The sequence below is a fragment of the Psychrobacter sp. NPDC078929 genome (assembly GCF_050267985.1).
Classification (GTDB): domain Bacteria; phylum Pseudomonadota; class Gammaproteobacteria; order Pseudomonadales; family Moraxellaceae; genus Psychrobacter.
Genome location: NZ_JBNNFX010000006.1, coordinates 57,672 through 155,119, shown reverse-complemented (window position 1 = coordinate 155,119; position 97,448 = coordinate 57,672). Strand labels below are relative to the sequence as shown.

The window sequence follows — 97,448 nt, the reverse complement described above, 5'->3', positions numbered from 1 at the left end:
ACCTGTTTGCGATAGTCTATTGAATAAGTCATCGTTTATTTCATTAAATGCAATTGTTAATAGGGTTGTATCGGTTTTATTTGGATTAGACTATATCTATGAAATTCTTCCTCAAAAAACTTCATTTTTAAATTGAATGATTTATGGAGCATTTTAAATAAATAGAAAAATTGGTTGACTCAACCATATATTCGTATTATAACATATACTATGTATTTAAAATAATGAATATATAGGGCAGCTTTACTCTGCGTAAGATCAATGTGAAGCGATCAATAGAAAGCTTAGGGAGGAGATAACATGATTCGTTTAAGCTACACTCTCAAATGCTGGGCACTTGGCATCACTTTTTTTACAGTGTTCTACTTTATGGTAGTCATGAGTGACCCTGGCTTTAGCAAGTACATTTACATGTTGGCTTTCAGCACTTTGCTATTCCCTATTGCTAAGCGTGCCGTCGATGTTATGACCGATTTTTTCGCACCAGATATTGAATTGTTCAATGGATTGTTACCATCACTTTTAATCAATATTGTGATTTGGATACTTACTCCATTTATCGTCGCATTAACTGTGATTGCCTATATACTTTATAGCATGGGTGTATTGACAGAAAAAATTAGCCATTAAGTACCAATCATTAAGTATCAATTATCAAGTACCAATCATTAAATACTAGTCATTAGATACCAGTCACTAATTATCAAACATTAAACCTCAATAATTTATAGAGAAGGTGGTTCGTAAACTATCTTCTCTAACTATGTTAGCTACTAAAACGACCAATAGCTTTAACTTACGACGGCTAGTTGCTGACTTTTTTGCCGACAAACTGTACTACAGCGCTAAGCCCTTGATGCCGCTTTCCTTCTGATACCATACGCAACTTTTCTATACCCATAACTTCTTTCAGCCCTACAAGCTCATGTTGAAAGTTCTGTAAAGCGCCAAAACGCTCCCTTTGACTGGCAGGTGGTCCACCGACTGCCTCTGTTTCAAGCTGCCGTTCTGTATAAGCTTCGACGATAAATACTCCCTCTGGCTTGAGAGCAGTGCCAACTTGTGCGTGTACATATTGACGTACCGTTTTAGGAACGTGTGCCCAGATAGAAACTATGGCGTCCCATTTATCCTGACCAAATTTGTAATCTGCTAAATCAGCTACTTGGGTGGTAATAGCTACGCCTCTATCTTTGGCCAACTTGTTCGCTTTGTTTAACCCTACTTCGGACATATCCATCGCAGTCACCTTGAAGCCTTGCTCAGCTAAAAATACTGCATTCCTACCCTCGCCCTCTGCTAGACAAAGTACGTGTCCACCTACAGGTATCTGCTCAAATGTCTCTCTCAAAAAATCATTAGGTTCAGTGCCAAATGCGAACTCTGTACCGCTATAGCGTTCATCCCACATTTTAATTGTCCTTTTATTTGAGATTGATATCTAATTTAGTAGGTAACATATGGCATTTAGAACGCTTAGTTATAGAGCCCGTATCTTAAGATCAATGTGTGCTCTATAACATGACGTACCATACAAAACTAAAATTTAGCCTAACTCACCTTGTCCCACATTTTGCTTAGACGCTTGGGCGATACTGCCATACGAGTTTTCATAGGCTGGGCAAACAGTTGAATACGATACTCTTCCACCATCCAACGATACTCACTAATGGCTTCTTTGTCCGCACGTCCTGCTAGCCGCTCCATATGCAAATCAAGCGCGTAGACACCATCAAGGTCGGCGTCGAGGTTGTGCTCCAAACGCTCTAGTCGAATCTGTAACGCTTCAAGATAGCGTGGATACTGTTGCCAATGGCTGTAATCCATCCGATAAACAAAATCAGCCAAATGTAAATCTTCTAACTGATCTTCGATATCATCGATAGACTCACCAAATATCTCACGATCTAACATCAGCAACCCTTGGCGAATACGCTGCCAACGAGTGTAGACATTCTTAAGCGTTTTGATGACGCTTTGACCAGTTAATAAGAAGTTATTGACTACCACTTCGAGCGTCTGAGTATACTCTTCAGAGGTAAACGGTAGCTCCTCGCTCAATCCAACTGCGATGTCATCAGCGCTTTCTGGTAAATTTTCAGAATGATCAAATAAGACGTAGTGCTCTTCGAGAGCCGCGTCTAACGCAGCATCTATAACGATCGTTTTAAGTTTATCCATGTCGCCAAGTGGCGCAAATGCCAGTTTAAATATACTGTCGATTTGGCTCGTTAACTGCTTTTTCTTTGCACCAAGTTTTCCTTTGATTAAAGTCAGCACCCCGATGCGATGTGCTTGAAGTGCTGCATTGACATCAGTGTATTGATGAATCGATACAGCTTCTCCCGCTTCATCAGCGACGAGCGCTGCAAACTGTTTCATCACCACACCTGCACTATGATGATTTTTGCTGAAAGCAAAATGCTCAGGAAACTCAGTATGCACGCCTTGCTGTTCATTTACCGCTTGACTGGTCTCAGATGCATGACGAATCTGTAGGGTTTGCAGATCACGGCCTTTTTCGATGATACGGTTTTTCTCATCGACCACGCAGATTTGTGGCTGCAAATAGCGATCAATCGTAGATGGATTGAAGTTCTCTGGTGTCACCGACATGATACCGCGACGATGCAATGCCTGACATAGCTGTTTCAGCAATCCTTGTCCACCTTTTGGCTGCAACTCATCAAACAAACTGTCTGCAGTATTGGGTATCGGTACGATTTGACGACGTATCTCCTTTGGCAGTGACTTGAGCAGCTGCAATACCAATTCATAGCGCCAACCGGGCACACCCCACAGTAGCTCAATCGCGTCGAGCTGCGGTAATGCGGCAAGCGGTACACGTATGGTCACACCATCATCATCGCTGGCCGGATCAAAGATATAGCGGAGCGGCAGTTTTAAATCGCCCAGCTTCCACACTTCTGGAAAGTCCCCTGTGGTCGGCGCTTGGCTATTAAGCACATCTTCATCGGTGAAGAATAGATGCTTGGCATCATGCTTTTCGACTTCTGCACGCCAATCCTCAAACGCTTTGCGACTGGCAACGTGCTCAGGGATTTTCTTATCATAGAACTGATAGAGAGTCTCTTCATCCACCAATAAATCACGGCGACGCAGCTTGTCCTCGATACGCTCAACATGAGCAATCTTATCCATGTTATGTTGCAAAAATGGTGCATTGCGACCAAAGTTACCCGTCACCAAGCCATCACGAATAAATATCTCTCGTGACTCGACCAGATTGACTTGCTCATAATTAGTCAGCTGCTTACTAATAATAATCAGCCCAAACAGACTAATCTGTGCGTAGGCTTTGACGCGTCCTGTTTTCTTAGACCAATGTGGTTCGAAATAGTGATATTTCAGCAAGTCACCTGCCGCTGAAATAATCCATTCTGGTTCGATTTTGGCAACAGTACGCATAAAGACTTGTGAAGTCTCTACCATCTCAAATGCCATCACCCAAGGTGGTATTTGTTTAAACACCGTACTGGCTGGGAATATCTTGGCCTTTTGCTGACGCGCAGCTAAATACTCACCGCGGCTTTCGGTCTTGTGCGCGATGATAGACAATAAACCCGTTAATAACGCTCTATGCAGATTGGCATATTTGACCGCTTTTAGCTCTTCGTCTTCGATCGCTGTTGGATCATTAACAGCCACATTTTTATCAGCAGCTTTTGATTCATTGACATCAGTTAATTTCAGCTCAGTGACCATCTGTACCAACTGACGATGCGTCTGATGCCATTCACGTACACGCGGGAAGCTTAAATAGTTTTTCTTAGCAAACTGCTTACGCTGATTACCAGACAGTTTATTGCCGTCTTCATCTTTTTCAAACAGCGCCTTCCATAGGCTCAGATAAAACAAAAAGTCAGAGTCGTCTTGACGGAAGACCGCATGCTTTTGATCCGCTTGTGTACGTTTATTGGCAGGACGCTCGCGTGGATCCTGTACAGCAAGCGCGGCCACAACGATCAGCATTTCACGAATACAATCAAAATCAGAACCAGCCACCAGCATACGTGCCAGCCTTGGATCGATTGGCATACGTGCCATTTTCTGACCAGTCGCTGTCAAACGTAGGTGATCAAGCCCTTTTCTCGCTTTTGGCTTGTTAGCTTTGTCTTGAGCAGCAATGTCTTTCTTAGAAGTAATAGCGCCCAATTCATCTAGCAGTTTATGACCATCAGTAACCAATCGGCTATCAGGCGGCTCAATGAATTCAAAGTCATCCACACTACCTAGACGTAGATTGGCCATTTGCAAGATTACTGACGCTAAGTTAGTACGTAAAATCTCAGGCTCAGTAAACTCAGGGCGGCCACTAAAATCTTCTTCACTATAAAGACGAATACAAACACCTGGAGCAACACGCCCACAGCGACCTTTACGCTGATTGGCAGCTGCTTGCGAAATTGCTTCAATCGGTAAACGCTGTACGCGTGAGCGATATGAGTAACGCGAAATCCGCGCAAAACCCAAGTCAATCACATAACGAATACCCGGTACGGTTAATGCGGTCTCAGCAACGTTGGTCGCGATAACAATACGGCGACCTCGACCCGATGGTTGAAAGATACGCTGCTGCTCTTCATAAGTCTGCCGTGCAAACAATGGCAGTACTTCTGTATGGCGAGGGCCATGACGCTCAAGCACTTCCTGCGTCTCACGAATCTCAGCTTCAGTTGCAGCAAATATCAAAATATCAGCCTGATCGGCGTGACCTTTACTCTGCGCGTCGCTAAAGCACTCTTCGACCGCAGCAACCACAGCGCGCGGCAGGTTCTCTTCAAAATCATCGTAGCTGTCATCTTCTGAGCTGTTCACTGGCTCATCTGTCAACGGACGATAACGGACTTCTACTGGAAAGCTACGCCCTTCTACATTAAAAATAGGTGCAGGAACTTGCCGTTTGAGCTTATTGTCATAACGGCTGAAGTATTCACTAAAGCGCTTAGTATCGAGGGTAGCTGACGTAATAATGACTTTTAAATCTGGGCGCTTGGGCAGCATCTTTTTGAGATAACCCATAATAAAATCGATATTTAAGCTACGCTCATGCGCCTCATCGATAATAATCGTATCGTACTTACTCAAAAACCGATCATGACCCAACTCAGCGAGCAGAATACCGTCCGTCATGAGCTTTACAATAGATTGCGCTGTCCCTTGCTCATTAAAGCGAATCTTAAAACTGACCGTATTACCTAATGGCTCACCCAGCTCTTCTGCGATACGGTTTGCCACACTACGAGCAGCCAATCGTCTCGGCTGTGTATGCCCTATCTGCCCTGTAATACCGCGCCCTGCTAGCATTGCAAGCTTAGGCAACTGCGTCGTTTTACCAGAACCCGTCTCACCAGCAACGATAATAACTTGATTATCGATAATCGCTTGTACTAAGTCTTCTGCGCGTTGGCTAACAGGCAGATCCAGATTTAGCTTGGCAGGTAAATCACTTGGAATACTATCGATACGTGCCTGCACGGCTTCTTGAGAACGCATTTTTATTTTTTCGTACTGAGCACGTTTTTTAGCGAGTACATCATCTGAATTATTTTTTTGCTCAGAATCATGATTAGATTTTTTATTCTTAGGCACAGCAGCACGTGCCAGCTCTCGTTCAAGACGGCTTAAGTAATAGCTATCCTTGGCAAGAACTGGTAGATCCGCCAGCGCTACTGCTGGCTTCTTAACATCTTGAGTTTCATTTACAGTAGATGCATCTGAATCGCTGTTTTCAGGAATATTGGGCTTAGAAGTATTGGGCATATTTGCTTAGGCTATTTATTATGTAGAAGTGGTTAGATTATGGGGGTAATTGGGGTATGATTCAAGTTAGTCGAGTCCTGATTACTCTTGTATCAATAATGCTAAAACTATCACACATTACAGAACGTATCCGAACTTAAGCTATCCATTAAGTTCATTTAATGAGGCGTGTATTGGGTTACTTTTATAAAATTTAGATAAATCTATTATAGCGCCAATTTCTTTAAATTCTTGATGCTTAGATAACCGACGTATTCTTTGTCTTCGCAAGCATTCAGCTCATCTATATCACTGATAGGCTCAATCGAAAGCTGAACATTGGAGATAAGATCGTTTACGTTATATATGTCATCTATATCTACTGCAAACTTATCATCAATATGAGAAGCTGCATTAAAAGATGACGTTTCATCTTTAAGAGTAAACTGCTTATAAAAATCACTTTTTTTTGCTTGTTTGATCGCGTCAGCTTGGTTAGGTGCAACGATGAGTAGCTTGTAGTGAAATTCTTCAAAACTGTCCTGCTGATAGCCACCTAGATTGATAAAGAATAACTTTAAGTCAGCAGCAGCCTTTAATTGCTGACTTGGTTCAATTAACTTAATGGCATAACTACCCACTTTAGTAATCGCGCGATATGAATCAATATGCCATTTATTTTTTACCTCAGGCCAATGTTCATTGATATCTGCTATCAAGTCACTCACTTGACTGGCTGCGCCAAAGAAAATATCGTGTTGCTCAATCAGACGGCCTTTAGGACGGCCGCCCAGCTGAACCATATATAGTGTTAGCATTTTATGTAATCTCTATTAAATAAAAACCCATAGTTAATCTAAAGGTAATGCTGTCATTGCTAGGATAGAATGTTTTTAAGTACTGTCATACTGGAATCACTCTACCCGTCTTCAATGCAAATGCCCAATCTTCACGTCCGTTTCTTAGAGCCATATTTGCTGCTGCTTCATGGTCATAAGCGACCCTGACATGCTCAGTTTGCCAATGTTTACCTTGTTGAGTCTCAATACACTTGATAAGAGCATAATTAGCATGAGGCGAATAAGTTTGCATCTTATGAATAATAGGCAAATCGTCTTCGTAAGCTGGATAGCCAACGCTACCACTATTCACAATAGTTTGTCCTGACGACAGTACTACTGTACGCGGGATGTGTGTATGACCACATAAGATAACATCATTATCAATACCATCAAGTAACGCCAATATAGTTGCATCATTACGCACTATTGGTTGACCCGTTTCGATATCCTCTAGTAAATATATCATGTCATCGGTCGGCGAACCATGGCAGAGGTATACATCCTCACTGACATGAAAATCAAATGGCAAAGACCGCATCCATTCAATCGCTTTTTTAGAGAGATCTTTGATAATAAAACCCATGGTTGGATTATTAGCAATTTCTGCCGTAGTGGCTTCATAAATCTGCCTATCCTGATTGCCTCTAATGGTAATAATATCATCTCGATTTGCCATTAATAGCTCATAGGTAGCATGAGGTGCTATTGGCCCGTATAAAATATCACCAAGGTTGACAATCTGATCAACATCTCGATATCTTATATCGGCAAGCACAGCTTCAAGAGCGTAGATATTACTATGAATATCTGAAATCGCAGCGATGGTTGTTATCTGTTTCTTTTCTAAGTTATTCATTTCCTGACTCACTCATCAAAAACCGCTTTACAACGTCAACGGTTGCTAACGGATCTTCTTCGTGCGGTACATGACCTAAGTTATCAAATATTTTAAGCTGACTATTACGTATATCTCTATGAAATAACGCGGCGTTTTCTACAGGAATAAGATCATCTTTTGCACCCCATAAGATCAAAGTCGGCATGTCTAGCTGCTTTATTTGAGCTTGATCGCTCTCATCATCAGTTTCATTTAGGCGACGACTCAAAGCCTGCCGATTACCTTTACGTAGTGTCAATTCATAGTATCTATTAACTAAGGCATCGTTTACTTTGCTATTGTCTGCATACACACTTAAAACGCTTTTCTCAACAACACTTCTGGGTAGGATACGATTTAGAATTGGTGACATCATTGGATATTTAGCAAGTTTAAAACCAATAGGAATATGTTTGGGTGTTGCTGGATAACCAACTGAATCTACCAATATCAATCGATTGACACGCTCAGGATACAAAGCTGCAGTACGCCACGCTACCTTGCCTCCCAATGAATTACCGGCTAGCGTGACACGATCCAGCTTCAAATGATTAAGTACTTCAATGACAAACGCCGCATAATTTTCGCTGCTGTATCGCGTGCTCTCATCCACGTAAGGACCGGTCAAACCGAACCCTGGTAAATCCATGCTCACGACACAGTATTGATCAGACAGCGCCTTGGTCCAGCCCTCCCATGTATGCAAACTTGCCGATGTACCATGCAATAAAACGATTGTTTCGGGTCGGTTTTTTTCGGCTGCATCGCCACGGTGTGTATGACAATTAGCTGACTGCACTACATGCGCCTGCATACCTTGTATGTCTATAAATTCGCTGTTGGGTAGTTGCCATTGTGTTAACTCAGCGACGGTACGATCAGGTGCCCAATATTTTGCTATAAATACTATTACCACAGCAATTGCGCCTAGTAATATCAGAACAGTTGCTTTTAATAAGTACTGTGTCATGTGATCAAATCCATTTAATAAGATGACGTTAATAATAAACATTCTATACCGCTATCTCGTATGATAAGCGATAAAAAACCCCAACGTTCAATTTGTCTTGAACATTGGGGTTTCATTTATACTAAGCAGATATGACTAGGATTTTAATGACTACTTGATTATATCAAGAAAAAGTACGCCCATAGCCCGATAACGATAGTAGCAATGATGTTTAATATGATACCTGTACGAATCATTTCTGTTTGCTTGATCAAACCTGTACCAAACACAATAGCATTTGGCGGTGTGGCAACTGGCAACATAAACGCACACGATGCACCAATACCGATGACCAATACGAGCACCTCATGTGGCAAACCCATCTGCTCTGCAATAGCGGCAAATACAGGCACTAACAATGCTGCCGAGGCAGTATTGGAAGCAAATTCTGTCAAGAAAATAATAAATGCTGAGACTGCCATCATCACAATGATAAGTGGTGCAGAAGACAGCGCAGTTGCTACAGTTTCCCCTAGTACCAAAGACGCCCCAGATACTTTCAGAATTGTCGATAGCGCAATACCACCACCGAAAAGCATGAGCACACCCCAATCCGTATTGTCTGATACTTGCTTCCAAGACACTAGCCCTAAGCTCACTACTGCTGCCGCTGCTGTTAGTGCAACGATAGCATCAGTATCCGTGATATCTAAAGCTGCTCCGATCTTTTTGGAGAATATCCAGCTCAATGCCGTAACGATAAAGACGATGATAGTGACGATACGTGGCTTGTTCCAAGCAATCGGCGCATCATCAACGAGGACAATAGTACGATTTAGGTTCGGCTTTAGGAACACATACATCGCACCCAACAATAATGGTAACAGTACCAACATCATTGGAATACCAAACTTCATCCAGTCTACAAAGGCAATATCGAGTGCTTTTGCAGCAATGGCATTGGGCGGCGAACCAACAATCGTACCCAAACCACCCAGACTTGCTGAATAAGCAATACCTAATAGTACAAATACAAACGTACCGCGGTCTTTTTCACGATCAACTTGCGTCAAGATACCGAGTGCCAACGGGAGCATCATCGCAGCCGTAGCGGTATTTGATATCCACATCGATAAAAATGCCGTCACACCAAATATCAAAAATACAGCTGTACTCAGTTTGCCACCAGACATCGATAGAATCTTTAGTGCGATCTTTCTGTCTAGCTGCTGCACATGCAATGCTGCTGCCAAAGCAAAACCACCAAAGAACAGATAAATAGTAGGATTGGCAAAGCTTTGCAGACCGATTTCAGCATCGAAGTCTGGTATGCCAACCAAGGCACCGATTACTACGACAAGTAGCGCTGTTATGGTGACGTGCACAGCTTCTGTAAGCCAAAGTACCCCAATAAAAAACAGGACTGCGAGACCTTTATTCGCATTGATGTCGAACGGCAACACATTGTAAATAATCAACGCAATAATCGCGGCAATCGCGACAACGATCAGCCCTTTGCCTGTACCTTTTGGGAAAGTATCAGTAAATAAATATTCATTGCCATCATTAGGAAGATGACTATCTAGCTTTTGCTCTGACATAGAATGTCCTTATTGAATCAAAGACGGTGTAAGAAACCTAAAAATAAAACATAAATGGTTGGTTAGTGTATTTTAATAAATACATTACTACTGAGGTAAATCTAATTATCTGCAGACATCACTTGAGATATATACGTCGAAATTAGTCTTTCTACAACTTATACTAGTAATTCGCAAACTTAGTCATTAATCATGTGATCAGCTTCATTATTAGTGGCATGGTTGATTGCAGCATTAGTTACACATAGTCACTAAACAAGTGTACTCTGTATATGTACAAGACTATGGTCACACTGCATACTAGATAAGTTATATAAAAGCCAAGCGCTACTAAATACGAGCGTCAACAAATAAAGATTTAATTAAAACATCTCTATTAAGAAGTAAATAAAAACACTGGAGTACTTTATGACAGACTCAAATAAAACGGACTCAACGACCAAAATGGCACCAAAAGACATCAATCAAGATGGCCTAGCCAAAGAAGATCAACAACGTACTGACGACTCTATGCTCGATATGATGCAAGGGATGCATGAGCACGAAGATCATAAAGAATAAGACCAAAGCATGTTTTGATAGCTCGCTATTCTACACCTAAATAAACATGCAAAAACCAATACAGTTAATAATAGGCACGATAGGCGTTTATCACTATGATAAGCGCCTATCTTTTTTTGGTTCTCTCACCTCTGGCAGATGATCTGAGACATAGTTGTATACAAATGCTGCTGTCGATACAATGGCGATGGGAACAAACAAAGCATCATAGCTGACTTTTGCAAACAAGAAAGCGCCTACTGCGCTACCACCGCAGAAACAATACCAGATAATGGCTTGAAACCCTAAGGTTGGCTTACTAATAGAACGACCCGCAAGCCAGTTACCGATTGCTGCACCCATGTCTGATGTTAGCCCTGTTAAGTGAGTGGTACGAATGACCGCCCCACTATAAGTTGCGACCATCGCATTTTGCAGTCCACATGCCATTGCTGCTGCTAATTGCCCTAAGTAGTCATGCTGCTGATACAACCAATAGCTAACCAACAGTAGTGCTGCTTCTAGATATAGCGCTCGTCCATAGCGACGGCCGAGTTTCAATGATGTCTGCCCAATGACAAAGCCGCTTAGTATAGCCCCTGCCAAAAAGGACAGCAACAAGGTACCAATATATAAAATACTACGCGCGTCTGAATGAGCGATAGCCGCTGCAAACAAGCTTACATTGCCCGTTACGTGCGACACTGATAAATTGGCAAATCCCATTAACGCCGTCGTATTCACACAACCAGCACTAAATGCCAATACTGCCCCGCCCCATAGTATCCACTTTGGTAACTTGGTTATCATATCCCTCGCTCAAAAGCACTTAACTAAAAGTGCACACTGCTAAAAAAAGCACGTAGCCAAAAAGACTCATAGTATAACTAGAAAAGACAGCCAATTGGCTGTCTTTTCTATTATTACACGAATCATCTATAACAATTACTGTGCTGGTTCATCAAGCATCATCAACTGCTCACTGATAGCAACTGTATTAAAGCCTGCATCTACGAACATAATCTCACCTGTGATACCAGATGCCCAAGGCGACAATAGGAACAATGCGGCGTTGCCTACTTCTGTCTGTGTGATGTTGCGTTGTAATGGCGCAATTTTTTCGCTGATATCGAGCATTTTGCGGAAAGACTTAATGCCACTAGCCGCTAGCGTGCGGATAGGACCTGCAGATATCGCATTAACACGGATACCTTCACCGCCCATAGACGTTGCTAAATAACGAACACTGGCTTCTAAACTGGCTTTTGCCATACCCATGACATTATAGTTTGGCAATACTGAAATGCTGCCTTCGTAGGTCAATGTCAACATAGAACCATGGCGCATCGCTAGTAACTCACGAGCTGCTTTTGCCAATGCAACAAAGCTATAGCTAGAGATGTCATGCGCAATGTGACTGCCTTCACGAGTCGTGGCATTGACAAAATCGCCATCCAACTGATCCATCGGTGCAAATCCAATAGCATGTACCACACCATCGATACCGTCACCCCAATGAGCAGTCACTTGCTCAAAGCACGCAGCAATTGACTCATCAGAAGCTACGTCACATTCTAGAACCAAATCTGCTTCGAATTTTTCAGCGGCCATATCGACGCGTTTTTTGATTTTGTCATTCGGGTAAGTCAGGATTAGTGAGGCCCCTTCGCGGTGCAGCGCTTCTGCGATAGCCCAAGCGATAGAGAGTTTACTTGCGATGCCAGTTACGACAAATCGTTGTCCTTGCAGTAGCATAAGATTTCCTTTTGAATCAATCGAGATGATTTAGAATAAGAATTTATTTAGAGTAATTAGAAGATTGAGACTACTAGGGCGTGTCTTCAATTCACTCGATAGTCATCTAAATGGGCTAAAAATGGCTAAATCTTGCCAAACATCATCAAATAGCTGGTTAATACCCTGATATTATCTGCGCTATTTTCTTTGTTTAACGGCAATTTATCTCATTTTTATCACCATTTTTGAAATGAAGACACGCCCTAAATAGTACAAATGAAAAGATGAGTTATTATACACGAATTAATTTAAGTAAACAGTCGTAAACTGTATTTGGTGCTTGTTATTGGATTGACTGATACAAACAACTAATAACGTCAAAATGACTAATAGCAGTTTATCACCTGAAGTAGTATCGACAGTGAGAGTTTTTCGTGAGTTATTAGATTGCATTTTAGCATCAACGCTTCACGATAAAATACTCAGACTATAGTAGTTTGCTTATTTTATGAAAAAACCGCACTTCGAATATTAACACTATAACCGTTCAGACTGAGTACCAAGCACCCCTTTATTGATTAAAGACTCAACTGCTAGCCACAGCAGTATGAAGTTCAGCAGATTTCGAGTATAATCACAGCCCTTCCCAGCTTGCACAATTTTTATAAGAATCCTCACATGATAGGATTCAACGTTAAGCTACACCCACATTTTGGATGGCTGCCAAACTTATGAGTAACACCCCCATCATAACCCCAGATTATAAAGAAAGTACCGAATCTTATCGCCAACTGATTGCTTCAACTGGCGAAGACTTAGATCGTCCGGGTTTGCTAGATACGCCTGTACGTGCTGCAAAGGCCTTTGCCCATCTGACTCAAGGCTATCATCAAAGCATAGAAGAAGTGGTCAATGATGCTGTGTTTCCATCAGCCAATCGCGAGCTGGTACTGGTACAGAACATTGAGTTTTATTCACTGTGTGAACATCATATGCTACCGTTCCATGGTGTCGCTCATATCGGCTACTTACCTGACGGCCAAGTACTGGGACTGTCAAAATTTGCCCGTATCGTCGATATGTTTGCCCGTCGTTTACAAATACAAGAAAACCTAAGTGAGCAGATTGCACAGACTATCATGGATGTTACTGGCTGCCGCGGTGTAGCAGTCGTCATGGATGCATCGCATATGTGTATGATGATGCGCGGTGTTAGCAAACAACATTCAACCACGCGTAGTACCGCGATGCTTGGTGAATATCAACACGACAATCAAGCCCGTAATGAATTTTTGGGTGCGGTACCTAAACGTCAACCAGCGTTTTAAGTCGCTGTTAATTGATTAGGCTGTTGTGAATAACAACCAAATAAAAAGGACGCATATGATGCGTCCTTTTTATTTGGTTGAGTGATAGGAAATAGCACTAACCAACTGGTTTTACATCATCTACCCAATCGCCATAACCAGCAGCTTCCATATCTGCAAGCGGAATAAAGCGGAGAGCTGCTGAGTTCATGCAATAGCGCTTGCCTGTCGGTGCTGGACCATCATCAAATACATGGCCCACGTGTGAGTCCGCGTAACGGCTACGAATTTCAGTACGGGTTCCAAATATTCCTCGATCTGGCTTTTCAACCACTAAGCTCGTATCCAATGGACGAGTAAAGCTCGGCCAGCCTGTACCAGATTTATATTTATCACGCGAAGAATACAGTGGCTCACCAGATACGACGTCTACATATAATCCAGGCTCTTTGTTATCCCAGTACTCATTATCAAAGGCACGCTCAGTACCTTCTTTTTGAGTGACTTTGTACTGAATATCACTAAGGGACTTCTTTAGCGCATCTTGTGAAGGTTTTACAAATGTATCTGGGTTAAAACCTTTGCTTACTTTGCTATCTGATATGTTATTTAATGTCACTTGCTGTGTGCTATCTGCTTTGGGCGTAAACTTACTAAAATCAAGCTCGTATTTTTTACCATAAACACTCTCGATAAACTGATAGCGACCAGAATTGAAGGTATAAGCTTTATAGCGTATTGGGTTCTTTTTATAATAATCCTGATGATACTCTTCAGCAGGATAAAAGGTACTAGCAGGAACAATCTCAATTACTACTGGCTTGTCATACACACCAGAGGCTTGTAGTGATTGCTTGGCCGCTTCTGCGATTTGCTTTTCTTGCGCATTGTTGTAAAAAATAGCGGGACGATACTGTGTGCCGCGATCAACATACTGCCCTTTATCATCAGTAGGATCAGCAATTCTCCATAACGCTTGTACTATGCCGTTGTAAGTAATCTTCTTAGGATCATAATACACCTGCGCCGCTTCTGTATGCCCAGTACCACCTGCTGACACCTGCTTGTAGGTTGGGTTTTCAGCGGTGCCACCCGTATAGCCAGATACGACTTCTACCACACCAGGGATTTTTTCATAACCTGCTTCAACACACCAAAAACACCCACCCGCTACAGTGGCTACTGCCAATCCTGGTGTAGTCGGTGCATATGGGTTAGCGGCAGTTGTGTTCTTTACAATAGAGCTGTTCTCAGTTGATGCGCAACCTGCGTAAATCGCACTACTCGCTATGATAACTAACCCTATAATTCTAGATGGTAATATGCGGTTCATGAAAATCTCCTAAGCGTAATGTCCTTTACATATCCTAACGCTTTTGTATCACTAAAACATTCCTATACTGTTATATATTTACAGTTTATTAAGATATTTTTTATCAACTGAGTTTAGGGCGTGTCCTCAATTCAATCGATAGTCATCTAAATGGGTTAAAAATGGCTAAATCTTGCCAAACGGTGTCAAATAGCTGACTAATATCTCGATATTATCTGCGCTATTTTCCTTGTTTGACTGCAATTTATCTTATTTTTATCACCATTTTTAAAATGAGGACACGCCCTAATCACAAGATAAATTAAACGGTTGTTTGATAACGATTATATATTTTAGTATGAGTTAACTATAGAAATAAGACGAAAGCTTTGTTATCTCAATGCATTAAAAAAGCCCATTCTTAAAAAAGTAATGGGCTTTTATTTATCGTAAGGTTATCAATGTAAGCATAGGATTATGAAGATTTTTAGCTATCTTTGTCAGCACGTTCATCACTAGCCTGCTTAATCTTCGTTAGAATTTCCTTGATTTCAGCGGCTGATAGATAAGTTGGCACGGCATAAGTATCGCTGACCTCTTTTGCTGCTGCCTTTGCGATATCATTAAAGTCGCTAGTTTGCATACCATTGACAGTTGGATCAATATTTAGATCTGCAATCAAGTTTCTAACTTGCGTGATAAGGTGATCTGCTATCTCACTATCACCATTGGCTGCTTGACCATCCTGTACCATACCGGTTCTTTTAGCCAATGCAGCCAGTCTTTTTTTGCTCGCTTTACGATTGACGTCAAGCACATAAGGCAACACGATGGCATTGGCACGACCATGAGGAATACTATAGTAAGCGCCTAACTGATGCGCGATAGCATGCACATAGCCCAGACCTGCTTTATTAAAGGCGATTCCGCCATAATGAGCGGCGATACCCATCTCTTCTCTTGCTTTTAGATTACCACCGTCTTTATAAGCCAGTGGTAGGTAATGCATAACAGATTTTACGGCAGAGGCTGCATAGTAATCTGTCTCTACGCTAGCATTGGCACTCATCCATGCTTCTAAGGCATGGGTCAATACATCAATGCCAGTATCTGCTGTTATATGGGCTGGCATGCCTTTCATAATAACTGGGTCAATCGCAGCGGCTAGTGGTACCATTCTTGGGTCGATAGACAATGCTTTTTGATGCGTTTTGTCATCAGACACTACTGCACCAAGTGTCGCTTCTGAACCCGTGCCAGCTGTCGTTGGTACGCAGTATAGCGGCGTTGCAGGCTTTCTTGCTTTAAGAATACCGATTAGCTGCTTTGGCTTGCACTTATTGCCTTGAGACATTGCTATCATTTTGGCCGCATCGATCACTGAGCCGCCACCAATGGCTACGATAGAGTCACAATTGGCCTCTATAGACTGACGTAGTCCTTCTTCAACTACTTTAAAAGTAGGATCTGGCGTAACACCGTCATAGATGTGGTAACTGATATTTTTCGCATCTAGATAATCGGTAACTTTTGCTGGTATGCCCAGTTTGTTGAGCACTGCATCCGTGACAATAAACACATTGGTATTGCCTTCATTGATAAGCATATCGCATAGCTCGTCACAGGCAGTCTCGCCAACGAATAACATCGGTCTTCTGATAGGTATCACATAAGATACTGCTTTTAATACCTTTGCCCGAGTCTTAGCCACAGCCAAATAACCAGCATGCTGCAAACTGTTGTTCTTTACCAATTTAGTAATACTGTTTTGTGTTTTCATGAGCACAAAAATCCTTTTTAATGATGATTTTAACTGCAATAAAGACCGTTTTGGGCAGCCAGTTAAATATTACTAATTTACGAGCGCCAGAATGTATAAAGATACGCATCACAGCATTATAAAATGGGCAGCTCTCTAAAATTATTGTACCACTGCTCTTTTCAATATGTCGCTATTATTATGAACTGCAATGTGTCAATTTTATACCAAGCCGCTTATTTTAGTCGCTTAATTTGATTGATCAATCTAAGTGGCTACAGTAAGTCGTTTAAACTAGTCAGTACTTGCCTTTAACAGTTGCTGAGTATAAATATGTTGTGGGTGATTAAAGAGATCTTCGGTACGTCCAGATTCTACGCAAGTGCCTTGTTTTAACACCATAATATGCTGACACAGTGCACGTACTACCTTGAGATCATGACTGATAAAGACATAGCTGACTTGCAGTCTTTCTTGGATTTCACGTAATAAACTAACTACTGTTACCTGTGTGGTACTATCGAGCGCAGAAGTAGGCTCATCCAATATAAGTAGACTGGGTTTCATAATAAGTGCGCGCGCCAGTGCCACGCGTTGACGCTGACCACCTGACAGCTCATGCGGATAACGCTGCGCAAATGCTAAAGGCAAATGTACCGTAGCAAGACTATCTAGCACCGCTTGCTGACGGGCAACTTTTTCCACGTCTTGTACCAGCAATCCTTCTTCCACGATTTGCATGACCGTCATACGCGGATTAATACTGGCAAATGGATCTTGAAATACCATCTGTATCTGCGAGCGGAAGTTACGTAGCGCTTTTTTGGACAATGCTGAGATATCTTGATCATTGACCACTATCTGCCCATTCACACCTGCTTGGTTGCTCAGTAGTTGACTAAGCGCCAGTGCAATGGTGGTTTTGCCAGAGCCAGATTCTCCAACGATACCCAATGCCTGACCTTTTTGCAGTGTCATATCGACACCTTTGACCGCATCGAACCAGCGCTTGGTACCACCAAACAGACCTTTTTCAATTGGGAACTTTATATTAAGACGCTTCACTTCTAATACGCTTGATTGTTTATCTGCGTTATCGTCTTTTATGGTTAATGCTTGCCCAAAGTCTTGCTTGATAAGTGTGCGAGTATAATCGGCCTTAGGCTGATCAAATATCGAAGATGTTTTACCCTGTTCAATCGTTTGACCTTGGCTCATAACGATGACCTCATCACTATAGCGCTTGACCAGATTAAGATCATGACTGATTAATATCATCGCCATATTGTGCTTGCGTTTGAGCTCATCTAGTAGCGCCAAAATCTCATGCTGCAAGGTAACATCGAGCGCAGTCGTTGGCTCATCAGCAATTAAAATATCAGGCTGCTGAGCCAATGCCATCGCAATCATTACTCGCTGACGCTGACCGCCTGATAACTCATGTGGGTAACGGTTCAACTTGTCAGCAGGATCTGTAATATTGACATCATTTAGCAAAGCAATGCTGGTTTCTTGCCATTGCTTCTTAGGCACGCCAACTAGACGCAACGATTCAGCGATTTGTTTGGCGACCGTATGCAACGGATTTAGTGCGGTCATTGGTTCTTGAAATACCATACCGATACGCTGTCCACGAATAGCACGTAATGCGGCATTACGCGCCTTATCATTCGCTATGGACAAGGTCGACATGCCTGTTGTACTTGCAAGCCGCACCTCACCAGTAACGGTGAGGCTATCTGGTAACAGCCCTAGTAGCGCAAGACTGGCAATTGACTTGCCAGAGCCTGACTCACCAACGATGGCCAAGGTTTGCCCTTGTCTTAACTCATAAGACAGCGCATCGACCAACTGGATGCCTGTAGTCGTCGTGATAGTTAATCTATCTACAGTTAGCATGAGCTTATCTTGTGCACGATGAAGACTTTCATTTGGCGCATTGCTGTGCTTAGTGGCGACAATATTTTTAGTCATATTAAGAACGCCTCGGATCAAATGCATCACGCAGCGCTTCGCCGACGAAGATGAGCAATGACAAAATAAAGGTCAAACTAAAGAATCCTGACAAGGCAAGCCATGGTGCATCAAGGTTGTTCTTCCCTTGTACCATTAGCTCACCAAGAGACGGCGAACCAGGTGGCAATCCATATCCCAAGAAATCCAGCGCAGTCAAAGCGATAATATTGGCCGTTAGAATAAATGGCAACTGCGACAAACTAGAAGCTAACGCATTGGGTAAGATATGTCTGAGCATGATTTGGCTGTCCGAAACACCTAAATTGCGTGCAGCTCGCACATAGTCAAAGTTACGGGCTCGCAAAAACTCTGCCCGTACCAAACCAACCAAACCCATCCAACCGAACAACAGCATCATGGCAAACAGCATAATAATGCTGGGACTAAACAGACTGACCAAAATAATAATCATAAACAGCTGAGGCATACCGCCCCATACTTCCATAAATCGCTGCCCTGCCAGATCTACCCAGCCGCCATAATAGCCTTGTACCGCACCGACGATAATCCCAATCAGTGCGCCTGCAAGGGTCAAGGCCAGACCAAACAGTAACGACACTCGCATTCCATAAAGTATCCGTGCCAGCACATCACGCCCCATATCATCAGTGCCAAGCCAGTTCTGGGCATTGGGCGCTGCTGGATAAGGTAGACCAAGCTCGACATTCGGTGTCTGGTCGGCAAACGGAATAAGCGGCATTAGATAAAAACCTTGCTCATCAATCAGCGACTGCACTGCAGGGTCTTTATAATTGGTTTCGGTCTCAAATACACCGCCAAACGTCGTTTCAGGATAAGCTTTTAATACTGGAAAGTAATAATCGCCTTGATATTGAACCAGTAAAGGTTTGTCATTGGCAATGACATTAGCCGCCATGCAGATGACAAATATCACTGCGAAAACAAACAGCGATATCACTCCAAGTCGATTTTGGCGAAAGCGATTTAAACGCGCTTGCCATATAGGGTTCAATCGTTGCTTTTTTGTGGTAGATAGCTGCTCAAGCATTGGCGCTTTATCTGGTTCGCTATTAATAGGACTGCTCTTTGATGAAGGTTGATTATTTGACATTAGCGCCCCTCAAAATCAATACGAGGATCGATTAAGTGATAGCTCAAATCACTGATTAATTGCAGTAGCAGCCCCACTAAGGTAAAGATAAATAGTGTGCCAAATATCACTGGATAATCACGTTGTTGAATGGCTTCAAAACCTAGCAAACCGAGGCCATCAAGTTTAAAAATAATTTCAATCAAGAAGTTACCCGCAAAGAAGATACCAACGATAGCGGCTGGAATACCTGCAATGATAATCAACATTGCATTGCGAAACACATGTCCGTATAGCACTTGACGCTCACCTAAGCCTTTAGCACGAGCAGTGAGTACATACTGCTTGCCCAGCTCTTCTAAAAAGCTGAATTTGGTCAGATAGGTCAAACCTGCAAAACCGCCTACAGTACTTGCCAGCAGCGGTAACGCCAAATGCCAAAAATAATCTTTTACTTTACCAAGCGCGCTTAGCTGATCAAAATTTTCGGACGTCAGTCCCTGTAATGGAAAGATATTCCAATAGCTGCCACCTGCAAAGAAAACCAGTAAAATCACTGCGAAGACAAACACAGGTATTGCATGTCCGATCGCTAGCAGCATAGCAGTGGCTTTATCAATGCCTGAGCCATGATGCATCGCTTTATAGACGCCTAGCGGAATAGCGATCATATAGATGAGCAACGTACTCCACAGCCCAAGCGATATCGAGACTGGCAGCTTCTCTATGATAAGATCGGTCACCGACTGCCCTTTAAAAAACGACTCACCAAAATCTAGCTGAGCGTAGTTCTTTAGCATGAGCCAAAATCGCTCTGGAGCGGATTTATCAAAGCCATATTGAGCATTGATCGCAGCGACCATCTCCTCAGAGAGACCACGCGTGCCTTGATAAGTACTGTCGTTGCCACCTGCACTGCCCGCACCAATATTACCGCCAAGCGCATTATCTTTTGCGCCCTGCTCAATAAGTGCCAGCTGCTGCTCAACAGGCCCGCCCGGTGCCGCCTGTACGATCACAAAATTGGCAAGCAATATCAAAAATAGTGTCGGCAATATCAGTAGTAGTCTTTTTAAGATATAACGACCCATAATGGCGACTTCCTAAATAAAGAGAGATAGCAATGACGTTCAGCAGCGAATTGTGGTGTATTAAATAGGTGCTTAAAAGCAAACTATTTGTTAAAAACTTACTTTAAAAGTTGTTTTTCAGCTCACGTAACGCTGCAAATACCGTTAACGACTTCTCATCATCGATAGGCATTTTGGATTTGACTCCTGCGATTACACTCGGCTCTTGTGTACGTAAAAACACATTTACCGTGCGCTCATGCTCTAGTGTCACTGGTAGCGTTTCCATGCCTTGTTCAGTTTGTACCTCTGCTCGTGCTAAGGCTTGCTGCATCGATTCATTGTCAGGTTCAATAGATAGACCAAAACGTAGGTTACTGGCCGTATATTCATGCGCCGGATACAGTAGCGCCTCATGAGGCAAGCCGTTCAAACGCTTAAAGCTCTCATGCAGTTGCTCAATCGTACCAGTAAACACACGTCCACAACCTGCACTAAACAACGTATCACCGCAGAAACAATGCTTTTGCCCATCGATATCCAAAATATAGGCCATATGGCTAGCGGTATGCCCTGATACATCCCAGACTTGCGCAGAGCAGCCCCATGCGCTCACCGTGCTACCGTCTTTGATAGTTTGATCTTCATCGACGCCATGCTCACTATGCGCAACCAGATGAGTCATCGGATACGATTCTTGCAACTCTGCGACGCCGCCGATATGATCATGATGATGGTGAGTCGTCCAAATCGATGTTAGTTCGAGCTCATGCGTCTCTAGATAATCAATGACCGGCTGGGCTTGACCTGGATCAATGACAATCGCCTGCTTATTATTTTCATTAATCAATGTCCAGATATAGTTATCGCTAAATGCTTTGATTGGGTGAATACGAATACTCATATTAAATCCTTACCGGTAGTTATTTTTGTTACGTGTTATTTTGAGTTATCTAGGGCGTGTCCTCAATTCAAACGAGTGTCCTCTAAATGGGCTAAAAATAGCTAAATTTTGCCAAACATCGTCAAATAGTTGGTCAATATCTCGATATTATCTGCACTATTTTCCTCGTTTGACGGCAATTTATCTCATTTTTATCACCATTTTTAAAATGAGGACACGCCCTAATCTAACTGTTATTTGATAGCAATATCATATAGGCTCAGCTGTCCGTTGTTATCGGGTCAAACTTTATAGTAAATACTGTTTATTGTTTTAAATATTTATTGATACGCCCTTCTGCCTCTTTATCCACCCACCAGTAATCGATACCAACAGCATTGGTCGGTAGTTTTTCAGTATGGCGATACTGATCCCAATAGGCGACATTGGTGCCAGATTTGCCGTATAGCGGTACGACATAATGCCCTGCGCGTAACAACCGATCTAGCACCTGCGTATACAGTACGATCTCGTCACGATTTTTAGCATTACCAAGGGCAGCAACGACCTTATCGACGGCTGCATTCTTGATACCAGCACTGTTATGATTACCCGGCTCGTCAGCAGCAGCGCTACCCCAAAATGCCGCTTGCTCAGCACCAGGAGATAGACTTTGAGCAAACACGTCCACGACCATATCATAATCAAAACGGCGCATACGCTCATAATATTGTGGCCCATCGACTTGGCGCAATGTTGCATCAAATCCCAAGCGTTTTAGATTGCGAATATAAGGCAACAAGACACGGCCCATGGTCTCGCCTGTCATCAAAATCTCAATCTGAGCAAGCGATCCATCAAGTTGATATAGTTTCATATCCTCATAATAAAACCCAGCCTCTAATAGAAGCTGGCGCGCTTCTAATAATCCTTGACGATTAAAACCATTACCATCGCTGGTGGGTAACTGCCATTCTGCTAATGTTGCTTCACGCTGAGTCAGTTCAAGCTCAGACAATAAAGGCGTCAATACCTGCATCTCTGCATCAGATGGCGTACCCGTTGCAGCGAGCTCTGAACCATGAAAGAAGCTCTGCAAGCGCTCATATTGCCCATGAAATAAGGTTTTATTCATCCATTCAAAATCATAAGCAGCTGTCAGTGCTTGGCGAACTTTGATATCTTGAAAGATTGGGCGACGCAAATTCATCACCAACGCTTGCATCGGTACTGGATTTTGACTGGTTATCGTCTCTTTTTGGATAAGCCCTGCTTTTACGGCAGGGAAATTATACCCAGTTACCCAGTTCGATGCTTTATTTTCGGGGCGAAAACGGTATTGACCAGATTTAAAACCCTCAAAGGCAATCTCATCACTTTGATAATAAACAAACTTGATCATATCAAAGTTGTAGCGGCCACGATTGACCATCAAATCACGACCCCAATAATTGGGATCACGTATATAACTTACCGAACGCCCAGCATCGACGCGTCCCAACTTATAAGGACCACTACCCATCAATGGTGACAGACTGATTTTCTCAAAATCGGCATCAATGGAAGACTTGGCAAATATAGGGAACTGGCCAACAGTCAGTAAAATCTCTTTGTTTTCAGCAGAGGCAAAGACAAACTTTACTTGTTGATCATTAATGATTTGAATGTCTTTGATATCGCTAAGATAACTGCGAATATACATGGGGCCTTTGTTCAATATCGCCTCAAAAGTCGCTTTTACATCGCGACTGGTCACACCCGACCCATCCCAAAAACGAGCATTAGGATTGAGATGATAGATAATCCAGCTGGTATCATCTGGATCATATGTCACTTTACTTGCCAGCTGTGGATACATGGTAAATGCTTCATTTAATGAGCCAGTCATCAAAGTATCATACAGATAGTCTGTGCCAATCATCGCGACGCCTGTGGTCATCCATTTATTGGCGCTATTAAACGTACCGCGAGCATCTAGAGATAGCGTACCTCCTGATGGCGCTTTTGGATTGGCATAAGGTAAGTAAGGTGCATCGATGTACTTAGTAGGACTATTGTGACCAAGCGCGGTCGTCGTGATAGGTGCAGCGATACTGCTCGGTATCAAACTGACGGTGATGGTTAGCAATACAGCTTTTAACAGGGCGTTTTTTATTATCATGACGTTATAATAAACCTCTATGCTAACCAATATAAATATCAAAACGTAAAGCCTGACAGCAAAACAGCGTTATAGCAAAATTTTATCATAACAAACTTAGGTTTTTTCACCTAATGGTTTGCCGTGCCCATCGTTTAATGAAAATGCTTAATTTGTCATTCGCATTCCGTATCAGCGTGATGGATACTCACAACTACATATTTATGAATCGTCGTATAAAAAAGGCGCAACCGTCAGCAGTTGCGCCTTTTTTTGATGTGCGTACCAAAAAGTCAGTCGCGATGAGCGGTCTTAACCATGCTTGTTTTCAAACGCAATCATAAAATCAACCAATTGCTGTACCCACTCAAGCGGTACGGCATTGTAGATACTGGCGCGCATACCACCTACGTCACGATGCCCTTTTAAATTGAGCAATCCGGCCTTTTCTGACTCTTCTAAGAACACCTTGTCCAAACTGCTGTCAGCTAAGGTAAACGGTACATTCATGATAGAACGGTACTCAGAGGCGACTGGGTTGTTATAAAAATGACTGTCATCAATCGTTTTATAGAGTAGATCTGCTTTTTTCTGATTGATTTTACCGATAGCAGCCACACCGCCCTGCTCTTCCAACCAATCAAACACTAGCCCTGCTAAGTACCAAGAGTACGTCGCTGGCGTGTTAGACATAGACTCTTTATCAGCTTGATGCTCATAGTTCAGCAGCATAGGACACCATTCGCTAGCTTGCCCCATCAAATCCTCACGGATAATGACAATGACCAGACCTGCAGGACCAATATTTTTCTGTGCGCCCGCGTAGATCATGCCAAATTTAGACACGTCTATCGGCTGTGACAAGATACAAGATGACATATCAGCAATGATTGGCGCATCTACTTGTGGTGGCTCAAATATCTGTAGACCATGAATTGTTTCATTGGCACAGTAATGAAAATAAGCGGCGTCTTCACTGATATTCCAATCGCTTTGCGCTGGTACGTCAGTAAAGTTATTCTCTTTACCAGTTGCAACTAGGTTAATCTCGCCCAAACCCAACGCTTCATAGCGCTTGGCTTCTTTGATCGCTTTGCCTGACCATGCGCCTGTCGTCAAATAGTCACCGCGTCCACCATTTAACAGGTTCAATGGAATCGCAGAAAACTGCAAACTTGCGCCACCTTGCAAAAACAGCACTTTATAGTTATCTGGTATTTCCATAAGCGTGCGTAGCTTAGCTTCTGCTTTGTCAGTAATGGCCATATACTCTTTACTACGATGGCTGACTTCCATGACCGATAGGCCGCGACCTTGCCAATCAAGCAGTTCGCTCTGCGCGCGCTCTAATACGGCTGTTGGCATAGTAGCAGGACCAGCACAAAAATTTGGCAGGCGATGCGGTGTGGCAGTTGCTGTAGACGTTGGGGTTGTAGGCATAATCACAGTCCTAGGTATGATGAAATAAAAGGATGTTTTTTATTTCAGTTTGTTGATAAAGGCATTGGTATTGATGTTAGTTTTTATACAACTCAATGAGATATCTGCTCCCATAGCTGACGTTTAGCATCACTGTCTGCGAGCATTTCTTCTAATTTCGGCACAGTGGTCAGATTGGGATGTTGGAGGCCGTTAGGCAGCGCTGTCAGTGCAGCAACTTTTATCTCTTCACTCCGGCCAATTCGAAAGATATATCCTGCAAGACTGGCATTGGCAAGCTCAGCAGTATCCATACCGTCGCAAATCGGAAAGGAGGTGGTCTCACAAGTGATTGATAGCGCTTGAGTGATGTTTTGCCATAGTTTTTGACTGTCACTATTTAGCGCTTTGATATCAACCAATATTACCCAGTCACCATAGCGCCCACCTTTCAGGTCAAATGGTGCTACTTTTTTTAAGCTATCATCATTTATGTTGTCATCGTTATTACTTTGTGGAAAATTACTCTGCGCAAATTGAGGTTGCTCAATTTGCGCATTAGTCGAGGTTACAGCAGTTTGGTTCGATGCAGTACTTAGGATGTCATGATAGTTAGATCCAGCACTTGAGCTAACAGCATCTGAACTAGCAGCACTTGAACTAACAGTATTCGAATCAACGGAATCAAAGCTATAAGTAACAGGGCTTTGCTCGCTAGCCGTCTGCTCAGTGGTAGCTTGCAAATCAGTATCATACTCATCGGCAACATAGCCGTTAGCATTGTAATCATTGATATCATAACCATCAGACGGTTGATCAACTGTACCTACAATTCTAGCGCTCGCTACCTCATTGTTATTAGACTCAATGTCAGTAGCGTCAATATGTGACTGCTCAACCGAAGCTGTCGCAATGTCAGCTATATTGATGGCTTCTGACTCAGGTTGTACCCACTGATTGATACCCATCATCGCTAGAATTTGGCGTTGCTGCACACGGCGCTGTAATACAGTTAGTGGGTCTTGGGTATCACTCATTCGACTCTACTATCCTACTCATTTTGTTTATATCATTTATAGATATGTTTATTATTTTGGCAGCTCTCATTAAGCATGGGTCGTACTATCAATTAAGTACTAAATACCATACCCATCAAAACAGCTGTCGAATACCGAGCCAACGCTCTGATATTGACAACAAACAATCGTATTCATCTTGGCTGATTATCGTATCGTGTAACATCACCGTATGCAACGTACTTAGCCATTGTCGATACTCATTATGAGTCGGCTGGCTCATCTCTCTTTCATTATAATCTATTTGGCTACCGTCCTGTTGCTTCTCTCGATAATTATCAGCATTCTGAGCACCTACCACGCGCTTGAGAGTGTGATTGGCAGAGACAGTAACCGCAGAAATAATCGCCAATAACTGAATGCTATTCAAGTGCTGTGCGGTCAATAATAACCACTGCAAATTGACATCGCTTACTGTCACAAGATCAATATCAATCAAGCGCGCATGCCGTCTCAAATCTACAATATAATGCGCCACACTGTCAGTACCCTCACTCAATAACGATCGATCATACATTGAGATCATCTGGCCTTTGGCATCTTTTGATAGTCGATAAGCCAATAAGACAACAACTGATACTTCTGATTTACTAAGTCCTGTAAACACCTGACTTGAAGGATCTAGTTGCGCCCTTACGTCTTCCATACCAGTCTTCAGTATTTGCGGCCATAGAGACTGCGCGTCTGTATCTTGTAAAACTTTAGACAATATCGGTAGTAACTGCTGCAAATATAGCGCTTGCCATAATGATAATATTGGCGATTTTTGATTTGCTAAAGCTAATGGGTTATTCAGAGCCATAGCATTGGAGTTATCACTAGATATATTTTGATCTGACGAATCAGAAGCTAAGCTTTTGGTTAAGTCAGATGTCAGCTGTTGGTTAAATAACTCAAATATGCCCTGCTGATAACGCAACAACATCGTACGGCATTTCTCTTGTTTTTTATAGTACTGATGACTGTCGTGACTATGATCGTCTTTACTTTTGAGCTTCAGATCTTCGATACATAGTTCAGATAAATTCTTTTGATGCAATTGATTTAAGGCGAGCTCAATCAAAGCGCTGTCTAAACGCCTGTCCAAACTGGCTACTACTGTCACCAGCTTAGTATCTATCTTATGTGGCAATACTTGCTCATAGGAAGTCGAGTCAGTCGCAACAAAGAGCCCGTCATTCCAAATATCATTCAAACTATACATGACAGTCGTTGATAATGGTTGATGCTGATGACAAAGCAAGACAGCTTCGACTAATGCTAGCGCACCTAAAGGATGATGACTATGATTGAGTATATACTGAGGTAGTGATACCTTTTTAATATCATTAAATCCAATTAATGTGTTTTCTGGTAGGTCAGCGTCAGGTTTGGACTGCCACGGTTTTAATAGCTGGTGAACGCCAACGTCTTTGGCCTGTACTTGAAGCCTCCCATCGACCACGACATCAGCTTCTACGGCAAACTCTAAACCGTCATCAATCTCTGATTCGCCATTATCTTTATTACGATTTTCGCTTATAGACTCAGCAAGAACTTTTCCATCACTTATCTGTTTAGTGTCACCTGTATTAATCGTTGCAGCTGTTTGAGATCCAAGTAACGACGACTGCTGCAAGTTTTTGTCTGGTAAATCTTCACTTAGGCTATTTTCTTTTGTTGCTCCCCAATCACCTAAGCGTCGTTGCCTATATATTTCTTTGACCTTTTGCTGATTTATTCGCTTTTCTTTGGCGACTTGTACCGCGAATTGATGATAAGCATCCGCATTAATAGCGCTCATACGCTCAGTCAAGCTTGGATGGGTGGCAAACCACGATACATCACCCAAGTCTGCACCACTACTAGCAAAGAAAAAATGGCTGAGTCCATTGATATCGGCGATACCAGACAAACGCGAGCCGAGCGAGTCTTGATGAATGGCTTTTAAGGTTTCGATAATCGCAGGTGTACGTGTCAATTGAACACTGGTGGCATCAGCAAGTAGCTCACGCTCACGATTAAAACTGTGCTTAATCAACTGCGCGCTTGCCATACTAGAGAAGCTTAAACCATGCAGTAGCAATGTCCAGACACTACGCGGGGCTTGACGATCTATTATAGGTGGCGTTTGCACCCATTTAGACTGACGCTTGGCTGAGGACTGCTGTTGTTGTGATTGCTGCTGCCAGTAGGCGACCCATTCACTGTGCGTGGTAAAATTCGCTGTTTGCGCTTCTGTGTTACGTGCCAATTTATCAACCTGTCTCTGTGATAAAGATTTTTGGGAGAGGCTATCGCTATCAAAGTGACTATAATTAGAGAGACGATTAGAGATATGATTGGAGATTGGGTCACTCCAGTCATACAGTATCTGCAAGCCTGCCAATACCACCATCAGCTGTAGATTGAACGTAGCATCGCCGTGCAATATATGACCATATTCATGACCAATGAGTCCGTATAGCGCCTCATCAGACAGTTTATCTAACGCACCTTGAGTAACGACGAGTACCATATCTGAGCTATGGCGACCAGCGACGAAACCGTTGATACCCTGCTCGTCAGGTAGCACGTACAAAATAGGGGTTTGCAAACCTGCCGCAATGGCCAGTTGTTGAGCGATTTCATAGTAGCGACGATAAACGGGCGGAAAATCGCGCTCGTCACGTACTGCTATATGACGTGAACTATAGCGAACCTTTTCTTCAGCTTCGTGTTGATGAGCGACTCCTTGACTGTGCTCCCATGCTTCTTGGCTGTTATCAATGAATAGCCTAACCGCCCCTACTCGCTGAGCAATAGCGCGGCCACCTGCTCGCAGGCGTCGATACTCTAAAAAACTACCACCAACGAAACTGCCTAACGTCAAGACAATGACCAGAACCAATACCCAGTAGTATATACCGCCTGTAAATACTGTCAGCAGTATAGACATGACAGCCAGTCCCACTGCCATATGAGCAAGTACAATCAGGAAAAACAGTCCATAAAGTAATAGACTGCGCCGCGTACGTATCCGCTGTTCACCAAAAAAATCCATCAGATTAGGCTGCCTAGAGTTCGCCAAAATTATCTAAACCTTAGCCCATATTGACAATCGGTGCCTGAGCAATCGCTTCTCTGTCTTCGAATACCAACGGACTGAGTGGACGAAAGCCAAACGTCGTACTAACGAGGTTATTAGGAAAGACTTCGCGATCATTATTATAAAACATCACGCTGTCATTATAATGTTGACGCGCAAACCCGATGCGATTTTCCGTATTGGTTAGTTCGTCCATGAGCTCTTTGATCATACTATCGGCTTTTAGCTCTGGGTAGGCTTCGACGACAGCAGAGAACTGACTCAACGCTTTAGACAACATACCTTCTGCTTTTGCAAACAGTGCCATATGCTCTAGCGAGTCTGGCTGATGCTTATTAGAGTCTTGTAGATCTTGAGCATGATTACGCGCGCTAATGACGCGAGTGAGTGTTTCTTCTTCATGACTCAAATAACGCTTGGCAGTTTCGACCAAGTTTGGAATCAGATCATGACGACGCTTTAGTTGCACATCTATTTGAGCAAAGCCGTTCTTTGCTTGGTTACGTGCGCGTACCAATCTATTAAAAATGGATACCCCAAATACGACCACCAACACCAAAAATGCAATGAATAGCCAAACAAACATCTTCATAATCAAACTCCAAGGTGTCTAGAATGTTAATAAAAAGTTAATACATTGTATTTTAACTCATATTAATCAATAAAACCTTAGAACTAGATAAGAACTACAAAGGAAATCGAACAGGAAATTAAATTGGAAACTCCATAAGCAAATAGATAACGATCAGACGAAATTTTGACCAAAAAAAAGCCCTTTACAATGAAGGGCTTCATACATCACAAATAGGTTTTTTGTACTTTATTGATATAATTATCAAATTTTAGGCAAAAAAAAGCGACTCCAAAAGCACATCCTCGGCACACACTATAACTATTACCGTTGCTACCTTCCGGTCCTGGCGGGATTCATAGAACAATGTTGCGAGGCTACCAATGGAGCCACCAGTCGCAAATTATACAAGAAATTTTTAATTTTACAACCCCTATCTTAAAACTGTTTGCTTTAGACCCTAAATAGTACTGTCATTTAGTTCATTAGCTTATGTCAGCAATATATGAGCATAAATTATATCAGCAACTTAGGTCACAAAATTCTCACAGCAACTTATATGAATTTTGCTATTTTAGTGAATGAAGTTGTACCCATGTCGATTTCTAGAGAACAATAGGGACAACTTTTCATGTATAAATGAGCATTGATAATTGTCATTTATATATTATTAGAATCAACTTAGGAGATAATAATGAAAAATACTTTATTGAATAAAGCAGCACTAGCTTCTGGTACGGTTTGTCTCATGACAGCGATGATGGGTAGCGCCCATGCAGAGCCAACAGGCTATGATCAACTGACGTTTCAGACAGAAATAAAAGAAGAGATTCAGAACGACGAAGTACGCGCCAGCTTGTACAAAAAAGCACAAGCAACTGACTCTAAGACCCTAGCCACAATGCTCAATACGTCAGTCAACAATGCCATGAAAATCGCTAAGCGCTACCCTAGCGTGACCGTGAGCACAGGGCAACAGCGCACCTATCCACGCTACGACAAAAACGATAAAATCATCGGCTGGACAGGTCAAGCAAACATAGACTTAAAAAGTACAGACTTTTCAGCAACTAGCCAACTAATTGCCGATTTGCAAGAAACCTTAGTGATGGACAATCTTAACTTTGGTGTATCAGATACCAAAAAAGATGCGCTAGAGCAAAAGCTAATGACCGAAGCCTCTCGCGCTTTTCAGCAGCAAGCTAAGAGCCTTACCCGCGCTTGGGATGCTCGTGGCTACCGCGTCGTCAATGTTAACCTAAACACAGGTAGCAACTATCCACGTCCAATGTATAGCGCTATGAGCATGAAATCAGGAATGGCAGACGAGTCAGTACCAAGCCAAAGCTTTGAGTCTGGTAATAGCACTATTTCTGTGACTGCTAACGGTACCATCGAGTTAACTAAATAAGACAGCTTATAGTTAAAATAAAATAAGTGATTTACATTAAAAAAGGCAAGCATCGTTAACGGTGCTTGCCTTTTTATTTTGCTAGCGATATCTATTCATTACATTCAATCATTATTGAGACCATTATTGTGACTGAGCAACTTCCTGTTGGCGCAGCTTTAGCATCAATTTTTGATACCAAGCTAGCTTTTGATAAGCCAACAGCTGCTCTGCCTTTCTTTTGTTGTCTTGCAATGTGGTCGTGTTTTGAATCACGTATACGGTACGTGTGATTTGCTCAAGTGTTTGGCCAGTTTCGCTTTGTATAACAGCCTTGATTGTATGAGCACCTGGCAAAACATCAACAGTAGCAATAGATGCGCTTAAACCTTGTGCAACCTCTTTGTCATCAAAATAAATACGGGCACTATCCCCTACCTGTAACGCAGGCCGAATCTGTACATTAACATCGATATTCTGTACCGGACGACGATAAGCTCTTTCTTCGCTAGGTTCAGCAATCGTTAATTGATAGCTTACTGGTGCTTTCACTGTCGCAGTCGTCGTAGCAGTGGCAGGTGCATTTAGTGTTTGTGTCGCCGCAACTGGTTGAGTGATGACATCAGAACCATTTGTTGCACTGCTACTCGCTGTATTAGCAACTCCTGAGCTATTCGTCTCATTACCTGTTGTGATGGCTATTTGACTGATTTGTTTGCCAGTTTGCTGCTCATAACTCTGCGGACGATCGGTAAAGGTCACTTGACCGGTTTGCTCGTCAATAACTTTATAGATAGGTGCAGCATGTGTAAGCGGCATACAAAGACTGGTAGCAATGGTCAGAAGTCCTACCTTTACACTGCTTTTCAAAAAAGAAGGTTTTGATAATAATGCCATAGTCAGTCAGCCTAATTGATGTCTATTACTAAAAATTGAGTATCTATCATTATGCGATACTTTTGCAGTGAAATCAGTAGTCCTCGATATGAATTCAGTAGTAATGTTAAAGAAAAACGCTTCATAACGATTTTACCTCTATAAAAAGACATAAAAAAACCAGCTAAGAATAACTTAGCTGGTTTTTATGACTCAAAATAAATGAGTGTTTTAGCGACTAATTAGCAGCTGTAGTACATGTCAAATTCGACAGGGTGTACAGTTACGTTCAAACGTTGTACTTCTTCTTCTTTCAAAGCAATAAACGCTTCTAGCATGTCTTCAGTGAAGACATCACCTTTTAATAAGAAGTCATGATCGTCACGCAGTGCTTGTAGTGCAACGTCTAAGCTCTCTGCAACCGTTGGGATTTGTGCTTCTTCTTCTGGTGGCAAGTCATACAAGTTTTTGTCCGCAGCTTCGCCTGGATGCATTTTGTTTTGGATACCGTCAAGGCCGGCCATCAACAATGCAGCAAACGCTAGGTATGGGTTAGCCGTTGGATCAGGGAAACGTGCTTCTACACGTACCGCTTTCGGACTGCTTACGTGTGGAATACGGATAGATGCTGAACGGTTAGATGCTGAATAAGCAAGTTTGATAGGCGCTTCATAATGTGGTACTAGGCGCTTATAGCTGTTCGTTGATGGGTTAGTAATCGCGTTCAACGCACGAGCATGCTTGATAATACCGCCAATGAAATACAATGCTGTTTCAGACAGACCAGCATACTCATCACCAGAGAATGTGTTTACACCGTCTTTTGAGATTGACATATGTACGTGCATACCTGAACCGTTATCACCAACGATTGGCTTAGGCATAAAGGTCGCTGTTTTGCCAAACTGATGCGCAACGTTATGAACAACATATTTCAATTGCTGAACTTCATCCGCTTTACGTACCATCGTGTTGAATGCAACACCGATTTCAGACTGGCAAGAAGCCACTTCATGGTGATGAACTTCAACCGAACCTTCACCAACGATTTCTTCTATGCGTTCACACATAACAGCACGCATGTCATGTGAGCTATCGATCGGTGGTACTGGGAAATAGCCGCCTTTCACACGTGGGCGATGCGCCATGTTGCCCCACTCGTAAGTCTCGTTAGTCGACCATGCTGCTTCTTCAGCCGTGATCTTATGACTAACGCCAGACATATCGACTGACCATTTAACATCGTCAAATACAAAGAATTCAGGCTCTGGACCGAAATAAGCAGTATCACCGATACCAGTAGACTTTAAATACTCTTCAGCGCGACGTGCGATAGAACGTGGGTCACGGTCATAACCTTGTAGCGTTGATGGCTCGATGATATCGCAAGTCACTACCACAGTCACCGCGTCAAAGAACGGGTCAACAAAAGCAGTTTCTGGATCAGGACGCAAGATCATATCTGACGCTTCGATACCTTTCCAACCAGCGATTGATGAGCCATCAAACATTTTGCCGTCTTCCATGACATCTTCATCAACGGTATGCGCTGGGAAGCTGATGTGCTGCTCTTTGCCGCGTGTATCAGTAAAGCGAAAATCAACCCATTTAGCATTAGAGGATTGGATAAGATCTAATAGTTTATTCGACATGAATAGTCTCCGTTGTGTTGATCACGTAATTGCGATTTAAAATTATTAATATGATGTTCTTGTCCAAGAATGTCAGATGTGCTCTCAATACTAAAACAGCGCATTCGATATTATGCTTATTATCAGCACTATTTTGCGTATTAGTCAAGATGCTCATCTAAAGCGTTTACTTAATCAGACCAATATTTGTGCACATGGTCTAACATACGCCAATTCAATCCTAACGACATTCTAGCAATATACAACTCATAATGCTGAACTCTTCGGGCTCTTGTTAATAATTATTTTTAGACCAATTTCTTGGCTTTAAAAATAATTATAACAGCAATAATGCAAAGGCTATGCCAATGTATTGCCACTCTGATAACAGATATAGTTATAGATAGATTTAATTATCAATATTTACAGTGATTTATACGATTAATATCGTTATATATTCATTAATTCCCATCAAATTAATTTTTAGAATAGCACTTAATTAGAGCACCAGTTGAGAACCAAAGGCACTTAATTGGTGCAAATACAAATATATTTATTATTGAAATGCTATTTTATAGTGCAATGTTAATAGCTGAATGTATAACATTGTCTCTGACTACATTATTTTATGCGTCAAAAAAATAATAAAAAATATGTTTTTACTTGGTGCTTACTTAGATAGCCCGTACCCTACATTTGATAGAAAACAAAATAGTGGTAAGATAACCGCGCGCAATAACCTCCTCTGTTATAGTCAGAGCTGCTTGTGTTCGGCAATCAAGTGACTCGATAACAGTGAGAACAAATTTCATGTTAAAAATATAATAAAACTGATAAGTTGAAGCCTTAATGATTTTGATGATCGATAATTACGATAGCTTTACGTACAATATCGTACAGTACTTCGGTGAGCTAAAGCAGGACATCACTGTCTGGCGTAATGATCAGGTCAGCATTGAGCAGATTAAAACCCTTGCACCTGATGTGATTGTGATTGGCCCAGGTCCGTGCGATCCTGACCGTGCAGGTATTTCGCTGCAAGCCATTGAGACATTTAAAGGAATTATTCCTATACTGGGTATTTGCTTGGGTCATCAAGCTATCGGTCAAGCCTTTGGCGGTCAAGTGGTCAAAGCTGGCGAAGTCATGCATGGCCGCTTATCCGCTATCTATCACAACGAGCAAGGTGTATTTGCTAGATTACCCAACCCGTCACAGGTTACGCGCTATCATTCACTCGTCATTGATAAGACAAGCTTGCCAGACTGCCTTGAACTCACCGCATGGACACAGAATGCTGATGGTAGTATTGAGGAAATCATGGGTATTCGCCATAAGGAGCTGGCTGTAGAAGGCGTCCAGTTCCATCCTGAGTCGATATTGAGCGAAGCAGGTTATCAATTGCTCAATAACTTTTTACAGACTCATGGCTTGTCTACTCTAACATCCGATGAGCTACCACAAGTTGGCTAGATTTGACTAAAAGCACGTCGGTAAAAAATACCGCTTTCATAAACCCATGCCAAATTTCACACAGATGCATATAAAAAATAATAGTAAGTGAGACTACAATGAGTACGACAAAAATAGAAGAAACGCATACGCCAGAGAGTATTGCAGAATTGTCTGATGAGCAAACACATCAACTGTTAACCACAGCTTTGGGTAGAATATTTCAACACATCGATTTAACCTTTGATGAGATGTATCAAGTGATGCTCATCATCATGCAAGGTAGATGTAGCGACGCTATGATGGGCGCTATCTTGACGGGATTACGTATGAAGGGCGAATCCATCGACGAGATTACTGCATCTGCCAGTGCCATGCGTGCACTAGCCGCCAATATTGAACCAAAGAACTGTGATTACTTGGTAGATATCGTTGGTACTGGCGGTGATGGTGCTAATCTGTTCAATGTCTCGACTGCATCGGCATTGGTTGTTGCGGCAGCTGGTGCACAAGTTGCTAAGCACGGCAATCGCGGCGTCTCAACCAAATCTGGTAGCTCAGACTTACTTGAGCAAGCAGGTATCAGTCTTGCGCTCACGCCAGAGCAAGCAAAAGACTGTATCGAAAACCAAGGTATCGGGTTTTTATTTGCACCCAATCATCACAGCGCCATGAGTTATGCCAACCCTGTACGCCGTGAATTAAAAGCACGTACCATCTTTAATATTTTGGGCCCATTGACCAACCCTGCTGGCACGCCAAACTTAGTCATCGGTGTGTTTACCGCGCAGTTATGTGAGCCGATTGCTAAGGTGATGAAAAACTTAGGCGCACGTCATGTCATGGTAGTAGGCGCAAAAGATGGTCTTGATGAAATCAGTCTTGCGACTTCGACCACAGTCGCTGAGCTAAAAGATGGCGAGATATCAGTCTATGACATGATGCCAGAAGATGCGGGTATCGAGTCACAAACTCTTATTGGCCTCGATGTCGACTCTCCAGCACAAAGCCTTGAGTTGATTCGTGCTGCGCTATCTGGAGCCGACACTCATGACCGTGCCGTACTTAAAGCACGTGACATGATTGCGCTAAATGCAGGTGCCGCGATATATACTGCAGGACTTGCCAGCAACTACCCTAACGGTGTTAGCCGAGCACAAAAAATCATTCAAAATGGCGATGCTTTACTCAAACTTGAGTCTTTGGCCAACTATACCCAGCAGCTAGTCGCTCAAGGTTAACTTATAAGCACTCATCTACTGTCTATAGTCAAAGAAATCTAAAACGGATACAAGGCAGCCAACCATAGATTGTACAAATCGTACATCTAGGAAGGGAAACGCCGTAGCCGCTTAGTAGTTATTAATAGTTTTCTGACTATATTTACATTTAACGATATTCGGATACCAGTATGACCACAACCCATTCAGACATACCGTCAGTGCTACAGCGCATTGTCGCCACCAAAGTAGAAGAAGTAAAAGCCGCTCGCGAAGCATTGTCTCTAGAGGACTTGAAAGCACAGGTCGCAGCTGATGATAAACCGCGTCGAGGTTTTGCCGCGGCATTACGTGCTGCTGGCACTAAAGAAAATGGTATCGGTATCATTGCTGAGATTAAAAAAGCCTCGCCGTCTAAAGGCATTATCAATCATAACTTTACCCCTGCTCTATTTGCGCAGCAGTATGAGCAAGCGGGCGCTAGTTGTCTGTCTGTATTGACCGATCGTGATTACTTTCAGGGCGATGACATCTATCTTATTCAAGCAGCTAATACCTCAAGCTTACCGATATTACGTAAAGACTTTATGATTGATGTCTATCAAATCTATCAATCTTACCTAATGGGCGCTGACTGCATCCTCCTCATTATGGCTTGCCTAGATGATGCGCAAGTACAAGAGCTACATGCACTTAGTATTGAGCTTGGTATGGACGTATTAATAGAAGTGCATACCCAATCTGAGCTTGAGCGTGCGCTACAGTTGCCACGCTCAGAGCACAATATCTACGGTATCAATAACCGTGATTTAAATACCTTCGATGTGGACCTGCAAACCACGCTTGATCTTAAGAATATTTTAAACGACGCACTCGCTACTGATAGCGCTGAACAAAAACCACTTATCGTGACCGAGAGTGGTATTCATAGCAGTGATGATATTCGCCTTATGCTAAGTAATGATATTCAGCACTTTTTAATCGGTGAGCAATTTATGAAAACTGATCATCCTGGACAAGCGTTACAATCCTTACTTGCGGGCGTCGCAGCAGACGGGTAAAGTAACTCAATAATTTATGCTTAAATATATACTAATAGCTTGAACAATGTCTGCGCTATATACATAGTTCAATCAACCATTCATCAATCAACGATACGTTAACTTTTATGTCAAACTCTCTGTTTTCAAAAGAAATGCAAGACCAGCTCAAAGAACTTAAAGGCCAGCTGAGCAAGGGCCGTGATACCAATTCACCTGAAGGTGAGAATCAAAAGCCAACTGAGCCGGTATCGCTACCGACTCAAAAGCAAGTAAAAAAGACAGTCAAGCAGCTAGATAGTGAACATATCGATGACGATAAAGTTCTATTTATGCAAGCCATGCACGGTGTCAATCAGTTAGAAGACAAAAATGTTCGCTCACCTGCCAGCGCAACTAGAGCAGGCAAACCTGATGCAGCGACACTATCAAAACGTGCTGCGGCTCAAGGTAGTGAGGCCAGTGATTTAGGCGCAGGCTTGTCAGATATGCAAGCACTACTGAACCCTGTTGCTGCTGAAGCTTATTTGTCTTATAAGCAGCCAACACTGCAAAATAAAATCTTTGATCAGCTCAAAAAAGGCAAGCTGCGTTGGTATGATGCGGTGGATATCCATGGCTGTACGATAGAAGAAGCACGCGAAGCGATGACTCAACTGTTGAGCCAAGCCAAGCAAAACAACGAAACCATGGTAAAAATCGTCCATGGTAAAGGTAGTGAAGCGATCTTAAAAACTTGTATCAATGGCTGGTTACGTCAATTGCCAGAAGTATTAGCTTTTTGCTCTGCGCCACCAAAAGATGGTGGTAACGGTGCTGTACTAGTACTACTTAAAAAACCTAAAGCAGATGGCGAATAGGTCTATTGTTAGTGATACGGTACTATATAAAAAGGACTGCTTATTTGCAGTCCTTTTTTTATCAATCATTCATAGTTCAGACATGAACTATAACGATGTTTCCTTCAATGAACGCTCTCTTTAATGTACATTCCATTTAATGTGAGCTTCTCACCTTTTATTAATATATAGACTTGAGCACCTTCTAATTAGCAAAGCGAAATCACTATGAATATACAGACTATTGAAAACATTAACGAACTAGAACAGCAGATTGCTGCGCTGATTGCCATTGAACCAAGGTTTGCTCCTGTGCATAAACAGGTTGGCACACCTAATCTTAGGCATAATGCAGGTGGGTTTGAGCAGTTGATGAGAGCGATGGTTGGTCAGCAGTTATCAGTTGCCGCCGCTGCCAGCATTTGGAAACGGTTGGTTGATGCAGAATTGATCACTCCGCAAGCAATACGTGAAGCGACAGATGATACTTTGAAGACGCAAGGATTGTCTAAGCAAAAAACTCGTTATGTACGCTCCTTAGTGGATCATGATATAGACTTTTCAGCATTAGAAACTTTGCCAAATGAAGAAGTCATAACAACCTTGACAGCCGTGACAGGGATTGGACGTTGGACAGCTGAGATGTATTTATTATTTTCGCTAAAACGTGCAGACATACTTGCAGTCGATGATTTGGCCATTAAAGTTGCAGCCATGGAGTTGTTAGGCTTAGCAGAGCGCCCAACACCCAAGCAGCTAAAAGACTTAACTCAGCATTGGTCACCTTATCGTAGTGCTGCCAGTCTACTGCTTTGGTCGTACTACGGTTTATTACGTGATAAAACCGCAGTACCTTTATAACTAATTGAGCAAAAAACATAGCCAGTGTTATTCACTACCATTCGTGAGCAAAAAGTCTCTTTTAAGGCTGATTCCATATAGAAAAGCCAGATTTGTTTTTAGTGTGCTTAAACTTACTTTTTCTTAGCATATGACTTTTATGCTTTAGTGCCTTAAGCGCACCACTTCTGCTGACGGTCGCCATAGAGAATTTGTGGTGACTTGCAACATCATTTTTAGCCTTGTCACTATCTTTACGAATATCAACGCCATCGTCGTTGTAATCTTTCCTGTATACGCTTGTGTTTACTTCCTTGTTATCAGACACTTCATTATTAGCAGAGTTACTACTGTTGTCTGATTCATCTCCTTCTGCTGAGTCATCAGTGCTACTTCCCACATGATGTTCAAGCTCCGTTTGATTAACAATCAACTGCTGAGTCGGCAATGCATGTTCTACTTTATATTTCGCGACTTTCTTTAGTATATCGACAAACAAAGCGTTTTGTTTGTCATAGAACTCAATGATACCAATAGCATTCACATAAGCTTGCAACTGAATAACATAGCAATCTTGACGCAGCTCTAAAATATTGACCTGATTCCATTCTTGATTGGTCAAATCATGCTCTTTTATAAATTCATCCAAGTCATTAACCATTTTGAATATTACGTCAAGATCAGCGGTACGCTTAATATATAAGTAATGGAAAAAACGAAACATATCGCGAGAGGTAAAGTTTTCGATTTGCATCGATGAAAAATCACCGTTTGGTACCGTAACAATCGTCCGCGACAAGGTCCGTACACGCGATGAGCGAATACCAATATCAATAACTGTGCCTTCGTAAGTACCAAACTTACAATAGTCACCGATACGCACAGGTGAATCTGCGACGACGACGACACTACCAACTAAGTTTTCGATCGTCTTTTGCGCACCAAGGGCCAACGCCAAACCACCCACACCCAGTGCGGCAATACCAGTGGTCAAATCAAAACCCAAATTGCCAAAAATAACAATCACTGCAAATATCAGTAATAGCGCTTTGACGACCTTACGCAGCAGTCCCAAAATTGAGACACGCTCAGTATAGTTTTTCTTGTAGCTTAGATTTACCGCTCGAGTAAATATCGCATCGATCACTCGTAATAGTAGCCAAGTCAGCGCCAACCAAGAAGCAATATCCGTAAAGCGATTGACTGGCTCACGCAGGGTCACCGAAACCCCTGCATAAACCATAACCTCGGATAGTATCAATGCCATAATGACCACAGAAAGTGGCAATATTACCTTATTAGGTAACGGCAATGGCGTACCACGCAAATACGGATAAACAATCCTTAATAAGTGGTATAGCAACCATACCGCGACATAAGTAAGTACAAAGCTAGTCACAATCATGGTGAGCGCGGCAACCAAATCAGCTAGCTGATAGCCAAAAAGCTTTTTACCATCTAAAGAATCAACCGTGTAGCGCGATACTAAGGTCGGCTCAGTATTTTCTATCACTTCTGGTACTGAGGTCAACGTATCGCTAGAGAACTGCCAATATTGCTCATTCTGTTTTGAGACCACTCTTTCGAGTAGTAACGGAACACTTCGCTCTCCGATATTAATCACACCGACATTTTCTTGGCTAGGTGGCAGCTGGTCAGTTAGATTACCCTCAGGTGAGTTACTAATCTGTAGATCCGGCTGAAAACGCCCACCTGCATCTAGTGCCTGTTTAAACTGTCGCACAACGGTCGTTGGGTTATCGGACTTTGATAAGTTGAGATAATTACTTGCCAGCAAATAATCATTTTCACCCAGCGCACTGATAAACCCTTGTACCGTATGACGCGGCGTATCTCGGCCAAACGAATCAGGCAATGGCGTACTTACTGTCTCTCCACTACTGTCATTACCCACTCCAAGCGCACCAGCCTCGACAGCATAAGCATTATTTGGCAAGGCAATGCTCAACAGCATAGTCAATAATAACATTGCGACTATAATTGGCATTTTAGTAATAGCAGAGAATAAATTAGGCAAAGGACTGGGAGTCAGATTATGCTTGATAGACAAAACAAACCTCTTAGTTTAAAAATGGCATGATAAATGACAGGTGATGTCCATACTATAGTAACAATTATTTATAACAGCAGTACTTTTGATTACGCAATTTTGTAGCTAACTGTATTGGTATTTGATTTTTTACTCTATGTGCATTTCTAATAATAAGTATTTATTAAGACAGCTTTTTCTTATAAAACTAAGAAGATGCTCATAAAATATTTAGGTAAATTAATTTTTAATAGACTATTTAGCAAGCTAACCTGAATAACATTCAGCCTACCCTGAATAAAAATTAGGTTAAAGTAGTTTATAAAGCAAGTTAATTTGTAGATAATGAGCACAGTTTTGCTTATATACTGTTTTTTGTAACTTTTGACCCCTTTTACGTCATAATAGTTACCTCTCATTTCTGCATTTTTAACTTGATTACTTTGGAATCGACTATGTCTGTATCACGTGCATCTTCACGTACCTATCTTCGTTTAAGTATTTTGAGCGCGCTTGGCTTACTTGCAGTAAATACTGCAATGGCAGCCACTTCTGAAAACGCTTCCATCAACGATAGTAACCTACCACAAGTTGAGCTTGATGAAATTGTCGTGACAGCCACTCGCACACCTACTAAGACAAGTAATGTAATTGCGCAAACACGAGTAATTAATAAAGAAGAGTTACAACGTTATCAAGGTCAAACCGTTTTGGACGTACTCAAACGTCAGCCAGGCATTGCTTTTAAACAAAACGGTGGTCTTGGCGCTTCTTCAAACTTTTATATGCGCGGCTACGATAGCAAACAAGTCCTCGTATTGATTGATGGTATACGTTATAGCTCAGTCAGTGCTGGAGGCGCCGCGTTAAACTTGCTACCTGCTGATCAAATTGATCGAATTGAAGTTCTCTATGGTGCATCAGGTTCTAGCATCTATGGTGCGGATGCGATGGGTGGTGTGATTCAAGTATTCACTAAAGGCAGCAATATAGATCGAAGTAGCATGTCAGTTACCGCAGGTATCGGCTCAAACGATCATTACGTATATGGTGCGAGCGCACAACTTGCCAATACTAATGGTACTACATTAAGCCTTTCAGCCAGTCACAACGAAACAGATGGTATCAATGCGACCCGACCAGATCCCAGTAATCAAAACGACCCTTATAACAAAGACGCTGATGGTTTTGAGAGCGACAGTGTAAGCCTAGCAGTCAATCAGCGTTTTGGCGATACGTTACTGACAGGTGCTAGTATCTTGTATAGTAAATCCACTACTGAATATGACGACGGTATTTTTGAAGACGTTCATGCTGATCAAGAAAACGGCGCAGCGCAAGCTTATGTCGACTGGCAATATATGCCTGATGCCTCTGTTAAGCTCCAATATGGTCACTCTGTTGATAAAAGTGAGTCTTATGCTAAGTATCCGAATGTATTCGATGGTACTCAAGACCAGATTAGCTTAGTTGGTAAAAACAAGCTGCTAGCTGGTGAAGCTGTTTATGGTCTCGAATACCTCACTCAAGACTTAGACAGTACGGCTTACAGTATTGATGACCGTAATGTCAAAAGTGCCTTTGCTGGCTATGTCGTCGCCAATGACCGCTTTGATGCTCAAGCTAACCTACGCTACGATGATGACTCACGCTATGGTGATGAAACCACCTATAATTTGGGCGGTGCGATGCATCTTAGTCCTAATTTTCGTGTTGGTGCGAGCTATGCTAAAGGCTTCCGCGCACCTGTCTTTAATGATTTAAGCCCTGCATATGGTGGCGATCTTAACCTTAACCCTGAGACTAGCGACAACTATGAAGTATTTGCTCAGTACGATAGCACTCGGCACAGCACACGTCTGACAGGTTATCGCAGTGATGTGGATAATTTAATTGCTTACTCTAATTTCAAAGCAAAGAATATCAATAGCGCTAAGATTGAAGGCATATCATTAACCTCTGACTGGGAAATGAACGACTATCTGCTTGGCGGCAGCTATGACTACCAGAAGGCAGAAGACAGTAGTGGCGGAAGTGATGATGGCAACTCTCTTCCCTACCGTCCTGAACACAAGGGCTTGGTATATGTCGGATACCGTCTGCCAAGTTTAGATATACGCGCTGAATATCAGTATGTAGGGGACTATTACAGCAGAATTACCAATACTGACTCTCAATTTGTAGACAACTATGGATTGCTGAACATCAGTGGTAACTACAAACTTACTGATAATTTATCTATGACTGCACGTCTAAATAACATCACTAATGAAGAGTATATAACAGATATTGGCTATAATACTGACGGTATTAACTACTTTACCTCTCTAACCTACAACTGGTACTAATTTTGGCTGAGTAGTATCAAAAAACATTAAAACAAAAAAGGTCATCAGTCGATGGCCTTTTTTATGGCTATAGATTCCTGTTTGAGGTTTTGTTTGTCTAAGGCGTCAGCTATTTATCTCAGTCAATAGGTGACAATTAACCACTCATCTATTACAATAACGACCTCCGAGAGGTGTTGCGCCATAATAGTGATTTACTGCATTAACATTCTATAGTTATGCAATCAAAGGTTATGTTAGGCTCGGTTAACTGTCGAGAGTCCATATTTTTGGTCGCTCACAGCGCAAACAACGGCACCTGCGTTTTTATTCTTTTTATCATTCGTTAACCACTGATAGGAGCATATTATGGACGCAGTGTCTACTACACCATCTGCCCATACGATCGATCCCTCTTTCACTGACTACAAAGTCGCTGACATCAGCCTTGCTGATTACGGCCGCCGTGAAATTACCCTTGCTGAAGCCGAAATGCCTGCCCTAATGGGTTTGCGTCGTCGCTACGAAGCAGACCAGCCGCTTAAAGGCGCGAAAATCGCTGGCTGTATCCACATGACCATTCAGACAGCCGTACTTATCGAGACACTCGTCGCGCTTGGTGCTGAAGTACGCTGGACATCATGTAATATCTTCTCAACTCAAGACCATGCTGCTGCTGCAATTGCTGCTGCTGGTATCTCTGTTTATGCTTGGAAAGGCGAAACAGAAGAAGAGTATGAATGGTGCCTACGTCAGCAAGTCCATGTTGGCGGCGAAGCATCAGGCCAACTTTGGGATGCTAACTTAATCTTGGATGATGGCGGTGATTTGACTGCTTTGATTCACAATGATTATGCAGAGCTTCTTGATAACATCCACGGTATTTCAGAAGAGACCACCACTGGCGTTCATCGCTTGGTTGAGATGCTTGGTAAAGGTACGCTTAAAGTACCAGCCATCAACGTCAACGATGCAGTTACCAAGTCTAAAAACGACAACAAATACGGCTGCCGTCATAGCTTAAACGATGCTATCAAACGCGCTACCGATATGTTCCTTGCTGGTCGCCGCGCTTTAGTTATCGGTTATGGCGATGTAGGTAAAGGCTCTACACAAAGCTTACGTCAAGAAGGCATGATCGTACGTGTTTCAGAAGTTGACCCTATCTGTGCTATGCAGGCATGTATGGACGGTTTTGAAGTATTATCACCATACATCGACGGTGATAACACGGGCGGCGCAGCTAGCATCAACAAGCGCTTGCTTGAAGATACTGATATGATCGTCACCACAACTGGTAACTACCATGTTTGTGATAGACATATGTTAGCAGCCCTTAAACCTGGTGCTGTGGTATGTAACATCGGTCACTTTGATACCGAAATCGATACCCAATTTATGCGTGATAACTGGCGCTGGGTTGAGATTAAGCCACAAGTGCATCAAATCTTCCGCTCAGACGATGAAAACGATTATTTGATTTTGCTTGCTGAAGGTCGCCTAGTAAACCTAGGTAACGCAACTGGTCACCCATCACGCGTGATGGACGGCTCATTTGCCAACCAAGTATTGGCTCAAATGTATCTGTTCGAAGAAAAATTCGCTGACTTGCCAGCTGACCAACGTACTGACAACCTATACGTAAAAGTATTGCCTAAAAAGTTAGACGAAGAAGTAGCCGCTGCGATGGTTGCAGGCTTTAACGGTACGCTAACCAAGCTGACCCAAAAGCAAGCTGAGTATTTGGGTGTGCCAGTTGAAGGTCCATTCAAGCCTGATGCTTATAAATACTAAAAGGAGCCTGACTGTGAGTAAGCCTGCTTTCTCCTTTGAGTTCTTTCCTGCAAAGACCGAGCAAGGTCACGAAAAGCTTCTCAGCACTTATGATGAGCTTAATAAGTTGTCGCCAGCTTATTTTTCGGTAACTTATGGTGCGGGCGGTTCAACCCGTAGCCGCACCTTAGATATCGTACAGGCACTAAGTGCGCGTGGTACCACTGAAATCGCGCCGCACATGTCTTGTATTGGCGATGACAAAAGTGAAATCGCTGAATTGCTCGAGTATTATAAGACTTTAGGTATTAGACGCTTAGTAGCGCTACGCGGCGACTTGCCATCAGGTCAGGTGGGCATGGGTGAGCTACCATTTGCGGTAGATTTGGTAAAGTACATTCGTGAGCATTCAGGTGATCACTTCCATATCGAAGTGGCTTCCTACCCTGAGATGCACCCACAAGCGCGTAGCTTTGAGTTTGATATCGATAATCTGGTAAATAAATACCAAGCTGGTGCCAATGCGTCGATTACCCAGTTTTTCTACAACGCTGACAGCTATCTGTACTTGCGTGATAAGTTAGAGAAACGCGGTATTGATACAGTAGCTCAGCCTTTGGTCGCTGGTATCATGCCAATTACCAATTCAAGCAATCTCTTGCGTTTTGCTGATAGCTGTGGCGCTGATATTCCGCGCTATGTACGTAAACAGCTGACGGATTTTGGTGATGACCGTAAGGCTATTCGTGAGTTTGGCTTTGATGTGGTTTATCGCTTGTGTGAACGCTTGATTGCCGAGGGCGTACCTGCCATGCATTTTTATAGCATGAACAAAGTTGAGCCAAACAAACGCTTGGTAGAAGCATTGGGATTGACTGCTTAAACTTGTAAGCATTCTAGAATATCCTTTAATCATTCCTGAAGACATTATTAATGACTGGCGCTTTTAGGAGCGCCAGTTTTTTATTGTCAAAATTTTGACCAATAACCCTTTACCGTTTTATTCATACACTTTATCTTATTTGATTTTTAAAAATTTCTTCACTGTGTAATAATACTGCTCTAAAAATAATTTTCTTTATTAAGAAAAATTCTCATAAAACAAATGTCATTAATTGTCTCAAGTGATATTCTATAGATCTAATAATAACTATACTCAATCAAATAATAGGAATAAGACCACGTGCGACGTTTTTTTTATGCCGTTAACAACGACAATACTGATACCTCACCACTGCCTAAATTGGGTGAGTTACCGCTAGGTAGCAATGTCGAATTGCCAGATAGCGTTGTCCATCACTGGTGCCGTGTACTACGAGCAAGTATTGGTGATCAAGGGATCTTGTTCGATGGATTTGGCGGCGAATATACAGTAGAGCTACAGGCAATCAGTAAAAAAAATGCCACTGCTACTTTGCTTACACATATAGACGACGATCGTACGCCGCCTACTATCACTCAGATTGGTTTGGTAATGAGCCGCGGTGAGCGTATGGATTATGCTATTCAAAAAGCAACTGAGCTTGGGGTAACTGCTATTCAGTTGCTCAGCAGCCACCATGGCGAAGTCACATTAAAACCTGCTCAAGTTGAAAAGAAACTGGCACATTGGCAACAAGTAGCGATTGCCGCTTGTGAACAATGCGGTCTTAATCGTCCGCCCCTCATTCTTGCGCCACAATCTATCAATGAATGGCTAAGCAATACCAATTCTGATGCTAAGACTACTGAGGCTATGGCTACTGACGTTACAAAGACGCAAATGGCCGTCAGTTCTATCGTTTCTGTGCTTAGTCATGATCCTTACTATCAAGTATTAGCAAACGCTGCAGATCTATGTATGCAAATGAGTGTACCAGCAGCAGGACAGCCTGCTATGCCTAACGCTTTACCCGATACTCTCAAACAACAGACCCCTTATATCAAACTGTTGATCGGGCCTGAAGGTGGTCTGAGTCAAGATGAATGTCAGCAAGCGGAGAGTGTTGGCTTTAAGCCTTGGCAAATCGGCACAAGAGTCTTGCGTACCGAGACTGCACCAGTGGTAGCGTTAGCTACTTTACATGCCTTAAGCACCTAGTAAAAACTGATAAGTATTAGTATGACTATCGTAGTTTTTATCTTTTATGCTTATAGTCCAGAATAATGTCTGTTCTGTATCGTGCATAGTAAAACGCGATGCCAACTCAATGTTAATAAATTGATAATGCAGTTCTTATTTTTATAAGCCCTTATCTTTTGTGAGCCACTATTATGAGCAATTTTGACACTATTCCAGTATCAATCAAGCAGCAGTTGATGAGTACGCTATGTGAACAGCTTGAAGACGCCATTTTTATACTAGACGAAAATCTACGTTATTTATCTGTTAATGCCAGTTATGAGCTTTTGATTGGCTACAAAGAAGAGTTCTTGGTTGGTCGGCCACTTGGTATTTATGCTGCTGAGTTTTTATCAGAAGAAGAGCAAGTAATTCTAAAAGATATCAAGAAAAACTTAAACGAACATGGTTTTTATGAACTTGATTTTTCGATGGCCAACCGTTATGGACAGAATATTGACTGTCATATTACTTATCGCAGAATTTATATAGATCAAATGTCTTATCATATTGGTATGCTGCGTGATATGTCTGCAGTTATTAAAGATCAAAAACAGGTCGCCCATTTGCTCAACTATGATCAGCTCACGGGGCTCCCAAACCGCAAGGTGTTTTTGAGTCAGACAAGTGACATGCTATTGGATAGTTATCAAGAGGTTGTCCTTGTACGCTTAAATATTGATCGTTATCGCAATCTTGCCAGCCTACTAGGGCCTGATGGTGCCAATGACTTGATAAAAAACTTTGTAGAAGAAGTCGAAAAGCTCAAACTGCATAATTTACGCTCTTTTTCTCACTTTGGGGGTGATGATTTTGCGCTATTATTTGAAGTTAAAGATGCCAATATGGTACGTCATCAGCTAGACACACTCATGCAAATGTGTGAGCGTCCCTTCTCTACTGACAAGAGCCATGCGACAGATGCAAATATCTATTACCATATTTCTGTGGGTGTGAGCTGTTTTCCAAAAGACGATAACGAAGTAACGGGTTTATTGACCAAAGCAGAAAAAGCATTGGACTATGTCAAGCAGCATGGAGGCGATGATATACGTTGGTACGATGAGGCCATTGAAAGCGCTACCGCTGGCAGTTTAGAGTTAGAATCTGAGCTTAGGACTGCTACCATTGAAGGTCAATTCGTTCCTTATTATCAGCCAAAGTTCTCATTAGAGACTGGTGCTATCACAGGTTTTGAAGCATTGGTACGTTGGCAACACCCTACTCGCGGATTGCTCAAGCCCGTTCATTTTATCAATGCCATTATCGCGCACAAGCTCTCCTTTGATTTGTTTTCGCAACTGGCCATTAAAATTGTCAAACAACTAGCCATTTGGCAACAGCAAGGGTTTCATCAACACGTCTGTATCAACGCTGATGCTGCTGAGTTCAGCCACCCTGACTTCTTTGATATGGTAAGCACACTACTGACCGAGAATGACGTTGCTGCCCATCAATTGCACATTGAAGTGACCGAGTCGTCTTTGATTCAGCGTCATGATAATGTAAAAAAACAGCTTAACTCGCTTAGAGAGCTTGGCGTACGTCTAGCGCTCGATGATTTCGGTACTGGTTATGCATCATTGAGCTACTTGCAAGAATACCCATTTGATTTTATCAAGATTGATAAGAGCTTTATCTCCAATATTGAAACTGATCGTACCCAACACGCAATTGTAAAAGCCATTTTAGACTTAGCAGTCGCTTTAGACATGCAGGTCGTTGCTGAAGGTATCGAAACTGAGCAGCAGCGCGATGTGTTGTTAGATATGGGTTGCAAAATTGGTCAGGGCTATTGGTTTAGTAAACCCGTGGCTGCTGATGTCGCCACTGAGATGCTGATTAAACAAAATGCTTCTGAGTAAACGCTAAACTATTCGTTATAAGTTATAAGTTATAAGTTATTAATCATAAGCTACTATGTTCAGACTCCTAGCATACGAGCATGTTTAATGTTTATCACGTTTATATCTGTGACATAACTTACATGCTCAGTTCTACCAAATAGTGTTGTAATTTGTACTGATGCGTTTGTCTTTATGGCGAACGCTATTTTTTTGGCTGTCATTTTTTCATGTTAATACTAATCATATAGAGGACTATCTGTCTTAGTAACGTTAGAGTTTTCATATGCTTAATGCTGCTGCTTCCTAGCGCCTAACGTCGATTGCATAACCGATGCAAGATAGGTTCATGACTTATCAGTCCTGTCACCAAACTTGTATAATCACCTATGAAAGCCTATCTTTTATAGTGAATTTGTTAGAGCATATTTAATCTCTCATTGACTCTGACAATCACCACTCTTTTCAACACTATTTTATGTAATCGATAGCATGGTTGACCTGCTTTACTGTTTATCCTTTATTTAGATTTTCAGATTGGCTAGGTAAGAATAACGCACTAGAGGATAGTGCGACCATATGCTCATTATTGGCTATGATCGGTTACATTCCAAAAAGGACAGGAAGTTATGCAATACAAAGCGCCCTTACGTGATATCCAATTCGTTATGCATGAACTACTCGATAGTGAAAGCCACTACAAAACTTTGCCTGCGTTCCAAGAAGCTGACCGTGAGCTAATGGACAGCCTATTTGAAATGGCTGCAAGCTTTGCTGAAAACGAACTGTCACCATTGAACCAAAGCGGTGATGCTGAAGGCTGTAAGTTTGATAATGGTAAGGTCACCACGCCAAAAGGCTTTAAAGAAGCTTATGACGCGTATTGTGAGCTTGGCTTCCCTGCTTTATCTGCTGAAGAAGATTTTGGCGGTCAAAACATGCCGTTCTCATTATCTACTGTCATCAATGAAATGGTTGGTACGGCTAACTGGTCATTTTCTATGTACCCTGGCCTATCACATGGTGCTATCCAAACCATCGAGCATCATGGTACTGACGAGCAAAAGCAAACTTATTTAGAAAAAATGGTCACTGGCGAATGGTCAGGCACCATGTGTCTTACTGAAGCGCATGCGGGTTCTGACTTGGGTATTATCCGTACCAAAGCTGAGCCTAAAGAAGATGGGAGCTATAGCATCACGGGGCAAAAGATTTTCATCTCTGCCGGTGAGCATGACCTAACCGGTAACATCATCCACATTGTATTGGCTCGTCTACCAGGCGCACCTGCTGGCACCAAAGGTATCTCATTGTTTATCGTTCCTAAAATGACGGTTAACGCAGATGGTAGCGTTGGCGAAAGCAACAATGTTGTTTGTGGCTCTATCGAACATAAAATGGGTATCAAAGCCTCTGCAACTTGTGTCATGAACTTCGATGGCGCAACAGGTTACTTGATTGGACCTGAAAACCGTGGCCTACAGTGTATGTTCACCTTTATGAACGTGGCACGTATCGGTACTGCCGTGCAAGGTTTGACTGCAGCAGAGTATGCATTCCAAGGTTCATTGACTTATGCAAAAGACCGCTTAGCGATGCGCTCACTATCAGGTACGAAAGCACCAGAAAAAGCGGCTGATCCTATCATCGTACATCCAGCGGTTCGTAACATGCTATTGACTGAAAAAGCCTTTGCTGAAGGTGGTCGTGCGCTAGTTTATTATCTCTCACATTTTGCAGATACCGTCGCAAAAGGCGAAGGCGAAGAGTTGAAGTTTGCTGACCAAATGTTATCACTACTGACACCAATTGCTAAAGCGTTCTTGACTGAAACAGGTTTAGAAGCTGCTAACCATGGTATTCAGGTTTATGGTGGTCATGGTTTCGTTAGCGAATGGGGTATGGAGCAGAACGTACGTGATACGCGCATTTCTTGCTTATACGAAGGTACCACAGAGATTCAAGCACTTGACTTGTTAGGCCGTAAAGTCCTAGGTTCACAAGGTAAGCTACTTGCGAACTTTGTAAACGTTATCCAAGAATTCTGTGAAGAAAACAAAGAAAATGACGAGATGGGTCAGTTCATTCGCCCACTTGCCAAGCATCTTAAAGAATGGGGCGATTTGACTGCACGCATCGGCATGCAAGCAACTGAAACGCCAGACGCTGTCGGCGGCGCTGCAGTAGACTATATGTATTTCAGTGGTTATGTCACCCTAGCCTACTTATGGGCACGTATGGCACTGGTTGCTCAGACTGCTATCGCAAACGGTACTGGCGAAAAAGCATTCTATGACGCTAAAGTTAAAACGGCTCAGTTCTACTTTGCTAAGCTATTGCCACGTACTACTACGCACGTACAGCGTATCAGCACTGGTGTAGAGCCATACATGAGCATGGACGTTGATCAGTTTGCCTTTTAATTAAAGCGCTAAACTTTGCAATCGTGTAATCCTGAGCGGCAACATACTTCGGTGTGTTGCCGCTTTGTTTTGCGTATGCTTATGACGACTATCGACATAGTTTTAACAGTAGCAACTATCTATAAGTACCGACCTGTCTACCTTCTCACATTCTGGTTATCAGTAAGGTATCTATAAGCACTTCAATAGCCGCTGCTAACTTTTGGTGTACGCACAATTCACGAAGAAATACACTCGCTCACAAGCTTATTTGTTAAACTTTGATTATTAATCGCTAAGGTTATACCAAAAGAACAGTTGATAATCTTAACAACTTCAATTTTAATTATTTGAACCAAAGGAATGTTTATGGCTGTTTATAATGCCCCTCTTAATGACATGCGCTTTATCTTAAATGACGTATTCAAGGCGCCAGAGTTTTGGCAAAACAACGAAAACTTGGCTCATGTCGACATGGAAACTGTCGATATGATTTTAGAAGAAATGGGAAAACTGTCAAAAAACATTCTACTTCCTATTAACCGTAGCGGTGATGAAGAAGGCGCAACTTTCGAGGGTGATGGCGTCGTCACGACTCCGACAGGATTCAAAGAAGCCTATAAGCAATATGCTGAGTCAGGCTGGGTCGGCTTAAGCGGTAATGCTGAATACGGCGGTCAGGGCTTCCCTAAAATGGTTACCATGCTCACCGAAGAGATGGTTTTTACTGCTAACCAATCATTTGCTCTGTATCCAAACCTAACGGTTGGTGCGACGCTTTGCTTAAATGCGGCTGGCTCTGAAGAGCAAAAGCAAACTTATCTAGAAAAAATGTACAACGGCGAATGGGCTGGCACTATGTGCTTGACAGAGCCGCATGCTGGTACTGATTTGGGTATTATCAAAACCAAAGCCGTGCCTAATGATGATGGTAGCTATGATATCTCTGGTACCAAAATCTTTATCACTGGTGGTGAGCATGACCTTACTGACAATATCATTCATTTGGTATTGGCAAAAACACCAAATGCACCAGAAGGCTCAAAAGGCATCTCACTATTTGTCGTACCAAAATTCTTGGTCAATGCAGATGGTAGCTTAGGCGAGCGCAATACGTTAGCGGTAGGCTCTATCGAACACAAAATGGGTATCAAAGCCTCTGCGACTTGTGTCATGAACTTTGATAACGCCAAAGGCTGGATGGTTGGCGCGGAAAATACTGGTCTATCATCTATGTTCATCATGATGAACTACGAGCGTGTCACTATGGGCTTGCAAGGCCTTGGTGGTTCTGAGCTTGCCTATCAAAATGCAGCGTTATATGCCAATGACCGCGGTCAAGGCCGTAGCGATACACAGCTACAAAGCCCAGAAAAACCCGCTGATGCTATTATCCATCATGCTGACGTCCGTCGTATGCTATTGAACGCCAAAGTAAACACGGAAGCGTCGCGCTGTTTTGCGATGTACGTTGCCAAAAACCTTGATGAAGAGAAGTTTAGTACCGATCCTGAGTCAGCCAAAGCGGCTGCGGCTCGTGTTGCTCTATTAACACCAGTTGCTAAAGCGTTCCTGACTGATAAAGCACTGGAAGCCACTGTTGATTGTCAGCAAGTATTTGGTGGTCATGGCTATATCCGCGAATGGGGTATGGAACAGATCGTTCGTGATACACGTATTGCACAGATTTATGAAGGCACCAACGGTATTCAGGCGCTTGACTTACTAGGTCGTAAAGTTGCTCGTAACAACGGCAAGTACGTCACTCACTTCTTGGGTGAGATTCGTGACTTTGTTAGCAACATGCAAGCAGACCACGCTATCAAACAAGCTACGTTGAATGCAGCAGATACCATCGAAGAGCTAACCACCACTGTGCTTAACAATATCGGTGAACGCAAAAACGAAATCAATGGCTGTGCGGTTGACTACATGCATGCGTTTGGCTACCTTGCTTACTCGTACATGTTTGCGTTGATGGTAGAAGCTGCTAATGGCAAAGAAGGTGAGTTTTATACCAATAAAGCCAAGCTTGCTGACTATTTCGTCGGTCGTGTCTTACCGCGTATCGATGCTCATGCACAAATGGTCAAAGCTGGTAGTGACCCAATGATGAACTTTGATCTTGCTTATTTTGATGTTCCTGCAAGCTAAGCTAGCTTTACAACTCACCTAAAATACCTTGATTAAAAGGACAGTCGTGTTACTGTCCTTTTTTTTGTCAAAATAACTGCTAACAAAATAATTCAATATCAATAGGCAGTTCCGATTAAAATAACGCAAGACAAGATGTCGCTCGACTACAATTGAACGATTGGTAAACATTACTCAACCACTTATACCGACTTAAATAATAAAAACGACTGAAACAACCATGATAAAGGGTGCGACGTGTCAGAATTAAAACGCATTTTACAACAGATTACCGCCTTGAGCGACGTGCCAGATCCTGCGGTACTCAAACGCTTGATTGATGAGCTACGAGTCAGTGATAAAGAACCTGCATTGGCCAACGAAAAAATTCAATCCCTTATTGATATCATACATCAGCATCCAGAATATGGTGATGGGCTGTCTAGTTTTGTGCTAAAACTGATTATCCAATATCGACAAATCGCGCTGTATACCGACACTGGTATCATGTCCGATCAAGGGTTCTTTAACAGTTTACGCCGTTTGATTGGCCATCGGTTTTTACCATTATTACCACAAGATGACTCTGTCGTTGAACTGGTGAGCTACTTATTTAATAAACGCTCTGATGAACGTTGGCTGGCCAATATTGAAAAGGAAAAATGGGACAAATTGGTTGAGCTGGTTCGCGTAGAAGAGAAACACTTAAACCTAGTCGCTACCGCAAAAAACAGTATTTTAAACGCCATTATCATTTTGTCTTATCGCATCAGCGGTATCGGCTTGCATCCTGATTTGATGGAGTCCTATCCGCAGATACTGAACTACTCAGCATCTTTTGTTGCACAAAATCAAGAAGCCGTACTCTTTGTCAATCAATATCGTCAAGCACATGAGCTTGATACCTTGACAGATATCACGCCTGAGCAAGCAGTCGACCCCGCACCATTATTGGTTATGCTTGAACAGTGCGAAGATATTGTTGCTACTGTACGCAAGCGGATTTATAAGACCGGTATCTCCATCCGTTTGACTAATATGATGCTGCGTCTAGATCAAAGTTTGCAGCGTATGCGGATTTTGACTGAGTTGGTCACAGACGATAATCAAAAGCGAGATCGCGCTGTTATTGAACTGATACAGGCGCTTATCACTACGGCTAATCAGCGCTATAGTATTGGTTATTTGATTGATAATAATACTAAACTGCTCTCTCGTAAAGTCACAGAAAATGCCAGCCGCGTCGGTGAGCATTATATTAGTACCGACAAAGCTGGCTATCAAAAGATGCTCAAAAAAGCCTCTATTGGTGGCTTTGTCATTGCATTTATGGCAACTATAAAAATACTGGCGTATCACTTAGCGCTCGCACCCATGGGTCGCGCGTTCATCAACAGTATGATTTATGGTTTGGGCTTCGTATTTATTCATGTTATTCGCGGCACAGTCGCGACCAAGCAGCCAGCCATGACCGCGGCTGCAATCGCTTCTACCATATCTGAAGGCTCTGGTAAAAAATCACATCAGTTGACTAAGCTATCAGAATTAGTCGTCGATATCTTGCGCACCCAGTTTATCGCTATCATGGGTAACGTCATGTTAGCCGTACCCGTCGCCTTGATTATCTCTTTTGCTTGGTTGCAATATACTGGCGCGCCAATGATCGATACCGAAAAAGCAGGACACCTGTTACATGATCTCGACCCCTTTCACTCATTAGCACTACCCCATGCTGCCATTGCGGGGGTTTACCTGTTCTTATCTGGTTTGATTGCCGGCTACTACGATAACTTGGCAGTTTATAACAACGTAGGCGCGCGTATACAACGTCACAAATTATTAAAATACATATTGCCTAGTTCATGGCTTCAGCGTTTAGGCGGCTTTATAGAGGCCAACTTGGGCGCTATCATGGGTAACTTCTTATTCGGGGTGTTCTTAGGTAGTACCGCGACTATCGGCTATATCTTCGGCTTACCAATTGATATTCGTCACATTGCCTTTGCTTCAGCAAACTTGGCACACGGACTATTCAATATATCTGCTGATGACATCAGCTGGAGCCTCATCCTAATTTCTATACTTGGCGTGGCACTTATTGGTCTGGTCAACTTGATCGTTAGCTTTTCGTTGGCACTGTTTGTCGCCCTACGTTCTAAAGAAGTTCGATTTTTTGAATGGAGTCGCCTCACAAAGCTGGTATTTGGCCATATTATTAGTCATCCATCTGATTTTTTCTGGCCACGTGATAAGCCTATGAAATATGCGCGTATCGATAGTCAGGGTCACATGATATTTGATGATACTTCCGCACAAAAAAATGGCAAATCTATACCAAGTAATTATGTGGTAAGGCGTCTGTCTGATGTCAGGATACTACCTGAATCTAAACATGCTGATGCTCAACATTCCCAGACCAATACCGACATCAACTATGAAAAGCAGCCGTCAGATGAGCATACGCAGCCGTACAACTCTCCTGAAAGGGTAATGGATCTGGACGATGGTTTAGTTGATGACGAACTAAACAGCGTTCCTTATACTGATGATATTCAATACGATAAGGCCACCAAAACGATAAGTGCGATTGATAACGATGTTGTTAGTGATGAGCCAGACCACACTAACTCTGATGACAAGCAAACTGGTGACGCAAAAACACCTTTACCAAAACCTAAAAAACCACCAAAGCTACCTAGTTAAATAGGTAGTTGCGGTGGCTTTATGCTTGTTTAGTTGCTTACATCGTAGTTATTAAAAGATTTAACAATTTCATTTCGTTACTGACTTGGTACTCACCACCTAAACCTTCCAAAGTCACTAAATTTAGCCACTTTATCTAGAATAATAACCTATCCCCAAAAGTATGGCTCATCCTACTCTATTCAGCTACCTTCATTTAATAAAGCCGCTATACTCGCAGTTTGTTCACAAATATGCTGGTATATTTTTTATACTGAAGACCTTTTACTTCAAAATCCGTTATGAGAAAAGCATAATAATCTAACTGTTCACTATCACTTCATATAGCCATATGAGCATAAACTAACGATACTATAATTGTCTCTCTGTTGTACTTATATACTCTTGAACAATTATCAATCGACCTACTCACACTTTCTTGTATCTTACAAACTTCACAATGTTTCTCACTAAATACTTATTATGCAATGAAATAGGAAACTAAGAAGTACAGTCTTATCCACTATTAAATTAAACTTATGTAGGTTATTATAATTGTTGTTAGTTAATGTTACCTATTTACAACACAAACCACTCTAAACATAAATACTTCTTAACCCATAAGAAGTTCTAATAAGGATATCTAATGGCACAAGCAACTCAGCTCATCTTGCAAAAAAATAATGCTGACTTAGTAAATCAAGTATTAAATAGTAATCAACCTACTAAAATAGTCGCTGAAGAAGGTATGCAGATTACTTTAATAGATTCTAAGACAGGCCAACCCGCCAAAAAATTACAAGCTAAGAAAGTGGCTGATAACTTACTGATTGCAGATGAAAATGGTGAGGCATTGCTCACTATTGAGGATTATTATCTAACTGATAATATTACACTTGGTACAGTGAGTGATATAGGTTTTGTTGAGTTTAATTATGTAAGTGCTGAAACAGGCGCAACGACACAAATAGCTTCAGAAACATCCTATACAACACTTGTATCAGAGATGCTAGGTGATGCTTCATTAATCGAAGGCATCAGCAATGGTGCTCTACTGGGTTCAATTGGTGCTGCCGCGTTAGGAGTAGCAGCTATAAGTAGTAATTCAAGCGATAGCTCACCAAAATTACCTGCTAACGAATTACCTGTCTCCAAAAATTCAAACATCGAAGCTACCGAAGACACCGTAGCGACTGGTCAATTAGAAGCAGCCACTGATGCGGATAGCGACAATTTAACCTATGCCATTAAAGACAATGCCGCCAATGGCACTGTTACCGTCAATGCAGATGGTAGTTACAGCTATACGCCAAACGCCGATTTTAATGGTGAAGACAGCTTCACTTATACCATTGATGATGGTCAAGGCGGCATGACCACTCAAACCGCAACCATCACTGTTGCAGCAGTCAATGATACACCAGTGGCTGAAGACAACAGCATCAGTACTGATGAAGACACGGTCGCAGAAGGTCAGCTTGTCGCTACCGATATCGATGGTGATGATCTGACATTCGCCTTAGATACCGATGCTAACAATGGCACAGTCGTTGTCAACGCAGATGGCAGCTATAGCTATACACCAAATGACAACTTTAATGGCTCAGACAGCTTTACCTATACAATCACTGATGGTACAGAAACCATTACTCAAACGGCTACGATCACTGTTGCTTCAGTCAATGATCTACCTGTCTCCAAAAATTCAAACATCGAAGCTACCGAAGACACCGTAGCGACTGGTCAATTAGAAGCAGCCACTGATGCGGATAGCGACAATTTAACCTATGCCATTAAAGACAATGCCGCCAATGGTACTGTTATCGTCAATGCCGATGGCAGCTATAGCTACACCCCTGATACTGACTTTAATGGTGAAGACAGCTTCACTTATACCATTGATGATGGTCAAGGCGGCATGACCACTCAAACCGCAACCATCACTGTCGCTGCCGTCAATGATGCGCCAGTGGCTGAAGACAGCAGTATCAGTACTGATGAAGACACGGTCGCAAAAGGTCAGCTTGTCGCTACCGATATCGATGGTGATGATCTGACATTCGCCTTAGATACCGATGCTAACAATGGCACAGTCGTTGTCAACGCAGATGGCAGCTATAGCTATACACCAAATGACAACTTTAATGGCTCAGACAGCTTTACCTATACAATCACTGATGGTACAGAAACCATTACTCAAACGGCTACGATCACTGTTGCTTCAGTCAATGATCTACCTGTCTCCAAAAATTCAAACATCGAAGCTACCGAAGATACCGTAGCGACTGGTCAATTAGAAGCAGCCACTGATGCGGATAGCGACAATTTAACCTATGCCATTAAAGACAATGCCGCCAATGGTACTGTTATCGTCAATGCGGATGGCAGCTATAGCTACACCCCTGATACTGACTTTAATGGTGAAGACAGCTTCACTTATACCATTGATGATGGTCAAGGTGGCATGATCACTCAAACTGCTACGATTACTGTCGCTGCCGTCAATGATGCGCCAGTGGCTGAAGACAGCAGTATCAGTACTGATGAAGACACGGTCGCAAAAGGTCAGCTTGTCGCTACCGATGTTGATGGTGATAATCTGACATTTGCCCTAGACTCAGGTGCCAGCAATGGCACAGCAATAGTCAATGCAAGCGGTAGCTACAGCTATACACCAAATGCCAACTTCAATGGCTCAGACAGCTTTACCTATACAATCACTGATGGTACAGAAACCATTACTCAAACGGCTACGATCACTGTTGCTTCAGTCAATGATCTACCCGTCTCCACTGACAGCAGCAGCAGTACCAATGAAGACGCAGAAGCAACTGGCACATTGGCTACCGCTACTGATGCAGATGGTGATGAATTAACTTATGCATTAAAAGACACTGCCGTTAATGGCACTGTTATCGTCAATGCAGATGGCAGCTATAGCTACACCCCTAATGCCAACTTTAATGGCTCAGACAGCTTTATCTATAGCATTGATGATGGTCAAGGTGGCGTGATAACTCAAACCGCAACGATTGATGTTGCACCGATTAATGATGCACCAGTGGCTGAAGACAGTGTTATTGCCGCTATAGAAGACACCGTTGCTGAAGGTCAACTAGCAACAGCTACCGATGTCGATGGTGATGAACTGACATTCGTCCTAGCTACCGATGCCAGCAATGGCACAGTGGTAGTTAATGCTGATGGTAGCTACAGCTATACGCCTAATACTAACTTTAATGGCTCAGACAACTTTACCTATACAATCACTGATGGTACAGAAACCATTACTCAAACTGCCAATGTGACGGTTAACTCATTCAGCGAAGTGTATAACCGTGAACTACAAGGAACGTTTGAAACTACTGTTGTTAGTGAAAAGCAAGTATTAGTAGATAAGCAGTCATCCAATACTTTGTATGACACTATAGTTTTTGAAGTAACGGGTGATAATGCAGGTGTAACTTTAAGTCTTTTTGATTCTTCTCGAAATATTAACGCAAATGGTAGTTATACATTAACTGGTCCATCAGGCTCTTCTTCAGGGAATATTAATGTTTTCTCGGCAGGATCAAGTTCATATAATAAGAGTTTAGGTAGTAACCTTTCCCCAGGTATTTATACTTTAAGTATAGGTATACAAGAAAACGGTTCAACCATTAGTCTTGATGTCGTTGAGTTTAAAGACGTTGAAAAAACTGAGTTTGTAGGCTATCAGAGTATCATGGGTAATATCTTTGCTGATGACGACGGCGGTATCAACGCACCTAATGATTATGAGCTTCAGATAAACGGACAATCACTGATATCTCAAGCAAGCAGTTCAGCATCTAGTCCTATTGTTATAGATACAGACAATGGTCAACTTGAGCTATCAGCTGACGGCTCTTACATCTATCGTTCGAATGGCAATGAGCTTGGTTTAGACCCAGATCAGTTGGCAGAGAAGTTCGATATCAAAGTAGTTGACTTACAAGGGAGTTATATTGGTGCTTATCGTGTCAATATCACCTCAGACACAATGCCTCCAGAGCCAGGTGAATTAGTCTTCAATAATTTTGAAGATACAGGTATATCTCAAGACGATGGCGTTACTCAAGACAATACTTTTGATCTAACCATTAAAAATAATGAAGCAGATAGCCAAGTTGAATATCAGTATTCAACCGATCAAGGCGCGACTTGGGCAGTATTGGCAAACGGTACGGCTTCTAACTTAGCAGATGGTGACTATAGCTTTAGAGCCAAGGTAACAGATGAAGCGCTTAATGAAAGCTTTACCGCTGTAAGAGACATCACTATCGACACTACCGCTCCTATATTAGGTCAAATTCTAAATTTCAATACGGCTACCAATCAGTTAGAAGTTAATGCAGATATCGATCAAGACACGTTGCAAGCCTTTAAGCTAGAAAACGGTACTTTGGTACCACTTGCTGATGTCACTAACATTCCATTTGTAGAGGGCAATTACCAAATTCAAGCGTCTGATGTGGCTGGAAATAGTACTTCTCTAGATTTTGTAATGTCTACCGCCTCAGAGTACTTTGAGTCAGCGGATATTATTGACATCGTAAAAGGCTCTGTCGGAAACGATTACATCTATGGTGACAATGGCGATGATATTTTAATATCTAATGGTGGTAGTGATCATCTAAATGGCGAAGCGGGTAATGATACTTTAATTTATGGCGGCAATTCATCTGGTAATATTAGATTTAATGGTGGACAAGGAGATGATGCTTATGTCATTGACGTCAGAGATTTTGTAAATAGTCCACTACTGACTATTCAAGACTACAATGGAGTGAATAGACTAAATCTAAAAGGCGTTAATCCATCTGATATTAATCTAACTCGAAATGATAACAGCCTAGAAATATCGACAGCTGATGGAAAGATAAATCTATACGATCAGTTTGAGACTGGCTCCAGTTTTGCAGGTGTTGACAACATCTATTTCGACGATGGCACGGTCTGGGATAAAGAAACTATAGATACTTTAACAGGTGGAAAGATCGTTGGTACTGATGGTGACGATGTACTAACGCTAGATAGTGAAAATTCTGTATTATATGGTGGTGATGGCAATGATACGCTAACAGGTAGTGTTAACGATGACTATATTTACGGCGGCAATGGCGATGATATTTTAATATCTAATGGTGGTAGTGATCATCTAAATGGCGAAGCGGGTAATGATACTTTAATTTATGGCGGCAATTCATCTGGTAATATTAGATTTAATGGTGGACAAGGAGATGATGCTTATGTCATTGACGTCAGAGATTTTGTAAATAGTCCACTACTGACTATTCAAGACTACAATGGAGTGAATAGACTAAATCTAAAAGGCGTTAATCCATCTGATATTAATCTAACTCGAAATGATAACAGCCTAGAAATATCGACAGCTGATGGAAAGATAAATCTATACGATCAGTTTGAGACTGGCTCCAGTTTTGCAGGTGTTGACAACATCTATTTCGACGATGGCACGGTCTGGGATAAAGCAGATATCGAAAGTATGGTAAATACTGGCGGTAGCAATGCTCGTAGTATAATGTCATTCGATGAAGCGGAAGACTCTTCTAATGATGCTTACAGCACAAGTGACGACTTTATTGATATGAGCTCATTGGGTGGTAATATTGATATGTATCATGGTAACAATGCTGCTTTAGCCTTCAATAATACAGACGCTACTATCCAGATGATTACCTTTGTAGATTCAGAGCAAATAAAGCTACCTAAAATTGATGACTTACTTGATGTAAATAATAATGAATTAGTGTTTGAAAGCGCTGATGTAGTGAGTGCAAATACAGCTAATGAGACTGCTACTAAAGTATTTAATGTAGCCTCTGAGCCGTCAACAGCCGTAGATTTCACTATAGGGCAAGTGCAAGCGCTTAATGATAATATGCAAACAGAAGCGATGTTCCATATTATATAAGGCTCTGTTGTATACCGTACTCAATATTTTAAAAACGGGCGATGAAATTCATTGCCCGATTTTTGTTTGAAGCATACTCTATTGGAACCAGTTATTTCACTCAATAAACCTATTAATAGACTACTTAAAACAGACTGGTATAATGGAACTACTTATAACAGACTGTTTATTTAGCCTTGTATATTAAGACGCTTATAACCCTCTTTATGGACTCGGGCACTGTGCGCTTGAGGTTATTACCTTGCCGTCACCCAATCTATAAGCCAATAGATAATTACCCCACACGCAGCCACCGTCGAGTGCGCGCGCATGTGGCAAATCAATTTCGCCTTTTAGCGCAGCCCAATGTCCAAATAGTATCTTACGAGTGCGCGGTACTTGCCACTCAAACCAAGGCAAAAAATCGGTTGGCATAGCCTCATCTAAACCCGCTGAAAAGCTAAACTCAAGTAACCCGTCCTGCTTACACAAGCGCATACGCGTAAAGTAATTAGCAATTGCACGCATCTTGGTAAATCCTTCGATACCTGCATGCCATTCATCCGCTTCTTTGCTATATAGATTCGGCAGCAATTGATCGAGCTGATTCAAATTACTTTGCAGCTGAGCTTCTAATTGCTGTGCGTATCCTGCAGCGGCTTCAATACTCCAATGCGGTGGAATCCCTGCATGTACTAGCACCGTGTGCTCATCAGGATAGGCTAATATCGGCTGCCTACGTAACCATTCGAGCAACTCATCACAGTCATCCGCAGCAAAGATAGGTGCCGTTTTGTCTTTATTTTTAAGCTTGGCGGCCCCGCGCCAGACTGCTATCAAATTAAGATCATGATTGCCCAATACCGTTGCCGCAGCGCCTTGCTCACACAACGCTTTGACATGACGCAGCGTGTTCAATGAGTCCTCGCCGCGTGCTACCAAATCACCAGCAAACCATAATTTGTCTTGGGCAGGATCGAAATCCAGTGTTTTTAGCAATTGTAGATACGCAGCATAGCAACCCTGCAAGTCACCGATAACATACTGATGGCGAAAACTCATAACACCTCAACGATTTAAACACGATAGTTAAAGACAGCTCGATAAGAAATAAATACTTAAGTACTGGTCATAAAAATAAAGCATAAAAAACCGCCATTATAATTGACGGTTAGTAGCATGCTTTTATGTATCAAAAATACACTATACGTCTAGCTGTTGTGAATGATTGCTTAGGTTCACAAAGTCTGTGACGCTCAAGGTCTCAGGACGTGCCTGCGGATCAATACCACAAGCCTCAAAATCGTCTTCGCTCAATGTCGGCAGCAACGTTGATTTTTTGAAGATAGCACGTAGCGTCTTGCGACGATGGTTAAAAGTCTCACGTACGACAATAGCAAAGTGCTCTTCATCATTTGCGACTACTGGTTTGTTAATATGCGGCGTCAGACGGAACACGGCACTGGTCACCTTTGGTGGTGGATTAAACGCACCGCGAGGAACGGTTAGCAAATAATCTGTATCACAGTGGTATTGCATGATGACCGATAAGCGGCCATAAGTCTTGCTACCCACGTCGGCTGTGATACGCTCGACCACTTCTTTTTGTAACATAAAATGCATGTCTTGAATCACATCGGCATAGCGAAGCAGATGAAATAAGATAGGCGTTGAGATGTTATACGGTAGGTTGCCCACTACGCGCAGCTTACCGCGCTCTTCACTATATAGCTCACGGTAGTCCACATGCATCGCATTGTCTTTGATAATCTCAAAGTTTGGATGGCTATTGGCACCGATACGAATACGCAAGCTATCTGCCAAATCACGATCTAGCTCCACCACTGTCATTGCATCCACTTCTGCCAATAACGGCTCGGTCAATGCGCCCATACCAGGCCCAATCTCGATCAAATTGTCATCGCGCTCTAGACGAATACTTTCGACGATTTCGCGAATGACGCTAGTATCATGCAAGAAATTTTGGCCAAAGCGCTTACGCGGCTGATGTTTGGCAGCACGTAAGCTGTTAGAAATAGTTTGAGCATCAAATGAAGTTTTGGACATAAAAGAGTCTTAATGTATAAAAGATAAATGGGCGATGATAATGTAATGGCAGCGATATACTGACTTTATAATGGTGAATTATACCACAGCTCATAATTAGGCTGTGTTTTTGAATAATTATTATCGATAGACGAGCCATGCTTTCGAGTAACCGACCCGGTAACTTTTTACCTCTACATCCATTTAATATAAACTCTGATTATGCTAAATGGCAGCGTCAAACCAAGCGCTAGCAGACAGAAACAAGTCCAAAGATAAAGTCATCATAACAATCGCGGCGTAAAACTAAATCGATAATTAATCGATTTTTAACACTTCTTGGGTTTAATAAAGCCCCACTGCATAACGCAATTGGTTATGTTTCACCTTTTGAGTTTGAAAAGCGCTATTATGATAATTTAACCCTGTCAGGCATTGCTGTCTGACTCCAGTAAAGTAAGCCAGTCTCTGATATAGTCGAGGCGGTTCAGCCCTACGCGATCGTCAGCCCGCCAGATAAATACCCTTAGGGAATTCACATATGATCCTGAAACTTAACGTCACCCTCCATTATCGACTCTCAGAGCCAATGGATCTTTTGCTTCAGATTGAAGCTGCTGATCTTGCGGATCAGCGGGTGCGTTCGACCGAGATTTGGACATCAGACGTTGCGCATTTTTCACGGGTCGCCGCCGATGATGGTATAGGAGAACGGATTTGGATTCACGCTGAAGGGGATTTTAGCTGCACTTATCTCGCAGAAATCGCCGTTGACCGTCCTGCCTTAGACATATCGGCACTGTCCCAAACGCCCCTGCACCTTTTGCCCGGAGAGACAATCAGGCATTTGATGCCGTCTCACTATTGCCCTTCAGAACAGTTCCATGCCTTCGTGGACGCCGAGTTTGGCAATCTCGCTGGCGGCGCACGGATTGCCGCGATGCGCGACTGGATCGAGTCGGCATTCAGCTATGTACCCGGATCGAGCCATGCACAAACCACCGCGCTCGACAGCTTTGCTCAACGTCAGGGCGTATGCCGCGACTTTGCGCATGTTCTCGTAACCCTAGCGCGCGCGTCGTCGATACCAGCTAGGTTTGTGAGCGTTTATGCGCCCGATGTGACACCACAAGACTTTCATGCCGTGGCCGAGGTCTATCTTGAAGGAAGTTGGCACCTCATTGATCCAACGGGTATGGCAGGTGCCGATACGATGGCCCGCATCGGTGTTGGGTCCGATGCGTCAAACGTCGCGTTCTTAACCTCGTTCGGATCCATGGAGCTGATCAACCAATCGGTATCCGTGACCAGACAAGCTTAGGGTCCTGATCCTAGGCTTTCGAGCCTGTGTTTAACACAGATGCTGTTCCTCATGCACGATAAAAGCTTTACTACATCGTCTTAAGTGGTTGCCTTTTTAGATAGACATTGCTAATTCTAACGTTGCCAAATACTGCGTGATAAATATCTATAAGCACTGATTTATACAGCAGGTACATCGATAAGTGACTTATCAGCCATCTCGTTTGCCATATTTAGTGCTTGATATAGACTGGTCGCACTCGCCCCGCCGCGTCCCGCCAAGTCTAGCGCCGTACCATGATCGACAGAGGTACGAATATAAGGCAAGCCCAAGGTTAAATTGACAGTATCACCAAAACCGTGCGATTTTAATACTGGTAAACCTTGGTCGTGATACATGGCAATGACCGCATCACAGTTTGCTAAATGTCTGGTGGTAAATAACGTATCGGCAGGCATCGCCTCTGATATATTGACACCTGCATCGATGAATTCTTGCAACACGGGATTGATAATCTCAATCTCCTCACTTCCCAAGTGCCCGCCCTCGCCTGCATGTGGATTGAGGCCGCAGACCAAGATACGAGGCTGCGTGAGACCAAACTTCTCTCGCATATCATCAATCACAATTTGTACAGTTTGGCGTACGTTATCCGTAGTAATCGCAGCAGGGATGTCCTTCAATGGCAAATGCGTAGTGACAAGCGCGACTTTCATCGCTTGATTGGCCAGCATCATGACGACTTTTTCACAGCCACTTTGCTGCATAAAAAATTCAGTATGACCACTAAACATGGTGCCGTCTAACAGCTTGATACCAGCATCTATCAACGCTGATTTTTGCAATGGCCCAGTGACGATGGCAGCGACTGTATTATTTATTGCCAGTTTATGAGCAATATCTAACTGCTGAGCCACCATCGCTGAGTTAGCGATATTGATTTGCCCGCAGACAACTGGTGCCGCACAAGGAATATTCAGTAGGATAAAAGCGCTATCAGCATCTATATCTTGCTGCGATATCTGCTCTACCAAGTTAACATCGAAATTATCGGTATTTATATCTGTATTGATAGTATGCCAACTAGGTATAATTTTGAGAACGCCAGCCGCGACCAACTCCTCTGCGCGAGTTTGCATCGCTTTAGCATCAGCAGTCACCCAAATTGGCCGAGCAAAATCTTGCAACTTACCCTCTGCTGCTAGTCCTAGTACTACGTCCATGCCAATACCTGCAGGCTCACCTGTCGTGATTAATAGCGGGCGCTTTTCTTCTGTCATAACAATAGCCTTTTTTATTTAAATTACTGATTTTATTATATTTATAATTATTGTTCTAAATTTTTATACTTAGATATTGTATGGTATCTCTTACTTCATAAAAAACAATCACTTCAGATTTAGTGCTTTATCAAGTCTAAAAAACCACATTATGTGTTAAACTTTCGCATCTGATTGTAGCATTTACAGACAAACCTGAGACCGCGTTTTGGTACTTCTATCGTAGAGGCGCGCTACGTTTGTATTGCTCTATCATCGACATCCTTTTTCATACCCATTTTAACTCATTAGGCACTCATGGCAGAAAACGACAAAACCGACGACTTACTCAATCAGACACCGCCGCACAATATTGATATTGAAAAGGCATTGCTCGCGTCTTTGATGAGTATCGAAGAGGCGTACGACAAGATTGCCGATATTGTCACCAAAGATGACTTTTATGCTGGGCGACATCAATACATTTTTGATGCCATTGCTCATTTGGCGGCAGTGAATGAGCCTTATGACACGGTCATGGTACACGACTGGTTAGAAGCGCAGAAATTACTCAAAGGTGCAGGTGGTGACAGTTATTTGGCTGATATTTTGAGCCAAAGTCCTGCGACTTTGTTTAACCTGACTGCCTACGCCCAGCGCGTGCGTGAACTATCAACCCTACGCCAGCTGATTACCACTGGTAATGACATGCTGACGCTTGCCTATAATCCAAAAGACCAAAGCGTTAGCGACATTCTAGACAATGTGGAAGGTAAGATATTTAGTATCAATGAGCAGCATAATAAACGCGCGGAACAGCGCGGACCTGTTGGTATTACCTCTGTCTTGACCAATGTTATCGATAAGATTCAAGAGCTAAAATCTAATCCCGATGGCATGATTGGTTTGCAGACGCCATTTGCCGAGCTGAATAACAAAACCCAAGGTCTACAAGCGGGTGATTTGATTATTGTTGCTGCGCGTCCTTCGATGGGTAAAACCACTTTTGCGATGAACTTGGCAGAAGGGATCTTGTTTAATGAAGATTTGCCAGTCGTCGTATTTTCGATGGAGATGCCTGCCGAATCTATCGTCATGCGTCTGCTGTCCTCATGGGGCGCGATTAACCAGACGCATCTGCGTTCTGGGCAAATGAATGAAGATGAATGGGCAAAGATGATGAACGCTATTCAACATCTGCAATCGAAGCATTTATATATTGATGACAGTACCGCCCTACCGCCGTCTGAGATGCGTTCTCGCTGCCGCCGTATTGCCAAAAACCATGACGGTCGCTTGGGTGCTATCGTAGTCGATTATCTTCAGCTGATGAAAGTACCCAGCTTAGATGGTAACCGTGTTGGCGAGATTTCTGAGATTTCTCGTAGTCTAAAAGCACTAGCACGTGAGCTTGAATGTCCCGTGATTGCATTGTCACAGCTTAACCGTAGTCTAGAAAACCGTCCAAATAAACGCCCTATCATGTCAGATCTACGTGAATCTGGTGCGATTGAGCAGGATGCCGATTTGATTATGTTCATCTATCGTGATGAGGTTTATAATGAAAACTCGGACCACAAAGGCGTGGCGGAAATCATTATTGGTAAACAACGTAACGGCCCTATCGGTACTATTCGTCTAGGCTTCGAAGGTCAATTTACCCGCTTTATCAATCTAACGCCAGAGTACTACCAAGGCGTCAGTTTTGAGAATGATGAGTAATTAACCTTATAAAATTTGATTCTGACAAAGACTAAGCCTTATATAGACTCAGTTTCAATTATAGGTTAATGAATAATTTTACATAACCAGTTTTTAATACAATAGCCAGTACCGCATCAACTCAATCGATGCAGTACTGGCTTTATATAGTCAAGTCTATATAAAGCCGCTACAGCGTCATCCTCGCTAAGCATACTAATGTATAACTTGCACTCGGTTTCCTTGTATCGAAATTATATTGAACTGACTATAACTTCATAATTCTACTCATAAAGAAGGCGATTATGCGCACTATCACCATAAAACCAAAAGCCCTTACTCATAACCTAAATCAAGTAAAAAAGCGTGCACCCCAGTCTAAGGTATTGGCTATGGTCAAATCCAATGCTTACGGGCATGGCGTGGCGGCAGTCTTGCCAGCCCTGCAGCAAGCAGATGGTATCGGTGTCGCGACTTTAACCGAAGCGCTAGAAGCTAGAGAGTTAGGTTGGGAGAAAACCATCGGTCTAGTAGAAGGTGCGTTTACCGCTGATGAGTGGCAGCAAGCGATTGATCATGAGATTAGCTGCGTGATTCACCACGGACCACAGCTAGAATGGGCCTTGCAAAATATCCCGCCAGCTGGCAGTGCAACCAGAGTGGCTTGGCTCAAATACAATACAGGTATGAACCGTTTGGGTTTTAACGCTGAGGGAGTGCTATCAGCAGCAAAACGCCTACATGAAGCGGGTTATCAGCTGATCCTAGCCACGCACTTCGCCAATGCCGATGACCACGATCATCCATTAAATGCGATGCAGATTGAGCGCTTCTCAAGCGTACTAGCGACTTTGAAAGATACCATTGGCCCAGATATCCAAGGCTCATTATGCAACTCTGCTGGTATCGTCAACTTTCCAGAACATCATTATGATTGGGTACGTCCAGGCATTATCTTGTACGGTAGCTCACCTGTCGTCGATAAAAGTGCACAAGAACTAGACTTGCAGCCCGCGATGGATTTCAGTGCTCAAATCATTGCTCTACAAACCGTTAGCGCCAATGATACAATCGGCTATGGTAGCCGCTGGCGTGCGCAGCAAGACACCAGAACGGCGTTGGTCAGCGTTGGATATGGCGATGGCTACCCACGTGTGGTCACTGACGATGCGTATGTCATTGTCATGGATGCTAACGACAGCCAAAGCTACCGCTGCCCAGTGATTGGGCGCGTGGCTATGGATATGATTGTTATTGATATCAGTAGCGCACCTGAGAGTCTTGCTATAGATAGCAAGGTCATGCTATGGGGCGATGCGCCGCGTGTCGATGAAGTCGCAGGTCATGCTGGGACGATTAGCTATGAGCTGTTATGTCGCCTTAGCATACGTCCAAACCGTACACAGGCATAATCATTAGCGGTACAGTCATTAGCGTACAAGGTATCTTGGCTTGCTAAGGAGATTTCGGTCTATTTGGCAAGCCATTTGATCTTGATAAAAATGAACGTTTACATTGAAAGTAAATACGCTATACTAAAAGTTTGTTGTCAACCCAGTATACGCACTGACGCGATGCTATTGAAGACTGATGACGTTTCACTGACTGCGATCGACTGCTAGGATTACTATGAGTTTGCGCCATTTTTTAACCTTATCTGATTTAACCAAACAAGAACTAGAAAACTTAATCAAACGCGCAAGCGAATTGCGTAAGATGCAACACGCAGGCGAGATATACCAGCCTTTTGTTGGTCGTACGCTTGGCATGATATTTGAAAAATCTTCAACGCGTACCCGTATCTCATTTGAGACGGGCATGGGTCAATTTGGTGGTAACGCCATATTTTTATCACCAAACGATACGCAGCTCGGTCGCGGCGAGCCATTAGAAGATTCAGCACGCGTGATTTCTAGCATGGTTGATATCATCATGATTCGTACCTTTGGGCACGAAAAAGTTGAAACTTTTGCTGAATACTCAAGCGTACCGATTATCAATGCATTGACCGATGACTACCATCCATGCCAGTTGCTTGCTGATATGCAGACTTATTACGAGCATCGCGGTAGTATCGAAAATAAAATCGTCACTTGGGTCGGTGATGGCAACAATATGTGCTCGTCATTTATGCAAGCTGCCAATCAGTTTGGTTTTGAACTACGCGTGGCAGCGCCTTATGGGTTCGAGCCTGATCCGAAACTTATGGAGCGCTTTTCACACTGCGTCAGTCTGGTAGAAAACGTACAAGATGCGGCAAAAGATTCTAACTTAATTGTCACTGATGTGTGGGCAAGTATGGGTCAAGAGTCAGAGCAAAACACACGTGCACGTCGTTTTGCGCCTTATCAAGTGACGCCGTCTCTATTAGACAAAGCTGACCCTGAAGTGGTGTTTATGCATTGCTTGCCAGCCCATCGTGGCGAGGAAATCTCTCATGACATGCTTAATGACCCGCGCTCTGTCGTATGGGACGAAGCTGAAAACCGCTTACATGCACAGAAAGCATTGATGGAGTTTTTACTTAAAGACAAAATCAAGTTACCTGCATAACTTAGGCTATTCTATAAAAAGACAGTGAGATCAATAGTAAGATAACTTGCTAATAAACTCCTAAATAAGTTCCCAAATAAAAAAGCCGTCCAGATCTGGACGGCTTTTTTATTTATACAAATGATTTGATCATAGATTAACGCGTGAGCGTTGTCACACCATTAGCACCTGCTTTTAATAGAACATCCGCTTGGTTTGCTGCAAAGATACCATTACATACCACACCTACGATATTATTTAGCTCTTTTTCGAGCGCGATTGGATTACTCACATCCAAGTCATAGGTGTCTAAAATGACATTACCATAATCAGTGACAAAGTCTTCACGGTATACGGGTTCACCGCCCAATTTGGCCAATTGGCGAGCCACATACGAGCGTGCTTGTGGCAATACTTCAATCGGTACTGGAAACGCGCGACCTAAGATATCAACGCTTTTGCTATCATCGACCATACAGACGAACTTATTTGAAGCTGCAGCCACAATCTTTTCGCGAGTCAATGCACCGCCGCCGCCTTTGATAAGTTGCAAGTGCTCATTGACTTCATCAGCACCATCGATATAAACATCCAATGTACCAGCAAAGTTTAAATCGACTATTTCGATACCAAGCGCACGAAGTTTGTCTTCTGTCACCTGTGAGCTAGCGACAGCGCCAGCAAGCTTCAATTGTGGCAACAACTCAATCAAACAGTTGACCGTACTACCTGTCCCTACCCCAAGTATCATATCGTCTTCGATATAGCTTAGAGCAGCTTTGGCCGCGGCTTGCTTTTGTGCTTGCTGATCACTCATCATAAATCCTTGGAAAATAAACGTATGGTCTTAAAAACAGTAAAAGGCTAAAACAGATAAAATGCGCGGCTATTATAACCGATGATATTAACGGATGTTAGCGCATCATGACGCTAATTTGTGAGTCCTATCGTGCCTACACTAAGACTTAACTTCGGCAAATACCTGCACTTCATGTAAATTCAAGTACGAAATCCCAAGAAAACTGCAATTGAGTCTTGCAAGATACTAAAAATCGGCATAGGCTAATCTATTTCGTTTTTATATTCATTTATACTTTTTATATTCACTCTGTTTAGGGATTACTATGCTGTCACACTGGGTACGAGCCATCTTACAAGCCACCGTCTATGACGTTGCTATTCAAACACCACTTGAAACGGCACCCAAGCTGACCCAACGTTTTGCCAATGACATTCGATTTAAGCGTGAAGACTTACAACCAGTCAAATCATTTAAATTGCGCGGTGCCTATAACCGTATCAGTCAGTTAAGCGATGAGCAAAAAGCACGCGGCGTGATTTGTGCTTCAGCAGGTAATCATGCGCAAGGCGTGGCTTACTCTGCACGCAAATTATCACTAAATAACATCATCGTTATGCCAACCACGACTCCTGACATCAAAGTGGATGCGGTAAGAGCACTTGGTGGCAATGTAGATCTGCACGGTGATAGTTTTGATCAAGCAAACCGCTATGCGATTGACCGCGCTGAACGCGAAGGACTGACCTTTATTCCGCCTTATGACGATGAACTGGTCATCGCAGGACAAGGTACCATCGGTCTTGAGCTGACCCAGCAGTGGCGTAATATGGACTATGTATTCGTTGCCGTTGGTGGTGGTGGTCTGATTTCAGGTGTGGCCGCATTTTTAGGTGAAGTGGCACCACATGTCAAAGTGATTGCGGTAGAAGCCGAGCAGTCAGCTTGTCTAAAAGCAGCACTTGAAACAGGTGAACGTGTCAAACTTGAGCAAGTAGGATTGTTCGTCGATGGGGTGGCAGTCGCGCAGATTGGTGAATTGCCTTTTGATGTCGTCCGTACGCAAAAAAGCGATAACTCAGGCCCTATCGTTGAGCCTGAAGTGATCACTTGTACCAATGATGAAGTGTGTGCGGCTGTCAAAGATATCTTTGAAGAGAATCGCAGTATCGTTGAGCCTGCTGGCGCGTTGTCAGTCGCTGGTATGAAAAAATATATCGAAGCCAATAATATTCAAGATAAAAACTGCGTCGGTATCATTTGCGGTGCCAATATGAATTTTGACCGCCTGCGTTATATCGCTGAGCGTACCGAAATCGGTGAGAAAAAAGAAGCCATCTTTGGGGTTACTATTCCTGAACAAACAGGCGCTTTTTTGAACTTCTGTCGCAGTCTACATGGCCGTAACATCACAGAGTTTAACTACCGTGCTGACAGCAAAAAGTCACCAGACTCAATGGAGCCTGCCTCAATCTTCGTAGGTATCGCTTTAAAAGAAGGCGAAAAAGAGCGTCAAACCATCAGTAACCAATTGTCAGACGATGGCTACACTGCTCACGACCTGACTGATGATGATATCGCCAAATCACATATTCGTCATTTGATTGGTGGTCATGCTCATGTCGAAAACGAACAATTGCTACAAGTAGTATTCCCAGAACGTCCAGGCGCATTGCTAACGTTCTTAGAAAAATTGGGTGATGACTTCAATATTACTTTATTCCATTACCGCAACCATGGTGCTGCTGAAGGTCGTGTGCTGGTTGGCCTGCAAGCCTCTGAAGGTAACTCTCGTCAGCTACAAGACGCGCTTTTAGATATTGGTTATGACTGTGCCACGGTCAATGACAACATTGGCTATCAGTTGTTTTTAAGATAACCTCTTAAGAGTATGTTCCTAAGATGAATAACAAAAGCGGCTTCTCTTATGATTAGCCGCTTTTTGCATCATATAACCCGATACTAGGGAATGTCCCTATTTTAAAAATGGTGATAAACGTTTGAACTGGGAACACGTCCTAAGCACTACAATCACAAAAATACATTTGCAAATAGTAAAGTTGCCCTAATATTATTTATATAAAACTATGATTTAATATAAAAACGAATGCAGAGTGACTCTTATGAAGAAAAATGCTAATGCTGATGATAATAACCAAGGTTTGGTGAAAATCCGTCTCGATAAATGGCTTTGGGCAGCTAGGTTTTATCGTACACGCACCCTAGCCAAACAAGCGATTGAAAGTGGACGCGTGCACTATGCTGGTAGCCGGGTAAAAACCAGTAAAGAGATTTCAGTCGGAGATGAGCTAACCATTCGTCAAGGCTCAGCGACCGCTATGACTGAAAAGACTGTCGTTGTTGAGGCGCTATCTGCACAGCGTGGCAATGCGACCGCCGCTGAGGTACTATATTCAGAGACCAAAGAAAGCGAGACGCGCCGTGCTTACTATGCCGAACAGCGCAAACTGGCCAACCTTGCTCGTCCTGACAACAAACCCAACAAAAAAGAGCGACGCGATCTACAGCGTTTTAAAAGTAATCAAGATTAAAACCGTTTCACTATCTCACCTTTTGGCCATGCATCATATGGCCAAATTTCCATTGTTAAATGACGCTATTGTTTAGTCTCTATCCTTGCCATTCCAAGCATTAAGCGTTACGCTAGCAGCTGATTCAATCGATTGCATGCTAATAAAAGCCGCATTAACAATGCTGGTCTCTTATAGCATGTTTTTTTTGTTATAGAAGGTCATATTATGCTGATGAAAGCCTGTACTCCCTCGTCTGTATTATTGGTATGTTTGGGAAATATCTGCCGCTCCCCTACTGCTGAAGAAGTTTTTCGTCAGCAAGCAGCGATTGCTGGACTATCTATAAAAGTAGACTCAGCAGGCACCAGTGATTGGCACGTTGGCAGTGCGCCTGATGCTCGCTCACAACGTCATGCTAAGTCACACGGCTATAAAATTAATAAGCTGGTCGCTCGTCAAGTCAGTACCAGTGATTTTCATGATTTTGATTTAATCTTAGCCATGGATTCACAGAATCTAGCTGATCTACAAGCTATTAAAGACAGCATTGCAGAGTCAGAAGATAATTTAGCAACACTAGCGCTGTTCAGTGAAGAAGACCCTACCTATTGCGGTAGCGATGTGCCAGATCCATATAAGGGCGATAACGATGATTTCGAAGAAGTGATCGAGCGTATCGAATCAAGCGCCCAAGCTTGGATAGAAAGCTGGAAAGCCTGCTAGCCATACCGTCTATATTTCTGCTACTCTTGCATCCGGTATCCTCTATAATAAGGTTAATCTTCTATAAAAGAGCTACAGCGTTAACCTCGCTTGAAGTATCACAGTTACGTCTGCACTCAGTTGCTTTGTATCTCTTTTAAATTGAAACAACTATAACTACCTTATCATTTATTATCCTTTTGCCACATAGGCTATGTTATGACCCAAGCTTCACGCCTTGACCACAGTACTCAGTCTACCATCAGCTCTGATGTTTCGAATGTTTCAGCGACTGCCGTAGTTAATGATTCAATCGATTTGTCACATGATAATACTATGGCATTGGCTTGTGTTGCTGACTCTGTAGTGACATTAGAGAATGAAGCGCAGCTTGATGATTTTATGGCAGCTTATATAGAGGATACAGCAGACAAGCTACCACTGTTTGTACTGTCTGGCGGTAGCAATGTTTTATTGCCTGCCGCGTTGAAGGCTATAGTATTGCAGCCAAAGATGCGTGGTATTCATCTGACCAATCAAACCGACAATTATGTTGATATCGAGGTAATGGCTGGTGAGAACTGGCATGATTTGGTCGTACATACGGTCAATCAAGGTTGGTATGGATTGGAAAACCTTGCACTAATACCGGGCCTGACGGGCGCAGCACCCATACAAAATATCGGTGCATACGGCGTACAATTAGAAGACCGCTTACAGTATGTACGCGCCTATCATTTGCCGACACAAACTTGGCACCATTTATCAGCTGCCGATTGTCAATTTGGCTATCGTGACAGTATCTTTAAACGCACACCAAACACATGGCTTATTAGTCGTGTGGGTTTCAGATTACATACTGATCCTGCCAATATTCTAGCCAGTTATGGCGATGTACAGACTGTGGCGCAGCGCTATGCAGAGCAACAAGGGCGCGAGCAAGCGATGCCTCATGATGTTATGCAAGCCATTATAGATATTAGACAACAAAAACTGCCAGACCCAAAACAGCTACCTAATTGTGGCAGTTTTTTTCAAAACCCTATTATCGCTCAGGAGCAGTTCACAGCGCTGCAAACAACTTATCCAGCTATCGTTGGTTATGCGATGCCTGATGCAACGATAAAAGTTGCTGCAGGTTGGCTCATTGAACAAGCAGGGTTAAAAGGCGGCGGCATTGCACCTATTTTTACACACAAGCAGCAAGCACTAGTACTGACCAACCATACGCCTCAGCAAGCCACGCAAGAAGATGTAGCCATAGCGCAGAAACATATCGCTGCTACTGTCTATGAAAAATTTGCCATTCAATTGTCACGTGAGCCAGTCTGGGTAAATGCTGATGGCTCAATTGGATATGCTGAGCATGTGGCCTAAAAAATCATGGTCTAAGCGGCTATTATCTAAACGATTATGGCGATATTACTTGCGGTTTTCTGAACGCATGGTGACGCTTTTTCGCATTATCAATATTACTTTTATACTAGGCTCCACGTCTGTCATTTTAGTGATTATTAGCCTATTTACTCCGCTGTTTTCGCAAGCAATCGTTTATATCTTTTCTCTATTGCCACTACCTGATATGCCTTCTGCTGCCATGAGCTCACCGCCTACTGCCTATGTAGTCTTAGGCGGCGGTCTGACCAACGACCACAACAACCAAATTATCCTAAATCGTTATAGTCTCAATCGCGCCCGTACCGCTGCAGGCGCTTACCATGACTTACCTCTACCGATCGTACTGAGTGGTGCTGAAGCTCCATGGCTCGGTCAATGGTTGATGGAACACGGTATCGACGGACTGATCAGTGAAAATGCCAGCATGAATACATGTGAAAACGCCCGTTTTACAGCCAAACGCATTCCGCTACGCCATGTATATTTGATTACTGACAGCTATCATATGGCACGTGCACGCAGACAGTTTGCCTTAAACGGTATCAATAGCACACCACTTCCTGCGCCACTGCCAGTAAGACGCGACTGGATGAAGCCTGCGTACAATTTAAGTCACTCAAGGCGCGCTGTCTATGAGGTCGCAGCCTACCTGCGCGATGTGATACGTCCACAGATGGACTGCCGCCATGCCAAAGATGTGACTTCACAGCAGCTATTGACCCCAAGAGGCAGTGTTGCAAAAAACTCTGACGAATAAACGTTAAAGATATATACGATACCATTGAGAAACTCATCCTAAATGCTACCGAACATCCACTACATTTGTGATGGGTGTATAATAATAAGAGACACTGCTATTTAAGAGATTTGCCATGCTCAGTATATTTTTATTAATTCCATTAAGTCTCATGCTGTTTGTGGTTGCTATTTGGGCGGTGCGTTATGCGGTCAAGTCAAATCAATTCGAAGATCTGGACAATGCATCACAGCGTATTATATTGGATGACCGTCAAGAACGCAGGCAAACCATGCAAGCTCATGAGCGCGCGGTGCAGTCTCGGCATTCTGCAAATACCGAGCCGTCAGATGATAACGTTGATAAAGATGCGCTCGTTCGTACTGATGTAGAGAAAAATCCAAAAATTTAACCTTTATCCTCTTCTCTGTTCATCGTGTAATGATGAGCTTTCGTTAGATAATAATCGTGTCTATAGATACGGCCTTTATGACTTTTAGGAGATGCATCCATGACCATGGCTTTACTTGTTGCGGCATTACTGATGGGGTTTTTTGGCTCGCCGCATTGTTTGGGTATGTGTGGCGGTCTTGTGACGGCATTTGGTCTGTCTATGAAAGATGTCAGCCCTACTAAACGCCGCGCGCTGGTGGCCACCTATCATCTTGGCCGTCTAACCAGTTATGCATTATTGGGTTTGGTCGCAGGACTTATTGGTGTCACGGTACTGGCGCCATTGATGCAGGGCAACAGCATGCCGCGCATCTTGTTAGGACTGGTACTAGTATTTGTCGGTGTAACGATGCTTGGCGCGCCGTTTTTGACCAAGCTTGAGCGTTTTGGCATGCGCTTTTGGCAATACCTTAGCCCGCTGCGTCAAAAGGTATTTCCGCTCAATACTTTTCCGCGCGCACTAACAGCAGGTTTGCTTTGGGGCTTTTTGCCTTGCGGTTTGGTATACGGCGCTCTACTGATTGCTGTCGTCGCTCACAACCCATTAAGCGGTGCCGCATTGATGTTCGTGTTCGGCTTGGGAACCATACCGATGCTAGTTGCAACGCACGAGACAGTTGGCTGGTTACGTGACAAGATTGGTCGTTTTCGCTTAAGGCAGTTAAATGGTGCGGTGATGGTACTTTCAGGTTTGGCAGTTGCTGTCGTTCCTATGGTCATGGCAAATATGCATGGCGGGCATGGTGGTGGACACGCACAGATGGATCATAGTAGCCACTCTACTATGATGTCTGAGACAGATGCTCATGACATGGATCAGATGAATCACGATATGACGCCAGCTATGAATCACGATATGACGCCAGCTATGGATCATGATATGCAAGACACGGATAACCATATGGATCATAGCATGCACGATATGGGCGATGACGCCACCTCCATGCATCATGCTCAATAATTTCTAACACATAATTTGAGTACTGCGTTCACTTTACCAAGCGTACAAAAACCCCTTAATATCAAAAATGATATTAAGGGGTTTATTGGTTAAATGATATCCATTTATAATAATTATTCCTGCCACTGTTCAAGCGTAAACTTGGTCTCTAAATGCTTCTCTAATGCTGGTATATTAAATGCGTCATCTTCACTGACAAAGCTAATGCTAATGCCTGTTTGCCCAGCGCGTCCCGTACGACCAATACGGTGGACATAATCATCTGGTTGATCCGGCAGGGTATAGTTGACCACATGACTGATATCATCGACATGGATACCGCGCCCTGCAACATCTGTCGCCACTAGAATAGAAGCATGACCATCCTTAAATCGCTGTAAGTATTTCTCACGTTTTTGCTGAATCACATCACCTGAGAGCATGACAATCTTATGTGCTTGGCGCAGTTTATGATAGAGACGCTTAACTTGATCTTTGCGATTGGCGAATACAATGACCTTTTCAACAGCCTCATCACTAATAATACGCTGTAGGGCTTCGAGTTTTTGATCTTCTGTCAGCAAATAAAAATGCTGATCAACCAATTCGCTGGTTTTGTGTTCTGGCTCGATTTCCACAAACTGCGGCTCATGCAACCAGCGATACGCCAAATTCATAACATCTTGGTTAAAGGTTGCAGAAAACAACAAGCTTTGGCGATCGGTATTGGCAGGCATTCGACCAACTAGGCGCTTGATATCAGGAATGAATCCCATATCTAACATACGATCGGCTTCATCGAGTACCAGTACCTCTACTCTATCTAGATACACCATACCTTTATTAGCAAGATCAATTAAACGGCCTGGCGTCGCTACCAAGATATCAACGTATTGACGTTCAAGCTCGTGTTGCTGAGTTTCATAGTTAGTACCGCCCATAATACAGACGCTATGTAGCGAGGTATATTTGGTTAATGCAATGCAGTCATCAAATATTTGCTGAGCCAGTTCGCGAGTTGGCGCCATGACCACAGCGCGCGGCTCACCAAGATAGCGCTCTTCGTCATTGGCAAATGGACGCTTAAGCAAGGCTTCCATAATAGTCAGTAGAAAGGTCGCTGTTTTCCCTGTGCCCGTTTGTGCTTGTCCGATGGCATCTTGATGTGCCAATGTATGCGGTAGTATCTTTGCTTGAATGGGTGTCAATTCAGTAAAGCCTAAATCACTTACTGCACGCAAGGTCGCTGTTGAAAGTGGCAAATCAGTAAACGTTGTAAAATTGCTCAAAAAAATATCCTTTTAAATAAATTGCTCGTATTTTATTAATTATAAATAGGTTCAAAATCAACCTTTATAGTATCAAATGCAGCATTTAAACCGTAATCAGTAAAAGTAGCCTTATCGAGTCTGTGGAAAACCATCAGACATATAGGCATAAAAAAAGCCAAGCCCAAATCCAATCCTACCAAATATGCTGCAGTTCACTCAACATAGGTAAGATAAGATGGGCTTGACTCAGTAGTATATCAGTAGTTTGTACAGACATTATAACTAAACCGCTTTAATGTCTGAGTAAATTACTCTTCTATCTTTCTGACTTCTTCAGCTTGCAGACCTTTGTCACCTTCTACTACGCTGAACTCAACTTTTTCGCCATCTTTTAGAGAACGATAGCCATCACCCTGAATCGCGCGGAAATGGACAAAAATATCTTCTCCGCTGTCACGTTGAATGAAACCAAAGCCTTTTGAGTCATTAAACCACTTAACGATACCTTGCTCACGAGCTGACATAATATTACTTCCTAAAAAAGTCCGCTTAGCCCTAGCTTCCTTTGCGACATTGCATATAAACAGGGTCTAAGATTATGAAATCAAAAATTAAGAGTATTACTACTCTACTTACCATCGTCTATGTAGTACTTCAATTACCTACATAGTGCTTACATAACGAATTCGCTAAACGCGCTTATTGTCATGAAATTTGATGATAGCAACAAACTTGCAATATTTATTGCATAAAAAATATCATAGCACGGGTTTTTAGCAACATAAAGACTTTTAATATGCTTTTTGATATCTAAATAATTTTTTAGACAAATTTTTATAACCTAGCTATCAAGCTGTTATGATAAAGAGCAAAATGCGTTGAAGCCATTTTAGCTTAACGCCGCGCACCTTAGATTATTCTTATACTATAATAAATTATTAACATTGCTCAATAGTTACCGAGACCATTATGACCTCCTCTACTCCGTCAAAAACAGTCGAACAATCGACTAACGAAAGCTCCAATCAATTACTGACTCATAAATTACTACTGGTAAACGGCGTAAATCTGAATTTACTAGGTAAGCGGGAACCGCATATTTATGGTCATACGACACTTGCTGATATAGAGAAACAGTTAATAGAGCGCGCCGCACACCACGGTATAGAGTTAATATGCATACAGTCCAACCATGAAGGTAAGCTAGTAGACGACATTCAGCATCATGGATTATTGGCGGATAAATCTGCTCAAGTCGATGCTATCATCATCAATCCAGCTGCATTTACGCATACGTCAGTGGCTCTGCGCGACGCGCTATTGGCCACCCAAAAGCCATTTATAGAAGTACATTTATCCAATGTTCATGCCCGTGAGCCTTTCCGTCATCATTCATATCTAAGTGACGTTGCGGTCGGAGTCATTTGCGGCTTGGGACAATTAGGCTATCAAATGGCGCTTGATTACTGGTTGAGTAATATGTATGCAGTTGACACAAATAAATGATATGACTGTGCTTACTATTTTATAAATAATTGCTCGCGTCTTCACACATTAGTCAAACAGTAATCTTGCAATTAAAATAATAGAATTACGACTGAGCAAACAACCCATTATACGGTGACATGAATGGCAAAATCGTCCGGAAAACGCTTTATGAAACTCGCTGGCATGACAGCGAGTATTGCTGGCAAAGCCGCCAAAAACTCATTTAAGCACCTCTCAAGTGACGAAGAAAAACGTCTGCAAGCTCGCTCAGATCTGATGCAAGACGTGGGCGTTCAAATTGCCGAGACATTGGGTGAGATGAAAGGCGCAGTAATGAAGGTCGGACAGATTGCTTCACAATATAAGGACGTGTTCCCGCCTGAGGTTGCTTCAGCACTCGAAAAGTTACAGAAAGATGCGCCGCCAATGCCGTATGCGCAGATACGAGCCCAAGTTGAACGCGAACTGAAAGCGCCTATTTTAGAATTGTTTAGCGAGTTTGAAGAGACACCTTTTGCGGCAGCATCCATTGGGCAAGTGCACAAAGCGACGTTGCCATCGGGTCAAAAAGTGGTAGTCAAAGTCCAGTATCCTGATGTCGATGAAAACTGTGATAGCGATCTCAAACAAGTACGTATGGCATTAAAAATCGCTGGCGTGCTCAATATGAGTAAGCAACTACAAGAGCAGCTTTTTAATGAGATTCGCCAGAGTCTGCACGATGAATTGGACTATGTCAAAGAAGCTCATAACTTACGCGTATTCGGCGCTTTTCATGCAGAAGATGAAGGCCTTATTATTCCCAAAGTGATTAGTAGCCACTCTTCTAGACGGATTTTAACGTTGACCGAAGAGATGGGAGAAACATTGACTGTCGCTGCGACATGGGACAATGACATCAAACAAAAAATAGCAGAGCGTCTGTTTCACTTTACCGCAGGTCAGCTATTTGGCTTATACCGTATGCACTGTGACCCTCATCCAGGTAACTTCGCGTTCCGTCATGACGGTAGTGTCGTGGCATATGATTTTGGGGGTATCCGCAGTTATAGTGATAGCGAAGTGCAGCTATTTAAACGCTTTGTCAAACATGCACTAAAAGGTGACGTCACTGCACTTGAACAAGATCTGATTGCATTAGATATTCGCCGCGAAGATGACAAAAACATCCCTGGTGAGTTTTATGAAAAGTGGCTATCGATTGGTCTAAAGCCTTTATCCATTAGACCCTATCAAGAAGGCGAATTTGATTTTGGCAGCAGCCAAGTACATCACGAGGCCATTGCCCAGATGCGTACGTCTTTAAAGTACTTTGGTCAGTTTCAACCCTCAGCTACCACTATGATGCTAGACCGTACTGTATCAGGACAATACTGGAATCTGGTCAATCTAGGCGTCGAGATCGACCTGTCACCACTGGTTGATGAATACATCGATGCGTAGATTCGTAGTAGGTATGTTGACTACCACGATTAAATCTATTTTTAGATATGTAGCGCGTGTCCACAACGATCGCAAAAGTCTGCCCCTACTGCATGGCCGAATTTACCACAGTTTGGACAAGTCACCGGGTTGAGCTGCGGACGCATGTTACGTGCTAGCTCTGATGTGAAAATACCTGTTGGTACCGCAATAATCGAGTAACCTGTGATCATGACCATGGTTGCAATTGCTTGCCCAAGCGGTGTCTTGGGTGACATATCACCGTAGCCAACCGTAGTCATCGTGACAACTGCCCAGTAAATAGACAATGGAATACTGGTAAATCCATTCTCCGGCCCTTCTACCACATAAATAATTGAACCAAAGATGGTTACCAATAATACAAGCGATAAGAAAAAGACCGTAATTTTCTGCTGACTGGTTTTTAATGCAGACGCCAAGAACCCAGCCTGTTGCATATAGGCCTTGAGCTTAAGAACGCGGAACACACGTAAAATACGTAATACCCGTATCACGAGTAGATACTGTACGCCTACAAACATTAGGCTCAAATAACTTGGCAATACAGACAGTAAATCTACTATCCCAAAGAAACTAAAAGCATAGCGTAAGCGGTTGGGTGCTGAAAACAGTCTTAACGCATACTCAATAGTAAACAAAATAGTAAAAAACCACTCTGCATAAAAGAACAACGTGCCATACTGCAAACGCATATATAGCACACTATCAAGCATGACGACCGCCACACTGGCTAAAATTGCAATCAGCAATACAATATCAAAGAGCTTGCCCAGACGAGTATCTGTGCCTTCAATAATGATATGCGTACGGTTACGCAAGTGTGTAAGAGCTTCGGCGGTTGGTTGCTTCATAGAATCAGTACTTTATAAAATCAATGGCTTGATAGCACGCAATGACTTAAAATGTGATGGATAAGGGCAAGTTGGTCAAAATAGCTAAAACTGGTTTATAATATCGCTCACCTATCACAGTGAATACAATCTATAAGTTGCCACAGTGTAGCAAAAAAGCACTCTCAACAACATACAAATCGTTAACGTGCTAGTAGCGCTACTACCTCAAATAGACAAAGTAATGATAGTATAAAATCAGGCAATCAGATATCGAAGGTTGTTGTTGATCACTCTTTTTACCCATAAAAATAGTATGTAGAACTTAAGGATGTTATATGGCAGGCCATTCAAAATGGGCAAATATTAAACACCGCAAAGCCCGTCAGGATGCAGTAAGGGGTAAGATATTTACCAAGATTATTCGTGAAATCGTTTCAGCTGCCAAACAAGGCGATCCCGATCCTGACAAAAACCCACGCTTACGTGCCGTTATCGAAAAAGCCCTATCCGTCAATATGACGCGCGACACGATTAATCGTGCTGTCGATCGTGGTACAGGTGGCGGCGATAATGAGAATATGGAAGAAGTCAGTTACGAGGGTTATGGTGTTGGTGGTGTGGCTGTATTGGTCGAAACCATGACTGATAACCTTAACCGTACGGTCAGCGAAGTACGTCATGCTTTTACTAAGAATGATGGTAATCTTGGCACATCAGGCTCAGTGGCGTATCTATTCACCAAACGTGGCGAAATCACTTTCAACGATGTCAGCTTAGAAGATGAAGTCATGCTCGTTGCACTAGATGCGGGCGCCGTTGATATCGAAAATGATGGCGAAAGCTTGCTCGTTATCACTGAATGGGAAAGTTTCGGTCAAGTCCAAGATGCCCTTAATGCGGCTGGTCTTGTTTCTGACAACGCCGAGGTCACTATGTCACCATCTACCACGGCTGAGATCGACAATATCGATGATGCTGAAAAGATCATGAAGATGATTGATATGTTAGAAGATGCTGATGATGTGCAAGAAGTTTATACTAACGTGAACTTCTCTGCTGACGTCATGGCGCAGCTTGAAGCATAAACTTATTAATTGTTCAGTAAAAAGGGCCAGATACTAAAAGTATTTGGCCCTTTTTATTAAGACAGATTTGGACTCAGTTTTATGTCCAACTGCCTTCTAGCGCTAGTAAATACTCTTTTTTATCTAGCCCGCCTGTATAACCACCAAGCTTGCCGTCGCTCGCAATCACTCGATGACAAGGCACGATAATGCTAAAAGGATTTTTGCCATTGGCCTGCGCAACCGCACGGAATCCCTTTGGACTATTGACACGCTGCGCGAGCGTGGCATAGCTGATGGTTTCGCCATACTCAATACCTTGTAGTGCCTGCCATACTCTTTGCTGAAACTCAGTACCCATAGAGAAGTCTAAAGGCAAATCTAATATCTTACGTTTACCATCAGCATAATCTTTGAGTTGGAAAATCGTTTCTATTAATAATGCTTGAGCAGGCTCATTCATGCTTAGGCTATTTTTATCTATAAAAGTAAAGTCTTCGTCTGTCAGGCCATAGTACTTTTTAAGTTTGGGTACAGATTTTGAGCTATGCCATGAGTTACCTGCCAGCAGCCAGTTGGCTTCAACGAGCTTAGGCTGACCATGCCCATTGACACGAGCAATCAGTGTTAATCGATGTGACCCAAAGGCGGTTGTGGTAACTATCATAGCGTCTACTTCCCTATTCTTTTAAAAATGATTTACCAATTAAAACTGGCTCTCTTATTCTTTATCGTCGGTCTCGAACAAAGCGGCGACAAATTGCTTCGGACTAAAAGAACGCAAGTCATCAATCGACTCACCCACACCGATATAGCGGATAGGCACATCTGTCGTTTCGGCAATATTAAATACCACACCACCTTTAGCAGTACCGTCTAGCTTAGTAATAGTAATACCTGTCAGTGGCACAACTTTATTAAACAGTTCGACTTGGTTGATAGCATTTTGACCCGTGCCAGCATCCAGCACAATCATACCTTCATGCGGGGCACTTGGATCCGCTTTACGCATGACACGTACGACTTTCTCCAACTCTGCCATCAAATGTGTCTTGTTTTGCAGACGTCCCGCAGTATCGGCAATGAGTACATCAATATTTTTTGCTTTGGCTGACTGCATCGCATCAAAAATGACAGAAGCGCTGTCAGAACCATGACCTTGGGCTACCACTGGAATATGATTGCGCTCGCCCCAAATCTGTAGCTGCTCAGTAGCTGCCGCACGGAACGTATCACCCGCTGCCAGCATGACTGATTTGCCTTCACCTTGTAGGCGCTTGGCAAGCTTACCAATCGTTGTAGTTTTCCCTACGCCATTGACACCTACTACCAATATAACAAACGGCTTTTTGCTAGTATCAATCACCAATGGCTCAACTTTTGGTGTAAGGATATCAACCAACTCACTTTGCAATGCTTTATATAGAGAGTGTGCATAGATCAAGTCACCACGATCTGTCTGCTCGGTGAGGCTCTTGATGATACGGTTCGTCGCGTTGACGCCAATATCGGCTACCAATAGCTGATCTTCAACTTCTTCTAATAGCTCGTCATCAATCTCTTTACCACCGATTAAGATACTGACCATGCCTTCGGCTAAGTTTTTGCGTGACTTACTGAGGCCCGTTTTCATACGGTTGAACCAGCTGCCTTTCTTCTTATTTTCTTCAGTCTCTTGTGACTCTGTAGCAGGCTCTTTTGCAGTATCTGCCTGTACGTCGCTGTTAGCCACTGGGTTTACGCTTGGCGTATCACCTAACTGTTCTTGCAGCGGCATAGCGGGAATAGTTGACGCAGCATTTGATTGACCTGTAGCGCCTGTCTCTGTAGCGCTTGAAAAGCTTTCAGAATTACCTTTAGGGACATTATGCTCTTCTGTCATGACAATTGGCGTCGCCAAAGCAATATTTTCTGCAGCATCATTGCTAGAGACGTCCTGGTTTACCGTACTGTCCTTCTGTGGAGCAATACTCTCTGTTTCATCAATAATGGGCACAGATTGCACTGGTAGACTGGGTAAGGTAATATCATCGTCATCTAAGTCGTCAAGACCAGCATCAAGGTTAATGACTACGCGGTTGCTATTGTTTGGGTTGTTCATAAATTTGCCCTAAAAGTTATCACGATCAATTATTTGTTTATTGTTAATGGATTTACATATTGTCATCTGGCTACGAGCGACATGACATCTAATTTTGACCTATTTTAGCATAATTCAAGTCATGCTCAGCCCTTACCCTATTAGACTATCGTCAAAATTTATCTGTTTAAAAAATCACTCGATGATTTGAGAAAGTTTTGCTTAAGGTTTGGACACAAAATTCTGACCTGTTACTTGTCAGACTTCGCCTACTCTACCAAGACTTATTCGATAAATACTTATTAGGAATCCGTTATGTCATTATTCTCTAAGCACTACAAAAAAATCAGCAGCATCAGTGTGGCGGTTTTATTAACGACGACTATATTAGTGACAGGTTGCACCACTACGCAAGAGTTTAGACCGACTGCTAGTGTTATGGTTGGTGCTCAGACCTCTTTGTAATGCCATTTATTACTATGATTAGCATTTAATTCTTCAGTTATTATTTTATATAAGTAGACCATACCATGTCATTGTCTTTACCTCTAGCAGCTGCGCCATTACGCATGGCTTGTGCCTTAGTAGTAGCAGCGTCACTTGCTGCATGTCAAACCAATACGATACCTACTAACTCTGCAACCGCGACAAGCTCAATCGCAACCGATAGCTCGGCTCAAAATATGTCAGATGAAAATAAAACGAGCAAAGACACACAGCCGTCTGAGTTGACAATGGACATGTCAGGTCGACATGAATATCAGTTAGAAAACGGTCTAAAAGTCGTTATAAAAGAAGACCACCGTGCCCCAGTCGCTATGACACAAATCTGGTACCGAGTGGGCTCGGCAGATGAGCCTCTTGATAAAGGTGGTATCTCTCACTTGCTTGAGCACATGATGTTTAAGGGCACGACCAATGTCTCTAGTGATGATTATGAGCGGCTAATTGCTAAGTTTGGCGGCGTCAACAATGCCTTTACCAGCTATGACTATACTGGATACTACGAGCTGTTCCCTGCCAATCGTATGCCATTAGCGTTAGAGCTTGAAGCAGATCGCATGAAAAACCTTATATTCGATGACAAAGAATTTGCCAAAGAGCATCAAGTGGTCATGGAAGAGCGTCGCCAACGTACTGATGACAATCCCCTTGCCAAAGCGTATGAGTCATTTCGTCTGCTGGCCTTACCTGACAGCCCAAAAGGCGAATCTGTCATTGGACCTATGAGCGAGCTAGAATCGATCAAACTTTCAGATTTAAAAGACTGGTATAAGACATGGTATGCACCAAATAATGCAACGTTAGTCATCGTCGGCGACGTGCAACCACAAGAAGTACTTACTCAAGTCAAACGTTACTTTGGTGATTTAGAAAAAAGCAACCTACCCAAACGTACTTCTGTGACTCAAAAAGGCTTCCGTGGTTATCAAAAGGTAGACTCTGAGCAAGCCGTACAAGTACCCGTTCTACTGATGGGTTACAACGTGCCAAGCCTTGCAACGGCAGGCACCAACAATGAAAAACAAGCTTATGCCCTGTCACTTGCGCAAGATGTGCTCGATGGCGGCTTATCTGCACGCTTAGAGAGTCGACTGATACGTGAGCAAGGTCTGCTTACCACGGTTGGTACTTCTTACGACTTGTTAGATCGCGGAGATGGGCTGTTTTTAATACAAGCAACACCTCGTGAAGGCGTCAGCTTAGAGCAAGCACAACAAGCCATAACCTCAGAAATAGAAAAGTTAAAAACCGATCCGATTGCCGATGACGAAATCAGTCGTGCCAAGACTAATACGGTTACTGGTTTGATTTATGCGCAAGACAGCATGGAAGGACAGGCACGTATGATTGGCTCGTTACAATCTATCGGTCTAGATGACAGACTGCTTGCTAAGTTACCAGCTAAGCTCGACGGTATCAGTGTGGCCGACATTCAGGCTGCCAGCAAAAAATATTTGGTCAAAGACAACTTGACGGTGATGCATGTCGTGCCACCTAAAGACAGTAAAACCCCAGCGAAATAGTCGCTGCCTATTATCAAACGTCTCATAAAAATGGCCATAGCACCGTATTCTTAATAAGAAGAAACTCATGATTCAGAATAAATACGACTCTAAAGCAAAACCAAAATCTTTTAAAACTGCTTCAGCCTCTATAAGAAGCACTATCGCATCTAAAAAGGGATCTTATCTCAGTGCTAGCGTAATTTTTGCTTTTAGCATCTTGGCTACTACTGCTCAAGCTGATACAACAGCTTCTGAAGATTACCGCTCACCTGCTGCAGTCGATGCAAGTGCGCCAATTGCTGCTCTATCTAAACTGACCAGCTTAGCCGATGACAAACCTTTAAAAGTCACCGTACCGACCATTCAACAGTTTAAGACCAAGTCTGGCGTACCTGTTATGTTTGTACAAACGACCACCTTGCCAATTGTCGATGTTGATTTGCGTTTTAATGCTGGTAGCGCGCGTGATGGTAGTATCAAAAAAGAAGGTTTTGGTATTGCTAATATGACAGCGACGATGCTCGAACAGGGCTCCAAAAGTCTAGATGAGAACGCATTTACACGTGCAGTGGAAACGTTGGGCATCAATCTAAGCAGTAGCGCATATAAAGATATGTTTATTGTTTCACTGCGTAGCCTATCTGATGACAAGCATCTTCTGCCAGCCATTGACTTAATGACACAGATGGTAAGTGAGCCTACGTTTGACGAGCAAGTTCTAGCTCGCAATAAAGCAAGACTGTTGGTAGGCCTGCAGCAACAAAAACAAGATCCTAATAGCTTAGCAAGTATCGCTTTCAACGAGGCTCTATATGGTATTCACCCTTACGCGCATCCATCAGTCGGCACGCTAGAAAGCGTTCCTACGATTGAGAAGCAACAACTGATAGACTTTAAAAACAAATATCTGGTAGCAGCAAACGCATCTGTTGCTATGACCGGCAACCTGACATTAAAACAAGCCAAAAAACTGGCAGAAGACATCACTGCTAAATTACCTGCTGGCCAAGCTGCCACTGATTTACCTGAGCCAAAACCGCTGACTAAAGCGCAGCATGTTCATATTCCATTCCCAAGCACTCAAACCACTGTACTCATGGGACAGCTAGGTAGCAAACGAGCAACCGACCCAATAGCACAGCAGCAGCAAACCAACTTTGCTGTTGGAAATGAAGTCATGGCAGGAAGTGACTTTAATGCGCGGCTAATGACTGAGGTGAGACAAAACCTTGGCTATACTTATGGAATCTCAGGATCGATGAACCCAATGCTCTCTCGAGGTCCCTACCAGATTGGTTTTTCGACACGTAATGATAAGGCGCGTGCGGCCATTGATGCAAGCTTAGCGGTTATCAACGAAACGCTGGACAAGGGTATCACCACTGAGGAGATGCGCTTAACTACAGATAATCTGAAAAATAGCTTCCCGATGGGATTTGCGAGCAATGTAGGTATCAATAGCTCACTTGGAATGATGAATTTTTACCAATTACCGAATAATTACTTAGCTGACTATACCAATCGCATTGATCAAGTCACACTTTCAGAGGTCAATCAAACCATGCGAGATACGCTAAAGCCTGATAACTTTTTAATAGTTACGGTTGGGCAAGAAGATCCTTGGAAAGAAAAGAAAGTGGTAGAAAAAACCAGTAAGAAATAAATCGCTAGGAAGCAATATTAGAAATAAGCGTTATCAATCCAATGGACGTATTATAAATGGTAAAAAATACTACTCATAATATGTCCATTAATATTTGAACGGCTATAATCTTTAAATAAGAAGTGAAATATTAGGAATGCTTAGTATTAAGAATACTTGGCATCAGAAATTTTTAGCGTAACATCATAGACAAAATGCTCAGGCTTATGGGTAGCCCCGTTATAGCTCAAACGGATAACATGCTTATCATAAGACGTCACTTTATAATTACCATTGGCAAAGTTATGTAGCGTCGGCACAATTAATAGCGCTTCTATTTGACGGTTATCTACTTTAACATTGAGGCGCTGACCCTCTCGCGGATATAAGAAATAATCACAGTAGTCATTTACCATGACCTCTGATATACGTTCGATAACCTGATTACCTGTTTCTTCTTGAATTAATTTTGGACAGACATCAGAGCGCTTAGATGCCAAACGAGCATAAGAGTTCTTGATACTATCTTCTATCTCTTTAGAGCTTTGTATATGTCTATCAGCTTTATCCGTCACTATCATATTGTTTTCAGAGGACATCTCTGTACTACACGCATTAATCAATAATACCGACATAAGTGCAGAAGTAAACAAAGCGCCATACTTATAGTTCGAGTGCAAAAAACTTTGCTTCTCGTTATTTAATTTATGATAGTTTTTCATTGTCGAGCGCTGATTTTTCATAGTTTTCGCTTAAAGTAAATTTGGTGGTTTTCTTTATAAGCCATGAAAATATAAAGGCGATTGATAACACATATTATTAAAGCATAGTTTTTAAAGACCAAACAAATTTTTAATGAACTCATGCGTCTGACCTATGAATCCTACCAAATAATTACAAAATTATTATTTTTAGTAAACACTGGAATAGTATATATAAAAATGAATATACATCTAGCGTTATCTCGGCTAACTTTATATTCATTTGAATTCTCGATTCTTAATAAGTCAATTAATAGCGGCAAGAAGAGGAACTACTAGCGTGATTGAACCCCCACTTACGATAACCATCCGTATCTAAATGAATAGCTCCCGTCGCATATAATCCTAAACCAAAGTTATAAGGCTGTCCTTGATACTGCCAAAACTGGCATAAGCCATCATGCATGGTACTCAAGCGCCATAAATTGTCTTCGTACTCAGGTACCCAGATATCCATAGCACTTGCATTCATATGCTTACTACCGTCTGCCCCGCCTGCACAATCATTCAAACCTGGGTTACGATATACCGAACGTATCTCACTACTAAGTGGTAAAATACCTTGGTTTTTCAACTCACTATAAAGGCGTAATGTTGGTACAATGTTAGACCATAGTTCTTGAGGTGGCAGTTGATAAGGCTCATACCCGCATTTACTCCAACTACGGGCAGTCGTCAGCAGTTGAGACAATGGCGGTACATTCTGTGATCCGACTCGTGCGCTAAGATAACGCTCATACTCTGCTATTTGTCTGGCACGATAACTATTGCTATTTAACCATGCATTAAAGTCCATATTCATAGAATCGTTATAAGCACCATTATAGGTGTTGTTTGCTGTACTATAAGTAGTACCGCGTCTCACTACATTCACACGTTTGTTTTCTTCAATGGACAACCTAGCATCAATCTCGAAATCACGCTGTTTTTGTACAATCAAGTTTTGCATACTGTCGCTATTTGATGCGTTCGCACCACTCAACATGGTAACACCAGGACGCTGATTTGAGCTGTTAGTAGAGGGCGTTATATACGCATTACTGTTATTGCTTGTACTGCTACTTTGACGTATTTGAATACGGCGTTCACTATCATCACTGATGATAACGGCATGAGCACTGACACTGCCAGCACATAGGATAAGGGTGATAATAGGTTGGCAAATTTGCCTATACGCATGGATTTTTGATTTTATCATTGCAATAAACTACCGCTAAAAACGTTTTATCGATACTATCAAATTTTCAACAAGCAGGCTAAACTATCGCTTCTAATTTGAAGTCCAATATTGATAATTAACACTTATCCTTACAACTTTTATAATTGAGTGACTTTATTATTATTTGTGAATTATATAGCCATCGCGTGCTCGCATACTTTTATTAAAGTCGGTACTTTTAAGTACGCTTCTCATCATTATTTACAATGAGATAATTTAGTTAGTACTTCCCTCCTACACCAATTGTTAGCCAAATTCTGCCTATGTCTTCTAACCCGCAATATCGTTTTTCACGTCAGAGCCATCATTTGGGTCAAGGTCATGCACCGACGCTATGGCAACGTATTCATATCGACCCATGGTTAACTTTACTGTTATTGACGGTTTGTTGTATTGGTCTGACGATTCTATACAGCGCCGCCAGCCAAGATATTGGTATGGTTATTCGCCAAATGGTCAGTTATGGAGTGGCATTCGCGGTAATGTTTACCATGGCGCAGATACCGCCCAGTCTCTATCGTACTTTTACGCCCATATTTTATGTCTTAGGACTTATATTATTGGTATTGGTAGATATTATCGGTGAAGTACGTATGGGTGCTCAGCGCTGGATCAATTTGCCGGGGTTCGGTAGTGTGCAGCCTTCAGAGTTTATGAAGCTGGGCATGCCAATGATGTGTGCTTGGTTTTTGTCTAAGCGTGATTTGCCACCGTCAGCGTCTAGCATTGCTATTACTTTGGCATTGATCATTGTACCGGTGCTATTAATTGCTAAAGAGCCTGATCTTGGTACGTCGTTACTGGTCGCTGCTAGCGGCATATTTGTGCTTTTCTTAGCGGGCCTCTCGTGGCGATTGATTTCTGCTGCTGTAATTTTGGCTGTACCGTTTATAGCATTTGCTTGGAATTTTTTACTCCACGACTATCAGCGTACGCGAGTATTGACACTCCTTAATCCTGAAGCAGATGTGCAAGGTGCTGGATGGAACATTATTCAATCGAAGACAGCCATTGGTTCTGGTGGCCTCACTGGAAAAGGCTATCTGGAAGGCACGCAATCACACCTACATTTTCTGCCAGAAGGCCATACTGATTTTATTATTGCCGCCTTCTCCGAAGAGTTTGGTTTGCTCGGTGTCATGCTACTGATGTTCATTTATTTCTGCCTTTTATCACGTGCCTTATATATTGCTTTCACTCATCCTGATGTTTATAGTAGATTGTTAGCTGGTGCTATCGCCATGTCTTTCTTTGTTTATATATTCGTCAATGTCGGCATGGTTGGCGGTATTTTGCCTGTCGTAGGTGTTCCACTACCATTCATTAGTTATGGTGGTACGGCTATCGTGACTCTGATGGCAGGATTTGGCTTACTCATGTCTATCCATACACATAAATCTGGCTAACTGGGATAGGATACTTTCTGTATAATTCGTCTTTCGAGTAAGTCGTTGTAATAATCATGGTAGTACCATTAAGATAAATTGCTTTGTACTACTAATGATTTGATAAAAGACAATGAGCCATAATGCGAAGAAGAGTTTTATTCTTAGCGCTATGGCTTTTTTATTTTAATGATCTTCATATAATTTATGTTCGTATAGATAATAATAGTTACAAATCTGAAATAATTGTTCGTTTTAGCGCCCATTATTTTTACTAGAAAATTGACGTAATTTCCGATATTAGTTAACCACCTATAAGTTCAGAAAGATTTTATTCCTTGTTTTTTACAAAAAATTGCGTTAACCTCGTTTTACTGTACTCTGATACATAACCCGTACATAGCTACTAATAAACTTTGCATTTAAATATATTTAGGTTGTAGCGTAGCCGTATAGTTAGCATCTTGTAGATTCCAGACTTTCAAATACACTACTTAATTAACGGTTTGATAACAAAGCGATACGCGATGTCCTCTGAACCTTTTATTAACGTAGCATTCTAAAGAAGTTTGTAGATCGCACATCATGTAAATACGACATATAGTGACATTGTCACTCAGTCCTGATTTTGGACTTTGTATTCAATGCTTATCGCTAACTATCATTTGAGCGTATCGTCAGTCACTCTATCTATTAGATGTACTGAATACTGATGATAATGAAATGAAAAATTACCATATATTAATATCTATAAGAGCCGCTCATTAATCAATATGAAAATAATAGATTAATGCCATGCTCAATCTAAAATATTTAGAGTTAGGTTTTGATGTATAAGTTATAGAGGTATTTATGAACAAGCGTTTATCTGGTTTACTTACAATGTCAGCAATGTTATTTGCTGGCTCTGCAGTCGCTACCAATGCAAATGCTGTAGAAGCAAAGACCACACTTGCTATGATTTCGCAAGATAACGCCTCCCACATTGACCGTGTACTTGGTGAACTAAGCCGTCAGCATGATGGTGCATCAAGTTTGGTAAAGTCAGCCCGTCAGCCGACTTCATTGGCACTTAGCAGCTCATTGTTAGCCAATGATACGACACAAGTTACCAATGATGAAGATGTATTAGAGCGCTTAACAGCTGTTGCTTCCAACTCTGTCAGTAAGTTCAAGCAGACTGGTCTTGCGTCTTGGTATGGTCGTAAGTTTCATGGTCGCAAGACTGCCAGTGGCGAAACTTTTGACATGAACGGTTTAACTGCAGCGCATCGCTCATTACCATTGAACTGCTATGTCAAAGTCACTAACAAGACCAATGGTAAAAGTGTCGTGGTAAAAGTGAACGATCGTGGCCCATTTCATGGTAACCGTGTATTAGACTTATCTTATGGTGCCGCCAAAAAACTCGGTATTACGAGTAAAGGCGTGGGTAACGTTGCTATTGAGCGCGTTGCAGGACCTTAACTTTAGGTATCAGTTTTAAAGACCAATAATATTGCTAGCCTATATAGCAAAAAAAGCCTAACTCATCATTAGTTAGGCTTTTTTTATGGTCTATATTTATCGTTCCAAACTAACAGTAGCGACTAAACTACTCAAAACAAAGTACTACTAATTCTATATAACTTATAACTCAAAGGCGCTTTCGATAGCATCATCCAGACGCTCAACAGCAATCACATTGATACCTTTAAACTGAGGCGCATCCTTAGCAGGTGCATTGGCCTTTGGAATGATGGCATGCTTAAACCCATGTTTCATCGCTTCCTTTAGGCGTTCTTGTCCATTAGGTACTGGGCGTATCTCACCTGATAGACCGACTTCTCCGAATACGGCTAATGAAGATGGTAACGCTCTCTCTTTAATACTTGAAGCACAGGCCAACAGTACGGCTAAATCAGATCCCGTTTCTATGACTTTAACGCCACCAACGACGTTGACATAGACATCTTGTCCACTGGTATGTATTCCGCCATGGCGATGCATCACTGCTAGTAACATGGATAAACGTTGGAAATCTAGACCCAGCGCCATCCTTCTAGGCGAGCCTTGTGAATCATCTACCAAAGCCTGCACTTCTACTAACAATGGCCTTGTACCTTCACGACTGACCATCACCACAGATCCAGCAACAGGTTTGTCATAACGACTTAAAAATATCGCTGATGGATTGGCGACTTCTTTGAGCCCCATATCAGTCATACCAAAGATACCCAACTCATTAACCGCACCAAAGCGATTCTTGACCGCACGAATCATACGAAAACGCGAGTCAGACTGGCCTTCAAAATAAAGTACGGTATCAACCATATGCTCTAATACTCGCGGACCTGCTAGCGTGCCTTCTTTGGTTACATGCCCTACTAAAAATAGCGCTGTACCTGTTTGCTTAGCATAGCGCGTCAAAATCGCTGCAGACTCCCTAATCTGACTGACACCACCTGGTGCAGAGTTGATAGCATCCGTATAAATAGTCTGAATAGAATCGATAATAGCGATGGCTGGCTGCTCTTGCGTTAATGCAGCGCAGATAGTTTCTACGTTAGTTTCGGCCAGTACACGCAGTCTATCAGCAGGCAAGTCTAAACGTTTGGCTCGCATGGCTACCTGCGCAAGTGATTCTTCACCCGTCACATATAGTGCACTACCTGCTAGTGAATCCGCCCGTGCCATATTGGTCGCCGTTTGCAGCAAGATCGTTGATTTACCAATACCTGGATCACCGCCGATTAACACTACGGAACCCGCCACTAACCCACCACCCAGTACGCGATCGAACTCACTGATACCAGTTGGTAGGCGTGTGTCGAGCGTCACACTTACTGCATTAAGCGGCATGACAGCACTGTGAGTACCAGAGTAGTTACCAGCTGGCGCACTGGTACCACGAGTAGCAGCTCGTGCGTTATTAGGCTTCGCGGTGCTCTTATTGTGATGAGGCATGCTGATATTTGGAGCTTCGACTAAACTGTTCCATTCCCCGCAATCCGTACACTGCCCAGCCCATTTACCAAAATGCGCACCGCAATGCTGACAGACATAGCTGCTTTTATTTTTTGCCATAGCTTATAAGCCTTATTCAGAGGATCAATCGAGAATAATGAAGAAAGTATTGTCACGCTTTATAAGCGCTGATTTAAAAATATTTGTTATGATAAGTCAGCTATTAGTTTTGCAAGCTGTACTTGAAAGAGGATGATGTTAATTGTAGATATAAGTAGTAACTGGCTTATAAGCTCTATATAAAATAGTTGTAGCCAGCTCTATTAGTTAATCAGAAAATACAAAACTGTTGGTATAAATTTTACACA

General features: G+C 42.6%; 70 protein-coding genes, 1 other RNA gene and 1 pseudogene. 37 read left to right on the top strand and 35 right to left on the bottom strand.

Translation table 11 applies throughout. From position 1 onward, the window contains the following. Window positions 1-300: 300 nt before the first annotated feature. A complete protein-coding gene (locus tag ACQKCG_RS05420; RefSeq protein ID WP_101205009.1) occupies window positions 301-630 on the top strand; it encodes a hypothetical protein in 330 nt (109 codons plus the stop codon). A gap of 175 nt (window positions 631-805) precedes the next feature. Here ACQKCG_RS05420 and ACQKCG_RS05415 read toward each other — a convergent pair whose 3' ends face one another. From ACQKCG_RS05415 to ACQKCG_RS05390, 6 genes are all read right to left on the bottom strand, one after another. Then, window positions 806-1,411 carry a class I SAM-dependent methyltransferase gene (locus tag ACQKCG_RS05415; RefSeq protein ID WP_101205008.1) on the bottom strand — a complete coding sequence of 202 codons (606 nt, stop codon included), beginning with the start codon at window positions 1,409-1,411 and terminating at the stop codon, window positions 806-808. Window positions 1,412-1,551: 140 nt separating this feature from the next. After that, window positions 1,552-5,784, bottom strand: coding sequence for an ATP-dependent RNA helicase HrpA (hrpA, locus tag ACQKCG_RS05410; RefSeq protein WP_227522908.1), 4,233 nt, complete (start codon window positions 5,782-5,784; stop codon window positions 1,552-1,554). A gap of 206 nt (window positions 5,785-5,990) precedes the next feature. Then, a complete protein-coding gene (locus ACQKCG_RS05405) occupies window positions 5,991-6,581 on the bottom strand; it encodes a DUF1543 domain-containing protein (protein WP_101205007.1) in 591 nt (196 codons plus the stop codon). A gap of 85 nt (window positions 6,582-6,666) precedes the next feature. Further along, window positions 6,667-7,461: a metallophosphoesterase family protein gene (locus ACQKCG_RS05400; protein ID WP_101205006.1), complete on the bottom strand. Its 795-nt coding sequence runs from the start codon at window positions 7,459-7,461 to the stop codon at window positions 6,667-6,669. After that, window positions 7,454-8,452 carry an alpha/beta fold hydrolase gene (locus ACQKCG_RS05395; RefSeq protein ID WP_101205012.1) on the bottom strand — a complete coding sequence of 333 codons (999 nt, stop codon included), beginning with the start codon at window positions 8,450-8,452 and terminating at the stop codon, window positions 7,454-7,456. The genes ACQKCG_RS05400 and ACQKCG_RS05395 overlap by 8 nt, the downstream gene beginning before the upstream one ends. A 158-nt stretch (window positions 8,453-8,610) precedes the next feature. Beyond that, entirely contained in the window at window positions 8,611-10,032 is a 1,422-nt protein-coding gene (locus ACQKCG_RS05390) for an SLC13 family permease (protein ID WP_101205005.1), read from the bottom strand. 408 nt (window positions 10,033-10,440) lie between these two features. Here ACQKCG_RS05390 and ACQKCG_RS05385 point away from each other — a divergent pair, with 408 nt between their 5' ends. Then, on the top strand, window positions 10,441-10,593 hold the full coding sequence (locus ACQKCG_RS05385) for a hypothetical protein (RefSeq protein ID WP_166739249.1): 153 nt from the start codon (window positions 10,441-10,443) through the stop codon (window positions 10,591-10,593). A 93-nt stretch (window positions 10,594-10,686) separates the two neighbouring features. Here the strand turns inward: ACQKCG_RS05385 and ACQKCG_RS05380 are convergent, their stop codons facing one another. Together ACQKCG_RS05380 and ACQKCG_RS05375 are read right to left on the bottom strand one after the other, a co-directional pair. Then, window positions 10,687-11,382, bottom strand: coding sequence for a YoaK family protein (locus ACQKCG_RS05380; RefSeq protein ID WP_057760330.1), 696 nt, complete (start codon window positions 11,380-11,382; stop codon window positions 10,687-10,689). 135 nt (window positions 11,383-11,517) lie between these two features. Further along, complete coding sequence (locus ACQKCG_RS05375) at window positions 11,518-12,327, bottom strand: enoyl-ACP reductase FabI (RefSeq protein ID WP_101205004.1); 810 nt, start codon at window positions 12,325-12,327, stop codon at window positions 11,518-11,520. 713 nt (window positions 12,328-13,040) lie between these two features. Between ACQKCG_RS05375 and folE the strand changes: the two genes are divergently transcribed. After that, on the top strand, window positions 13,041-13,637 hold the full coding sequence (gene folE / locus ACQKCG_RS05370; RefSeq protein ID WP_227522907.1) for a GTP cyclohydrolase I FolE: 597 nt from the start codon (window positions 13,041-13,043) through the stop codon (window positions 13,635-13,637). A gap of 97 nt (window positions 13,638-13,734) precedes the next feature. Here the strand turns inward: folE and msrB are convergent, their stop codons facing one another. The 12 genes from msrB to ffs form a co-directional block, all read right to left on the bottom strand. Next, entirely contained in the window at window positions 13,735-14,949 is a 1,215-nt protein-coding gene (gene msrB, locus ACQKCG_RS05365) for a peptide-methionine (R)-S-oxide reductase MsrB (RefSeq protein ID WP_101205002.1), read from the bottom strand. A gap of 466 nt (window positions 14,950-15,415) precedes the next feature. After that, complete coding sequence (locus tag ACQKCG_RS05360; RefSeq protein WP_101205001.1) at window positions 15,416-16,708, bottom strand: iron-containing alcohol dehydrogenase; 1,293 nt, start codon at window positions 16,706-16,708, stop codon at window positions 15,416-15,418. Window positions 16,709-16,981: 273 nt separating this feature from the next. Further along, the gene (locus ACQKCG_RS05355) at window positions 16,982-18,661 is read right to left on the bottom strand and encodes an ABC transporter ATP-binding protein (RefSeq protein WP_227522906.1); all 1,680 of its coding nucleotides are present in this window, start codon (window positions 18,659-18,661) and stop codon (window positions 16,982-16,984) included. A gap of 1 nt (window position 18,662) precedes the next feature. Then, window positions 18,663-19,712 carry an ABC transporter permease gene (locus ACQKCG_RS05350; RefSeq protein ID WP_101205011.1) on the bottom strand — a complete coding sequence of 350 codons (1,050 nt, stop codon included), beginning with the start codon at window positions 19,710-19,712 and terminating at the stop codon, window positions 18,663-18,665. A 62-nt stretch (window positions 19,713-19,774) separates the two neighbouring features. Beyond that, entirely contained in the window at window positions 19,775-20,845 is a 1,071-nt protein-coding gene (yejB, locus tag ACQKCG_RS05345; RefSeq protein ID WP_057760341.1) for a microcin C ABC transporter permease YejB, read from the bottom strand. Between the two features lie 103 nt (window positions 20,846-20,948). Continuing rightward, complete coding sequence (gene gloB / locus ACQKCG_RS05340; RefSeq protein WP_101204999.1) at window positions 20,949-21,728, bottom strand: hydroxyacylglutathione hydrolase; 780 nt, start codon at window positions 21,726-21,728, stop codon at window positions 20,949-20,951. Between the two features lie 304 nt (window positions 21,729-22,032). Then, entirely contained in the window at window positions 22,033-23,865 is a 1,833-nt protein-coding gene (locus ACQKCG_RS05335; RefSeq protein WP_101205010.1) for an extracellular solute-binding protein, read from the bottom strand. A 294-nt stretch (window positions 23,866-24,159) separates the two neighbouring features. Next, on the bottom strand, window positions 24,160-25,287 hold the full coding sequence (gene serC, locus ACQKCG_RS05330) for a 3-phosphoserine/phosphohydroxythreonine transaminase (RefSeq protein ID WP_101204997.1): 1,128 nt from the start codon (window positions 25,285-25,287) through the stop codon (window positions 24,160-24,162). A 92-nt stretch (window positions 25,288-25,379) separates the two neighbouring features. Next, window positions 25,380-26,303 carry a DNA polymerase III subunit psi gene (locus ACQKCG_RS05325; protein ID WP_101204996.1) on the bottom strand — a complete coding sequence of 308 codons (924 nt, stop codon included), beginning with the start codon at window positions 26,301-26,303 and terminating at the stop codon, window positions 25,380-25,382. Between the two features lie 115 nt (window positions 26,304-26,418). Further along, complete coding sequence (locus ACQKCG_RS05320) at window positions 26,419-29,391, bottom strand: M48 family metalloprotease (protein WP_227522905.1); 2,973 nt, start codon at window positions 29,389-29,391, stop codon at window positions 26,419-26,421. 13 nt (window positions 29,392-29,404) lie between these two features. Further along, window positions 29,405-30,001, bottom strand: coding sequence for a LemA family protein (locus tag ACQKCG_RS05315; RefSeq protein ID WP_101204994.1), 597 nt, complete (start codon window positions 29,999-30,001; stop codon window positions 29,405-29,407). Between the two features lie 268 nt (window positions 30,002-30,269). Continuing rightward, window positions 30,270-30,366, bottom strand: an RNA gene (gene ffs / locus ACQKCG_RS05310) — signal recognition particle sRNA small type. 308 nt (window positions 30,367-30,674) lie between these two features. On the opposite strand from ffs, the gene ACQKCG_RS05305 reads away from it, so the two are divergent. Next, the gene (locus ACQKCG_RS05305) at window positions 30,675-31,391 is read left to right on the top strand and encodes an SIMPL domain-containing protein (protein WP_101204993.1); all 717 of its coding nucleotides are present in this window, start codon (window positions 30,675-30,677) and stop codon (window positions 31,389-31,391) included. Window positions 31,392-31,514: 123 nt separating this feature from the next. On the opposite strand, the gene ACQKCG_RS05300 is transcribed toward ACQKCG_RS05305, so the two are convergent. Together ACQKCG_RS05300 and glnA are read right to left on the bottom strand one after the other, a co-directional pair. Next, window positions 31,515-32,267, bottom strand: a complete 753-nt coding sequence (locus tag ACQKCG_RS05300; RefSeq protein ID WP_101204992.1) for a DUF4124 domain-containing protein — start codon at window positions 32,265-32,267, stop codon at window positions 31,515-31,517. A 221-nt stretch (window positions 32,268-32,488) separates the two neighbouring features. Further along, complete coding sequence (gene glnA / locus ACQKCG_RS05295) at window positions 32,489-33,898, bottom strand: type I glutamate--ammonia ligase (protein WP_057760355.1); 1,410 nt, start codon at window positions 33,896-33,898, stop codon at window positions 32,489-32,491. 828 nt (window positions 33,899-34,726) lie between these two features. Here glnA and ACQKCG_RS05290 point away from each other — a divergent pair. From ACQKCG_RS05290 to ACQKCG_RS05270, 5 genes are all read left to right on the top strand, one after another. Continuing rightward, window positions 34,727-35,350 carry an anthranilate synthase component II gene (locus ACQKCG_RS05290; protein WP_101204991.1) on the top strand — a complete coding sequence of 208 codons (624 nt, stop codon included), beginning with the start codon at window positions 34,727-34,729 and terminating at the stop codon, window positions 35,348-35,350. Window positions 35,351-35,448: 98 nt separating this feature from the next. Further along, a complete protein-coding gene (gene trpD / locus ACQKCG_RS05285) occupies window positions 35,449-36,570 on the top strand; it encodes an anthranilate phosphoribosyltransferase (RefSeq protein WP_101204990.1) in 1,122 nt (373 codons plus the stop codon). A 170-nt stretch (window positions 36,571-36,740) separates the two neighbouring features. Further along, the gene (gene trpC / locus ACQKCG_RS05280; protein WP_101204989.1) at window positions 36,741-37,610 is read left to right on the top strand and encodes an indole-3-glycerol phosphate synthase TrpC; all 870 of its coding nucleotides are present in this window, start codon (window positions 36,741-36,743) and stop codon (window positions 37,608-37,610) included. 107 nt (window positions 37,611-37,717) lie between these two features. Continuing rightward, window positions 37,718-38,449 carry a Smr/MutS family protein gene (locus ACQKCG_RS05275; protein WP_101204988.1) on the top strand — a complete coding sequence of 244 codons (732 nt, stop codon included), beginning with the start codon at window positions 37,718-37,720 and terminating at the stop codon, window positions 38,447-38,449. A gap of 207 nt (window positions 38,450-38,656) precedes the next feature. Continuing rightward, entirely contained in the window at window positions 38,657-39,289 is a 633-nt protein-coding gene (locus tag ACQKCG_RS05270; RefSeq protein WP_101204987.1) for a DNA-3-methyladenine glycosylase family protein, read from the top strand. Between the two features lie 61 nt (window positions 39,290-39,350). On the opposite strand, the gene ACQKCG_RS05265 is transcribed toward ACQKCG_RS05270, so the two are convergent. After that, window positions 39,351-41,276 carry a mechanosensitive ion channel family protein gene (locus tag ACQKCG_RS05265; protein ID WP_404944615.1) on the bottom strand — a complete coding sequence of 642 codons (1,926 nt, stop codon included), beginning with the start codon at window positions 41,274-41,276 and terminating at the stop codon, window positions 39,351-39,353. 497 nt (window positions 41,277-41,773) lie between these two features. On the opposite strand from ACQKCG_RS05265, the gene ACQKCG_RS05260 reads away from it, so the two are divergent. The 9 genes from ACQKCG_RS05260 to ACQKCG_RS05220 all read left to right on the top strand — a co-directional run bounded on the left by ACQKCG_RS05260 (window position 41,774) and on the right by ACQKCG_RS05220 (window position 62,536). Then, window positions 41,774-43,666 (top strand): TonB-dependent receptor plug domain-containing protein, encoded by a 1,893-nt coding sequence (locus ACQKCG_RS05260; protein WP_101204985.1) that lies wholly within the window; start codon window positions 41,774-41,776, stop codon window positions 43,664-43,666. Between the two features lie 348 nt (window positions 43,667-44,014). Continuing rightward, window positions 44,015-45,439: an adenosylhomocysteinase gene (gene ahcY, locus ACQKCG_RS05255; RefSeq protein ID WP_101204984.1), complete on the top strand. Its 1,425-nt coding sequence runs from the start codon at window positions 44,015-44,017 to the stop codon at window positions 45,437-45,439. Continuing rightward, on the top strand, window positions 45,423-46,301 hold the full coding sequence (gene metF / locus ACQKCG_RS05250) for a methylenetetrahydrofolate reductase [NAD(P)H] (RefSeq protein WP_166739256.1): 879 nt from the start codon (window positions 45,423-45,425) through the stop codon (window positions 46,299-46,301). Before ahcY ends, metF begins: the two co-directional genes overlap by 17 nt. Before the next feature lie 300 nt (window positions 46,302-46,601). Next, window positions 46,602-47,498, top strand: coding sequence for a 16S rRNA (uracil(1498)-N(3))-methyltransferase (locus tag ACQKCG_RS05245; protein WP_101204982.1), 897 nt, complete (start codon window positions 46,602-46,604; stop codon window positions 47,496-47,498). Window positions 47,499-47,671: 173 nt separating this feature from the next. Further along, the gene (locus ACQKCG_RS05240) at window positions 47,672-49,384 is read left to right on the top strand and encodes a putative bifunctional diguanylate cyclase/phosphodiesterase (protein WP_101204981.1); all 1,713 of its coding nucleotides are present in this window, start codon (window positions 47,672-47,674) and stop codon (window positions 49,382-49,384) included. Between the two features lie 608 nt (window positions 49,385-49,992). After that, window positions 49,993-51,786: an acyl-CoA dehydrogenase C-terminal domain-containing protein gene (locus ACQKCG_RS05235; RefSeq protein ID WP_101204980.1), complete on the top strand. Its 1,794-nt coding sequence runs from the start codon at window positions 49,993-49,995 to the stop codon at window positions 51,784-51,786. A 348-nt stretch (window positions 51,787-52,134) separates the two neighbouring features. Continuing rightward, the gene (locus ACQKCG_RS05230) at window positions 52,135-53,919 is read left to right on the top strand and encodes an acyl-CoA dehydrogenase C-terminal domain-containing protein (protein WP_101204979.1); all 1,785 of its coding nucleotides are present in this window, start codon (window positions 52,135-52,137) and stop codon (window positions 53,917-53,919) included. A 237-nt stretch (window positions 53,920-54,156) separates the two neighbouring features. Then, entirely contained in the window at window positions 54,157-56,601 is a 2,445-nt protein-coding gene (locus ACQKCG_RS05225; protein WP_101204978.1) for a site-specific recombinase, read from the top strand. 625 nt (window positions 56,602-57,226) lie between these two features. Further along, window positions 57,227-62,536 (top strand): tandem-95 repeat protein, encoded by a 5,310-nt coding sequence (locus ACQKCG_RS05220; protein WP_201556088.1) that lies wholly within the window; start codon window positions 57,227-57,229, stop codon window positions 62,534-62,536. Between the two features lie 204 nt (window positions 62,537-62,740). Here ACQKCG_RS05220 and ACQKCG_RS05215 read toward each other — a convergent pair whose 3' ends face one another. Continuing rightward, window positions 62,741-63,577 (bottom strand): symmetrical bis(5'-nucleosyl)-tetraphosphatase, encoded by an 837-nt coding sequence (locus tag ACQKCG_RS05215; protein WP_101205014.1) that lies wholly within the window; start codon window positions 63,575-63,577, stop codon window positions 62,741-62,743. A gap of 141 nt (window positions 63,578-63,718) precedes the next feature. Then, window positions 63,719-64,582, bottom strand: a complete 864-nt coding sequence (gene rsmA / locus ACQKCG_RS05210; protein WP_101205015.1) for a 16S rRNA (adenine(1518)-N(6)/adenine(1519)-N(6))-dimethyltransferase RsmA — start codon at window positions 64,580-64,582, stop codon at window positions 63,719-63,721. Between the two features lie 520 nt (window positions 64,583-65,102). Here rsmA and ACQKCG_RS05205 point away from each other — a divergent pair. After that, window positions 65,103-65,882, top strand: coding sequence for a transglutaminase-like domain-containing protein (locus tag ACQKCG_RS05205; RefSeq protein WP_101205016.1), 780 nt, complete (start codon window positions 65,103-65,105; stop codon window positions 65,880-65,882). A gap of 161 nt (window positions 65,883-66,043) precedes the next feature. Here ACQKCG_RS05205 and pdxA read toward each other — a convergent pair whose 3' ends face one another. Beyond that, a complete protein-coding gene (pdxA, locus tag ACQKCG_RS05200) occupies window positions 66,044-67,144 on the bottom strand; it encodes a 4-hydroxythreonine-4-phosphate dehydrogenase PdxA (protein ID WP_101205017.1) in 1,101 nt (366 codons plus the stop codon). A 297-nt stretch (window positions 67,145-67,441) separates the two neighbouring features. Here pdxA and dnaB point away from each other — a divergent pair, with 297 nt between their 5' ends. From dnaB to argF, 3 genes are all read left to right on the top strand, one after another. After that, complete coding sequence (gene dnaB / locus ACQKCG_RS05195) at window positions 67,442-68,845, top strand: replicative DNA helicase (protein ID WP_057760393.1); 1,404 nt, start codon at window positions 67,442-67,444, stop codon at window positions 68,843-68,845. Window positions 68,846-69,129: 284 nt separating this feature from the next. Continuing rightward, window positions 69,130-70,236: an alanine racemase gene (alr, locus tag ACQKCG_RS05190; RefSeq protein ID WP_101205018.1), complete on the top strand. Its 1,107-nt coding sequence runs from the start codon at window positions 69,130-69,132 to the stop codon at window positions 70,234-70,236. A gap of 217 nt (window positions 70,237-70,453) precedes the next feature. Next, window positions 70,454-71,377, top strand: a complete 924-nt coding sequence (gene argF, locus ACQKCG_RS05185; protein ID WP_057760398.1) for an ornithine carbamoyltransferase — start codon at window positions 70,454-70,456, stop codon at window positions 71,375-71,377. A gap of 136 nt (window positions 71,378-71,513) precedes the next feature. Here the strand turns inward: argF and rpiA are convergent, their stop codons facing one another. Beyond that, a complete protein-coding gene (rpiA, locus tag ACQKCG_RS05180; RefSeq protein ID WP_057760400.1) occupies window positions 71,514-72,173 on the bottom strand; it encodes a ribose-5-phosphate isomerase RpiA in 660 nt (219 codons plus the stop codon). A gap of 307 nt (window positions 72,174-72,480) precedes the next feature. Here rpiA and ilvA point away from each other — a divergent pair, with 307 nt between their 5' ends. The 7 genes from ilvA (at window position 72,481) to ACQKCG_RS05145 (ending at window position 78,939) form a co-directional block, all read left to right on the top strand. Continuing rightward, a complete protein-coding gene (gene ilvA / locus ACQKCG_RS05175; protein WP_101205019.1) occupies window positions 72,481-74,034 on the top strand; it encodes a threonine ammonia-lyase, biosynthetic in 1,554 nt (517 codons plus the stop codon). 244 nt (window positions 74,035-74,278) lie between these two features. Further along, on the top strand, window positions 74,279-74,707 hold the full coding sequence (locus ACQKCG_RS05170) for an RNA-binding S4 domain-containing protein (protein ID WP_057760405.1): 429 nt from the start codon (window positions 74,279-74,281) through the stop codon (window positions 74,705-74,707). A gap of 207 nt (window positions 74,708-74,914) precedes the next feature. Further along, complete coding sequence (locus tag ACQKCG_RS05165; protein ID WP_101205020.1) at window positions 74,915-75,412, top strand: low molecular weight protein-tyrosine-phosphatase; 498 nt, start codon at window positions 74,915-74,917, stop codon at window positions 75,410-75,412. Window positions 75,413-75,727: 315 nt separating this feature from the next. Continuing rightward, complete coding sequence (gene murB / locus ACQKCG_RS05160; RefSeq protein WP_257020010.1) at window positions 75,728-76,768, top strand: UDP-N-acetylmuramate dehydrogenase; 1,041 nt, start codon at window positions 75,728-75,730, stop codon at window positions 76,766-76,768. 49 nt (window positions 76,769-76,817) lie between these two features. Beyond that, complete coding sequence (locus ACQKCG_RS05155) at window positions 76,818-77,546, top strand: YdcF family protein (protein WP_227522909.1); 729 nt, start codon at window positions 76,818-76,820, stop codon at window positions 77,544-77,546. 115 nt (window positions 77,547-77,661) lie between these two features. Continuing rightward, window positions 77,662-77,937 (top strand): cbb3-type cytochrome oxidase assembly protein CcoS, encoded by a 276-nt coding sequence (ccoS, locus tag ACQKCG_RS05150; protein ID WP_227522910.1) that lies wholly within the window; start codon window positions 77,662-77,664, stop codon window positions 77,935-77,937. A gap of 99 nt (window positions 77,938-78,036) precedes the next feature. Continuing rightward, window positions 78,037-78,939 carry a sulfite exporter TauE/SafE family protein gene (locus ACQKCG_RS05145; protein ID WP_101205023.1) on the top strand — a complete coding sequence of 301 codons (903 nt, stop codon included), beginning with the start codon at window positions 78,037-78,039 and terminating at the stop codon, window positions 78,937-78,939. Between the two features lie 113 nt (window positions 78,940-79,052). Here ACQKCG_RS05145 and ACQKCG_RS05140 read toward each other — a convergent pair whose 3' ends face one another. Further along, complete coding sequence (locus ACQKCG_RS05140) at window positions 79,053-80,207, bottom strand: DEAD/DEAH box helicase (RefSeq protein ID WP_101205024.1); 1,155 nt, start codon at window positions 80,205-80,207, stop codon at window positions 79,053-79,055. Window positions 80,208-80,497: 290 nt separating this feature from the next. After that, complete coding sequence (locus tag ACQKCG_RS05135; RefSeq protein WP_057760416.1) at window positions 80,498-80,713, bottom strand: cold-shock protein; 216 nt, start codon at window positions 80,711-80,713, stop codon at window positions 80,498-80,500. Between the two features lie 445 nt (window positions 80,714-81,158). On the opposite strand from ACQKCG_RS05135, the gene aroQ reads away from it, so the two are divergent. Both aroQ and ACQKCG_RS05125 read left to right on the top strand, forming a co-directional pair. Next, on the top strand, window positions 81,159-81,695 hold the full coding sequence (aroQ, locus tag ACQKCG_RS05130; RefSeq protein WP_101205025.1) for a type II 3-dehydroquinate dehydratase: 537 nt from the start codon (window positions 81,159-81,161) through the stop codon (window positions 81,693-81,695). A gap of 123 nt (window positions 81,696-81,818) precedes the next feature. Then, complete coding sequence (locus ACQKCG_RS05125; protein WP_101205026.1) at window positions 81,819-83,120, top strand: ABC1 kinase family protein; 1,302 nt, start codon at window positions 81,819-81,821, stop codon at window positions 83,118-83,120. A gap of 41 nt (window positions 83,121-83,161) precedes the next feature. Here the strand turns inward: ACQKCG_RS05125 and ACQKCG_RS05120 are convergent, their stop codons facing one another. Continuing rightward, window positions 83,162-83,992, bottom strand: a complete 831-nt coding sequence (locus ACQKCG_RS05120) for an ion transporter (RefSeq protein ID WP_057760421.1) — start codon at window positions 83,990-83,992, stop codon at window positions 83,162-83,164. A gap of 317 nt (window positions 83,993-84,309) precedes the next feature. On the opposite strand from ACQKCG_RS05120, the gene ACQKCG_RS05115 reads away from it, so the two are divergent. After that, window positions 84,310-85,059, top strand: a complete 750-nt coding sequence (locus ACQKCG_RS05115) for a YebC/PmpR family DNA-binding transcriptional regulator (RefSeq protein ID WP_101205027.1) — start codon at window positions 84,310-84,312, stop codon at window positions 85,057-85,059. A 79-nt stretch (window positions 85,060-85,138) separates the two neighbouring features. Here the strand turns inward: ACQKCG_RS05115 and ACQKCG_RS05110 are convergent, their stop codons facing one another. Both ACQKCG_RS05110 and ftsY read right to left on the bottom strand, forming a co-directional pair. Next, entirely contained in the window at window positions 85,139-85,705 is a 567-nt protein-coding gene (locus tag ACQKCG_RS05110; RefSeq protein ID WP_101205028.1) for a methylated-DNA--[protein]-cysteine S-methyltransferase, read from the bottom strand. A 54-nt stretch (window positions 85,706-85,759) separates the two neighbouring features. Further along, window positions 85,760-86,671, bottom strand: coding sequence for a signal recognition particle-docking protein FtsY (gene ftsY / locus ACQKCG_RS05105; protein WP_227526712.1), 912 nt, complete (start codon window positions 86,669-86,671; stop codon window positions 85,760-85,762). 762 nt (window positions 86,672-87,433) lie between these two features. Between ftsY and ACQKCG_RS05100 the strand changes: the two genes are divergently transcribed. The 3 genes from ACQKCG_RS05100 (at window position 87,434) to ACQKCG_RS05090 (ending at window position 90,790) form a co-directional block, all read left to right on the top strand. After that, window positions 87,434-87,583 (top strand): hypothetical protein, encoded by a 150-nt coding sequence (locus tag ACQKCG_RS05100; protein ID WP_156410696.1) that lies wholly within the window; start codon window positions 87,434-87,436, stop codon window positions 87,581-87,583. A 65-nt stretch (window positions 87,584-87,648) separates the two neighbouring features. Further along, on the top strand, window positions 87,649-89,145 hold the full coding sequence (locus ACQKCG_RS05095) for a M16 family metallopeptidase (protein WP_101205030.1): 1,497 nt from the start codon (window positions 87,649-87,651) through the stop codon (window positions 89,143-89,145). A 67-nt stretch (window positions 89,146-89,212) separates the two neighbouring features. Further along, on the top strand, window positions 89,213-90,790 hold the full coding sequence (locus tag ACQKCG_RS05090) for a M16 family metallopeptidase (protein ID WP_101205031.1): 1,578 nt from the start codon (window positions 89,213-89,215) through the stop codon (window positions 90,788-90,790). 146 nt (window positions 90,791-90,936) lie between these two features. Here the strand turns inward: ACQKCG_RS05090 and ACQKCG_RS05085 are convergent, their stop codons facing one another. Both ACQKCG_RS05085 and ACQKCG_RS05080 read right to left on the bottom strand, forming a co-directional pair. Next, window positions 90,937-91,512 carry a hypothetical protein gene (locus ACQKCG_RS05085; protein WP_101205032.1) on the bottom strand — a complete coding sequence of 192 codons (576 nt, stop codon included), beginning with the start codon at window positions 91,510-91,512 and terminating at the stop codon, window positions 90,937-90,939. Window positions 91,513-91,780: 268 nt separating this feature from the next. Beyond that, window positions 91,781-92,728, bottom strand: coding sequence for a D-Ala-D-Ala carboxypeptidase family metallohydrolase (locus ACQKCG_RS05080; protein ID WP_101205033.1), 948 nt, complete (start codon window positions 92,726-92,728; stop codon window positions 91,781-91,783). 284 nt (window positions 92,729-93,012) lie between these two features. Here ACQKCG_RS05080 and rodA point away from each other — a divergent pair, with 284 nt between their 5' ends. Both rodA and ACQKCG_RS05070 read left to right on the top strand, forming a co-directional pair. Next, a complete protein-coding gene (gene rodA / locus ACQKCG_RS05075) occupies window positions 93,013-94,155 on the top strand; it encodes a rod shape-determining protein RodA (protein ID WP_057760433.1) in 1,143 nt (380 codons plus the stop codon). A gap of 1,104 nt (window positions 94,156-95,259) precedes the next feature. Continuing rightward, window positions 95,260-95,601: pseudogene (locus ACQKCG_RS05070) on the top strand (septal ring lytic transglycosylase RlpA family protein); the annotation flags it as partial. A 162-nt stretch (window positions 95,602-95,763) separates the two neighbouring features. On the opposite strand, the gene radA reads toward ACQKCG_RS05070, so the two are convergent. Next, a complete protein-coding gene (gene radA / locus ACQKCG_RS05065) occupies window positions 95,764-97,200 on the bottom strand; it encodes a DNA repair protein RadA (RefSeq protein WP_101205035.1) in 1,437 nt (478 codons plus the stop codon). Window positions 97,201-97,448 lie beyond the last annotated feature (248 nt).

Bases quoted from the DNA above. Each gene is read 5' to 3' on its own strand.
- ACQKCG_RS05090 (WP_101205031.1), top strand. From the start codon at position 89,213: ATGATTCAGAATAAATACGACTCTAAAGCAAAACCAAAATCTTTTAAA.
- ACQKCG_RS05170 (WP_057760405.1), top strand. From the start codon at position 74,279: ATGAAGAAAAATGCTAATGCTGATGATAATAACCAAGGTTTGGTGAAA.
- yejB (WP_057760341.1), bottom strand. From the start codon at position 20,845: ATGGGTCGTTATATCTTAAAAAGACTACTACTGATATTGCCGACACTA.
- ACQKCG_RS05125 (WP_101205026.1), top strand. From the start codon at position 81,819: ATGGCAAAATCGTCCGGAAAACGCTTTATGAAACTCGCTGGCATGACA.
- ACQKCG_RS05360 (WP_101205001.1), bottom strand. From the start codon at position 16,708: ATGAAAACACAAAACAGTATTACTAAATTGGTAAAGAACAACAGTTTG.
- ACQKCG_RS05405 (WP_101205007.1), bottom strand. From the start codon at position 6,581: ATGCTAACACTATATATGGTTCAGCTGGGCGGCCGTCCTAAAGGCCGT.
- ACQKCG_RS05110 (WP_101205028.1), bottom strand. From the start codon at position 85,705: ATGATAGTTACCACAACCGCCTTTGGGTCACATCGATTAACACTGATT.
- ACQKCG_RS05355 (WP_227522906.1), bottom strand. From the start codon at position 18,661: ATGACTAAAAATATTGTCGCCACTAAGCACAGCAATGCGCCAAATGAA.
- ACQKCG_RS05275 (WP_101204988.1), top strand. From the start codon at position 37,718: ATGTCAAACTCTCTGTTTTCAAAAGAAATGCAAGACCAGCTCAAAGAA.
- ACQKCG_RS05080 (WP_101205033.1), bottom strand. From the start codon at position 92,728: ATGATAAAATCAAAAATCCATGCGTATAGGCAAATTTGCCAACCTATT.
- gloB (WP_101204999.1), bottom strand. From the start codon at position 21,728: ATGAGTATTCGTATTCACCCAATCAAAGCATTTAGCGATAACTATATC.
- ACQKCG_RS05240 (WP_101204981.1), top strand. From the start codon at position 47,672: ATGAGCAATTTTGACACTATTCCAGTATCAATCAAGCAGCAGTTGATG.
- ACQKCG_RS05420 (WP_101205009.1), top strand. From the start codon at position 301: ATGATTCGTTTAAGCTACACTCTCAAATGCTGGGCACTTGGCATCACT.
- ilvA (WP_101205019.1), top strand. From the start codon at position 72,481: ATGCTGTCACACTGGGTACGAGCCATCTTACAAGCCACCGTCTATGAC.
- pdxA (WP_101205017.1), bottom strand. From the start codon at position 67,144: ATGACAGAAGAAAAGCGCCCGCTATTAATCACGACAGGTGAGCCTGCA.
- ACQKCG_RS05120 (WP_057760421.1), bottom strand. From the start codon at position 83,992: ATGAAGCAACCAACCGCCGAAGCTCTTACACACTTGCGTAACCGTACG.
- aroQ (WP_101205025.1), top strand. From the start codon at position 81,159: ATGACCTCCTCTACTCCGTCAAAAACAGTCGAACAATCGACTAACGAA.
- ACQKCG_RS05230 (WP_101204979.1), top strand. From the start codon at position 52,135: ATGGCTGTTTATAATGCCCCTCTTAATGACATGCGCTTTATCTTAAAT.
- ACQKCG_RS05265 (WP_404944615.1), bottom strand. From the start codon at position 41,276: ATGCCAATTATAGTCGCAATGTTATTATTGACTATGCTGTTGAGCATT.
- metF (WP_166739256.1), top strand. From the start codon at position 45,423: ATGCTTATAAATACTAAAAGGAGCCTGACTGTGAGTAAGCCTGCTTTC.
- ACQKCG_RS05100 (WP_156410696.1), top strand. From the start codon at position 87,434: ATGTCATTATTCTCTAAGCACTACAAAAAAATCAGCAGCATCAGTGTG.
- radA (WP_101205035.1), bottom strand. From the start codon at position 97,200: ATGGCAAAAAATAAAAGCAGCTATGTCTGTCAGCATTGCGGTGCGCAT.
- ACQKCG_RS05205 (WP_101205016.1), top strand. From the start codon at position 65,103: ATGATCCTGAAACTTAACGTCACCCTCCATTATCGACTCTCAGAGCCA.
- serC (WP_101204997.1), bottom strand. From the start codon at position 25,287: ATGCCTACAACCCCAACGTCTACAGCAACTGCCACACCGCATCGCCTG.
- dnaB (WP_057760393.1), top strand. From the start codon at position 67,442: ATGGCAGAAAACGACAAAACCGACGACTTACTCAATCAGACACCGCCG.
- murB (WP_257020010.1), top strand. From the start codon at position 75,728: ATGGCATTGGCTTGTGTTGCTGACTCTGTAGTGACATTAGAGAATGAA.
- ACQKCG_RS05290 (WP_101204991.1), top strand. From the start codon at position 34,727: ATGATTTTGATGATCGATAATTACGATAGCTTTACGTACAATATCGTA.
- ACQKCG_RS05085 (WP_101205032.1), bottom strand. From the start codon at position 91,512: ATGAAAAATCAGCGCTCGACAATGAAAAACTATCATAAATTAAATAAC.
- ACQKCG_RS05395 (WP_101205012.1), bottom strand. From the start codon at position 8,452: ATGACACAGTACTTATTAAAAGCAACTGTTCTGATATTACTAGGCGCA.
- ACQKCG_RS05165 (WP_101205020.1), top strand. From the start codon at position 74,915: ATGCTGATGAAAGCCTGTACTCCCTCGTCTGTATTATTGGTATGTTTG.
- ACQKCG_RS05145 (WP_101205023.1), top strand. From the start codon at position 78,037: ATGACCATGGCTTTACTTGTTGCGGCATTACTGATGGGGTTTTTTGGC.
- trpD (WP_101204990.1), top strand. From the start codon at position 35,449: ATGAGTACGACAAAAATAGAAGAAACGCATACGCCAGAGAGTATTGCA.
- ACQKCG_RS05315 (WP_101204994.1), bottom strand. From the start codon at position 30,001: ATGAAGATGTTTGTTTGGCTATTCATTGCATTTTTGGTGTTGGTGGTC.
- ACQKCG_RS05415 (WP_101205008.1), bottom strand. From the start codon at position 1,411: ATGTGGGATGAACGCTATAGCGGTACAGAGTTCGCATTTGGCACTGAA.
- ACQKCG_RS05235 (WP_101204980.1), top strand. From the start codon at position 49,993: ATGCAATACAAAGCGCCCTTACGTGATATCCAATTCGTTATGCATGAA.
- ACQKCG_RS05390 (WP_101205005.1), bottom strand. From the start codon at position 10,032: ATGTCAGAGCAAAAGCTAGATAGTCATCTTCCTAATGATGGCAATGAA.
- rpiA (WP_057760400.1), bottom strand. From the start codon at position 72,173: ATGAGTGATCAGCAAGCACAAAAGCAAGCCGCGGCCAAAGCTGCTCTA.
- ACQKCG_RS05350 (WP_101205011.1), bottom strand. From the start codon at position 19,712: ATGCTTGAGCAGCTATCTACCACAAAAAAGCAACGATTGAACCCTATA.
- ccoS (WP_227522910.1), top strand. From the start codon at position 77,662: ATGCTCAGTATATTTTTATTAATTCCATTAAGTCTCATGCTGTTTGTG.
- ACQKCG_RS05375 (WP_101205004.1), bottom strand. From the start codon at position 12,327: ATGCTACTGCAAGGACAACGATTTGTCGTAACTGGCATCGCAAGTAAA.
- ACQKCG_RS05325 (WP_101204996.1), bottom strand. From the start codon at position 26,303: ATGAGTGATACCCAAGACCCACTAACTGTATTACAGCGCCGTGTGCAG.
- ACQKCG_RS05305 (WP_101204993.1), top strand. From the start codon at position 30,675: ATGAAAAATACTTTATTGAATAAAGCAGCACTAGCTTCTGGTACGGTT.
- ACQKCG_RS05095 (WP_101205030.1), top strand. From the start codon at position 87,649: ATGTCATTGTCTTTACCTCTAGCAGCTGCGCCATTACGCATGGCTTGT.
- ACQKCG_RS05115 (WP_101205027.1), top strand. From the start codon at position 84,310: ATGGCAGGCCATTCAAAATGGGCAAATATTAAACACCGCAAAGCCCGT.
- argF (WP_057760398.1), top strand. From the start codon at position 70,454: ATGAGTTTGCGCCATTTTTTAACCTTATCTGATTTAACCAAACAAGAA.
- ACQKCG_RS05400 (WP_101205006.1), bottom strand. From the start codon at position 7,461: ATGAATAACTTAGAAAAGAAACAGATAACAACCATCGCTGCGATTTCA.
- ahcY (WP_101204984.1), top strand. From the start codon at position 44,015: ATGGACGCAGTGTCTACTACACCATCTGCCCATACGATCGATCCCTCT.
- ftsY (WP_227526712.1), bottom strand. From the start codon at position 86,671: ATGAAAACGGGCCTCAGTAAGTCACGCAAAAACTTAGCCGAAGGCATG.
- glnA (WP_057760355.1), bottom strand. From the start codon at position 33,898: ATGTCGAATAAACTATTAGATCTTATCCAATCCTCTAATGCTAAATGG.
- alr (WP_101205018.1), top strand. From the start codon at position 69,130: ATGCGCACTATCACCATAAAACCAAAAGCCCTTACTCATAACCTAAAT.
- ACQKCG_RS05385 (WP_166739249.1), top strand. From the start codon at position 10,441: ATGACAGACTCAAATAAAACGGACTCAACGACCAAAATGGCACCAAAA.
- trpC (WP_101204989.1), top strand. From the start codon at position 36,741: ATGACCACAACCCATTCAGACATACCGTCAGTGCTACAGCGCATTGTC.
- ACQKCG_RS05135 (WP_057760416.1), bottom strand. From the start codon at position 80,713: ATGTCAGCTCGTGAGCAAGGTATCGTTAAGTGGTTTAATGACTCAAAA.
- folE (WP_227522907.1), top strand. From the start codon at position 13,041: ATGAGTAACACCCCCATCATAACCCCAGATTATAAAGAAAGTACCGAA.
- ACQKCG_RS05270 (WP_101204987.1), top strand. From the start codon at position 38,657: ATGAATATACAGACTATTGAAAACATTAACGAACTAGAACAGCAGATT.
- ACQKCG_RS05380 (WP_057760330.1), bottom strand. From the start codon at position 11,382: ATGATAACCAAGTTACCAAAGTGGATACTATGGGGCGGGGCAGTATTG.
- msrB (WP_101205002.1), bottom strand. From the start codon at position 14,949: ATGAACCGCATATTACCATCTAGAATTATAGGGTTAGTTATCATAGCG.
- ACQKCG_RS05300 (WP_101204992.1), bottom strand. From the start codon at position 32,267: ATGGCATTATTATCAAAACCTTCTTTTTTGAAAAGCAGTGTAAAGGTA.
- ACQKCG_RS05260 (WP_101204985.1), top strand. From the start codon at position 41,774: ATGTCTGTATCACGTGCATCTTCACGTACCTATCTTCGTTTAAGTATT.
- ACQKCG_RS05220 (WP_201556088.1), top strand. From the start codon at position 57,227: ATGGCACAAGCAACTCAGCTCATCTTGCAAAAAAATAATGCTGACTTA.
- rodA (WP_057760433.1), top strand. From the start codon at position 93,013: ATGTCTTCTAACCCGCAATATCGTTTTTCACGTCAGAGCCATCATTTG.
- ACQKCG_RS05215 (WP_101205014.1), bottom strand. From the start codon at position 63,577: ATGAGTTTTCGCCATCAGTATGTTATCGGTGACTTGCAGGGTTGCTAT.
- hrpA (WP_227522908.1), bottom strand. From the start codon at position 5,784: ATGCCCAATACTTCTAAGCCCAATATTCCTGAAAACAGCGATTCAGAT.
- rsmA (WP_101205015.1), bottom strand. From the start codon at position 64,582: ATGTCCAAAACTTCATTTGATGCTCAAACTATTTCTAACAGCTTACGT.